Source organism: Nocardia sp. 2TAF39, assembly GCF_052114905.1.
In the GTDB taxonomy this organism is placed as follows: Bacteria; Actinomycetota; Actinomycetes; order Mycobacteriales; family Mycobacteriaceae; genus Nocardia.
Map to the genome: position 1 here is coordinate 113,510 of NZ_JBFRFQ010000002.1, position 115,343 is coordinate 228,852.

Genomic DNA, 115,343 nt, shown 5'->3' on the forward strand with positions numbered 1-115,343 from the left:
AACACCCTGTGCCGAGCGCCGATTTGTCGACGAAGGTGCCGGGACATCCGCGGCGGGCTATGGACGAGAGGCGGTGGAGATCGAATGAGCATCAGGGAGCATCTCGGTGCCGCCGGATACGTGGCGGGCTGGCGGCTGGTGCGCGCGCTACCAGAGCAGACGGCCCGGCGGCTGTTCGAATTGGGTGGCGACCGGACCGCCCGGCGTGCCAACCGAGAATTCCACGCCGGCGGTCCGCCGAATCATTTGCGACGCAACCTGGCCCGTGTGCTCGGGGTGCTGCCCGCCGACGTGCCGGACGAGCTGATCCGCGCGAGCATGCGGTCGTATGCTCGGTACTGGCGTGAGGCGTTCCGGCTACCCGCCATGGACCACAAGGCGATCGACTACCGGGTCGACGGGCTGCCGTTCCTCGATGCCGCACTGGACAAGGCCCGCGGCGTGGTCCTGGTGCTTCCGCACTCCGGCAACTGGGACATTGCCGGTGTCTGGCTGGTGCAGCATTACGGCAATCCGACCACCGTCGCCGAACGGTTGAAGCCGGAATCGCTGTTCGAGCGGTTCGTCGCCTATCGGGAGAGCCTCGGCTTCGAAGTGTTCCCACTGACCGGCGGCGAGCAACCGCCGTTCCGGCAGCTGGCGGCGCGCCTGCGGGAGAACAAGATCGTGTGCTTGATGGGCGAGCGCGACCTCACCGGGAGGGGAGTCCCCGTCCAGTTCTTCGGCGAGCGCACCTGGATGCCCGGGGGCGCGGCGAAACTGGCCATCGAGACCGGCGCCGCGCTGCTGCCGGTGCACGCGTGGTTCGAGGTCGATGCTGAAGGCCGCGAGGACTGGGGCCTGAAAGTTGAAGCACCGCTGGATGTTTCCGGTGGCGTGGCGGCGGTTACCCAGGCATTGGCGGACCGTTTCGCCGCGAATATCGCCGCACACCCTGCCGATTGGCACATGCTGCAACCGCTGTGGGAAAGCGACCTGTCCCCGGAACGGCGCGCCAGAATCGCCGCCGCGCAGGCGAGCATTCGGGTTGAACAGGGAGACGGATCGCCATGAAGATCGGCATGGTCTGCCCCTATTCGTTCGATGTCCCCGGCGGGGTGCAGGCGCATGTGGTCGAGCTGGCGCGAGTGTTCATCGAACGAGGGCACAAGGTGAGCGTGCTCGCGCCCGCGGCGGACGACACGCCGCTGCCGAAGTTCGTGGTGTCAGCGGGACGCGCGGTCGCGATCCCGTATAACGGCTCGGTGGCCCGATTGTCCTTCGGTCCCATGGCCTATACCAGGATTCGCCGTTGGATCGACGGCAACGACTTCGACGTGCTGCACATCCACGAGCCCAACGCGCCGAGCCTGTCCATGCTCGCGCTGAAGATCGCCGAGGGGCCGATCGTCGCGACCTTCCACACCTCGACGACGAAGTCGTTGGTGCTGAGCACCTTTCAGGGCGTACTGCGGCCCTACCACGAGAAGATCTCCGGCCGCATCGCAGTCTCCGAGCTGGCGCGGCGCTGGCAGGTGGAGGCGTTGGGGTCGGACGCGGTGGAGATCCCCAATGGCGTCGACGTCCCCGCGTTCGCCAGGGCGCCGATGCTGCCCGGCTATCCGCGCGGGGGCGGGACGGTGCTGTTCCTCGGCCGCTACGACGAGCCGCGCAAGGGCATGGAGATCTTGCTCGGCGCGTTGCCCGACCTGGCGCGCAGGCTTCCGGAGGTGGAGATCCTCATCGTGGGGCGCGGTGACGACGACCGGCTGCGCCGTGAGGCGGGGCCGCTCGCCGGGCACCTGCGCTTTCTCGGCCAGGTGTCCGACGAGGAGAAAGCCTCGGCGATGCGCAGCGCCGACGTCTACGTCGCGCCCAACCTCGGTGGGGAGAGCTTCGGCATCATCCTGATCGAGGCGATGGCCGCCGGAACCGCCGTCGTGGCCAGCGAACTGGACGCCTTCCGCCGGGTGCTGCGCGACGGGGCCGCGGGCATGCTCGTTCCAGTGGGCGATTCGGCTGCCCTGGCCGACGCGTTGTACACCGTCCTCACCGACGAGGTGCGCAGGGAGGCGCTGGTGCACACCGCGACGCAGGTGGTGGGTGAGTACGACTGGCCAGTGGTGGCCGAACAGATCCTGCGGGTGTACGAGACGGTCACCATCGGCGACACCCGGGTACGAGCGGCCGGATGATCACCTTCTCCGCGACGACTGTTCTCGTCCTCGCGCTCATCGCCGCGGTAGTCATCGCGATCGGTCTCTGGGCGTACTCGACCGCCAACCGCCTCGACCGGCTGCATGTGCGCTCCGACCAGTCCTGGCAGGCGCTCGACGCGGCCTTGGCGCGGCGGGCCGTGGTGGCCAGGTCGGTCGCCTTGGCGATCGCGGGCCCGTCCGATCCGACCCTGTCGAAGCAGGCCAGACACCTGTCCGCGCTGGCGGGCCGGGCCGAGCGGGCCGGGCCCGGCGATCGGGAGACCGTCGAGAACCAGCTGTCCTCGGCGTTGTCGGCAGTCGACATCGGCAGCCTGCGCCCCCAACTGGTCGCCGAACTGGCCGACGCCGAAGCGCGCGTGCTCATCGCGCGCCGGTTCCACAACGACGCGGTGCGTGACACACTCGCGTTGCGTACCCGGCGCCCGGTGCGCATCCTGCACCTCGGCGGCACCGCGCCGCTGCCGTCCTACTTCGAGATCACCGAGCGGGCCACGCCCGCCGCGTCCACCGGCCTCGCCGTAGACACCATCCGCACCACCGCCCGCATCGTGCTGTTCGACGAGAACGACCGGACCCTGCTGATGCGCGGCAACGACCCCAAGACGCCGGAGGCGTCGTTCTGGTTCACCGTCGGCGGCGGCGTGGAGCCGGGGGAGAGCCTGCGCGCCGCTGCCGTGCGCGAGCTCTACGAGGAGACGGGGCATCGGGCGGACCCGGACAGCTTGCGCGGCCCGATCTGGCGTCGGGTCGCGGTGTTCCCGTTCAACGGCGATCTGATCCGCTCCGAAGAGTTGTTCTTCACCCTGCGCGTGCGCGGTTTCGAACCGCATGCGGCGAACCAGACTGTGATCGAACGTCGCTCCATCACCGGCCACAAATGGTGCACCGTCCAGGACATCGTCGCGCTGGACCGCTCCTGCGAAACCGTCTACCCGTATCACTTGGACGAACTGCTCGCCGAGGCCGCCGAGGCCGCCTCCGGGTCCGCCGATCCCGAGGTCCGCTCCATCCGCTGACCGGTCGTGCGGGCGTGTGATGTGTTTCACGATCGTGATAGCGTCGCGGTGCATCATGGGCCCGGAGGGTAGTGCTGTCAGGGACGTACTCGAATTCGGCGTCGTGGTCCCGATGCAGGTGGGGCCGATCTCGCTCGGTGTGGAGGTAGTTGATTTCATGTCGTACCTGTTGTTCGATTTCCTGTTGCCCCTCCTCGGGCCCGCCGCGGCGGAGTACTGGGCGCAGTTGCTGGTGGTCGGCCCGCTCTGACGTGGCCCCGGGAGGGCCCGGGCAGACCAGCGGATCGTCGGGAAGGCACGGTTGCCGCGCCTTCCCGACGCACTCCGCGATATCCGAGATCACACCAGGCCAGTCCACTCCAACTGGCTATCAAGTGGTCTTTTGTGGACGCCTAGAATCGTGTCGTTCGAATCCGAGCGACCCGATTGGCGCACATGACTCAGGAGTTAGCCGTGACCACCCCGGAGACCACCCAGACCGTCGGTACCGCCCGCGTGAAGCGCGGCATGGCCGAGATGCTCAAGGGCGGGGTGATCATGGATGTCGTCACCCCCGACCAGGCCAAGATCGCCGAGGACGCGGGCGCGGTCGCGGTGATGGCGCTGGAGCGCGTCCCGGCCGACATCCGCGCGCAGGGTGGCGTGTCCCGGATGAGCGACCCGGACATGATCGAGGGCATCATCGCCGCCGTCTCCATCCCGGTGATGGCGAAGGCCCGCATCGGCCACTTCGTGGAGGCGCAGATCCTGCAGAGCCTCGGCGTCGACTACATCGACGAGTCCGAGGTGCTCACCCCGGCCGACTACGCCAACCACATCGACAAGTGGAACTTCACCGTGCCGTTCGTCTGCGGGGCCACCAACCTGGGTGAGGCGCTGCGCCGGATCACCGAGGGCGCGGCCATGATTCGCTCCAAGGGCGAGGCTGGTACCGGTGACGTGTCCAACGCCACTACCCACATGCGCAAGATCCGCCAGGAGATCCGCAAGCTGTCGTCGCTGCCGGAGGACGAGCTGTTCGTCGCGGCCAAGGAGCTGCAGGCACCGTACGAGCTGGTCCGCGAGATCGCCGGGACCGGCAAGCTGCCCGTCGTGCTGTTCACCGCGGGCGGCATCGCTACCCCGGCCGATGCCGCGATGATGATGCAGCTCGGCGCCGAGGGCGTGTTCGTCGGCTCCGGCATCTTCAAGTCCGGCAACCCGGCACAGCGTGCCGCCGCGATCGTCAAGGCCACCACCTTCTACGACGACCCGGACGTGCTGGCCAAGGTGTCGCGCGGTCTCGGCGAGGCCATGGTCGGCATCAATGTCGAGGAGATCGCGCAGCCGCACCGGTTGGCCGAGCGTGGCTGGTGAGCACCGGCCGGTAGCGTCTGCCGTGTGGAGGTGCGGCAGTTGCGATACTTCGTGGTCCTGGCGGAGGAATTGCACTTCCGCCGGGCCGCGGAGCGATTGTTCATCTCGACGCCCACCCTCAGCCAGCAGATCAAGGTGCTGGAACGCGAGCTGGGCGGTCCACTGCTGCTCCGGGAACCCCGGGTCGAGCTGACCGCCGCCGGTGCGGTGCTGCTGAGCACCGGCAGGGATGTGCTGCGCGCGATGGACGAGGCGATCCGGGAGACCAGGCGCGCGTCCGCCGCGGGTGCGCCGGTGTTGCGGCTCGGCCTGCTGAACGGTGTTCCGCCGTGGCTACCGACACGCATCGAAAATCTCCTCGCCGCCGGATTGCCCGGCACACGCATGGTGCTCACCGGAGGGACCACCGCCGATCAGGTTCGCTTGCTCGATGACGACGAAATCGATTTTGCGCTGGTCCGCACACCGGTGGACCTGCCAGAGCGCTTCGCGCAGCGTCCGGTTGCGCGCGAGGAACTCGGCGTCCTGATGTCGGCGCGCCATCCGCTTGTGGGCACCGAGATGCTCGACCCGGCCGACCTCACCGGCCAGGAACTGATCTTGTTCGCACGCGAATCGGCTGCGGGCCTGCATGATTCGCTGCTGCGCGCGCTCGCCGATCGGGGTGCCCGGGTTCGGCTCAGCGACAGCGCGATGGGGCACGCGCAGATGCTCGCGGTGCTGCCGTCGCGGCCCGACATGATCGGGCTCAGCTCTGCGCGCGCGGCCGACCTGCCCGGCCTGGCTTGGCGGCCGCTGCGCGGCGCACCGCTCGTGGTGACCTACGCGGCCGCCTGGCGTGCCGCCGTTCGCCATCCCGCGGTCGCGGCACTGGTCGCCGCGCTGGCGGGCGAACCGTCGGCAGGGTAGCGGCCCGAGGGGCGGCGTTACGCGGATTCAACCCTCACGGCGCCTAGAATGTTGTCTCAGAGTTCTCACAATCGCGCTCAGTAGCTTCGCAATCAGATGGCCCCTACGGGCCATGTCGTGCCCTCTCACCGTCGGGATCGATCCGAACGCAAAGGACGAACAGTTGAAGCTTCGCATGACCGGACGCCTCGTCGTCGCAGGCCTGGCCACCGCGGCCACCCTGAGCCTGGCGGCCTGTGGCAGCGACGACAAGAGCGACACGCCCAAATCGGCCCGTACCACGACCAGCGCCACGGCGACCGCGAATACGCCTGCCCCGCCCACCGCCGACCAGCTCAATGCTCTGCTGCAGCGCGCGCTCGATCCGGCGGTGCCGAACGAGGAGAAGGTCGACCTCGTGCAGGGTATCGAGGCCGACCCCGGCCTGCCGAACCGCCTGGCCGACGCGTTCAAGCAGGCCAACGCCTCGGCCGTGGTCACGGGCGTCACGGCCTTCGGTGACAGCGTCACGGCGCAGGCCAAGTTCACGATCAACGGTCAGGAGAACCAGGTCGATGTCCCCTTCGTCCAGGAGGGTGGCAAGTGGAAGGTGCAGAAAGCCTGGGCCTGTCAGGCGCTGAGCAACCTCAACCAGCAGTCCCCGGCCTGCGCCGCCTGACCGATATCCGCGGTTGCCGCTGATCGGCGGCAACCGATCCAGGCCCGGCCGCCGCACGACGCGGCGGCCGGGCCGTCCAATGTGCGCTACTTGCGGTGTTAGTTCACGACTAAGGCGAGTTCGGTAGTGCGACATGGACAGTCGGCCGCGCCGATGGTCGGCTGGAGGCATGACAGCAAGAACGACAACACCGGAACGCGTCGTCATTGTGGGTGGCAGTTCCGGTATGGGACTCGCCATGGCCGCCGCGCTCCTCGCCGACGGTGCGGAGGTCACGATCGCGGGCCGCTCGGCCGAACGGCTCGCCACCGCCGAGCGCGCCCTTGCCGAAGGGCCGGGCACGGTGCGCACCGCGGTCGCCGACATTACCCGCGAAGCCGACCTCGAGCGTCTGTTCACCGACCTCGGACCGGTCGATCACGTGGTCGCCACCGCCGCCGACGCCACCGGCGCATACCAGCCGGTGGCCGCGTTCGACGCCGACCTGGCCCGGAGCCTGATATCCGCAAAGCTGATCGGCCCGACCCTGCTCGCCAAACATGCGCGGTTCGTCTCCGGCGGCTCGCTCACCTTCACCTCCGGTATTGCCGCCTACCGCCCGGCTGCCGGCGGTGCCATGGTCGCCGCCGTCAACGGCGCCCTCGCTTCGCTCGGCTACGCCTTGGCCATCGAGCTCGGCCCCGTCCGTGTCAACGTGATCTCCCCGGGCTGGGTCGACACCCCGATCTGGGACACCATCGCAGGCCCCGCGAAAACCGAACGCCACCGGCAACTCGCCGCGCGCCTGCCGGTCGGCCGCATCGGCCGACCCGACGACATCGCCCACGCCATGCTCGCCGTCATGCGCAACCCGTTCATCACCGGCACTGTGCTGCACGTCGACGGTGGCCACCGCCTGGTCTGACCTGCGCTGCCCGCGCCGGCAGAGGTGGGCGGGGAGTCCTATCCCACACTGTCCTCATCTACCCGGATCGCAGGGCGGTCGGAATGATCCCATCGAACGAAAAAGGTTGGTGTGTAAGGGTTCTCGCGGTCGTATCGCAGCAGTGCGGGGATTGTCCATTCCGCTTCCGGTGGGGTTCTGCGCCGGAGCGCGGCCTCGGACATGTCCAGTCGGACGGTCAGGTCTGCGTCGAGGTGGCGGCCGGCGAGCATCGGGCCCGCGATGACGATCGTGGTCGCGGGTGGCGCCGTGCGGATCGTCGCGCGCGCCGAGCGGTCGGAGGCCTCGTCCCAGAGAGCCGGAAGCCATCGGTCGTGGTCGCGCAGAGCATCGACCACCTCGCGGCGCAGCGCCGCGAAGTCGAACCACGCTGTGCGATAGGACATCTCGTCGGTACGACCGAACTCCATGCGCAGTGCGGCGGGCCGTACGTAGTCGTGCACCGAGACCACGGCGGCGGATCGGCCGGTGTCGCGCAGGGCCGCGGCGACCAGGTCGGCGAGCGCGACGGGCTCTGCGGCGTCCGCGCCGTCGACGGCGATCACCGTGTGGGTGTGTGTGGTCAGAACGTGGCGGATCACCCGGTCGACGAGTCCGTGGCGGGTGATCGGCAGAAAACGCGGCACCGCTCCATCTCAGCAAACATGGGTCGTCGCCGACATTACGGTCGCCGTACAGCCGGCACAGGCCAGTTGCCGGGGCCACCGACAGCCGAGAGGCGGCGCGGCGGGCCGTCGGGATAATCTTCAGCGCATGGCGACAATCGAAGAGGCGCTGGAGATAGAGCGGCTCGAGCGGGACATCTTCCGTGGCGCGTCCACCAAGACCCAGCTCGCACGCACATTCGGCGGACAGGTTGCCGGCCAGGCACTGGTGTCGGCGGTCCGGACGGTGGAGCCCCGGTTCCAGGTGCATTCACTGCACGGGTACTTCCTGCGGCCGGGCAACCCGCAGGAGCCAACGGTCTATCAGGTCGAGCGGATCCGCGACGGCCGCTCGTTCTGCACCCGGCGAGTGACCGGTATCCAGGACGGTGCCGCGATCTTCACGATGTCGGCCTCGTTCCACATCGGCGATCAGGGTCCCGAGCATCAGGACGTGATGCCCACGGTGCAGGCACCCGAAGAGTTGCCCGACGCCAGCACCTCGATGAGTCCCGAGCTTCTGTGGGCGATGCGCGAGTGGGAGCACTGGGACATCCGTATGGTGCCGCAGGAGAACGTGTCTCGCCGCGACGGCGTGGTCTCCCCGCAGCAGGTGTGGTTCCGCTATCGGCACCCGCTGCCCGACGACCCGCTGTTCCACGTCTGCACCCTCGCGTACATGAGCGATATGACGCTGCTCGGCTCCTCGAAGGTCATCCACCCGCACGAGCCGACCCAGACCGCGTCGCTCGACCACGCCATGTGGTTCCTTCGCCCATTCCGTGCCGACAACTGGCTGCTCTACGATCAGGCCTCCCCCTCGGCGGGTTTCGGCCGTGCCTTGACCGGCGGCAAGATCTTCACCCGCGAGGGACGGCTGGTCGCCGCCGTGGTCCAGGAAGGCCTCATTCGGACACTGCGGGAGAGCTGACCCGCGTCCGCCGATTTCGCACCAGAGCGGTGACCGAACCCAGGCTGCGGCGACCGTGAGCGGGCCCACATCGGTGCGGCTCGTAAGCTTTCCGGCGTGAACGCTTCCTCGGTCACCGCACCCGCCGCCGCCGGACAGACGCAGTCCCGTCCCACCATCGGTGTACTCGCGCTGCAGGGCGACGTTCGTGAGCACGTCGCGGCGCTCGCGCACTGCGGTGCCGAACCGGTGCTGGTCCGTCGCGAATCCGAACTCGCCGCGGTGGACGCGCTGGTGCTGCCCGGCGGCGAGTCGACCGCGATCAGCAAGCTTCTGGAGGCATTCGAACTGCTGGAGCCGCTGCGCGAGCGGTTGCGCGACGGGATGCCCGCCTTCGGGTCGTGTGCGGGCATGATTCTGCTCGCCTCCCAGGTGCTCGACACCCGTCCGGACGCCAACCACCTGTCCGGGATAGATATGACTGTGCGGCGCAACGCATTCGGCCGCCAGGTCGATTCGTTCGAGACCGATTTGCCGTTCGTGGGACTGGAGGACGGCCCGGTGCGGGCGGTGTTCATCCGGGCGCCGTGGGTCGAGCGCGCGGGCGAGGGCGTCGACGTGCTGGCTACCGTGCCGGACGGCCCGGCCGCCGGTCGGATCGTGGCGGTACGGCAAGGCAACGTCCTCGCGACGTCGTTCCATCCCGAGGTGACCGGCGATCTGCGGGTGCACCGGATGTTCGTTCAGCTGGTCCGGGCGGCTTAGCCCGGGCTGGGCCGTCGTGGGCGCCCGAGTAGGCTGGGGGAGTTGTCCGCCCGGCTGTGCCGGTACCGTACACACGACCAGAAGTGCCATCGACCTGAAGGAAGTAGGGGAATGAGCGGCCACTCCAAATGGGCCACCACCAAGCACAAGAAGGCTGCGATCGACGCGAAGCGCGGCAAGCTGTTCGCGAAGTTGATCAAGAACATCGAGGTGGCGGCCCGCACCGGTGGTGGCGACCCGGATGGCAATCCGACGCTGTACGACGCCATCCAGAAGGCGAAGAAGGCGTCGGTCCCCAACGACAACATCGAGCGCGCCCGCAAGCGCGGCGGCGGCGAAGAGGCGGGCGGCGCCGACTGGCAGACGATCATGTACGAGGGTTACGGCCCCAACGGCGTCGCTGTGCTGATCGAGTGTCTCACCGACAATCGCAACCGTGCCGCGGGGGAAGTGCGTGTCGCCATGACGCGCAACGGCGGCAACATGGCAGATCCAGGCTCGGTGTCCTACCTGTTCCACCGCAAGGGCGTCGTCACGCTGGAGAAGAACGGCCTTTCCGAGGACGACGTGCTGATGGCGGTGCTCGACGCGGGCGCAGAGGAGGTCAACGACCTCGATGAGTCCTTCGAAATCATCAGCGAGCCCGGTGATTTGATCGCGGTGCGTACCGCCCTGCAGAGTGCGGGCATCGACTACGACTCCGCCGAGTCCGGCTTTCAGCCGTCGGTGTCCGTAGCGGTCGACGCCGATGGCGCCCGCAAGGTCATCAAGCTGGTCGACGCGCTCGAAGACAGTGACGACGTACAGAACGTCTACACCAACGTCGATATCCCGGACGAGGTTCTCGCCCAGCTGGACGACTAGTCGGCCGGCTGCTCGTAATACTGGTGCATTGCGGGGTAGTACTCGCCGAAATCGGGGTGGTCCGTGCCGGAACGGGCCGCACCGAGCATGTCCAGGTAGCACCCCAAGTCTGGGCCGACGTGGGCGATCTCGGCGTCGGTGGGCAGGTGGCGGCTGAACCCCAGTTTTGTGGTGCCCGCGGACTCGGCCGGCACCAGAATCCAGCCGCCATGAGCCCGCGTCGTCGATCGATCGCGCCGGCCGCCACCTCGTCCACGCCAAAAGCGTAACCACCTGGTTACGCTTTTGTTCGTGGCGATCGTGTGACAGCTCGGGCAGATTTTCGCGACCGGCCGAGTGCTTACCGCCGGTGCGGACGGGAAAGGTGCGTCACTCCGCGATCTTGGTGCGATCGCACCACTCGTAGACCGGCAGCCGCCCTTCGGGCGTGTCCTGCTCGCGCTGGGTGACCTTGAAGTGTTCGTATCCGCCCCGGAACGGGACTTTCAGCTCGATCCCCGGCGGCGTGATCGGGACGATGCGTGCGGGCAAGTCTTGCGGCCCGCCCTCGAGGACAGCCTTCACAACATTGCTCATCCTCGGATGGTAGAAGCGCCACTGCCTGGATTGTGGGAGATTCAGGGCACGGTGAGTACTAATTTGCCCACGGTGCGGCTGGTGTCGCCCAAAGCATGCGCTTTCGCCGCCTCGGAGTAGGGAAAAGTTCCGGCGATCGTCGGGCGCAGGGCGCCGGAGTCGACGAGCTCGGCGAGTGCGCGCATCCCCGCGTGATCGTCTTCGACGAGCATCCGGACCGCGCGCACGCCGAGCGCGTCCGCCTCGGCCGTGAGATCGACAGTGCCGAAGGCGCGTAGCGTCACCAGCAGCCCGCCCGGACGCAGGGTGCGCAGCGAGCGGATGCTGTTCTCGTCGTCGACCGAGTCCAGCACCACGTCAACATCCCGGACGACCTCGGCGATATCGGTGCTGCGGTAGTCGATCACCTCGTCGGCGCCGATCCCGTGCAGGAAATCGTGATTGGGCGCGCTTGCCGTGCCGATAACGTACGCACCGCGCGCCTTGGCGATCTGTACGGCGAAGTGGCCGACGCCACCGGCCGCCGCGTGGATCAACACCCGCTGCCGGGCGCTGAGCTCGGCGGTGTCGACCAGTGCCTGCCACGCGGTGAGCCCGGCCAGCGGAATCGCGGCGGCCTGCACGTGGTCCAGGCCGGCCGGTTTGTGGGCGAAGGCGCGGGCCGGGCCGACAGTGTACTCGGCGAAGGCGCCGTGGCCATCCGGGTAGGGAAGCATGCCGAAGACCTCGTCGCCCGGGCGGAACAGGGTGACGCCGATGCCGGTGGCCGCTACCTCGCCCGACACGTCCCAGCCGAGCACGAACGGCGGCTCGGGCAGAAACAACCCCGCGACGGCGCGGTGCCGCCAGTCGGTCGGGTTGAGTCCGGCCGCGCGCACCCGGACCAGGATCTCGCCAGGGCCCGGAATCGGTTGCGGGAGTTGTACTTCGGTGAGCACCTCGGGGCCGCCGAGGATATTCTGACTGATAGCGCGCATGGTCGCGGTGGTGTCGGTCTCGATCATGAATGCCAGCCTGCCGCTCCGGAACCGTAGAAGAAATGGCGCGATTGCCATTATTCGATAGGATCGCGCCATGACCGTGGCAGACACAGCCACACCGCATCGAGTGGTGGTGCTGGCCCTGGACGGGGTGTATCCGTTCGAACTCGGCATCCCGAACCGGGTGTTCGGCAGCGCCGCTGGCAGATACGAAATCCGCACCTGCTCGATCGACGGCCGCCCGGTGCGCACCTCCGCCGATTACGACATCGCCGTCGCGCACGACAGCGGCGCACTGGAGACCGCCGACACGGTCGCCCTGCCCGCATGCGACATCTCCATGACCCTGGGTGGCGAGCTGCCGCAGCCGGTGCTCGATGCGTTCGCTCGCATCCGGCCGGGTGCCAGGATCGTCGCGATCTGCACCGGAGCCTTCATCGCCGCGGCCGCCGGACTGCTCGACGGCCGTCCGGCGACGACCCATTGGAACCAGGCCGAGGTGTTCCGCCGCGCATTCCCCCGCGTGCGCCTCGATCCCAGGGTGCTCTACGTCGACGACGGTGACATCCTCACTTCAGCGGGCGCGGCGGCGGGGATCGACCTGTGCCTGCACCTGGTGCGTCGCGATCACGGCAGCGCCGTCGCGAACGCGGTCGCGCGCCGCTGCGTCGCCCCGCCATGGCGCGACGGCGGTCAAGCGCAATACATCGAGCAGCCCGTCCCGCGCGAGACGTCGGCCGGGACCGCCGCCGCCCGGCAGTGGGCGCTGGAGAACCTGGCGCACCCGGTCACCGTCGACGAGCTGGCCGCCCGGGCGCGGATGAGCAAGCGCACCTTCGCCCGCCGCTTCCGCAACGAGGTCGGGACGAGCCCCGGTCGCTGGCTCATCCAGCAGCGTGTCTTCCGCGCCAGGCACCTGCTGGAATCCACCGACCTGACGGTCGACCGCATCGCCGGGGAGGTCGGTTTCGCCACCGGCACCTCGCTGCGCCAGCACCTGTACGAGTCGATCGGTGTCTCCCCGCAGGCCTATCGGCGCACGTTCCGTGCCGAGGCCACCGTCGCGGTGAGCTGGAGGGTTCCGGCCTGACCGGTGATCGACCGTGCGGACATCGGGCGTGGTGGCGGCGGGTGTCAGGTCGTGGCGGGGACGGGGAGGCCGACGCGGGCGACGATCCACGGCAGCGCCGAGGTGAACGCGGCCGAGGCGAATTGCCAGGTGTGGCCGCCCTGGCTGGTGTGGATGGTGCAGTCGATGCCGACCGCTTGTCCCGTGGCGCAGAGTTTCTCGGCGGCTCCGACCTCGCCGGTATCGGGAACTCCGTCGTGACCGCCCATGCCGACGGTGTCGTCGTCGGCGACGGGCCCGTGGTTGCCTCCTCGGGAGCGCTGCGGTGGGGTGAGGTCGTCGAACAGGCCCGCGATGCCGGTATAGGGACCGTGGGCGGCCATGACGGTGAGCGGGTCGAAGACCGCCCACCGGGCGGCGTCACCGCCGAAGAGGCGGGAGACGGTCTGGTCCTTGGTGCCGGAGGATGGGCCGAGGTCGCCCGCGATGTCGACGAACGTGTGGACCAGTTCGGGGTGCATGACCGCCAGGTCGACCGCGCACGTGCCGCCCATCGACCAGCCGACCACGGCCCACTGCGCAGGATCGGCGGAGGCGCCGAACCGGGATTCGATGTAGCTGGGCACGTCCTTGGTCAGGTGATCGGCGGCGTCGCCGCGCGGACCGTTGACGCACTCGGTGTCGTTGTTGAAGCTTCCGCTGGAGTCGACGAAGACGAGGATCGGGGCGCGCCCGCCGTTCGCCGCGGTGAACCTGTCCACAGCGGGCATGATCTGGCCGCTGCGGATCCAATCGGCCGGGGTGTTGAACTCGCCGCCGATCATCATCACCACGGGCAGCGCGGGCGGGGTCGGTCCGGCGAACCAGGCGGGCGGGAGGTACACGTACTCGGTGCGGTGCGGAAAGTTGCTGCCGGAGTCGGGAATTCGCACCGGCACGATCCTGCCGTCGGTGACGGTGGTGTTCCGTAGGTCGGGCAGCGCCGACATGTCGGTCTGGTTCGGCAGCGGGCCCGCGGTCAGCGCGCCCCACGCGGTTTGCACAGTGGGGTAGTAGCCGACCCACTGGTTGAGCACAATCCCGGTGCTCAGCAGCGCAAGTGGAATGGCGAGGATCGCGACCCCCCGCCGCCACCAGTGCGCGCCGCGCCAGCCGAGGATCGCGACCCCCGACGCCGCGGCCGTGGCGCCGACGCAGGCCCACAACAAGGCGGGCGCAGGATCGGATGCCAGCCCCTCGTTCGTCACATACCATCTGGCGGCCAGTGCCCCCACGACGCCGACCAGCACGCAGACCGGCAGCTGGATCAGCCACCACTTCCTGGAGCGCCGGGCGACGGCGAGCACGAGGAACAGCACGGCGAGCACCTCGACGATCAGCGGTAACCAGCCGTGCAACAGCGAGATCCCGTGATGAAAGGCGTTCTGATAGTTCGTGTTCTGATTCGTCGGCGAAAGCTGAGGTGGGGCAGGAGTCGGAGGAGCGGCGAGTACGGGCACCTACGGCATTGTCGAGACACTTCCTCGAGACCACCTGTGAATCGGCTCCAGCGAACCTGGGTGGAGGCTGTCCTCGCACTACTGCCCGCACGTTCTTCGCTTGCCCGTCGCGGGTGCGAGGAACAAGTACGGGTGCGACGAGCGGGCAGATGGCGGCGATGACGCATCCGACTTGTCGTGTCGGGGGCCGCGGTCGAGGCAGAATGCGGACATGACCGGACTTGTGCTCGTGCGCGGGGATATCACCGAACAGGAGGTCGACGCGGTGGTGAACGCGGCGAACTCGTCGCTACTCGGAGGTGGGGGAGTCGACGGCGCGATCCATCGGCGCGGCGGACCCGACATCCTCGCGGAATGTCGCCGACTGCGCGCGTCGCAGTACGGCAGGGGACTGCCGACCGGAGCAGCGGTCGCGACCACGGCGGGCCGTTTGCCCGCCCGCTGGGTGATCCACACGGTCGGTCCGGTGTGGTCGGCTGTTGAGGACCGCTCCGCTCTACTGGCCTCCTGCTATCGGGAATCTCTGCGCGTGGCGGACGAATTGGACGCGCGGACGGTCGCGTTTCCCGCGATCTCCACCGGTATCTTCGGCTGGCCGATGGACGACGGGGCACGGATCGCCGTCGACACGGTGTGCGCGGCCGACACGGCGGTGTCGGAGGTCCGCTTCGTCCTGTTCGACGAGTCCGCCTACGCCGCGTTCGCGCGGCAGGTCTCCGACAGCTGACCCGCGGTTCGCCTCGTCAGCGCAGGTTATCGGCGCGTCGGGCTTATCGGCGAGCGGCGGCGATCAGGGGGCTGTGCTGGCGGAGTGGGGTTCAGGCGGTGTTCGGCTGCGGCGAACCACGAGGCGTCGACGGTTTCGGTGTGGCGCGGGACGGGTCACGCCCCGTAGTCGGGCCCGTCGTGATCCGACCCCTCGGTGGACTCCGGAATCTGTCGGTGCCGGGTGGCATAGTCGGCCCGTGTCGTTCAGTACCCGTATCGAAGTCCGGGTTTCCGATCTGGATCCGCAGTTGCATGTCACCGGCGCGGCCTACCACCAATTCGCCGACCACTCGCGATTCGCGTGTGTCCAGGCGGCGGGCGTTTGGCGTCGACGAGCTGATCGCGTCCGGATTGGGGCCGGTGAACCTGGAGACGGTGATCAGTTTCCAGCGCGAACTACGTGGCGGCGACGCGGTAGAGGTGTCGTGCACATGGCGCTGGGGCGAGGGCAAGACCTACCGGGTCGAGCACGTCCTCACTCGTGCCGACGGCGTGGTCGCCGCGACCGTGACCAACGTCAGCGGTCTGCTCGACCTCGCATCGCGGCGACTGGTCGCCGACCCGGCCCGCGAGTGGGCCGCCAGGGCGAGTCGTCCCGAGTTGCTCGGGCTGTCGGCCTGAAGGCGGGGAGCCATCACGCACGGCTCCGGCCGGGGCCGTGTCGCAGAAGCGCGAAAGACGAAGCCTCCGCTAAACTCTCGAACAGTTGTTCGTGTCCTGTGAGAGGGGTTTTCGTGCGGGTGATGGGCGTCGACCCCGGGCTCACCCGGTGCGGCCTCAGCATCGTCGAGGGCGGGCTGGGGCGGAAGGTCACCGCCCTGGACGTAGACGTGATCCGTACCCCCGCGGACCTGGACCTGGCCAAGCGCCTGCTCCAAGTCGCCGACGCCGCCGAGTACTGGATGGACACCCACAAACCAGGGGCCGTCGCGATCGAACGGGTCTTCGCCCAGCACAACGTCCGTACCGCCATGGGTACCGCGCAGGCGGGCGGGGTGGTCGCGCTCGCCGCGGCGCGCCGGGGTATCCCGGTGGCGTTCCACACCCCCAGTGAGGTGAAGGCGGCGGTTACCGGCAATGGCACCGCGGACAAGAAGCAGGTGACAGCCATGGTCACCCGCATCCTCGGCCTGCAGGCGGCGCCGAAGCCCGCCGACGCGGCGGATGCGCTCGCGCTGGCCATCTGCCATTGTTGGCGGGCGCCGCTGCTGGAGCGGATGGCCGCGGCCGAGGCCAAGGCGGCCGCGGCGCAGCGGCGGTACAGGGAACGGCTTGCCGAACAGCGGAAGGCGGTGCACGGGTGATCGCGTCGGTACGCGGCGAGGTGCTGGAGATCGCACTCGACCATGCGGTGATCGAGGCGGCCGGCGTCGGTTACCGGCTCAACGCCACGCCGGCCACCCTCGGCGGACTCACCCGCGGTGCGGAGACCCGGCTCTACACCGCGATGATCGTCCGCGAGGACTCGATGACGCTCTACGGCTTCGCCGACACCGAGGCTCGCGAGCTGTTCGGTCTGCTACAGACCGTCTCCGGCGTCGGCCCCCGCCTCGCGATGGCGGTGCTGGCCGTGCTGGAACCCGAAGCACTGCGCAAGGCGCTCGCCGAGAGCAACGTGGCCGCACTGACCAGGGTGCCCGGCATCGGCAAGCGCGGCGCCGAGCGCATGGTGGTCGAACTGCGCGACAAAGTGAATCTCGTCCCAGTGCAGTCCGGTCCGCCCGGATCCGCACCCGCACCGGTGGTCACGCCCGTGCGCGACCAGGTTGTCGAGGCGCTCATCGGCCTCGGCTTCGCCGCCAAACAGGCCGAACAGGCGGTCGACGCGGTGCTGGCCGACCGGCCCGCCGCCGATACCTCCTCCGCCCTGCGGTCAGCGCTCGGCCTGCTCGGCAAGAACCGGTAAGGCGCTATGGAGTATGAAGAGGAACCTGCCGAATCGCAGGTCAGCGCAAGCTATCTGAAGTCCGATGGCGAGATCGAGGCGAGCCTGCGCCCGAAATCGATGGACGACTTCATCGGCCAGCCCCGAGTCCGCGAACAGCTCGCGCTGGTGCTGCGCGGCGCCAAACAGCGTGGCAGCACGCCGGATCACGTCCTGCTGTCCGGTCCGCCCGGCCTCGGCAAGACCAGCATGGCGATGATCATCGCCGCCGAACTCGGCACCGCGCTGCGAATCACGTCGGGACCCGCGCTGGAACGGTCGGGCGACCTCGCCGCCATGCTCAGCAACCTGGTCGAGGGCGACGTGCTGTTCATCGATGAGATCCACCGCATCGCCCGCCCCGCCGAAGAGATGCTCTATCTGGCGATGGAGGATTTCCGGGTGGACGTGGTCGTCGGCAAAGGTCCCGGCGCCACCTCCATCCCGTTGGACATCGCGCCGTTCACCCTGGTCGGGGCCACCACCAGATCCGGAGCGCTGACCGGTCCGCTGCGTGACCGCTTCGGGTTCACCGGCCATATGGACTTCTACGAGGCCGATGAGCTGCTGCGGATCCTGCAGCGTTCGGCGCGCATCCTCGGTGTCGGCATGGACGAGGACGCGGCGGCCGAGATCGCGGGTCGTTCGCGCGGCACGCCCCGGATCGCCAACCGCCTGCTGCGCCGGGTCCGCGACTACGCGGAGGTTCGTGCCGACGGCCTGATCACCCGGCCTATTGCGCACGCCGCGCTCGAGGTCTACGACGTCGACGTCCTCGGCCTGGACCGGCTCGACCGCGCGGTTCTCGGCGCGTTGGTCCGCAGTTTCGGCGGCGGGCCGGTCGGCGTGTCCACCCTCGCCGTCGCGGTCGGGGAGGAGGCCGCCACCGTCGAGGAGGTGTGCGAACCCTTCCTGGTCCGCGCGGGCCTGGTCGCCCGCACCCCCCGCGGCCGCGTGGCCACCGCTGCAGCCTGGGAACACCTGGGTCTGATTCCACCGTCCGACCTGGTCTTCGGTTCTATCGAAGTCCGCGGCCGCGAGCCCCACCCCACCCTGGACCTCTTCGACTGACCGGTCTTCGTACCACCGCGTGGCTCCTCGCACGGTGCGTGGCATGCGGGCGGAACCGCGACCCGATGCGAGGACGCGTCAGCTGTGGCGCGGGGGGCGGCGGGTGCGTCGTAGCGCGGTGATGACGAGGTCGAGGAAGGCGTCGACCTCGTCTCGTTGGTAGCCGCGGGTGCCGAGCCGGGCGTCGGTGAAGTGGATGGAGCGGACGTCGGCGACGGTCAGGCTTCCCGGTCCGCCGTGCGCCAGGGTCGCGGCGACCAGGTCGAGGAACGCCGTGACCTCTTCCTCGTGGTATCCGCGCCGCCCGACCGGGGCCAGGGTGAACCGCATCCGGCGGACGTCCTCGGGGGTGAGCAACGGGTGACCGTCGCCGTTCGCGGCGGGTACCGGACGGTCGCCGCGCTGGCGGAACTCGAGTTCGACCCGTACCTGGTCGAGGTATTCGTCGACCTGGTCGGCGCGGTAGCCGCGCTCTCCGGTTCCGGGTGCGTCGAAGGTGACGTGCCGCAGGTCGTCGGCGGTGAGGGCGCCCCGCCCGGCCAGTGTCGCGGCGACGAGATCGAGGAAGGCGTCCACCTCGTCCGCGTGGTAGCCGCGATGCCTGAGCGGTGGGCTCGCGAAACTGATCCGGCTCACATCCTCGGGTGTCACGGCGACATTCTGTCAGGCTCGGTGGGCCGATCCGCCACTTTTCGAATTCCGTGGCCTTTTGCGACAAGCGCCGTGTCCGTGGCAGACATGTCCTTCGCCCTGGCGGCCACAGCGGTGTCAGGGCTTGCTGGTCTGCTCAGTCCTTGCGGACTCCGTCGACGAGCAAGCGGCGGATCGCCTGGTTCAGCCCGGCGATCGCCGACTCGTCCGGGTCGCGCATCGAGTGGACGATCCCCGCGATCAGCATGCCCGTTACTGCCCGCGCGGTGTTCGCGGTGTCCAGGTCTGCACGCAGATAGCCGAGTTCGACGCCGTGGTCGAGATATCCCGCGGTCAGCGCGTCGGCGGTGTCGAGCAGCCCGTAGAGCCGCTGGGTGAGCTCGTCGTCGATGCCGGTGGCATGGAACAGCAGCAGCTGCGCCACCCGGCGGTCGGCGGTCAGGATTCCGGTGAGGGCGACACCGATGCGGTCGATCTGGGCACGGTATTCATCCAAGGTGGTCGCGGCGTCGGGGGCATTTTCGGTGCCGAGGGCATCGATGATGCGTGCGGCCAGGTCGTCTATGACATGGTCGATGATGTCGCGCTTGTTGCTGAAGTAGCGATAGAAGGTCCCGTGCCCGATGCCGAGACGACCTGCGATGTCGGCGATACCGGTGGCGTGATAGCCGTTTTCCGCGAAACAGGCGAAGGCCGTATCGATGATCTCCTGGCGCAGTTCGGCCTTGCGTCGCTGCATGGCATTTCCGGCGGGCGGGGTCGCTCGTGGGGATGGCTTCGTCACCCCCGCGATGATACGGTCGTCGCAAACGGAATGATGTGTCATTCCGTGAGATTGTTTCAATCAGGAGGTTCGGCGTGGCGCCTCAGTACGACGCGGTCGTGGTCGGTGCGGGATTCGGTGGCATGGGGGCTGGTATCGAGCTCGATCGGCTCGGCTTGAACAACTACGTCATCCTCGAGCGGGAGGACGACCTCGGCGGCACTTGGCACGTCAACCATTACCCGGGTCTGGCGGTGGACATCGCCTCGGTTACCTACTCGTATTCGTTCGAGCCGAACCCGCGCTGGTCGCGGTTGTTCGCGCCCGGCGCGGAGCTGAAGAAGTACGCCGAACACGTCGCCGACAAGTACGACCTGCGCCGCCGCATGCGGTTCGGCACCGTCGTGGACGGCGCCCGCTGGGACGAGGAGCACGAGCAGTGGGTGGTCTCCGTCGCGGGAGGTGACACCCTCACCGGCCGGTACCTGCTCACCGCGACGGGCTTCCTCTCCCAGCCCTATACCCCGCCGTTTCCCGGCATCGACTCGTTCACCGGCAAGATCATCCACACCACTGCGTGGGAGGACGACATCGACCTCACCGGCCGTAAGGCCGCGATTATCGGCACCGGCGCCACCGCCGTGCAGCTGGTGCCCGAGGTCGCGAAGAAGGTGCAGGCACTCACCGTCTTCCAGCGCACTCCGATCTGGGTGGTCCCGAAGATCGATACCGCCATTCCCGCTACGGTGCGGGCGCTGTTCGAGCGCGTCCCCGCTACGCAGAAGATCGCACGGCTGGTCAACACCAGCCTGCTCGAGGCCCTGATGGTGGTCGGCGTGCTGCATTTCGAGCAGGCCAAGCTGATGAACAAGGGCGCGGGCGTGCTGGCCAAGGCGCACCTACGGGCGTCGGTGCGGGACAAGGAGACTCGTAAGCAGCTCACGCCGCACTACGACTTCGGCTGCAAGCGGCCCACCTTCTCCAATCACTACTTCCCGACGTTCAACCAGCCGCACGTGCGGCTGGAGACGAACTCGATCGACCACATCGAGGCCGACGGTATCGTCACCGTCGACGGGCGCAGGACCGAGATCGACACGCTGATCCTGGCCACCGGCTTCAATCTGTGGGACGTGAACTTCCCGGCTATCGAGATCATCGGCCGCGACGGAGTGAACCTCGGAAAGTTCTGGCGGGACAATCGCTTCCAGGCCTACGAGGGCATCACGGTGCCGAAGTTCCCGAACTTCCTGAGCCTCAACAGTCCGTACTCCTACAGCGGGCTGTCCTACTTCACCACCATCGAAGCGCAGATGAAGCACATGGGCAGACTGTTCGGTGAGTTGCGCCGCCGCGGCGAGACCACCTTCGAGGTGACCGAGCGGGCCAACGCCGAGTTCTTGGACCGCGTGACCGCGAAGCTCGGCTCCTCGGTCTTCTACGGAGGTGACTGCACCACTGCGCGCAGCTACTACTTCAACCCGCACGGCGAGGCGGCCCTGCTACGTCCGACCAGCACCCTCAACGCCCACCGCGAAGCGGTCGGCTTCCCGCTCGACGACTACGTCTACGGCACGACCGCCTGAGCCGCACCGAGGAACCCGCACATACCGTCCTGCCGACCGGAGCACGTTCCGGCGGCGGGTTCGCTGTGTGACGGGGCGTTGTAGCTGCCCAGCGGGTGTGCGGGTGTGGCGCCTGCGTAACGAACTGGCAGACTGTGTGGGTACTTGTCCATCCCACCCACAACACTAGGGACTGACTTCGACGATGGAACTTCTGTTTCCGCTGCTACTGGTAGCCCTGCTCGTGCCGATGTTCCTCGGTGTCCGCCGTCAGAAGCGGGAGGCCGAGAAGGTCTCGACCATGCAGGACAGCCTGAAGATCGGCGACCAGGTCATCACCACGTCGGGGCTGTACGGAACCGTGGTCGAACTCGACGACACCACGGTCGACCTCGAGATCGCCGAGGACGTGGTCACCACGTGGCTGCGCCAGGCCATCCGCGAGGTGCGCGTCGACGACGAGGTGAGCACCGACGACGAGGTGAGCACCGAGGAGACCGGCACCGACGCCACCGGCTCGGACGCGACCGACACCATCGAGGAATCCGCCGAGCAGACCGAGACCCGGCTGACCAAGGACTGATTCTTTCGGTGTGCTTGCGCGCCGGATGTCGCCGCGGCCACCCGTCCGCGCACCCGGCGGCGCTGGTGCATGCCCGCCTGTTCCATCCTCGACTTTCCGCCTAGGAGATGACGTACTGTGCCACCTTCCCAGGGATCGGCGCACCCGCTCCGGCTGCTCGGCGTCTACGCCGCGCTGCTGGCCGTGGTCTATGCGCTGGTGTTCTTCACCGGTGACAAGTCCCCGACACCAAAGCTCGGCATCGACCTACAGGGTGGTACCCGGGTCACGTTGCAGGCGCGCACGCCGGACGGCAGCAAGCCGAGCCAGGACAGCCTGAAGAAGGCGCAGGAGATCATCGAGAACCGGGTCAACGGGCTCGGTGTCTCCGGCTCCGAGGTCGTCATCGACGGCAGCAACATCGTGATCACCGTGCCCGGCGACGACGGGCAGCAGGCGCGCGCGCTGGCGACCACCGCCAAGCTCTACATCCGCCCCGTGCTGCAGGCCGTGCCCGCGGCGGGCCGCGGCGCGACACCGCAGCCCACGCCGGGCACACAGCCCGCGCCGAGTACCGAGCCGGGTGCACCGGTGGCTCCGCAGGCGGACCAGGCGCCCGCTGCCCAGCAGCGCGTGTTCCCCGCGCAGGCACCGACTCCAGCGCCCGATCCCAACCTCACTCCCACCGAGGAGGCCACCAAGGAGATTCAGGCGGCCAAGGCAGTTCGGCAGAGCACCGACCCGTCGGTGCAGCAGGCCGCGCTGGCCGCGCTGGACTGCGCCAAGGCCGATCCGCTCGCGGGCAACGACGACCCGTCCCTTCCGCTGGTGACCTGCTCGACCGATGGCACCGAGGTGCTTTTGCTCGACAAGAGCCGCATCGACGGCCAAGAGATCAAGGACGCAAGCTCGGGACTGAATCAGCAGCAGGCCAGGCATGAGGTCTACTTGGAGTTCAAGTCCGGCGGCAGCGACGCGTGGGCCGCGCTCACCGGCGAGTACGTCTACAAGCGGGTCGCGTTCGTGCTCGACTCCAGGGTGGTCAGCGCGCCGGTCGTACAGCAGGGCCCGCAGCAAGGTGGCCGCACCCAGATCTCGGGCAACTTCACCGCGACCACGGCGAAGGAGCTGGCGAACACGTTGAAGTACGGTTCGCTGCCGCTGTCGTTCCAGACCTCCGAGGCAGAGACGGTCTCCGCGACGCTGGGCCTGTCCTCGCTGAAAGCGGGCCTGCTGGCGGGCGCGATCGGCCTGGTCGTCGTGCTGCTCTACTGCCTGTTCTACTACCGAATGCTCGGGTTCGTCACCGGATTGTCGCTGGTGGCCTCCGGATTCGCGGTCTACGGCATCATGGTGCTGCTCGGCCGCTGGATCGGCTTCACCCTCGACCTCGCAGGTATCGCCGGTCTGATCATCGGCATCGGCATGACCGCGGACTCGTTCGTGGTGTTCTTCGAGCGCATCAAGGACGAGATGCGCGAGGGCCGCAGCTTCCGTTCCGCCGCGCCCCGCGGCTGGCAGCGCGCCCGGCGCACCATCCTGTCGGGCAACGCGGTCAGTTTCATCGCCGCGGCGGTGCTCTACATCCTCGCGGTCGGCCAGGTGAAGGGCTTCGCGTTCACCCTCGGCCTCACCACCATCCTCGACGTAGTAGTGGTATTCCTGGTGACTTCGCCGCTGGTGCTGCTCGCCTCGCGGACCGCGTTCTGGTCCAAACCGTCGGTGAACGGTCTGGGGGCGATCCAGCAGATCGCCCGCGAGCGGAAGGCGGCCGAGGCCGCCCTCGGGAAGGCGTGAGGACGCGATGAGCAACAGCCACACCACCTCGTCACTGAGCAAGCCGAACGCGACCGAGATCACCGACGTGTTCGTGGCGGTCACCGACCCGGAACCGCCCAGGCACGGCTTCCTGAACCGGCTCTACACCGGCACCGGCGCTATCGATGTGATCGGCAAGCGGCGGATGTGGTACCTGATCACGGCCACCATCGTGCTGATCTCCTTGGGCAGCATCATCTTCCGCGGATTCAACTTCGGCATCGACTTCGAGGGCGGTTCCCGGATCCAGTTCCCGGCTGGAACAGCGACCACCGGTCAGGTCGAAGACGTCTACCGCGGGACCATCGGCACCGACCCGGTGTCGGTGCAGACCGTCGGCACCGGCGGCTCCGCCACCATGCTGATCCGATCGGAGGCCCTGAACCAGAACCAGGTGGAGGCGCTGAACACCGCGCTGTTCGCCAAGTTCCAGCCGAAGGACAAGGCCGGCAACCCGAGCCGGGCCGCGATCAGTACCTCGGACGTCAGTGAGACGTGGGGGAGCCAGATCACCCGCAAAGCGCTCATCGCGCTCGCGGTGTTCCTCGTACTCGTCGCGGTCTACATCGCGGTCCGATTCGAGCCGCACATGGCCGTCGCGGCGCTCGCGGCGCTGGCCTTCGACGTCACCGTCACCGCAGGCGTGTACTCGATCGTCGGATTCGAGGTCAGCCCGGCGACGGTGATCGGCATTCTGACGATCCTCGGCTTCTCGCTCTACGACTCGGTCGTGGTGTTCGACAAGGTCGAGGAGAACACCCACGGCATCCTGCACTTGACCCGACGTACCTACGGCGAGCAGGCCAACCTCGCGGTGAATCAGACGCTCATGCGCTCGATCAACACCGCGTTGATCGGTATTCTGCCGATCGTCGGCCTGATGGTGATCGCGGTCTGGATGCTCGGTGTCGGCACCCTCAAGGACCTGGCGCTGGTGCAGCTGGTCGGTCTGCTGGTCGGGACGTACTCCTCGATCTTCTTCGCGACGCCACTGCTGGTGTCGATCAAGGAGCGCTGGGGACCGGTGGCGGCGCACACCAAGAAGGTCCTGGCCAAGCGGTCCGGCGCTGCCGGTGCCCGCGCCGGCATCGCGGCCGAGCGCAGGGCGACCATGGCATCGGGTCGGGACTTCGACGAGGCGCCGCGCAGGCAGCGCCCGGCTGGGCAGGCACCGAGGCCCGGCGCGCGACCGAGCGGGAAACGGCACAAGAGGCGGCACTGACCACAGGGCAGGGGGTTCCATGCGACACCCACGCAGGGCGGTACGACTGATCGGAGCGCTTGTTGCGGGCACCTTGGCCGCCGGGCTGGTGGTCGGCTGCTCCAGCAAGAACCAGGTGCCGTCTATCGGCTACGCGACCGACGCCACCATCGCCACCTACAACGGTGGCAGCACGCTCGGGGCGAGTTCCGGGTCCGACGCGGTGTTCGCGCGGGTGCTGACCGGCTTCTTCTACACCGGGCCGGACGGCCAGCAGGTGGCCGATACCGACCTGGGCACCGCGAAAGAGGTGCCCGGCGAGGCACAGACCATCCAGTACCGCCTCAACCCCGACGGCGTGTACTCCGACGGCGTGCCCACCTCGTGCGACGACTTGGTGCTGGCCTGGGCCGCTCGCAGCGGACGATTCACCAAATCCGGTGACCGCGGACCGGTTCCGCTGTTCGACGCCGCGAGCACCGCCGGCTATACCGACATCGAGCGGGTCGACTGCCAGCCTGGCTCGCGGGATGCCACCGTGGTGTTCCGGCCCGATCGGCATTACCTGGCGTGGCGCGATCTGTTCACGGCAGGCGAGCTGATGCCCGCGCATGTCGCGGCGCAGGTGGCGAACGTGCCCAATGTGGTGTCCGCTTTGCAGTCCGGTGATCCGAACGCCGTCGGCAGGCTCGCCGAGTTCTGGAATACCGGCTGGGCCATTCCGGCCGGCGGCGATTTGGATCTGTCCCGGTTCCCGTCGTCGGGGCCCTACCGGATCGAATCCTTCAGCCGGGAGGACGGATTGGTGTTGGTCGCCAACGAGCGCTGGTGGGGCAACAAGCCCTCGACCGGTCGGATAGTGGTGTGGCCCAAGACTGTCGACGTGAAGCAGAAGATCGGCGACAGCGCCGTTGGAGTGGTCGACGTCGGCGCGGGTTCGGTGAAAGACCTGAATCTGAATGGTTTTTCGGTGCAGACCGTGCCTAGCCGCGGCGCCGAGCAGCTGGTGCTGGCGAACGGGGGGGTGTTCGGCTCGCGCGACGCGCGCCGCGCGTTCGCGTTATGCCTGCCGCGGCAGGCTTTGTTCGACAAACTCGGCAAGGTGGCGGACGCGCCGAAGGCCGGGCTCGGCTCCGGCCCGCTGAACGCGCATATCGTGCAGCAGGATTCACTGTTCTATCCTGCGGTCATCGGTGCGGCAGACAAGTTCTCCGGTGGTGATGTGCCCGGCGCGACCAAGGCGGTCGCCACCTCCGGTGCGCCGAACCCGACCGTTCGCATCGGCTACCTGCGTCCGGACGATCGCCGCGCGCAGACCGTCTCGATGATCGCCGATGCCTGCAAACCGGCAGGTATCACCGTGGTGGACGCCGGATCGCCCGATTTCACCCCCGCTCAGCTCACCGAGGGCAAGGTCGACGCGGTCCTGGGCGGCACCGCATCGGCGTTCGGTCCGGCGGGATCGATCGTCGGTGTGGCCGCGACCAGCGCGTTGCGCACCGGTAGCGGGCTCAATGTCGGGCGGTTCGGCAACGGCCGCTACGATGCCATCACCGATCAGCTTGCGGCCGATGACAACTCGACCACACAGCTGAATTTGCTCACCGAGGCCGAGAATCTACTGTGGGCGGAGCTGCCGAGCATCCCTTTGTTCGCCACCCCGCGCACCATCGCCTTCGGTAGGGGGCTGCGGAATGGGATCGCAGGCCCTACTCAGGCGGGGTCCGGCTGGAACATGGACCGGTGGGTGCTCGAGCGGTGAACAGAAGGTGTGGGTGATGTGATCATGGAGAGGTGTCGATGAGCAAGCACGCGGCGATCGAGTCCGAAGACATAACCGCCGAACGGTCGACCAAGGCCGCGGAGTTGGTCGACCGCCTGACCCGCTGGCACGATGATTTCCCCACACCCGGAGTCCGTTTCGCGGATCTCACACCTGTGCTCGCCGACCCCGAGGGCTTCCGGGCGGTCATCGACTGCCTGGCCGCGTGCGCGCCCGATGCCGACGTGGTGGCGGGCGTCGACGCTCGCGGCTTCCTGCTCGGAGCGGGCGTCGCCGCGACCCTCGGCACCGGCGTCCTCGCAGTCCGCAAAGCGGGCAAGCTTCCGCCACCGGTGATCAGCCGGGAATACAGCCTCGAGTACGGGACCGCCGCCTTGGAGATCCCCGCGGACGGCATCGATCTGCAGGGCCGCCGCGTTCTGCTACTGGACGACGTTCTCGCCACCGGAGGCACCCTCGCCGCCGCTGCCGAACTCTTCAAGCAGGCGGGCGCCGAGGTCGCCGCCGCCGCGGTGGTGCTGGAGCTCACCTTCCTCGACGGGCGGGCGCGGCAGGGAGACTACCCGCTGACCTCGATCGTGCAGATCTGAGCGGGTTTCCCGAGCGTTCTGCACAGGACGCCGAGAGCGACTTTTGTGCGGTTCTGTGTCGGTCGTGAGTCGAAGCCACGCGGCACGCGGTGGAGCAGATGGCGCGGCGGTGGTGGCAGGACGGTGCGGACATCCACTTCGGTGTGATCCGAAAATCACTGGCGCAGATGCCGTCGCTATGCGTAGCCTGAACGAGTCTTATCCCCGTTGATCGGAGTCATGCCGTTGCTCATCTGAGGTAGCCATTCGGGCGGCCCGCGTTCGCGCGCCGCGTATCCGTTGCCACCTCGGGGAGCCGCTATGACCAATCTGTCTATTTCCGATCTCACCTTCTCCTGGCCCGATGGCACCCCCGTCTTCGACGGGCTCGACGCCGTGCTCGGTCCCGGTCACGTCGGTCTGGTCGGCGGCAACGGCGCGGGTAAATCGACGCTGCTGGAGCTGATCGCCGGTCAGCTGACGCCCGCGCGCGGGTCGATCACGGTCACCGGGCAGCTCGGGTACCTGCGGCAGGATCTCGGTCTCGCGTCAGGGCAGCGCGTCGATGCCGTGCTCGGTATCGCCGACATCCGAAAGGCGTTGCACCGCATCGAGTCCGGGATTGCCACCGAGGCGGACTTCGACCTGGTCGGCAATCAGTGGGATGTCGAGGAACGCGCCCTCGCGCTGCTGGCCGGGCTCGGCTTGCACTACGTCGCCGATTCGGTCGGACAGCTCGATCGCGCGCTGGACACGCTGTCCGGTGGCGAGACGGTGCTGCTCGGACTGGTCGCCGAGCTGCTCGCCGAGCCCGACGTGCTGCTGCTGGACGAACCGACGAACAACCTGGATCAGATCGCCCGCGAACGGCTCTATGACGTGGTCACGCAGTTCTCCGGCACGGTCCTCACGGTCAGCCATGATCGCGAGCTGCTGGAGCGGATGGCTGCCATCGCCGAGTTGCGGCACGGCGAACTGCGGTTGTTCGGAGGAAATTTCAGCGAGTACGAGCGGATCATCGAGGCCGAGCAGGAGGCCGCCAAGGCCGCGATCCGGGACGCGCGCGGCGACGTGCGCAAGCAGGCGCGCGAACTCATCGAGGCGCGCATCAAGCTGGATCGCAGGCAGCGCTACGGGCAGAAGATGCGGGACCAGAAGCGGGAGCCGAAAATCGTGATGGGCGAACGCAAACGGCAGGCACAGGTATCGGCCGGCAAGCTGCGCAACAGCCACATCGAGAAGCTCGACACCGCCGAGGAGCAGCTCGAGCAGGCGAAGGAGTTGTTGCGCGACGATCGCGAGATCCGGGTGGATCTGCCCGGCACCCGGCTCCATCCGGGCCAGGACGTGATCGACCTGGACCAGGTGGTGCTGGCTTGCGGGCCGACGGTGATGTTGCGGGTGTCCGGCCCGGAGCGGATCGCGCTGACCGGACGCAACGGGGTCGGCAAGACGACGCTGCTGCGCCGCATCGTGGCGAAGGGCCCGAAGGTGCCGTGGCGGATACTGCCGCAGCGTCTCGACGTGTTCGACGAGCGGCTGTCGGTGTTCGACAACGTGGCCGCTACGGCGCCGCACGCGTCTGCCGAGCGGATCCGAGCCCAGCTGGCCCGCTTTCTGTTCCGCGGCGCGGACGCCGATGTCGCCGCCGCGGCGCTGTCCGGCGGGGAGCGGTTGCGGGCCGCGCTGGCAATGCTGCTGCTCGCCGATCCCGCGCCGAAATTGTTGCTGCTGGACGAGCCGACCAACAATCTCGATCTCCCGAGTCTGCGGCACCTCACGCAGGCACTCGCCGGTTTCGAGGGTGCGCTGATCGTGGTCAGCCACGACCTGCGCTTCCTCGCCGACATCGGGGTGACCCGACGGCTGGAGCTCACCGCCGACGGGCTGGCTGAGACATGGGTGACGTAGCGGGACCGCATCGCGGTGCTTGCCGATCGGTCGTCCGATCTGGCAAGATCGCTGCGCCCCTGCGCGAGGTCGAATGTGCTGGTGGGGCAGGGCTATTCGGTCTTGGTTGCGAAGGTGGGGTTGGATTCTGTGAAGTCCGCGATGCGCGTTCTGGCCGTGTGTTTCATCGCCGCCGCGGTGGCAGGTGTGGGGTCGGCGGTCGCGGTGGCTGATCCCGCCGCCGACCCGCACTACAAGAGCGCCGAGGCGGATCGCTCAGATGCGGGACATCGGGCCCACGAGCGCAATTCACGCGGCCCGGGCTGCCCGCCGTAGGACGCCGGGATGCCGGAACAATCCAGGCGTCAAGCGCACCGCAAGGCAGGTGAGGGTGAGCCACGGCCGGAGGTGCGGGTTCAGGGTGCGGATGCGGCCGTGGTCGTCGAGCCCGATCACCAGCGCCTCGGTCAACCGGAACGGTCCGATCGTGGCGGTCGCCAGCAGGACCTGGCGCGCGCCGTCGCCGATCTGCTCCGTCCAGCGCAAGCCGGTCAGGCTGCCGTAGGCGGCCGCCAACAGCACCCGCAGATCTGCCTTGCCGCGAAACACCAACCTGCCGGACAGTGGCGAGGCCAACTCGGCATCGGGTGCGATCGTCTCCATCAGTGCGTCGATGTCGCCTGCCTCGGTGGCCGCGCGGAACCGGGTAATCGCGTCGGACATGTCCGGTCACTCCTTCGCTTCTCGGTTGGCCTGAACCTAACTCAAGCGACTTGCAAAAAGCAATGGACTATCCTGACCGTGTGCCCAAGGCTGATTTCTCCGATATTGTCTGCTCGATTGCGCGCACGGTCGATGCGATCGGTGAGCGCTGGACGCCGCTGATCCTGCGCGACTTGTTCGTCGGGCTGACCCGCTTCGAGGACATCCGCCGCGACCTCGGTATCGCCTCGAACGTGCTCGCAGCGCGCCTGGACGCGCTGCAAAAGCATGGGATCATCGAAACGCGTGCCTACCAATCGAATCCGGTCCGGCATGAGTACCTGCTCACCGAACCGGGGCGCGATCTGTATCCGGTCCTCACCATGCTCATCACGTGGGGCGACAAATGGCTCGCGGGTGCTGCGGGTCCGCCCGCCGTGGTCGTCCATCGCGATTGTGGCGAGCCGACCGCCGGCGTGGTGGTCTGCCGCGCCTGCGGAACACCCCTCACTGCCGACAACGTCCGCTGGTTGCACGGTCCGGGCGGCCACCGCGGTCCCGGGACCATGCTTATCGGCGATCGTCTCGACCAGCCCCCTGACGAGGCGGCAAGTGGCGCATGTCCACGGCGGACGGCGCGAGAAAGCTCTCCATGATGTGTTCCACGCACGGTGAGCCCCACGACGAGGCCTGCGTAGATCTTGGAGGATTCACCGGCCGATGTGTTGGTAACGGGTGCGAAATGCATAAGGGCTATGCGGGTTCGCAGTCGAGAGTGTCGCGGGCCTGGCCCAGGCGAAGGGGGTCGAGGCGGCCGAAGTCAGGGGTGGAAACGTCCGCGCCACCGTCGGTGAACCGACCGTGTGATCCGATCCTGGCCGTTGATCCGCAGGGGTCGCATTCCGGTAAGCATTCCGACGCGAGCGGCGGGACGCGTCCGATATGTCAGGGTTGCGTCGGGTAGTCGAAACCTCTCGGGAACCGTGCTCGTTGCTTGTCCGGAGACGCCTGCGCGCATCCACAGCCAGCTGAACGGACGTGCGAGCCCGCGCCGGACTAAAGTTGGTGGTCCGGGAGTTTGCAGCGGTCGGATAGGGTGTTCCGATCGAGGCGCGGAGAGGTGGTGGCATGACTCAGCATCTGGGCGAGGCGAAGGTCGAGCAATCGGCGTCGGTCCCGCAGTCGGATGGTGCTCCCACCACCGATGCCACACAGCCGAAAAAGCCGCAGACGGCGGGTAGCGCGACGCCGCAGCGTCAGCCCGGGGCCGCCGTCCCGACCTCGGCCTCGCGTCGCGTGCGTGCCAGGCTGGCCCGCCGCATGACTGGTCAGCGCGGCATCGCGGCGGTCAAACCGGTGCTGGAGCCGCTGGCCACTGTGCACCGCGAGCTGTACCCGAAGGCGAACCTGACGCTGTTGCAGCGCGCGTTCGACGTGGCCGACGACCGGCACAAGCACCAGTTCCGCAAGTCCGGCGATCCGTACATCACCCATCCGCTCGCCGTCGCCAACATCCTGGCCGAGCTCGGCATGGACACCACCACGCTGGTGGCCGCGCTGCTGCACGACACAGTGGAGGACACCGGCTACAGCCTCGAGCAGCTCACCGAAGATTTCGGCACCGAGGTCGCGCATCTCGTCGACGGCGTCACCAAGCTGGACAAGGTCAACCTCGGCGCGGCCGCCGAGGCGGAGACCATCCGCAAGATGATCATCGCGATGGCTCGCGACCCGCGCGTGCTCGTGATCAAGGTGGCCGACCGGTTGCACAATATGCGGACCATGCGGTTCCTACCGCCGGAGAAGCAGGCCAAGAAGGCCAAGGAGACCCTGGAAGTCATTGCGCCTCTTGCCCATCGCCTCGGGATGGCGACGGTCAAATGGGAGCTGGAAGACCTCGCGTTCGCGATCCTGCACCCGAAGAAGTACGACGAAATCGTCCGGCTGGTCGCCGATCGCGCACCCTCGCGTGACACCTATCTGGCGAAGGTGCGGGCCGAGATCGTCAATACGCTGGCCGCTTCTCGGATCAACGCGATCGTCGAGGGCCGCCCCAAGCACTACTGGTCGATCTACCAGAAGATGATCGTCAAGGGTAAGGACTTCGACGACATCCACGACCTGGTCGGGATTCGCATCCTCTGCGACGAGGTGCGCGACTGCTACGCGGCGGTCGGTGTGGTGCACTCGCTGTGGCAGCCGATGGCAGGCCGATTCAAGGACTACATCGCCCAGCCGCGCTACGGCGTCTACCAGTCGCTGCACACCACCGTGGTCGGGCCGGACGGCAAGCCGCTGGAAGTGCAGATCCGCACTCAGGACATGCACCGCACCGCGGAGTTCGGCATTGCCGCGCACTGGCGCTACAAGGAGACCCGAGGAAAACACACCAACGACACCGCCGAGGTCGACGACATGGCGTGGATGCGCCAGCTGCTGGACTGGCAGCGTGAGGCCGCGGACCCGGCCGAGTTCCTGGAGTCGCTGCGCTTCGATCTGAAGTCGCCGGAGATCTTCGTGTTCACCCCGAAGGGGGACGTGATCACGCTGCCGCAGAAGTCGACGCCGGTCGACTTCGCTTACGCCGTGCACACCGAGGTCGGCCACCGCTGCATCGGCGCCCGGGTGAACGGGCGGCTCGTCGCGCTGGAACGTCAGCTGGAGAACGGCGAGGTCGTCGAGGTGTTCACCTCGAAGGCGCAGAATGCGGGGCCCAGTCGCGACTGGCAGAACTTCGTGGTGTCGCCGCGTGCCAAGGCCAAGATTCGCCAGTGGTTCGCCAAGGAGCGGCGGGAGGAGGCCCTGGAGAGCGGCAAGGAGCAGATCTCCAAGGAGGTTCGCCGCGTCGGGTTGCCGCTGCAGCGGTTGATGAGCGTCGACGCGATGACCGCGGTCGCCCATGAACTGCACTACACCGACATCTCCACGCTCTACACCGCGGTCGGCGAGCATCAGGTCTCCGCGCACCACGTGGTGCAGCGGTTGATGGCCCAGCTCGGCGGTATCGGCGACGTCGAGAACGAGCTGGCCGAGCGCTCCACTCCGTCGACGACGCCGAGTAGACAGCGGGTCACCGGCGACGCGGGCGTGCTGATCCCCGGCGCGGCCGGCACGGTCGCCAAGCTGGCGAAGTGCTGCACCCCGGTGCCCGGTGACGAGATCTTGGGCTTCGTGACCCGTGGCGGCGCGGTGAGCGTGCACCGCACCGACTGCACCAACGCGGGTTCGCTGCGCGAGCAGGCCGAGCGGATCATCGAGGTGTCCTGGGCGCCCTCGCCGTCCTCGGTGTTCCTGGTCGCCATCCAGATCGAGGCGCTGGACCGTACCCGGCTGCTGTCGGACGTGACGAAGGTGCTGGCCGACGAGAAGGTCAACATCCTGTCCGCGTCGGTCGCCACGCACGGCGACCGCGTGGCGATCAGCAAGTTCACCTTCGAGATGGGCGACCCGAAACACCTGGGGCACTTGCTGAATGTGGTGCGCAACGTGGAGGGCGTCTACGACGTCTACCGCGTCACCTCCGCTACCTGATCGGCGCCGGGTCCGCGAACTTTCGATAGCCTTGTATTAGCTGATGTCGCAATGGCTTTCGTGGGCCCGGTTTGTCGCCAGGCGGTAGCCATCCGGCGCGAGCCGTCGGAAACTTATCGACGTGTCTCCGCCGGCGCGCTACCGACTGTCGCGCGTATCGGCGTTTCGTGGAAGATTTCCGCCGATTCGGCGGCAATAGTCGGAATCTGTTACGGTCTATTGCGTTTCATGGCGTTGAGGGTAGTTGCGGCAAACGACTTGATTGCGGGTCGCTATGACTGGACACACGGCAAGATTCTCGGGGATGCTGGTCGCACTCGCCGTGGGTGTGGCGACCGCCGGCACCGCGGAAGCGGAGCCACTCGATCCCGCGGGCCCCTCGACGAACATCGACATCAACACTTGTCCTGCGTTGTACGCGTTGGGAATTCAAGGCACCGGTGAGTCCTCGCCGGACGCGGCGCCAACCACCGACACCGGAATGTTGTCAACGGTGTTCCGGCCGATGATGGCCAAGGCTGCCGACCGCGGTCTGGTCGATCGGGCCTATGTGCCATACGAATCCGGCTTCGGCGGTGCGACCGCCGGTGGCGCGGTGCCGTACTGGCAGTCGGTGACCGGGGGTCTCGCTCGCCTGCGGACCATGGCCGAGACCGTCGCCGGCGCCTGCGCGAACACCCGCTTCGCGGTGGTCGGCTACTCGCAAGGCGCGCACGTGGCCTCGCTGTTCGCGCAGGAAATCGGCCAGGGCCATGGCGTGTTGCCCGCCGAGAAGGTCGCTGCGGTCGCGCTGTTCGCCGACCCCACTCGTAACTCCGGTGCGCCGCTGTTTCCCGGCGTACCGGGCAAGGCGACGCCGGACGCCGCGCCGGGCACCTCAGGCGATCGGCTCGCGTCCATCGCCGCCCTGCCGCAGGCACCGGCCACCGGCGGAGGTATCGGCCCGGAACGCGACAAGGCCGCCGACTTCGGCGCGCTCACCGGACGTGTGGCCAGTTTCTGCGCGGCGGGCGACCTGGCCTGCGACGCGCCGGACGGCGCCCCCATCCTCAAAGCGGTCGCCAACGTGGCCGGACAGTCCACGCTGAGCGGTGGCGACCCGATCGCCTCGCTGGTGTCGATCGCGCAGGCCTTGGCGTACACCTCGATCAAGACCGCGACCAAGGTGGCCGACGAGGACATCCAAGGCAATTCGCTGGCCACCCTGTCGATCTCGCCCAAGAAGTCGATCTCGCAGCGCCTCGCCGACGCCTCCGACCCGCGCATCCCGCTGGATCTTCCCGGCGCGCTGCAGACCCTGCTGAAGGTCGGCATGATCGGACTCAACGCGGTGGTCACGGTGGTCAGGACGTTCATCAACCCGACGGCCATCTCGGAGCTGGCCACGGCGGGTTTGTCTGATCCGCCCGCCGCGCTGCTGTCGCTCGGCAGCAAGCTGTTCGGCGCCATACCGCAGCTGATCCCGCCGACGACCGGTGTCCGGCTGGTCACCCAGGCGTTCGACGCGGTCGTGCAGAACATCACCGACAACAGCGATTTGCTGAACACGACCACCTGGGTGCGGTACTGGGACACCATCCAGCGGCACCGCGGCTACTCCAGCGCCACCGTCTCGGCGAACGGTGATTCGCCCACCCAATTGGTTGCCGACTGGTTCGCCGCCGCCGCCCGAGACGTGGCCGACACGTTCGGCAGCAATACCACGCCACAGGGGGCGGTGGAGAAGCAACCCACCGGATTCTCCGGGGAAAGCTCCGGCGCGTCGCCCACGCCGAGTTCGTCCGGTACGGGACAATTTCCGTTCGGGACAGGAGCCGATGGCGCCTCATCCGGCGGCGTGACATCGATTCCGCCCACCGATCGACCCGGCATATCCAGCACCTACCCGTTCTCCACGAACTGATCGCCGAGAGGGTCCCACGATGCGACACTGCGTGCCCTGCTCTGCGGGAATGGGGGAATGTTGAAGTCGTACAAACAGCTGTCCCGCTGGTACGGCGCTCTGGAGCCGGAGAAGGGCACACCGGAAACTGCCCACCCTGGTGAGGCGGGTTCCGCCACTCCCGCGGAGGACGACGGGCCCACGCGCTATCCGCACTATATTCGCGAGGAGGACGAGCCGTGGGAGCGCCCGGCCGAGGACGTCCCCAGCGATCTGTCCGCGCAGCGCAGCGAATTCACCGGCGGCTGGTCGGATTGGGTGGCCGGCCGCGCGCCCGGTCGATACGACGACTACACCCCGCCGCGGCAGGCCAGTCTCGCACGCTTCCCTTGGTCCGACGGGGACAACAGAGTGGACCGTCCGCGGCCGCGTGCGTCGGGTGCGCTGCGCCAAGCTGCCCGCCAGCACCCCGCCGTCCGCCGGGCCCGCGTGCTGATCGTCCTGATCGCGGCAGCGCTGCTGCTCGGCGCGGCCGCCGCGTGCGTGCTGTTCCTGCTGCACGCCTCCGGTAACCGCGCTGCGGCACCGAAGGATTCGCCCGTCCCCGCGTCGGTCCAGTTCACCGTCGCCAGCGGCCAGGCGGGTGTCAACCCGCGCGCGGTCAGCGGCGTCGCCTGCCCGACCGAACGGGGCGACTCGATCGTCCGCAGTGCGGAGGCCGGTGGTACGGACTCCGGTCCGGACGCGGTGCTGTCGTTCCAGTACGCGTATTACGTCGAACGCTCCGGCGAGCGGGCCAGGGAGGCGGTCGCCCCCGACGCCGCGGTCCAACCCGCTTCGGTTATCCAGCGCGGTATCGACACGATTCCGGTGGGCACCACGCACTGCGTGCGGATCGCGACGATCGCCGACCACCGGTATTCGGTGGAGGTCACCGAATACCGGCCTGGTGGCGGTCCCGCCACGTACAACAAGCAGACGGTCACCACCGCGGTGATCGGCGGCCGCACGCTGATCACGGGCATCGCGGCCGGATAAAGGAGAGTAGAAGCGATGGGAGAGGACTGGAGCCGTTGGCTCGATGAGGCGCCCGAGGAGGGCGAATCGTCGGGTCGGCCGGTGCGTTCCAAGGCTCCGGTGGTGCGATTGCGGCGCGGCAAAGGCGATGGTTCCGGGGCGGACCGTCCACTACAGCGCCCGATTCTGGTGGTCGGTGGGTGTGGTGGTGCAGGTACCACCACGACGGTGTTGGGATTGGCGGGCGAACTCGGCACGGGTGGCACGCCGACAGTCGCGGTAGACGCGACGGCGGCGGGCAGTGATCTCGCGCTACGCGGTGCGGACGAGCATCTGCACCCGATCAGCTTGCAGTCCTGGTTGTACGGACGCGGGGACGACGAACCCGCGCCGTTGAAGGAATGTCTTTCGCGCGCCACCTCGGGCATCGGTCTGCTGTGGCGCGACGCCGCGCCGCTGCGCAGGCGTGCGACTTATCTCACGGTCGCCCGTGCCGTGCACGACGCCGGATACACGGCGGTATACGACGGGGGAACCCCGATTGCGGGCAGGCAGCTGCGACCCCTGCTCGATGACGCGGATGTCGCCCTGGTACTTGCCATTCCGGCTCGCACGGACGCGGCCAACCGGCTCCGGGTAACCCTGGAATGGCTTGACGACCAGTTCGGCGACACGGCCGAAGGGCAGGGCGGCGGCATCGTCGGCGACACGACCATCGTTGTCTCCCATCAGTATCCGGGTGTGGAGTCGCGGGTAGCGGATCATTTGCGTGAGCATCTGTCCGGCTGGGTCCGCGACATCAGGGAGATTCCGTACGATCCGCACCTCGCCCGCGGTGAACTCGTCCGGCACGATGCGCTGGCGGCCGAGACACGTCGGGCATATGGGCGCCTGCTCGCCGGAGTGGCATCATGACCGCCGCCATGATTTATCCCCCTCAGCCCGAACGCACGCCCGCCGGTGTGATCGCCCCACCGGAATCCCGCCGCGCCGCCATCTGGGACCGGCCGGTGCCCGGCATCGGCCGCGCTCCGCTGGTATGGCTGCTGGGTGTGCACGGCGGAGCGGGAGCCAGTACCCTCGCGCATGTGCTTGCGCCCGCGGCGGATTCGGGCCGCCGCTGGCCCGGCGTCTTCGACCGCGAAAGTCCGTTTGTCGTCCTCGTCGCCAGGGAGACCATTGCCGGTCTGACCCGCGCGCACGACCTTCTGCGCCAACATCTTTCGGGCTTGGCGGGGCCCTCCGACGTGCTCGGTCTGGTCACCGTCGCCGCGCGACCCGGCAGGATCGCCCCCGAGATCCGGCGCTACCGTGACGTCGTCGGCTCGCTGGCCGGACAGCTGTGGCAGGTGCCGTGGTACGAGGAGTGGACGCTGGTCGAACCCGAGCAGCTCCCGGTGTGGTCCCCCGGCGACCCGCTGCCGCAGAAGAAGCGCAAGCTCGACCCACTCGAGGAGGTACCGCTCGATGTCCGGGTGCTCGGCGCCGACATCGTGGCGGCGGCTCGGACGGCACTGGAGGACGCCACATTCGACTATCAGGCACCAGACCTCGGAAAGCCGCACGAGCAGTGAACGTACGCATCGAATCGGCGACAACCACACCACTATTCGAGAAAGGCACCCGATGAGCATGATCCTCCTCGCCGTGCAGGACACGTACGGCACCGTTCTCGCGCAAGTCGGTAATCCGACGCCCGAGGCGCCTCCCGGCTCGGAGAAGATCCTGCAGCTGGTGCGCTACCTCACCTGGTTCGTTTTGCTGTCCGGTGTCTGCGGCATCACCTACGCGGGCGGCAGGTTTGCGTGGGAGAAGTGGACCGGCGGTGGCCTGGAGTCGCCGAAGATGGTGGCGGGAGCCATGATCGGCGGCGTCGTCGCCACCAGCGCGGGCACCATCATGAACGCTGTCATCGGCACCTGATGTCCGCGATGAGTACCGTGCGCATGCCGGCGGCCGAGCTGCTGGCCTACAAACAGATGCCCGCCGAGGTCCTTGCACCGCTCATGCAGCTGCTGAACTGGCTGCTGTGGTTCGTGCTGTTGGTGTGCCTGGCCTGGATGATCGTTTCCGCAGGCAAGCTATGGATCTCGTTCCGCAGCGACCTCGCCATGAACGACTCCTCGCACGGCGTTCTGATGAGCCTGCTGGGTGCTGCGGTGGCGAGCACGGCGTCGGGGATCGCCCTGGCGTTCTTGCCCGCGTGAGCCACCGAAGCGGAACGGGGACGACGCGGGAATGAATTCCACAGTGATTCGGTCGAACAACTCCGCAGCGTGGCGGCGCGATCTCCGCCGCCCCGCCGCCGGCGTCGTCGGCGCCGCGCTGGTGCTGGCGGCGGTCGGCTGCGGAGGAGGCGATGACAAGTCGGGTACTGACCTGACCGCGGCACCGACCAATGTGCGGTGGCAGCCGTTCCAAGGCGTGCCGCTGCCGCAGACCGACCAGGGGCCGAAGTCGACGGCCGACGGTGCCGCGACCGGTTTCGAACACTCGCCGCGCGGCGCGGGTCTCGCCGCGCTGACCCATTCGGTGCGGCTCGCAGTGGCCGCGGACACCCAGTGGGCGAAAGTGGCCGCGCAGGAACTGGTTCCGGGCCCGGCCAAAGACGAGTGGGCGATCAACCGGGTGCAGCTGTCGATCACGGGCCCGGCCGGTCCCGAATTCACACCGCGCCTGCTCGGCTACAAGATCACCAGCTACACCGATCAGAGTTCCACCGTCGACGTGTATACCGAGTACTCCGACAGCTCGAAGGCGGTGAACCACACGACCGTCGAGTGGTTCGGCGACGACTGGAGATTACGACTGCCCGACCCCGACTCGACCACACGACCCATCGATTCGATCGACGCATTACCCACCGACATCGTGAAACTGGAGGCACCGACGTGAGCGACAAGGAGTCGTACGCGCGCGACCGCGTCTCCTTCGGTGTCGTCGCGTCTGCCGCCGTGCTGACGCTCATCGTGATCGTGGGCATCTTCGTCTTCGTCGGTCGCGACGACGACGGCGGGGACGGGGCTGCCGCCGTCACCGAAGGCTCCGGCGGCACCGGTTTCGCCGGCCCCGAGGTCGACATCCTCGGCAGGCGCGTGGACATCCCGAACTATGCTGCCGGACAACCACTTCCGCAGGATCCGTCGCGACAGCGCAAGCCGGCCGATCCGGACTGGCTTACCGCGGCGCCCGAGGGCACCACCGCGCCACACGGCTGGCAGCGGGTGTACGGCGCCTCCGTCCCGTTCTCCACCTCCGACGGGCCGACCCGCATCGAAGACGACCTGGCCGTCGGGTACTCGCACACGCCGCAGGGCGCGGTACTGGCCGCTGCGCAGATCACCTACCGGCTCAACGCCCGCCCTGCCGACCGCGATCTGTACGTACGCCAGGTCCGAGTCTCCGCTCAGCAGATCGCCGCTTACGACAAGGCGCTGTCCGACGATCGCCTGCCCGAGCAGCAGCCCGAGAAGGTGACCCGCTACTTCGTCGCCTCCGACGCGTTCAAGGTGGACGACTACGCCGACGATCTCGCCATCATCCGCCTCGCCACCCGCGGACCCGTGGTGGACGGCAAGCAGCTGTGGGCGGCGATGCGTCTGGTCATGGTGTGGGATGCGGGTGATTGGCGCTTGAAGCCCTCGACGTCCAACAACGCGCAGACGGAGTATCTCGAGTCATTGGTGGGGTGGACGAAGTGGTGAGTAAACGAGGAGTAGATCGTGCGCCCCTGGCGCTGATGGGTACGGGTGCGGTACTCGCCGTTGTGATCGCTGTGCTCGTCACCGTTGCCGCCATGCGGGACAACGCATCAGGTGCAGACCACGTCTCGAGGACCGGCACGACGTCGGGGAATGTTCCGACACCCGCGCCTGCCGGGCCGGGCGGCGGAGCCACAGCATTCGGCAATCCGGAGACCGACATGTTCGGTCGACGTGTCGACGTGCCGGTCGGCGCGGCGGGTGTGGCCCTGCAACAGAATCCGAATCAGCAGCAGCAGTCGGGTGCGCCGGGATGGACCGCCGCCGCGCCGGTGCCTGCGAGCGGAGAGGGAGTGTGGCAACGGTTGTTCGGCGGTCCGGTCGTGCGTTTCTCCACTTCCGACGGCCCTTTCCGAATCGACGGCTCCGCTGCTGTCGGCTTCGCGCACACTCCGCAGGGGGCCGCACTGGCCGCCGAGCAGATCTACTGGCGGACAAATGCCAATCCCAGGGATCGCGACCTGCTGGTCCGGCTTGTCGACGTGACGCCACAGTATTTGGCCGAGTACGACCGGCTGGTCGCCGCGGGCAAGGTGTCCGACCGTCTGCCGGACAAGCTCAGGCCACTGCTGTTCGCTTCGGATGCCTTCCGAATCGAAAGCTATGCGGATGATTTCGCGAAAATCCAGTTTGCGAGAAAGGCACGAGAAACAGTTGACGGCCAACCGACATGGGTGGGCACGCGCCTAGCGGTCGTGTGGCGAGACGGAGATTGGAAGCTCACGACGGTGACAGGCGACGAGCGAGTACAGATCGAGTCCCTGCGGAGCATCGAGGGGTGGACACAATGGTGAGGCGGCTGGTCACGATATTCGCGGTCATCTTCACGGTGATGATCGCGACGCCGACGGTGGCGTACGGCCAGACTTACGGTTTCGACGAGACGTGCAACGAAATCCACGATTCGCTCGACAACGTCGGACTGCCCGGTATCTCCCTCGGTGACGCCGCATCGGCCGCATGCAAAGCGGGCAACGCCGCTTCGCATCCCGGCCAGGCGGCGACCGCGGTGAAGGACAAGGCATGGGACTCGACCTTCGGCAAGGTGGTCGACTCCCTGATGAACGGTCTCGGCGAAGCCATCATCCTGGCGTTGACCTTCTGGATGAAGGTGCCCAACGAGGCGGTCAGCGACTCGGGTTCGCTGTTCACGAAGATCAACGATTACACCTATCAAGCGCAGATATTGCTGTTGATCGCGTCGGTGATCCTCTCGGGCGCGCGATTGGCCGAGGCCAGACGCGGGGCCGCGATGAACGAGGCGGCCGAGTCGTTCCGCATGTTCACTCGCGTGGTTTTCAGCTCCTGGATGCTCGGCGCGGTGATCGTGGCAGGTACTCAGGCCTCGGACCGCTTCTCGGAGTGGATCATCAACGACTCGACCAACGGCAACGCCAAGGACCTGGCGGAGCTGATGGTGAAAACCAGCAAGCTGCAGGCGTTCTCGCCGGGTCTGGTGCTGATCATCGCGATTGTCGGCCTGCTCGGCGCGCTGGCGCAGATCGTGCTGGCCATCGTCCGCCAGGGTCTGCTGGTGATCGCGGCCGGTGTGCTGCCGCTGGCCGCGGCTGCGTCGGGCATGAACGTGGGCAAGCAGTCGTATCAGAAGCTGATCGGCTGGATCATCGCGTTCATGCTGTGGAAACCGGTGGCGGCGATCGTCTACATGATCGCGTTCACTACTGCGGGCCACGTGGATTCGCTCACTGAGACCGGGGGCCTGCCGGATGGCGAGCAAGCCCAGCGCATGCTGGTCGCCATCGTGTTGCTGTGCAGCGTGGCGTTTGTGCTGCCCGCGCTGATGCGGTTGGCCACGCCCGCCGTCGCGATCGTTGGCAGCGGCGGTTCTGGTCTCACCGCGACCGGCGGTACCTTGCTCGCGGTCGCGGGCCTCGGCGCTATGGGTACCAAGGCCGTCGGTGTCAAGGGCTCCGCGGCGCCGGGTGCGGCGGGTTACGTGAGCGGCAGTGGAACTGGCCCTCGTCCTGGCGGCGCGGGCGGACCTCGCGGCGGTGGTGGCGCGCCGCGGCCGACGCCGCCGCGGGGAGGTGGCGGCGGTCAAGGCGGTGGGGCCCCGCGCGCCTCCGGCCCCTCCGGCGCGTCCGGGGTAGCGTCCGGAGCGGCCAGGACGGCAGGCCGGATCGGCGCGGCGCGCGCCGCGAGCGGCGGCCTGAACCGGGCCGACCAAACAATGGGTGACGTCGCGGGCGACCGCTGGACGAATCGTTCACCCGACCTCGGGAGGAGCACCATTCCGCGATGACAGTCACCGACACCTACGAGCGGCGCTCGTACGGCCTCTGGCAGAAGCCGCGCAGTGCGGGCCTTTTCGGCCTGCGCTGGGAGGAGACCGTGCTCGGCTTCGCGGTCGTGATCACGGCGCTGATCACCGCGATGGTCGGCGGCTTCCAGTGGGGTCTGATCGTCGGCGGCACCGGCGTCGTCGTGATGGTTCCACTGGTGTGGCGGACGGGCGGCCGTTCGGGTTACGAGACGGGATTGATGATGTTCAACTGGATGCGCTCACGCAGTCGCGGCGAGCATGTGTACCGGGGCGGCCGGTTCTCCCGAATCCCGGGCGGTGTCACCCGATTGCCCGGTCTGCTCGCGCCCTCCAAGCTCTACGAGGGCATCGACGCGGGCGGCTACAGCTTCGGCATGATCCACCTCCCGCAGTTCGCGCAGTACACGGTGGTGCTGCGCGCGTGGCCCCAGGGCCACGAGGCAGTGGACCAGCCGGTGATCGACCGGTGGGTGTCGGCATGGGGTACCTTCCTGGCCTCGGTCGGCCAGACCAGCGACATCGTTGCCGTGGTCCCGGTCATCGACACCGTTCCGGAGACCGGAAACCGTTTGCTCACCGAAGTTTCCACGATTACGCGGCCGGAGGCGCCGGAGCTGGCCCAGCAGGTGATGTACGAGCTGGCCACCGAACTGCCGCAGGAGCGGGTGCAGTTGCTTCCGCGTGTGGCGATCACGTTCAAGGCCACCACCGCCGAGCGCCGCAAGAACCCGGCGGAGGAGGCCGTCGAGATCGGCCGCCGCCTGCCCGGCATCTGCGCGGCGCTCGCGGAGGCGGGTGTGCGCGCGCAGCCGATGTCGGCCGACGAGGTGATCTCGTTCATCCGGCGCAGCTACGACCCTGCCTCGCAGGCCGACCTCGAGGTCGCCGCCGGCGAACCCGAGGGCCACGGCCTGGACTGGGCGGACGCGGGGCCGGTCTCGCACGACGAGAAGTGGGACTGCCTGGTGCACGACGGCGGCCGGTCGGTGACCTGGGAAATGGACGCCGCTCCGGAGGGCGCGGTCGACGAGCGGGTGCTGCAGCGGCTGCTCGCACCGAATCCCGAAGTGCCGCGCAAGCGTATCGCCATCGTGTACCGGCCGCACTCGGCTGCCGATGCCGCCGAGATCGTCGACGACGACTTCAAGAATGCGCTGGTAGCCCAGCAGAGTGAACGTGGGGTCGTGTCCGCGGCGGCGACGCTGCGGGTGGGCGCCACCCAGCAGGCCCGCGAGGAGCAGGCCAGGGGTCACGGTGTGACCCGCTTCGGGGCACTGGTGACCATCACCGAGCCCCTGCGCGGCGACCTGCCGCGTATCGAAGCCATCACGCGCGACCTGTCGACCCAGGCGCGCCTGAAGATTCGGCGGTGTTACCGATACCAGGCGGCAGCCTTCGCGGCTTCGCTGGGTTGCGGGGTGATCCTGCCGGAACACGCCACTATTCCGAAGGCACTGGCGGGGTGAGGGATTCATGGCACGGGACTACGAGCCACCCGTACGGGACCGGGACGAAGCCGCTCGCCGCAGGCGGCTCGAGCAAGCCGGGCGAGACGAGTGGGGGCAGCGGCCGGAGCGGCCGCGGCGCCCCGCGCGGGATTCGGCGCGGGTGAGCGGCGAGGATTGGTCGGACCTCGAGATGTCCGACCGGGAACGGCGGGCCGCGAGAGAGGCTGCCGAGCGGCGAGCGCGAGCAGGCGGGAGCCGGTCCGATGGAGCGCGTTCCGAACGGGCGCACGCCGACCGCCCCCGCGGCGAGCGCACGTCCGGGGATCGCTCCCGTGCTGACGGCGTGCGGACCGCCCGGCCTACCCGCGACGCGGTAACCGAGCGCATTGCCCGGCCCGCGCGCCCGGATCGCAACGGCGCCGGAACCGGTCGCGTAGCACGGCCCGCGAAGGTCGACTACACGGCCGACCGCGCCATGGGCACCCCGTACCTGGACAAGGCGGCCCGCCGCGCGAAGGCAAAGGCAGACCGACGTAAACAGTCCGGCCCTCCGCTGCTGGACGACGCCACCCGAGCCGAACTGGAGATGATCGCCCGCGAGGGCAGCGGCCTGCGTGCGGCGTGGGCACAGTTCCGGGTCCGCACCGACGACATCCGCCGCCGCAACTACGCCGCCCGCGCCGAGCAGGCGATCGAGGATGGATTCGACCGCAGCACAGCCCAACTCACCGACCGCGGCTACGCGGGCGCGGGCGGCGGCCGGATGAACGTGGTCGGACGTCCGGTCGAATATCGCGCCACCACCGCCCAGGTCGCGGGCCTGTGGCCGTGGTCGGTCGGCGCGGGCGCGCCGCTGATCGGCACCCCACTCGGCTCGCACCTGCACACCGGCGCCCCGGTCTGCTTCGACCCGATGAACTGGTTCATGCGCGGCAGCTTCATCACCGCACCCAGCCTGTTCGTGCTCGGCCTCAACGGTTTCGGCAAGTCGTCGCTGGTGCGCAGGATCGTGCTCGGCGGTATCGCGCAGGGGATTACGCCGCTCATCTTGGCCGACGTCAAACCGGACTACCGCAAGATGGTCGAGCTGGTCGGGGGCCAGGTGATCGACCTGGGATATGGGCACGGCAAGCTCAACCCGCTCGCGGCGGGTGTGCTCGGCGCGGTCGTGCCGCGCCTGGAAGACCTTCCTGCCCTGCAACTTCAGGTGTTGCAAGACCTGAGGGCCAGGCAGGTGACACTGATCGCCGGTCTGGTCGAACTGGTCCGCGGCGACCGCGTGCGCGATTACGAGGAGACGCTGATCTCCACCGCGTTGCGTATCCTCTACAAACCCGGCAGCGGTTTCACGCCGGACAAGCCGCCGATCATGGAGAACCTCCTCGAGGTGATCGTCGGTGGCGGTGAGGAATTGATGTTGGACGCGGGCGCCGACAACCCGGCCGAGTACCAGAACGCGATCAAGGGTTTGCGCCGCTCGTTGCGCGCTCTGACCCAGGGCCCGTTCGGCGCGGTCTTCAACGGGCAGACCACGGTGCCGATCGACACCAGCGCGGTCGCGGTGTGCATGGACGTGTCGCACATCCCGACCGGTGACAAGAAGCTCAAGGCCGCGGTCATGCTGGCCTGCTGGGCCGACGGATTCGCCTCGGTCGAGGCCGCGCACGTGCTCGCCGACGCGGATCTGGGCCCGCAGCGCTATTTCCAGGTCGTGATGGACGAACTGTGGCAGGTGCTCGGTCTCGGCGACTTCATGGTGGACCGGGTCGACGAGCTCACCCGATTGCAGCGCGGCATCGCCACCGCGCTGATCATGATCAGCCATACCATCAAGGACCTGCAAGCACTCGGATCGGAAGCCGCCATCGCCAAGGCGCTCGGTTTCCTCGAACGTGCGCGCGCCAAGATCTTCGGAGCGCTTCCTGCCGAAGAGATCAAGCGGCTGGACAGCACGGTGCCGTTCACGTCGGCCGAGGAGGAGATGGTGACCGGATGGTCCGCACCGCAGGCATTGACCGGCGAGGCGCTCAAACCGGGCCAGCAGAGGCCATCTCCGCCCGGAACCGGTAAGTTCCTGCTGAAGATCGGTGAAGACCGTCGGCCCGGCATCCCATTCCACATGGAATTCACGCTGTCGGAGAAGGAAAGCGGGATCCACGATACCAATCAGCGGTTCAGCGAATTCACCGAATCGACTTCGCGGGGAACGGATTCGCCAGGGAGTGCCGCATGAGATATCAGCGGGGACGCGATGCGGGAATGATCGGCGGCGTGCCGCGGTACGTGACCGACGACCGGGGGTGCGCCGCATGATGCCGCACCGATCCTACCGCCGCGTCTCGCCGGAGGTGCGCGAGGCCGCCGTCCAGCAAGTCATCGCGCTCACGGGCAAACTACACAGCGAATCGGAGGCCTGTCGCGTGGTCGCCGAACAGATCGGGGTGCACACGAATTCGGTACGGAACTGGGTGCGTGCGGCCGAAGGCCCCGGTCTGGAGCGCATGGACGCGCCCGCGTTGCGGCGGAAGGTCGCGTTGCTGCAACAACAGTTGGCGGCCGCCGCCGAGATGAACCGCACCCTGGCCGACACCCTCAACGAAACCCGGCGCCGGACGTGAAGCACGCCTGCGCTCGGCGCGCCGCCGAGGGGCAGCGATGAGCGGCAAATCGGTGCTGTGGGTCGCGCTCGGCGCGGTTCTCGGCCTCCTGACCATCGTGCTGGTCATCATCATGCCCGCGGTGGATGACGCCTGCGAAGGATCCTCGGTGCTCGGTTCGCAGTCCGTACTGCCGCCGCTGGGCGGTTACGCGTCTGGTGATTCGCGTGCCGCCGCGTCCGGCAATCCCACCGCCACACAGACCAATCCGACCGCGACCGCGACGCCCTCGCTGGCCGCGGGCTCCGGTCCGCTGCGCCGCACCCTGCCGTTGGCGACCGGAACCTTCACTGTCTCCGACACCTTCGGCGCGCGCGGTGGCGCACACAAGGGAGTCGACCTGGCCGCTGCCGACGGCACCCCCATCTACTCCGTGTCCGACGGACGTGTCGTCGCCGCAGGTCCCGCATCGGGTTTCGGCAACTGGATCGTCATCGACTCGGTGGACACCAATGGCCGCTCGTACTCGGCGGTCTACGGCCACATGTGGAACTCCGGTGTGCTGGTCCGAGTCGGTGACACGGTGACCGCGGGTCAGCCCATCGGCGCGGTCGGCTCCGCGGGTGAATCCAGCGGTCCGCACCTGCATTTCGAGATCGTCCCGGGCGGCCGGTTCACCGGCGGACGTCAGATCGACCCGTTGCCCTGGCTGGACGGCGCCCCCACCCCGGACGTCGGTGGCGCGCGCGCCTACTCCAGCGATCCGCGGTGCAGTCTCGGCTTCGGCACCGCCGGTGGCGCGCTCGCCGCCGGCAAGGTGCCGCCGGAATTGGAAATCTGGTATCGCCGCGCGGGTTCGATCTGCCCACAGATCACCCCGTCGCTGCTTGCCGCGCAAGGTAGGCAGGAGTCAGGATTCCGGCGCGGCGCAACCTCACCGGCCGGCGCGCAGGGTCTGGCGCAGTTCCTGCCGGGCACCGCGGCGAGTACCGATCCGGATGATGGTCGGCCGTACGTGATCGACGCCGACGGCAACGGCGTCGCCAGCGTGTGGGACGACGGCGACGCGATCATCGGTCAGGGCCGCTACATGTGCGCGATCGCGCACAAGATCCTGCGGTGGCAATCCGAGGGGAAGGTGCAGGGCGATGTCGTCGCGCTGACGCTGGCCGCGTACAACGCTGGCGAAGGCGCGGTGCTCGCCTCGGGCGGCATGCCGAATCAGGCTGCGGCACATTATGCCGAGACTCAGCCGTACGTGCGGAACATTCTGGCGATGGAGGCGCAGTACCGCGCGCCCGGCTCGCTCGGCCGGTTCACGCCGAGGGAGGGCTCGAACGGCGACCAGATCGTCGAGGCCGCGCACGAATGGCTCGGCACACCATACGTGTGGGGCGGCGGCGGGTCACAGGGGCCGAGCGGCGGCGGTCTGGACGGCCCTGGGCTGACCTCGGCGGCGGTGTTCGCGGCCTCCTCCGGCGCGGTGACGCTGCCGCGCACGGCCGAACAGCAGTGGGAGTCGGGTGCCGAGGTGCCGATGAACAAAACACAGCCGGGTGACCTGGTATTCAGTTCATTCGGTCCGCGCGGACCCGCGCAGGTCGGGATCTACGCCGGGAACGGGCGCATGATCCAGTCGGTGCCCGGCGTCGGCGCGCGGTCCGGCGGCGGTGTCTCGGAAGTCGCGGTGCCCGGGGACGGACGGGCGAGGAGAGTGCTGTGAGTGCCCGGGCACGCACCGCGGATGAACACACGGCGGCAGGACTGCCGAAGTGCCACCCGATGCGGCTAGCCTGGAGAGGCAAAGCAAGTGTACGCGCGAAACTGGTGGTGATGCTGGTGCTGAGCGTCGCGGTGCTGGGCGTGGCCTGCGGTCGTGGGGACCGCGTGGACGCGGGATCCGATGGGGTGCATCCCGCTACGTCCACGACCCGGTTGCTCGAGGGCGTCCCCGCGCCCGACCCGGTGACGCCCGACGGCGTCGCCGTTGCTGCGCTGCGGGAGATCTACAGCTGGGAACCCGCTACCGAGAACCAGGGCACATCGTTGACCCGAGCTCGGAAGTTCCTGGGCCCCAGTTTGATTCGTATGCTGGATGCCTCGCCGACCGGCATCGAGACCCCGAAAGCGACGCTGCAGTGGTCGGATTGGGCGAAGGCCGCAGCCCGCGTCGACGCGTTCACCTTCGCCTCCGGCGAGACGGCGCCGAACACCACCGAACCGAACATCCAGCAGTTCAAGATCGGGATCGAGCAGACCGTCGTCTATCCGAGCGGGCGCAAGGAGCCGTTGCCACCGGCGACAGTGATCGCCACCGTGGTGCGCACGCCCGACGGATGGCGACTCGACGCGTTCCGCTGACCACACGCTTCCACCACCGGACCGCCGACCCAGGAGGACACATGGCGAAGAAGAAAAAGGTGACGGATCCGGCCGTGCCCGGACCCGATCTCAGCCTGTATCTGACCTACGCCGGCTTCGCGATCTTCGGAACCCTCTGGATCGCGGTGCATCTGGGCAACATGCTCGCGGGCAGCCCGCAGAGGGTCCCGATCAACCCGATCGCCATCGTCGCCGACCTCGCCAAAGGAAGACTGCAGTGGCCGGGCGCATCGACAGTGATCTTGCTGCTGGTGATCGCCAGCGTGATCGCCTACCTCGTGATCCTCAGACAGCTGAACAAGCGCCAGAGCAAGGGCAGGCTGCCGGTCGACGATAAGGCCGACGTGATGGGCAGCGGCGGCGCGATCTCGATGCTCACGGAGGCGGGTGTCCGGGAGAAAGCCGATCAGCTCGGCGTGCGACTCGGCTACGACGACGTTCCCGGTGTGCCGATCGGTGTCGGCGTGGCCGACGGGGTGATGCTCTACGGCTCCTACGAGGATCTACACCTGGACATCTGGGGTCCGCGGCAGGGCAAATCGACTTCACGCGTCATACCGGCGATCCTCACCGCGATCGGACCGGTGCTGGCCACCTCCAACAAGCGAGACGTGGTGGACGCGACCCGAGACGTCCGGGAGTCCAAGGGAAGTCCCACTTTCGTCTTCGATCCGCAGGGCGTCGCAGGCGAGGAGCCGACCTGGTTCTGGGATCCGTTGTCCTGGGTGGACGCGGGCCGCGAGGGCTGCGAGATGCGCGCGGCGCGGTTGGCCGGGCACTTCGCCGACGGCGACGACGGCAGCGACACCAAGACGGACGCGTTTTTCGATCCGGAGGCCGAGGACTTGCTCGCCGGGCTGTTCCTCGCCGCTGCCGTCGGTGACCGCAACGGTCGCAGGCCGATCGTCCAAGTGTGGGAGTGGGTGACGAACCCGCAGGATACCGAGCCGATCGAGCTCCTGCGCGCCGCACGCCACCACTACACGGCCTCCGGTCTTTCCTCGCAGTACAACACCGATCCGCGCACGCGAAGTGGCATCTTCGGTACTGCCAAAAAGATGATCCGCTGCCTGAAGCTGTCGAACGTGCACCCGTGGATCACCAGGGGCGGGGACCGCAGGGAATTCGATGAGCTGGAGTTCCTCGAGCACAACGGAACTCTCTACAGCTTGTCCCTCGAGGGCCGCGGGTCGGCCGCGCCGCTGGTGAGCGCGCTCACCGAGGCAGTAGTGGACGTCGCGATGCGCAAGGCATCGCAGTCGCGCGGCGGTAGGCTGGCGATTCCATTGCTCGCGGTACTCGATGAGGCCGCGAACGTGGTGCGTTGGAAGGATCTGCCCAAGCAGTACAGCCACTTCGGCTCACGCGGCATCGTGGTGATGACGGTGCTGCAGTCCTGGGCGCAGGGCGCCCGCTGTTGGGGGGAGAGCGGCATGAACGCCCTCTGGTCGGCGGCGAACATCAAGGTTCTCGGCAGCGGCGTCGACGACACCAGGTTCCTGCAGGAGCGGTCCGATGTCCTCGGCGAATACGATGCGATCTCCCAGTCGGTCTCGGAATCCAAAGGCGGCAAGAGCTATTCGCGGTCGCTGGGTTCATCGAAGACGTTCTCGGTCAACGGTCTGGCAACGTTGCCGCGCGGCCGGGCCATCGTGTTCCCATCCGGTGCGCCGCCGGTACTGGTCCGGACGGTGCCGTGGTGGGAAGGCGAGTACGCTGCCGAGGTGAAGAAGTCCATCACGCACCATGATCCGCAGCGCAAGACGGAAATCACGGACCTGATCGGCGCGCCCTCGTTGAGCAAGTCGGCACCGCCGCCGGAGTACGGACAGGTCGAGGAGGTTCGCCCGCTGTGACCGAACAGCAGCAACAACCGATGATCTACGCGAGTGTGGTGGAGTTCGTCGAAAATTATCTCAGCCTGGTTTACCGGCGTCAGGTCACCGATCTCAGCGATACGGTGTGGTGCCCGGAGTGGTGGCAGCACGCCGAGGCGGTTGCGCGGCTGGACGCGCTGTGGCGGGCGTGGGAGCACTACCGCCTGGACGGGCGCACCGGGCTGAGTGTCTGGTTCCTGGACCACGCGGATCCGCACATGTCAAAACTCTTCGACCCCAAGGGGCCGTTCAAATACTGCAGTGTGCGCAACGGTCACAAGGACATGCTCAGCCCGCTGCCGCTGAAGTCGCCGCAGCACGGCATGTTCGGTGATCCCACGATCGGCGACTTCCGTCTGTAATCGCTTGTCGGACAGTCGTTCGCGCGGATTGCCGGAATAGACCGAACGCCCGCTGGGTCTCCCAGCGGGCGTTCGTTCGTCTACTGTCTCGCGCGTTCCAGGCCGCGAGCTTCCTGTTCCCTGGCCCGCGTCACCGACGGCGCCTCGTCCGGGCGAGTGCGCACGGCCTCGCCCGGCGGCTGTGCCTGGCCTACCTCGATCAACATCCGCACCGCGGCCAGTTCCGGCGCGACACCCATTTTGGCGAGATGGGCGGCGATCGCCATCCGGCGTTCCGTGGAGTCGTACCGCATCGCGGGCTTGGCGTTCGCGGCGGCGTTGGCGGCCATGCGCGTGGCCTCGGCTTGTGCGGAGAAGCGGTCCTTCTCCAGCGACACGCCCTTTTCCGCGATCGGCTTCTCGATCAGCCGGGCCAGTTCGGTGTTTCGCGGATCTTTGGCCTTCGCGTCACGGGCCTCGCGGAGCTGCATCTCTTTGGCCTCTTTGATGCGGGCGTCCGTAAGCTTGGCGCGCGCTTCGGCTTCTTTCTGACCACGCTCGCGGGTCCGCAGTGCGACGAGCGTCGCCATCTGCAACATAGTCCTCATCATGGCCGCGGTCTCCCGGCCGATGTCGTCCAGTTCTTCGGACATGGCTGCTCCCCGATGCTGCAGTGATCACTGTGGATGAATGTGGTGCTTCGTCACGGACGCCGCCACGCGAACTGTTGTCCGTGCAGTGGGCCCCGCCTGCAAACGCGGACACCCGGAGGACTCGTTGCGCGGCACTCCCTACTAGGGGATCGCCCTATTGCGGGATGGCTACGCTGCGGGAACTCCTTCGTTCGAGATTACCTGACAAAGGTCGACACAATCGTACGAGCGTGCCGCATATCAGCATATATCGCACAATTCCGGCACGCGTGCGAACTCAACGGAGGATCTCCGGATTTCTAGGAAAAACCTACCGAATAATAGGGTCGCTTATTGTGGCGGCGCGTCGGATCAGCGTTGAGCTCGGGCTCGCCGGCCGGTGATCGGCGGCGGGCCCGAGCATCGGACGATCAGCGGTCGATGCGCACCGATTGAATCGTGACCGGCTCCTTCGGCTTGCCGTCGCCGGGGCCGTTCGAGTTGTCCTGGCCGAGCTTGGCGATCTTGTCGAGGGTACCGAGGCTGTTCTCGTCCACGGTCCCGAAGATCGTGTACTGCGGCGGCAGCTGTGAATCCCCGTAGACGACGAAGAACTGGCTGCCGTTGGTGCCGGGACCCGCGTTGGCCATGGCGAGCACGCCGCGTTTGTAGGCGACCGCATTGCTGAGCGCCGGATCGTCCGGCGCGTACTGATCAGTCGGGTATTCGTTGTCGAACTCATAACCGGGCCCGCCGGATCCGGAGCCGGTCGGGTCACCGCACTGCAACACCTTCAGGCCCTCGTCCGCGGTCATCCGGTGGCAGCCGGTGCCGTCGAAGAAGTTCTGCGAAGCCAGGCTGACGAAGCTGTTCACGGTGCAGGGTGAGTCGGCGTTGTTCAGCGTCAGCCCGATCGAACCCTGGCTGGTCTCCATGCTCACGCTGACCTTGGCGTCGACACCGGTGGTCGGTATGCCACCGGCCTTCGGCTTGGTCGCGGCCTTGTCCGCGGGCTTGGCGCCATCGCGGTAAACGCAGTCGACCGTCGCCGGCTTGGCCTTCGCGGCGGGTAGCGCCGCGGCCGCGGCGGCCGGTGAGCTGGTCAGCGAGGCGTCGGCGGCATCGGAGCTGTCGTTGTCGCCGCGGGTCAGGAAGTATACCCCGGTCACGGCGGCGACCACGACGACCACACCGAGCACCGAGCCGGCGATCGTGAGTTGCTTGCGCCTGCGCGCTCGCTGAGCCCGGTTGGCGAGCTGACGCTCCAGCTTGCGTTTCGCCGTTGCTCGTCGCTGTTCGTTGCTCGGCACTACCGCGTTCCTCCCGTATCCGATGACATCGGGATAAGAGTGTGCCATTTTTTCCTGAGACTGTTCCGTAACCTTCCTGAGAGGCGGTTCGGTGAACCGGTTGGACTTCGCGGGCCGTGGTGGTGGAAACTGGAGCATCGTGACCAAGACCAGCAGCTTCTCCGCCCCGAAGGGGGTACCGGACTACGTGCCTCCCGGCTCGGCCGAGTTCGTCGCGGTGCGTGACGGCCTCATCCGCGCCGCCCGACTGGCCGGGTACGGACATATCGAGCTGCCGGTCTTCGAAGACACCGGGCTGTTCGCCCGCGGTGTCGGCGAGTCGACCGACGTGGTCACCAAGGAGATGTACACCTTCCCGGACCGCGGTGATCGCAGCGTGACATTGCGACCCGAGGGGACAGCGGGCGTGATGCGCGCGGTCATCGAACACGGACTCGACCGCGGCCAGCTCCCGGTGAAGCTGTGCTACGCGGGTCCGTTCTTCCGTTACGAGCGGCCGCAGGCGGGCCGCTACCGGCAGCTGCAGCAGGTGGGCATCGAGGCGATCGGCGTCGACGACCCGGCGTTGGACGCCGAGGTAATCGCCATCGCCGACGCAGGGTTCCGTGGGCTCGGGCTCGACGGCTTCCGGCTCGAGATCACCTCGCTCGGCGACGAGACCTGCCGCCCGCAGTACCGGGAGTTGCTGCAGGAGTTCCTGTTCGGGCTGCCGCTGGACGAGGAGACCAAGCACCGGGCCCAGCTCAACCCGCTTCGCGTCCTCGACGACAAGCGGCGCGAGGTGCGCGCGATGACCGCGGATGCCCCGCTGATGATCGATCACCTCTCGGAGTCGGCCAAGGCGCACTTCGAGCAGGTGCTCGGCCACCTGGACGCGCTCGGCGTGCCGTATGTGGTGAACCCGCGCATGGTGCGCGGACTCGACTACTACACGAAGACCACCTTCGAGTTCGTGCACGATGGTCTCGGCGCCCAGTCGGGCATCGGCGGTGGCGGTCGCTACGACGGGCTGATGGCCGAGCTCGGTGGACAACCGCTGTCCGGAATTGGTTTCGGGCTCGGCGTGGACCGAACCATGCTCGCACTGGAGGCCGAGGGCAAGTCGGCGGGAAACCCGGCGCGCTGCGATGTGTTCGGTGTGCCGCTGGGCGATGCCGCCCAGCATCGGATGGTCGTGCTCGCCGCGCAGCTGCGGTCGGCAGGCATCCGGGTCGACCTCGCCTACGGCGGACGCGGCGTGAAGGGCGCGATGAAGGCGGCCGACCGGTCCGGGGCGAAGTTCACCATGGTGCTCGGCGACCGCGACCTCGCGGACAGCACCGTCGGGCTCAAGGACATGGCGACCGGCGAGCAGCGGCAGGTTCCGCTGGGCGAGGTGGTCGGTGTGCTCCGAGCGTCGTTGGTCGGCTAGCCGACGGCCTCGCTCCGGCCAGGACAGCATCGAACTCGGGGTCAGACGGCGGCATGTGGGACCACCTGACACCGAACGCCCGCTCACCCAGGTGGGTCGGCACGGTAGCGTGACCCGGCACGTGCCGGAGTCGGGAGAGGGCGGAGCAGTGTCGACGAATTCTGGTGACCAGCAGGCCGTTGCGCCGGTGGGACTCGATCTGGTCGCACCCGAGCTGTACGCGCCGATGCTGCGCCGCCTCGCGCTTGCCGCGTCGGGCATCGGGATCGGAGCCGCGCTGTTGGCGGCTACCGTGGTGACCTGGCCGTTCGCCGTCGCCATCGGTCTCGTCGTCGGCGCGCCGACCGTGCTCTATGCCGTCGCGCTGCGGCGTCGTCGAATGTGGTTGGCGGGCACGATGATTCATGCCCGCAGGCTGTTCGGCGAGCGGCAGGTGGAGATATCGGCTGCGACTGGTGCCGAGGTGCTGGTCTTCCCGGCCCGGTTGAGCCGCATCGCCCTTCGGGTCACCGCGGGGGAGGTCTCGCAGCTCATCCCGCTGGCCATGTACACCGACGCGGGTAGCGGGCGCGAATTGCACCTGCTCGGTCTGCGCAGGCTGGCCGACGCGCTCGCGGCCAGTCAATTGGCTGCTGCGGTCGCTGTTTCCGCGATGTTGTTGCACCAGCTGCGGGTGGAGGCGCGCGATGCGGGACTGGAAGAGCGGCCGCTATATCGCGCCGTGCAGTTGGCACGGGCGAAGGACGTGGTGTCGCCGGTCGTGCTGACCGATGCCGAGGTTGCCGCGCTCGGCTGATCCGGCGCCGCGGGAGATCCGCTGGCACCGTCGTCGCCGGTATGCCGCACCGGTGGCGCTGCGCACGCGGGGTATGCGGCCGCGCGGACGGATTACTGTCGTGTAGCTCACCACGGGGTTTCGCGGGCGGTGAGAGTCGATAGGGTGGGCACCGAGAGCCCCCTACCGCAAGGAGTTCGTCGTGAGCACCGCCGCCGGCACCGCACCCGTGACCGTCGCCGTGACCGGAGCCGCGGGCCAGATCGCCTACGGCCTGCTGTTCCGGATCGCCTCCGGTGCGATGCTCGGCCCGGACACGCCGGTACGACTGCGGCTGCTCGAGATTCCCGCCGCGGTGGCCTCGCTCGAGGGTGTCGCGATGGAGCTGGACGACGGTGCGTTTCCGCTGCTGGAGTCCATCGACATCAGCGACGATCCGTGGATCGGCTTCGCGGACGCCGATATCGCGCTGCTGGTCGGCGCCCGTCCGCGCACGGCGGGGATGGAGCGCGCGGATCTGCTCTCCGCCAACGGCACGATCTTCACCGAGCAGGGCGCGGCGATCAACGCCAGCGCGGCCGACGACGTGAAGGTGCTCGTGGTCGGAAACCCAGCCAACACCAACGCGTTCATCGCCATGAGCAACGCCCCTGACGTGCCCGCCGAGCGGTTCACCGCGATGACCCGTCTGGACCACAACCGAGCCATCGCCCAGTTGGCCAGGAAGACCGGTGCTCCTGCCGCCGACATCGCCCGCGTGGCGATCTGGGGCAACCACTCCGCGACGCAGTACCCGGACATCGCGCACGCCACCATCGCGGGTCGTCCCGCCCTCGATTTCATCGGCGACCGCGGGTGGCTGACCGAGGACTTCATTCCCACTGTGCAGCAGCGCGGCACCGCCATCATCCAGGCACGCGGCGCGTCCTCGGCGGCCAGCGCGGCCAGCGCGGCGATCGACCACATCCACGACTGGGTGCGTGGCACCCGGGACGGTGACTGGGTGTCCATGGCCGTTCCCTCGGACGGCTCTTACGGGGTGCCCGAGGGTCTGATCAGTTCGTTCCCGGTGACGTGCGGGAACGGCGGTTACACGATCGTTCCCGATCTGACCATCGACGATTTTGCCGGTGCCCGCATCGGCGCCTCGGTCGCCGAACTCGAACAGGAACGCGACGCCGTCATCGACCTCGGGTTTGCCAAGCGCGCCTGACACCATCTCGCTGCCACGAATTCGTGCGGCGTCCGGCACCGAACGGATTCGTCACGTTCGCCCGCGGACCTACGTGACAGTCCAGGTTTCGGACCCGTTGAGCAGGCACTGGAGCGAGTCCGGACCGATCGGCTTACGCTCGCGGGCCATCTCGGTCTGGGCGCGCACCGCGTCGTCGTAGGTCGGCCGCGAGACGCTGCGGAAGATGCCGGTGACCACGTGGCCGAGATCCTGGTCCGACAGCCGTGACAGCGCGTAGGCGTACTCGGGGCTGTCGGCGTAGGCGTCGTGCACCACGATGTCGGACTCCGCGATGCTGTCGGTACGGGCCACCTCGAGGCGGAAACCGTCACGCACGACCGCGAATTCGCCCTCGGCGCCGAAGCGGATGGGTTCGCCATGCCGCAGTGGTACGAGATGGTCCGCGGCGTTCTCCCGTCGAAGCACGTCGAACGAGCCGTCGTTGAAGATCGGGCAGTCCTGCAGGATCTCCACGAACGACGTGCCACGGTGCTCAGCGGCCGCGCGCAGCACTTCGGTGAGCCCCGCGCGGTCGGAATCCAGAGCGCGGGCAGCGAAGGTAGCCTCGGCGCCGAGTGCGACCGACAACGTGTTGAACGGGTGGTCCACCGAGCCCATCGGGGTGGACTTGGTGATCTTGCCCAGCTCCGAGGTCGGTGAGTACTGACCCTTGGTGAGACCATAGATCCGGTTGTTGAACAGCAGGATGGTCATGTTCACGTTACGGCGCAACGCGTGGATGAGATGGTTGCCTCCGATGGACAGCGCGTCACCGTCGCCGGTCACCACCCAGACCGACAGGTCGGGGCGGCTGACCGCGAGGCCGGTGGCGATCGCGGGTGCGCGACCGTGGATGGAGTGGATGCCGTAGGCCTCCAGGTAGTACGGGAAGCGGCTGGAGCAGCCGATCCCGGAGACGAACATCAGGTTCTCCCTGCGCAATCCGAGTTCGGCGAGAAAACCCCGCACGGTCGCCAGGATCACATAGTCGCCGCAGCCAGGGCACCAGCGCACCTCCTGATCGGAGGTGAAGTCCTTCGCCTTCTGCGGTCCGTCCGCAGGCGGCACGCCCGACACCCCGGTCAGGCCCAGATCTGTGCCGACAAGCGAGGTTTCCACGATCGTCATTCGTTACCCCCAACCGTGCGGTATGCGGCTTCCTCGCCTGCGCTCGGCCCGGCGCAGGTCTGTGGACGGACTTCGTCCGGTAGCGCTTGATCTGCGGCTTCCTCGCCTGCGCTCGGCCCGGCGCAGGTCTGTGGACGGACTTCGTCCGGTTGTGCTCGATATGTGGCCTGGGCTCGCGCGGCAAAGGCCTTGTCCTGTTCCATGTCCGCGATCGATCCGTCCAGCGCTGCGTCGATGACTCCGACCAGCTCCTGCGCGGAGAATGCTGTGCCGGCGATCTTCGTCCACGGCCGCACGTCGACCAGGTACTTCGCGCGTAGCAGCATGGCGAGCTGACCGCCGTTCATCTCCGGCGCGACCACGGTGCGGTAACGGTGCAGCACATCACCGAGGTTGGCGGGCAACGGATTCAGATTCCGCAGGTGCGCCTGCGCGACCGGCGCGCCGCGGCGACGGGCGCGACGGCACGCCTCGCCGATCGGGCCGTAGGAGCTTCCCCAGCCGATCAGCAGCAGCTCGGCGTTGCCCTCCGGGTCATCCACCTCGAGATCGGGGACGGCGATCGCGTCGATCTTGGCCTGCCGCAACCGGACCATCAGCTCGTGGTTCGTCGGGTCGTAGGAGATGTTGCCGCTCCCGTCGGCCTTCTCCAGTCCGCCGATGCGGTGCGCGCGCCCCTTGGTGCCCGGTACGGCGAGCGGGCGTGCCAGCGTGTCAGGGTCACGGGCGTACGGCTGGAACGGGTCGGCGTCGTCGCCTTCCGGCTCGAACGCAGGATCGATCGGGGCCAGCTGGTCGACGCGCGGAATCGACCACGGTTCCGAACCGTTCGCGATCGCGCCGTCGGACAACAGCAGCACCGGGGTGCGTGAGGTGAGCGCGATCCGTGCCGCCTCCACGGCAGTGGCGAAACAGTCGGCGGGGGAGCGCGGCGCGAGTACTGCCACCGGTGACTCGCCGTTGCGGCCGTAGAGCGCCTGCAACAGGTCGGCCTGCTCGGTCTTGGTCGGCAGGCCGGTGGACGGTCCGCCGCGCTGCACGTCGATCACTACCAGCGGTAGCTCGGTCATCACCGCGAGACCGATGGTTTCGCTCTTGAGCGCGAGACCGGGCCCTGAGGTGCTGGTGACGCCGAGCGCACCGCCGAGCGCCGCACCCAGCGCGGCGCCGATTCCGGCGATCTCGTCCTCGGCCTGGAACGTCGTGACGCCGAAGTTCTTGTGCTTGCTCAGCTCGTGCAGGATGTCCGAGGCGGGCGTGATCGGGTATGTGCCGAGGAAGACCGGCAGCCCCGCGAGCTGCCCCGCGGTGATCAGGCCGTAAGCGAGCGCGGTGTTGCCGGTGATCTGGCGGTAGGTGCCCGGTGGCAGCTCGGCGGGCGCGATCTCGTAGGTGGTGGCGAAACTCTCGGTGGTCTCGCCGTAATTCCAGCCCGCGCGAAACGCCAGCACGTTTGCCTCGGCGATCTCCGGCTTCGCCGCAAACTTCTCCCGCATGAACTGTTCGGTGCGGCCGATCGGCCGCCCGTACATCCAGGACAGCAGGCCGAGCGCGAACATGTTCTTCGCGCGCTGGGCGTCCTTCTTCCCGACGCCGGTCGATTCGGTGGCGCCGAGGGTGAGCGAGGTCATCGGGACGCGATGCACCACGAAATCCGACAGTGTCTCGTCCGTCAGCGGATCGGCGCCGTAGCCGACCTTCGCGAGGTTGCGCTTGGTGAACTCGTCGGTGTTGACAATGACGGTGGCGCCGCGCGGGAGATCCTCCAGGTTGGCCTCGAGCGCGGCGGGGTTCATCGCGACCAGCACGTCGGGCTGATCACCGGCGGTGAGGATGTCGTGATCGGCGATCTGGATCTGGAACGACGAGACACCGGGCAACGTGCCCTGCGGCGCTCTGATCTCGGCGGGGAAGTTCGGCTGGGTGGCCAGGTCGTTGCCGAACGCGGCGGCCTCGTGGGTGAAGCGATCGCCGGTCAGCTGCATCCCGTCGCCGGAGTCCCCGGCGAACCGAATCACAACCTTTTCCAATTTCGCTGTGCCGACATCACTTTGGTGCGAAACCATGTGCCTGCTTCACTTCCTCGTCGATGAGAGGTGCCATCGCCAAACTACTCCGTCGAGCGCGATACGTGCCCCCGAAGCGCGCGGTCCGTCCGGAATCGGCGGTGGAGGTGTCAGGCGAACAATGCCAGCTGTGGGTCTGTCCTGTGTGGAGTTTCGGAGGGTGTCTGCGATTCGGTTGTTCTCCGTGGCGTCAGACCATGCTCGGCCAGCAGTGGATCGATCCGCCCGCGCAGCCACGCCGAGTATTCCGGTGTCACGTACGCGCCCCGGCCATAGAGCTGGCGGTAGCGGCGCAGCAGGGCGGGATGGTGTTCGGCCAGCCAGGTCAGGAACCAGCCCCTGGTGCTGCCGCGTAGGTGCATCGGAAACGCGACGGCCGAGCCGGCCCCGGCCTCGGCGATGGCGCCGAAGATCGCGTCCAGGTGCGCTCGGCCGTCGGTGAGACCGGGAATCACCGGCGCGACCATGACATTTACCGCGAACCCCGAGTCGGTGAGTGCGCGCACGAGATCCAGCCGTGCCCGAGGCGACGGCGTCCCGGGTTCCAGGCTGTGGTGCAGGTCCTGATCGAGGATCGCGATGGATACTGCGAGGCCGACCCGCACCTCGCGGGCGGCCGGCGTGAGCAACGGCAGATCCCGGCGCAGCAGCGTGCCCTTGGTGAGGATGGAGAACGGGGTGCCCGAATCGGTCAGCGCGCGAATGATGCCCGGCATCAATCGATACCGGCCCTCCGCGCGCTGATACGGGTCGGTATTGGTGCCCAGCGCCACCGGCTCGCGGCGCCAGGACCGCTTGCCGAGCTCCTTGCGCAGCACCGCGGCGATATTCGTCTTCACCACGATCTGCGAATCGAAGTCCCGGCCCGCGTCCAGTTCCAGATACTCGTGTGTGCCGCGCGCGAAACAGTACCGGCACGCGTGGGAACAGCCGCGCATCGGATTGACGGTCCAATGGAACGGCAGGTTCGCGCCCTCGGGCATCTTGTTCAGGGCGCTCTTGCACAGCACCTCGTGGAATGTGACGCCGTCGAACTCGGGCGTCTGTACGGTGCGCACGAAACCGGCCCTGGACAGCCCGGGCAGGGCGCCGTCATCAGCGTCCAGGGTTTGGCTTTGCCACCGCACCCCTTAAGTCGAACACGTGTTCTAGTGACTGTCAAGCAATCTGCCGGGCACCGGGTGGCGTCGGCCGGGCCGGGTCGGCGAAGAAGGCGACCAGATCGCGGACAGTTTCATCGATCGGTCGCGGCTGGTAGCCGAGCTCGCGCTCGGCCTTGCCGTGGTCGACGACAGGTGCGGAGATCAGTGCGCCGAGCGCGGCCTTGGAGACGATGTCGGAGTTGAACAGCTTGCCGATCGGCGCGAGCATCGGGATGACGCCGGACACGATCTTGGGGGAGATGGCGAACTTCGGACCCTTCTTGCCGCCGTGGCCTGCGGCCAGGCGGCACAGCGCGAGCATCGAGATCATCGATCCACCGAGCAGGTAGTTCTCGCCGGTGCGGCCGTGTTCGCCGGCCAGCAGTAGGCCTTTGGCTACGTCGCGCACGTCGACCAGATCGAAGCCGCCGCCGATCATCGCCGGCACCCGACCCCGTGCCGCGTCGGCGAGGGTGCGGTTGATCCGGGACAGCGGCCTGCTGTAGTCGAGCGGGCCGAAGACGCCGGTGGGGTTGCACAGCACAGCGTCCAAGCCCTCGTCGATCATCTTGCGGAGTTCCACCTCGCCCGCCCATTTCGAGCGGTCGTAGACCGGCAGCGCCGTCTCGGTCGACCGCGGCGCGCCCTCGTCGATCCGGCCGCCGCAGCTGTACTGGTTGAATGCGTGGATGGAACTGGCGTGCACCATCCGGCGCGTGCCGACGGCAAGCGCCGCCTCGGCAACCACGCGCACGCCCTCGGTGTTCACCTGCCAGGCCAGGTCGTTCTTCTCGGCGAGGGTGATCACCGCGACAAGGTGGTAGACGACCTCGGCGCCGGCCAGCGCGGCGCGCATCGACGCCGGATCGAGTACGTCGCCGCGCACCCAGGTCACATTCGGCGCGGCGGCCGCGTCGGGGATCGTCCGATCGATGGCGGTGACCTCATGGCCGTGCTCTGCGAGCAGGGGGAGCAGATTCGTGCCAAGGTAGCCGGCTGCGCCGGTCACTGCGACCTTCATGGCACCGAGAATATAGAACTTGTTCTAATTTGCAACACGTTCCAGTTGGCTGCGATTCGGCTCGTGACGTCGCGCTCGGCCTCGAACCTCGGCGGTCTCGTCCGCTATATTGAGCCCACACCGTAGCGGCCCAGCCGATTCGGCCGGGGAGCGGACGGGTCACGACGAAGTTCATGACACAGATGTTCACGACGATTTTTTTGGGGGGCAACTCGATGAGTGATCTCTCGGTAGAGACCGAAGCGGTCCGGGCGTTCGCCGCCACGAACGCGGGCATCGCCGACGATCTCGCGGGGGCGGGCAATTTCGACGCGGTGCGTAACGTCGCCGCGCTGGTTCCGGTATTCGGACTGATCGGCGTCGACTATCTGGCGATGTTCGCCGCGGCCCAGGTGCTGCAGGCGAAGGACATCAACGATCTGTCGGCCAAGTACGCCAAGCTTTCCGAGTCGGCATTCAGCGCCGCCGCTGCCTACGACGCCACCGACTCGTTCAACGCGGGCGCGCTCGGCTCCATCGCCAACCAGATCGGGGGCGCGGTATGAGGCCACTGGACAGCGGCGTCATCGCAGCCGAGGGGCAGGCTGTGGAGCACGCGGCCGAGCAAAACGTCGCGATCGGCCAGCAGACCGTACTGGACGCGCTGCAGAACTCGCCCGCCCAGGCGGTGCTCGACTTGCCGCTGCCCCAGCTGCCCGACGACATGCCGCCCATCGAAGCGCCCGCGTTCGTGTTGTCGCGCAAGATCTCCGAAGACCAGCACGCACTCGGCGCCGTTCCGGCGGGACTGTCCGGCTTGAACGGCGCGGCAGGGTCGGGCGCTCAGGACATCCCCGGCGTTCCGCACGAGGTCTCAGCTCTGCTGGGCGACACGAGCGCCGCGATCAACCACGCCGCGGCCCCGGTGATCGAGGCCGGGCAGGGCGTGCTCAGTGGCGGGCTCGCCGACGCGCCGGCCGCCGTCGCCGCCACGCTGAATCAGGCCGCTGCCGCGCTGCCGCCGCTGCCCGCCGACCCGGTCGCCGCGCTGATGCAGGGTGTCGCGTTGCCCGCGCTGCCAGGCGTGGACATGCTGATGAAGCCGATCCTCGATCTGCTCGGCAGCTTCGGCACCGGCGTGATCGGCGCGCTCGACCCGACCGCGATCCTCAGCCAGTCCTCCACGGTCATCGAGATGGCCATGCAGGTGGGCAAGGGCAGCATGGCCACGGTCGAGCAGCTGTGGCAGAGCCAGGCCGCCCGCAACGCGCAGGTCACCAGCCAGCAGGCGAACGTCGAGGGCCACGAGACCAGTCAGCGGGGCATCGATATCTCCGAGCTCACCCAACGCGCCGCTGTGGTAGTGCAGCAGGGCAATGCGCAGTTGCTAGGCATAGCGTCATCGTTCGCCACCCAGGCGACTGCGCTGGCGCCGGTGATCCTGACCCCGCCCGCACAGGCGACGCTGATCGCGTCGGCTACCGAGCACCTCGGTCACGCCGTCGGCGTGGTCAATGCCACGCGCGGTGACCTGGCGGGAAAGACCGCCGAGCTCAGCGGCATGGTGCAGCAGCTGGTCGCGCCGGATGGCGGGCCCGCGCCGCAGGATGTAGCGCAGGCGGTGTCGCAGAACGTCGGACAGCCGATCCTGGAGCAGGCGCAGTCGACCGCGGCGGACACGGCCACCAAGGCCGCGGGCCTGGACTCGTACGCACCGGGGGCACCATCGACCACGCCGTCATCGGTGCACACATCGCACAGCCCGAGCACCAACCACGGCGTGTCGAGCGGTATCCCCGGCAGCCTCGGCCGGGCTGGAACGCCCTCGGTGCCCAAGCCCACCAGCCTGCCCGGCACCACGGCCTCGCCGATCCGGCCGATCGCCGGTGCGCCATTCGGTCCGGCCGGATCCGGCACCACCCCGTCCGGTGCCAACAGCTTCATGGGCAGCCCGGCCGCCGGGGGTCAGCGGAACAACGACGAGGAACACTCGCGCACCGTACAGCCCTATCTGAGCCCGACCGGCAATGACGACCTCACCGGTTCGCTCGGAGAATCCACACCGGACGTTATCGGCGCGACGCATCCTGATGAGATCATCAGTTCCGACTACGAGCAGGACCAGTTCTAGCCCCACAAGGGCTTACCGGGCAACCCGGCCCGAACGGCGGCAACCGCTCGGACCGGACCGCGGGTATCAGTTGTCCTGGACGAACGCGTCGAGCAGTTTCTTGTAGAGGTCGGAAAAGCGTTTTCGACCGGCCTGCTGCTCGGCGCCGAGGCCGTCGGTGGCCTGTGGCGCGTAGACGACCAGATGCACGTCCTCATTCGGTGGCTGCGACATGCAGTCGATGATCTGGCTGCCCTGGTCGGTGGCCTTCGGCACACCGAGATCCACGGCGGCGAGCGCCCTGGTCTCGGCCAGCGCCGCGGTCAGTACCTCAGGCGGTACGTGCCCGTTGATCCGCTTCGGCGGGACATCCGGTGCGCGATCGGCGGCGACGGCGTCGGGGATCTCGACGGCCTTGCCGTCGGAGAAGATTTCCAATTGCGGGCGCAGATCCACCCGGTTCTGCCAGTCCTCCGGAATGGTGGTCAGGGTGAACAGCGCCAGCGGCGCGGCGACCGGAGGTAGCGCGCTGGGCTGCGGCGGCGGGGCGGCGACCGGGTCGGCCCCGGCGGTGCCCGAGCCCACCGCGAGCGTGAGCATCGCAACCAGCAGGGCCGCTGTCGTACTTCGCATCAATCCCATCTCCCAGCGTTGCCGTTTTCACCTGTGGCACAGGCGAACTACCGTCGATCATGACAGCAAAGCTGTGGTGCCGATCGAATCCGGGTCACCGCGGGGCGGACGGATTGTTCAGGTCCTGGGCCGAGAAGGTGTCGCAGGCGCGCACCTCGCCGGTCCTGTAGCCCGTGAGGAACCACTTCTGTCGCTGCTCGGACGAACCGTGTGTCCACGCTTCGGGATTCACCCTGCCCTGCGCCGCGCGCTGGATGCGGTCGTCGCCGACCGCAGACGCTGCCGAGAGCGCATCACGGACGTCGTTGTCCGACAGTGGTTTGAGGAACGGCTGGCCGCCGCCGGGTGCCGGGAGCTTGTCCGCGAAGTGCGCCCAGATGCCCGCGTAGCAGTCGGCCTGCAACTCGGTGCGCACCGCGCCGGACTCCGGGCCGCGGGGATCCCGCTGTGCGCGGCCGATGTCGCCGAGCTGGTTCTGGATGTGGTGGCCGATCTCGTGCGCCACCACGTATTCCTGCGCGAGCGGACCGCCGCTGGAACCGAAACGGTCCACCAACTCCTGGAAGAAGCTCGTGTCGAAGTAGGCGGTCTGGTCGGCCGGGCAGTAGAACGGGCCGACCGCGCTGGTGGCGTTGCCGCAGCCGGTCGAGGTGGCGCCGGAGAACAGCACGACCTTCGGCCGCACGTACCGCTTGCCGGTCTGCTCGAGGAGCTCGGTGGACCACACCGCGTCCAGGCTCTGCGCAGTGAGCGCCACTCGGCAGTCGACGTACTTGTTGGCGTCCGCGCCGGTCTTGCAGTGGCTCGGCGTGCCCGCCGTGCCCGGCTGCGTCTGGCTCTGGTCCTGTGCCCCGGTGAAGTTGCCCAGGACCGAGCCGGGGTCACCGCCCATCAGGAGGGTCAACACCAGCACGATCAGTCCGCCCGCGCCGCCGCCCAGTGCGATCTTGCCGCCCATTCCGGGGCCTCCGCCGGACGAAACCCGATCAGGGTCGATCTGCATGCCCTCGTTGAAGGTCATCGTTGTCGCTTTCTCGTCGTCCGTAGCCCTCGGTCATACACTCGCCCGATACAGCTTGGCACGGGCGTGGTGATATCGGTTTCCACTCGGCGAATGTGTCTCACTACGATGGACCCGCACCTGGTCACATCGCGCCGGTGCCGAAGCCGTCGAAAGGAACCCCGTGCTGCGCACCCACTTGGCTGGTTCGCTGCGAAGCGAGCATGCCGGTCAGACCGTCACCCTCACCGGCTGGGTGGCCCGGCGGCGTGACCACGGTGGGGTGATCTTCATCGATCTGCGCGATGCGTCGGGAGTCGCCCAGGCGGTGTTCCGCGAGGGCGAACCCGCCGCGCAGGCGCACCGGCTGCGCGCCGAGTACTGCGTACGCGTCACCGGCACTGTGGAACCGCGCCCGGATGGCAACGAGAACCCGGATCTGCCCACCGGCACCATCGAGGTGAACGTCACCGAACTCGAGGTGCTGAACGAGAGTGCCCCGCTGCCGTTCCAACTGGATGAGCAGCCCGGTGAGGAAGCGCGCCTGAAGCACCGCTACCTGGATCTGCGCCGCGAGGGTCCGGCGCACGCCATCCGGCTGCGGTCGAAGGTCAACGCGGCTGCCCGCGAGGTGCTGGCCCGCCATGAGTTCATCGAGGTGGAGACGCCGACGATGACCCGCTCCACCCCGGAGGGCGCACGAGACTTCCTGGTGCCCGCCCGCCTGCAGCCGGGCAGCTTCTATGCGCTGCCGCAGAGCCCGCAGCTGTTCAAGCAACTGCTCATGGTCGGCGGTATCGAACGGTACTACCAGATCGCGCGCTGCTACCGCGACGAGGACTTCCGCGCCGACCGTCAGCCCGAGTTCACTCAGCTCGACATCGAGATGAGCTTCGTGCGCCAGGACGACGTGATCCTGCTGGCCGAGGAGATCCTCGTCGCGCTGTGGAAGCTGATCGGCTACGAGATTCCGACGCCGATCCCGCACATGACCTACGCGGAGGCCATGCGCCGCTTCGGTTCCGACAAGCCGGATCTGCGCTTCGGTGTCGAGATCACCGAGTGCACCGAGTATTTCAAGGACACCCCGTTCCGCGTGTTCCAGGCGCCCTATGTCGGCGCGGTGGTCATGCCCGGCGGCGCGAGCCAGCCGCGGCGCCAGCTCGACGCCTGGCAGGAGTGGGCCAAGCAGCGGGGCGCGAAGGGGCTTGCCTATGTCCTCGTGAACGAGGACGGCACGCTCGGAGGTCCGGTGGCCAAGAACCTCAGCGACGCCGAGCGCGAGGGCCTGGCCAAGCATGTCGGCGCGGTGCCGGGTGACTGCGTGTTCTTCGCGGCCGGTGCGGCGAAGGCACAGCGCGGTCTGCTCGGTGCGGCGCGCGGCGAGATCGCCCGCAAAGTAGGCCTGATCGACGAGGACGCCTGGTCGTTCGTGTGGATCGTGGACGCCCCGCTGTTCGAGCCGACCGCCGAGGCGACCGCGAGTGGCGATGTGGCGGTGGGCCATTCCGCGTGGACCGCGGTGCACCATGCGTTCACCTCTCCGAAGCCGGAGTCGCTGGACACCTTCGACACCGACCCGGACTCGGCGCTGGCCTACGCCTACGACATCGTCTGCAACGGCAACGAGATCGGCGGCGGCTCGATCCGCATCCACCGCCGCGACGTGCAGGAACGTGTATTCAAGGTGATGGGTATCAGCCACGAAGAGGCGCAGGAGAAGTTCGGGTTCCTATTGGACGCCTTCGCCTTCGGCGCCCCTCCGCACGGCGGCATCGCCTTCGGCTGGGACCGGGTCACCGCGCTGCTGGCCGGACAGGATTCGATCCGCGAGGTCATCGCGTTCCCGAAGACCGGCGGCGGCGTCGATCCACTGACCGACGCGCCCGCACCGATCACCGCGCAGCAGCGCAAGGAGGCGGGCTTGGACGCCGCCCCGGAGCAGAAGAAGGGCGAGGACGCGAAAGCCGCGAAGCCCGCGCAATAGCGGTCGCGCCCACGCAACAGTTCGTTCTGGTCAGCGTCGCCACCACCGGCCCGGCGCCGCCGACCACGAGGGGTTCGTCGTGGCCGGGATCATCGTGCTCGAGCTCCGGCCTCGCGCGGGGCAGCGAGGCCGGGCCGGTCGAACGGCTCGAGCGCTGGGATCGGGATGCGGTGACTGATCGAAAAGTGATCGCCGGTTCACCGTGCGGATACGGTGCCTCCGGTGAGCGCGCGGTAGGTGTAGGTCACTGCGATGGCGGCCACCGGGCCTGCGACCAGCAGGCCGAGACCGCACAGCAGCAGCCCGAGGAAGGTCACCACGAGCACCGCGAACGCGAGCAGGAGCACCGGCCAGATGTTGGCGACCACCAGCGTGACGCTGGACTTCAGCGCCTCGAACGGTCCCTGGTCCTGGTCGACGACGTAGTGCAGCGAGAACATGCACAGCAAGCCGGCGACAAGCCCGGGTACGAAGCAGATGGCGGAGCCGACGAAGGTCAGCAGGAATGCCAGCAGCGCAGTGAGCAGGACATTGCCTGCGTTCACGAAGCGGAAGTATGAGCCGAAAGCCGGTGGCGTGCCGTCGGTTTCGTACAGCGCGCCGCGGATCATGGCGGCTTGCAGCAGCCACACGCCGGCCAGTACGGCGAAGAGGATGAGTAGCAGTGGCAGCAGCGTCGTCGGATCGGTGAGTTGCACGACGAGCACGAACGCCAGATAGATGACGAGGCCAACGGCTGTCACGCCGACCCACGGCCCCGGGTTGGCACGGAACGTCGCCAAGCCGTAGCTGAGCGCCCTGCCCACGTCGAGCGTCCCGGGGGCCGCGATGACCTGCTGGTAGCCGTAGACCGGTTGCTGCGGCGGCACGACCCCGGGCGGTGGCATCATGCCAGGCGGCGCATAGCCGGGACCGGTGCCTTGCGGGCCATAGGTGGGGTACGGGTGGGATGCCACCGGCGGAGCCGGCTCCAGTGGTTTGCTGCCGTACTGCGCCGTGCCCGGCCCCTCGAACTGCGGATATCCCGCCGAGCCCGCCATCTCGTGGGGGGCGTGGCCGGTTCCGGCGCCCGGCGGGTTCGGGTTCGGGTCCGGGCTCTGGTACTGTCCCGGCCGCCCGCCGAAGCGCTCATCGTTCGGGTCGGGGGCGCCGCCGGCTGATTCCTTCGATGCGGGAGGCGGTGTTTCGGCCATGCGTAGACCTTTCCACTCAACTGGTTTGCGGTGTGGCGCAGGGCAGTTGACGATGACAAAACCTGACGGGTCCAATGGTGTCAAGCAATGAGTGGCCGTTTCGCGACCTTGGCACGGACACGCCGGACGACGCGGAAAGGTTGTGTAACCGCTCGCTAGAAGTGACCTGATGCGAGTACGTTGAAGGGCGATGACCGCACTATTGGCCGAACGCGCCACCGAAGTCGTGTCCGCAGCGCAACAGTTGCTCACAAAGCGAATGGGTGCTCCGGTAAAGCTGAGCGATCCGATCGAACTCAGCGGTAGTGGTAGGACGACCGTCCTACGTGTGCGTGTAGCGGAGAACGCTTTCTCGTTGCCGCGAACCTTGATCGTCAAGCAGGTCCGCGGGGCCGCGCGGGATCGCCGGACCGGCGGTCTGGCTCCCGGCGTCGCCAGCGTCGATTCCGCGTTCCTCCGCGAGGCCGTCTCGTATCAATTCACCACCGCCCTGAGCCGGGAGCATCGGCCCGGCGCGTATCTGATCGCGCACAGCCTGCCGGACCGGTTGCTGATCCTCAGCGATCTCGGCGAGAACTCCCTGCTCACCGCCGTGCTGCGGTCCGGAGCCGAGCCCGCCACCCGTAACGCGCTGATGGCGTTCGCACAGGCGCTCGGCCGGATGCACGCCGCCACCGTCGGGCGCGAAGCCGACTTCGTCGCGCTGCTGCGCCGGGTCGACGTGGTGCACCGGGTCGACGGCATCGCGCAGCAGGCCGAGTCGGCGATCTCCGAGGTGCCTGGACTGCTGCAGCGCGAGCTGGGCATCGAGGTGCCCGGCGAGATCGCCGAGCGCATCGTGCGCGGCAACCGGCTGTTCTCCGCTGGGCGATTCCGCGGGTTCAGTCCGTCGGACCTGTGCCCGGACAACGTGATCTTGAACGAGGAAGGCGCGCGCTTCCTCGACTACGAGTGGGGTGGGTTCCGCGACGCGACCCTGGACATCGCCTACGCGCTGGTGTCGTTCCCCGGCTGCCTGTGCGACGTCGAGCTTTCACGGGAACGCGCCCAGCAGATGGTGGAGGCGTGGCGTTCCGAGGTGGTGGGCGTGTGGCCCGCGCTGGGCGACGACGACCTGCTCGCCGAGCGGATCCTCGAAGCCCGGCTGATCTGGGTGTGGCTATCCACCTTCTGGTTCCTGCCCGCCGACCATGCGCGCATCGCGTCCGCGCGCGAGCACGGACTTTCGGTGCCGCGCTCGGCGGCGCTGATCAACCGCTGGGCCGCGCTGGCCGAAGACGCGCGGTGCACGGGCGACGACATCGTCGGCGATTTCGCCGAGGACGTGTCGGCGATGCTGGAAGAGCGCTGGTCGGAATAGGTTTTACCCACACGCCGAGATCATCGGGTGAGCCCGGTGAGGCGGGCTTGCGGATGTGCCCGTTCGACGGTGTTCGGTGAGCAACAATGCCGATTGGTGGTATGGGATGCTGGGCGGCTCGGAATGGCGGTCAGCTCAGCGGGCCCTGCTGCGGTTCCATCCGGCTACCGGAGTGGACGGCGAACGAAGCGCCGTGGCGCACAGCGGAATTCGAGTCGGTCACGTCCAGGAGATAGAACCAGTCCATCTGGGTCCGCTCCGCGGTGACCTCCAGCACACCGTAGCCGTGCGACTCCAGTTCGACGTAGCGCAGGTGATGATTGACCGCTCTGATCGATTCCGAGATCGACGCGGGGTTCAGCTTCAGCTGGTCGCCGATGCTGGTCGCGGTTACCGAGGGCACGACGAATTCGGTGCCCACCGTGTCGCCACCCGGATAATTCGCCGCGTCCAGGGGGAGGTCCGCGGCCCATGAGGAATGGATGTCGCCGGTCAGGAATACCACATTGGAGATCCGCTGGTCGCTGATGGCGCGGAACAGGCGATCGCGGTCGGCGGTGTAGCCATCCCACTGGTCGCCGTTCACCGAAATGCCGCCGTGCGGTAGGCCCATGGTGTTGGTGATCGCCGCTGTGGTGGCCGGTTCGAGCGGCGGGAAGACCAGCGGGGCGATCATGACCGAGTTTCCGACCAGCTTCCACCGCACCTGTGCAGACGCCAAACCCGCGGTGAGCCAGTCCATCTGGGCCTTTCCGGTGATGGTGCGGGCCGGGTTGTCGGCCTCGCGCCAGCCCGCGCCGGGCTTCGCCTCCTGGTCGCGGTAGCTGCGAAGGTCCAGCATCGAGAGTTCGGCCAGCGTGCCGAAGCGCAGCCTGCGGTAGATCCGCACCTCGCCGCCTGACCTGGAAGCCCGGACCGGCATCCACTCCAGATATGCCTGAACGGAGGCGGCGCGGCGATCCTCCCAGCTACCCTCGGTCGCGGGGTCGTGGTTTTCCGCGCCGCCGGACCAGGAGTTGTCCGCGGATTCGTGGTCGTCCCAGGTGCAGATGAACGGCTGGCGGGCGTGCAACTGCATAAGATCGGGGTCGGTCTTGTACTGCGCGTGGCGAATTCGATAGTCGGACAGGCTGACGGTCTCATCGGCCGGATCGTGCGCGCGCACGGCACCGTTGCGGCCGCCGCTTTCGCCGCGGCCGTACTCGTAGATGTAGTCGCCCAAGTGGACGATCGCGTGCAGATCGGTCCGGGCGGCCAGATAGCGGTAGGCACCGAAGTAACCGGACTCCCAGTTCGAACACGAGACCACCCCGAACCGTAGCCGCTCGGGAGAATCCGCGTCGGCGGGCGCAGTCTTGGTGCGGCCGACCTGGGAAGTCTCGCCGAGTGCGGTGAAGCGGTAGAAATATTCGGCGTCCGGCGCAAGGCCGGCGACGTCGACCTTGACGGTGTAGTCGTAATCCGCTGTGGCCGTTGAGGTTCCGGACGCGACGACCAGGGTGAACCGCTCGTTTTCAGCGATCTCCCAGCGCACGTTCGTCGGTGCGCCGATGCCGGAGCCGGGCGTCGCGTCGTCGGCGACGGTGACGCGTGTCCAGAGGATCACGCCGTCTGGGAGCGGATCGCCCGAGGCTACGCCGTGTCGGAACACCGGCGTCCCGGCGACCGCGCGACCTGCGGTGATCACCGAGGTGGCGGCGGCCGCGCCGCCTTTCAGCAGAGTGCGCCGGGCGAACGGCCCGAAGGAAGCAGAATCCGAAACGACCACGTTTTTCGCCACAGGCACTGATCACATTCGAGGCGCCGACGACATGCAAGTAGGCTCGCCGCGACGGGCGGTCGAATGTAGTAGGAGGGCTCGGCGAGTTCCGGTATCGAGTGTCGGCCCGCGGCCACGGTCGTGCGGACGAGGCGCTGTTGTGGCGGCGGAACGGCACGCGGCGCTGTCGGTGCGGCTCGGTAACGTTCTGTTCCGTGAGCGATGGCTTGTTCGAGGTGCCCCGTGACGCGGTCTCCGCGGAGCACATGATCGACAACGTGGTGCGAAGGGACGCGGGGGCGCCATTGGCGGTGCGGATGCGGCCCGCCTCGCTGGACGAAGTGGTCGGGCAGCGGCATCTGCTCGGCCCCGGCTCCCCCCTGCGCAGGCTGATCGAGGGCTCAGGGGCGGCGTCGGTGCTGCTGTACGGCCCGCCCGGCACGGGTAAGACGACCCTCGCGGCGCTCATCTCGCACGCGACCGGCCGTCGCTTCGAGGCGCTCTCGGCGCTGTCGGCGGGGGTGAAGGAGGTACGCGCGGTCATCGATGGGGCGCGGCGCAGGCTGTCGGCCGGTGTGCAGACCGTCCTGTTCATCGACGAGGTGCATCGGTTCTCCAAAACACAGCAGGATGCCCTGCTCGCTGCGGTGGAGAACCGGATCGTCCTGCTGGTCGGTGCGACCACGGAGAATCCGTCGTTCTCGGTGGTGTCGCCGCTGTTGTCGCGCTCACTGGTGTTGCAGCTGCAATCGCTCACCGAGGCCGACATCCGGCAGGTGCTCACCCGTGCGATCGCCGACCCTCGCGGCCTCGACGGCGCGTACACCGTCTCCGACGCGGCGCTCGACCACATCATCCGGATCGCCGGCGGCGACGCCCGCCGCGCACTCACCGCGCTGGAAGCCTCGGCCGAATCCTCTTCGGACGGCACGGTCGATGTCGACCTTGTCGAGGCCAGCGTGGACAAGGCGGCCGTCCGCTACGACCGCGCAGGCGACCAGCACTATGACGTGATCAGCGCGTTCATCAAGTCGATCCGCGGCTCGGATGTCGACGCCGCGCTGCATTACCTGGCCCGCATGTTGAGTGCGGGCGAGGACCCGCGCTTCATAGCGCGCAGACTGATGATCCACGCCAGCGAGGACATCGGCATGGCCGATCCGATGGCGCTGCAGACGGCGACGGCGGCCGCGCAGGTGGTGCAGCTGGTCGGCCTGCCCGAGGCGCGGCTCGCACTGGCACAGGCCACGATCCACCTGGCCACCGCCCCGAAGTCCGGCGCGGTCGTGGCCGCGATCGGCGCGGCCATGGCCGACGTCGCGGCGGGCAAGACCGGAGCCGTCCCGCCGCATCTGCGCGACGGACACTACGCGGGCGCGGCCGCGCTCGGCAACGCCCAGGGTTATCGCTATCCGCACGACAACAAGGACGGCGTGCTCGCTCAGCAGTACCCGCCCGACGAATTGGTCGGCACGGACTACTACCATCCCACCGACCACGGCCACGAACGTGAGGTCGGCCCCCGCGTCCAGAAACTCCGCCATATCGTCCGGGGGACCTGAGAGCCGGGTTTGCCGGCCTCTCGCAGCAACGCCACGACTCCGGTCGATGAATAATCGCGTGCGCAGCACCGGTAGGCTGGGTATCTGTGCAGACCCACGAGATCCGACGGCGTTTTCTGGACCATTTCCTTCGTGCCGGCCACACCGAGGTGCCGAGTGCCTCGCTGATTCTGGCCGACCCGAACCTGCTGTTCGTCAACGCGGGCATGGTTCAGTTCAAGCCGTACTTCCTGGGTCAGGAGGCGGCGCCATATCCGCGGGCGACGAGCGTGCAGAAGTGTGTCCGCACCGGCGACATCGAGGAGGTCGGTGTCACCACGCGGCACAACACGTTCTTCCAGATGGCGGGGAACTTCTCCTTCGGTGACTACTTCAAGGAGGGGGCGATCACCCTCGCCTGGGAGCTGATCAGCAAGCCCCAGGATGAAGGCGGCTACGGGTTCGACCCCGAGCGGATCTGGGTGACCGTGTACCAGGACGACCCGGAGGCGGCCGAGATCTGGCGCCGGGTCGCGGGCATCCCGGCGGAGCGGATCCAGTTCCGCGACGGCAAGGACAACTACTGGGACATGGGCGTGCCCGGCCCGGGCGGTCCGTGCTCGGAGATCTACTACGACCGCGGGCCGGAGCACGGGCGCGACGGGGGGCCGGTCGCCGACGAGGACCGTTACCTCGAGATCTGGAATCTCGTATTCATGCAGGACATCCGCGGCGAGCTGAGCCCGAAGCTGGGCCACCCGCCGGTCGGGACACTGCCGAAGAAGAACATCGATACCGGTATGGGTGTCGAGCGGATCGCGCTGCTGCTGCAGGGCGTGGACAACGTCTACGAGACAGACCTGCTGCGCCCGATCATCGACAAGGCCGAGGAGCTGACCGGCCGCTCCTACGGCGTGCAGCACGAGGACGACGTGCGCTTCCGCGTGATCGCCGACCACGCCCGCACTGCCGCCATGTTGATCGCCGACGGCGTGAATCCTGGCAACGACGGCCGCGGCTACGTGCTGCGCCGCCTGCTGCGCCGCATAGTGCGCTCGGCCCGCCTGCTCGGCGCCGAGAAACCGGTGATGGGCGAGTTCATGAAGGTCGTCAGCGATCTGATGTCTCCGTCGTACCCGGAGCTGTCCACCGATTTCCGCCGGATCGAGACCGTCGCGGTCGGCGAGGAGACGGCGTTCCTGAAGACGTTGAACACCGGCTCTACGCTGTTCGAGAACACCGCGGCCGCGGTGAAGGCCGGGGGCGGCGCGACGATCGCCGGGTCGGACGCCTTCACCTTGCACGACACCTATGGCTTCCCGATCGATCTGACCTTGGAGATGGCCGCAGAGGCCGGTCTTTCGGTCGACGAGGAGGGCTTCCGCTCGCTCATGGCCGAGCAGCGCAAGCGCGCCAAGGAGGACGCCCAGGCCCGCAAACACGCCCACGCCGACCTGACCGTCTACAAGGAGCTGGTCGACCGCGGCGCCACCGAATTCACCGGCTTCGACGAGCTGACCTCCGAGGCCACGGTGCTGGCCCTGATCGCCGACGGTGTGCGGGTTCCGGCCGCGACCGCGGGCCAGGACGTCGAGGTGATTCTGGAACGCAGCCCCCTCTATGCCGAGTCCGGCGGCCAGATCGCCGACCGCGGTAGCATCACCGCCTCCGGGCTGAAGCTGCGCGTCAACGACGTGCAGAAGATCGCCAAGAAGCTGTGGGTGCACAAGACCACGGTCGAGCAGGGCCAGATCACCGAGGGCGATGTGGTGCTCGCCCAGGCCGATCCGGCCTGGCGGCGCGGCGCCACCCAGGGGCACTCCGGCACGCACATGGTGCATGCCGCCCTCCGCCAGGTGCTCGGCCCGAACGCGGTGCAGGCGGGCTCGCTGAACAAGCCGGGCTACCTGCGCTTCGACTTCAACTGGCAGGGCCAGCTGTCCGAGCGGCAGAAGGCCGACATCGAGGCCGTGTCCAACGACGCGGTCGGCTCGGACTTCCCGGTCAACACGTTCGTCACCGACCTGCCGAAGGCCAAGCAGATGGGCGCCTTGGCGCTGTTCGGCGAGAATTACGGCAGCGAGGTCCGCGTCGTGGAGATCGGCGGCCCGTTCTCGATGGAGCTCTGCGGTGGCACCCACGTGCAGCATTCGTCGCAGATCGGACCGATCACGGTGCTCGGCGAGTCGTCGGTCGGCTCCGGTGTGCGGCGCGTCGAGGCGTTCGTCGGCCTGGACTCCTACAAGTACCTGGCTAAGGAGCGCGCACTGCTGGCCGGTGTCGCGTCGTCGCTGAAGGTGCCTTCGGCGGAGGTGCCTGCCCGCGTCGAGCAGCTGGTGGAGCGGCTCAAGATGGCCGAGAAGGAGCTCGCGTGGACCAAGACGGCTGCCGTGCTGTCCGCGGCCGGGAAGTTCGTCGAGGAGGCCGAGCGGGTCGGCCGCCTGCTGCTGGTCGCCGTCGCCGCACCCGAGGGCGTGCCCGCCGGCGATCTGCGGACGCTGGCCACCGATATCCGCGGCCGGTTCGGCAGCGAGCCCGCCGTGGTGGTGTTGCTCGGCAATGCGGACGGCAAGGTGCCGTTCGTGGTGGCCGTGAACAAGCCCGCCCAGGAACTCGGAGTCAAGTCCGGTGATCTCGTCGGCAGCTTCGGCCCGAGCATCGCGGGACGCGGTGGTGGCAAGCCGGAGATGGCGCAGGGCGCTGGTTCGGATCCGTCCGGCATCCCGGCGGGCCTGGCCGCGGTCCGCGCTCGGGTGGCCGAACTGGCCGGGTGATGGGCGACGCGGAAAGTCCGGAGCGGTCGGCGCCACGCGGCTCCGACCGACCACATCTCGACACTGATCCCGGGCGGGGGAGGCGGATCGGGGTCGATGTCGGCAGCGTCCGCATCGGGGTCGCCGCCTGCGATCCCGATGGCATCCTCGCGACGCCGGTGGAGACCGTGCCACGCGCGAAACAGAGTCAGCGCACTGCCGGGGCAGCTCCCGATATCGGCAGAATTGCCGAAATTGTGCGGGAGTACGAGGCCGTCGAGGTCATCGTCGGATTGCCGCGAACATTGCGCGGGGAGAAGGGCGCTGCCGCTACGCTGGCCCTCGCATTCGCTGTGCAGTTGCGGGCTGCTGTCGCCCCGGTGCCTGTCCGGCTTTCCGACGAACGTTTGACTACGGTGTCAGCTGCACGTGCATTGCGGGACAGTGGAGTTCGCGCGCGTGGCCAGCGGCAGGTGATCGATCAGGCGGCGGCCGTGTCGATCCTGCAAGGATGGTTGGACGAACGGAGTGCGGTGTTGAGGTCGGTGGAAGCGGGACGTCCTGTGTCGTCCGGGGACGATGCATGACGGATCGGTGGGCGCGGGCCGAGGAACTGTTCAAACAGCGCGAAGCTGATCGGCGTTACCGCAGAGACGACCGGGCCTGGGAGGAATACGACGACTACGACGACGGAGACGCGTACGCGGACCGTCGAGTCGTCGGCCGCGACTACGACGACTACGACGATGACACCACTGTCATTCCTCGCTACGTCGACGACGACGAGCCGCCCGCGTCGCCACCGCCCGCCTCGCGAACCGGAAACCAACGTCCGCGCGTGGGCCGCCAAGAGATGCCACGCCGCCCGAAGCGGGCGCAGCAGGAGCGTCCCACCCGCTCGCAGCGCGGCAAGCGCTCCCGGGCCGCTTCGCGCAAGGCGGCCGAGCGCAAGCGGCGGCGCAGGAACATATGGATCATCGCCGGTGTCTTCGTGCTGCTGTTCACCGGCGCCGCGGTGTTCGCGGGAATGAAACTGATCGGCAGCATGGCCGGCCCGGAGGACTACGCGGGTCCGGCGGGCCCGCTCGTGGTGGTGCAGGTGCAGCCGGGCGACACGTCCCAGCAGATCGCCGCGACCATGGTCCAGCGCGGCGTCGTCGCGAGCACGGGCGCGTTCTTTCAAGCGGCGGTGCGGAACTCGAACATGAGTGCGGTGCAACCCGGTTACTACGCGATCCCCAGCCGCAGCCCCGCCGCGCAGGCGGTGACTGCCCTGATCAACAAATCCTCGCGGGTCGGCAACTTGGTGGTGTCCGAGGGGCGTCAGCTGCACGACCAGCACGACGTGAACACCGGATCGCGCAAAGAAGGCATCTACCGCAAGATCGCGGACGCCAGCTGCGTCGGAACCGGGCCCACCCAGAAGTGCGTGACCTATGACCAGCTCGACGCCGCGGGCGCGGGCATGAACCTGGCCGCGCTCGGCGTGCCCCGCTGGGCCGAGCAGGTCGTGCGCAACGTCCCCGACCGCGGCAGGCAGCTCGAGGGCCTGATCGCGGCGGGCACCTGGGATTTCGATCCGAGTGGGACGGCCGAGCAGATCCTCGCACAGTTGGTGGCCGCCAGTGCGCGCAGTTACGAGGGCACCGGGCTGCTGCAGTCGGGCGCCGAAACCAAACTGAACCCCTACCAGACGCTGATCGGGGCCTCGCTGGTCGAGCGGGAAGCGCTGCCGCAGGACATGTCCAAGGTGGCGCGTGTGATCGTGAACCGGTTGCGGGTCGATCAGCCGCTGCAGTTCGACTCGACGGTGAACTACACCCTCGACCGCACCGAGGTCGCGACCACCGACACCGACCGGGCCCAGCACAACCCATGGAATACCTACGCGATGCCCGGCCTGCCCGCCACGCCGATCTCGGCGCCGTCGCTGAATGCGTTACGCGCGATGGAGAATCCGGAGCCGGGGCCGTGGCTGTACTTCGTCACCGTCGACAAGCAGGGCACCACCCTGTTCACGGACGGCTACCAGGAGCACCTGCGCAACATCGAGAAGGCTAGGCAGAGCGGAATCCTGGACAGTGGCCGGTAATCGCAAGGCGGCGGTGCTCGGCAAGCCGATCGCGCACTCCCGTTCCCCACAGCTGCATCTGGCCGCCTACCGCGCGCTCGGATTGGACTGGACCTATGAGCGCATCGAGTGCTCGGCCGAGCAGCTGCCGGGTCTGCTCGACGGGCTCGGGCCGGAGTGGGTCGGGCTCTCGGTGACGATGCCGGGTAAGGAGGCCGCCCTGGCCTATGCCAGCGAGCGCACCGATCGAGCCGTGCTGGTCGGGTCGGCAAACACGCTGGTCCGTACCAAGGGCGGCTGGCGGGCGGACTGCACCGACGTGGACGGGGTGTTCGGCGCGCTGCGCGGCGCCGGGGTCACCGAGCTGGCCGAGGGCGTGGTGCTCGGCGCGGGCGGCACCGCGCGGCCCGCGCTGCTGGCGATGGCTGAGCTGGGCGCGAAGGCGGTCACCGTAATCGCGCGGGACGCCGGACGGGCCGGCGGCGCACTGGAGCTCGCGGAGCGGCTCGGGATGACCGCCGCCCTGGTCGGCTTCGACGCCGACGCCATCGGTGCGGCCTGCGCGTCCGCGGGCGCCGTGGTGAGCACCATCCCCGCGGCCGCTGCGGCGGCCGTCGCGGCCCCGGTGGCATCAGCTCCTGTGGTGCTCGACGCGATCTACGACCCGTGGCCCACCGCACTGGCCGAGGCCGTCGAGCGGATGGGGCACACCGTGGTCAGCGGACTGCAGATGCTGTTGAACCAGGCCTATGGGCAGGTCGAGCAGTTCACCGGACAACCGGCGCCGCGCGCCCAGATGGCCGCCGCGCTGGTGGGCTCGGCATAGGCTCCGCACGAGCTGCCGAGAGATATCGTGGTCAACTCCCTGCGCAGCCACATCGGTGTCATCCGGTCTTCGAGCGCAGCGAGACCGAGCATTCCTTTTCGCGGCCCGGCTCGCGTCCGAGTGGCCGTCGCGTCCGCGACGAAGTCGCCAGCGGCGGTCGCTCGGACGCGAGCCATCAGGGGGCCACGAACCCGCCGCGGCCGCGCGGCCGAAAACACAGCCCGCGAACTCGCAGAGCCGCAGGCGCTGCTGATCCAACACAGTTATGGTGGTCGGCATGAATGCTTGGGTGTTGCGGGCCGCCGTGCTCGGCGCGCTGGTGGTCGTCCTGCGTACCGTGCTCGGGTTTGCGATGGTGAATTGGCCTACGCACGGCGCGTGGATGCGCATCCTGTGCCTGATCGTGCTGGTCGCGGCGATCGTGTCCTGGGGTCTGCTGGATGGCCGCGCGGACCGTTCCGCCGGAGCCGGCCCGGATCGCGGGGCCGATCTGACCCTGCTCTGGCTGAAAGCGGCCGTCGCGGGTGGCGTCGGCAGCGGGTTGGTCGCCTGGATTCTGGACTGGCTGCCCCGGTTCGACCTCGGTGACAACGGCCTGCTCTTCGAGCTCACCGCGGGCGCGTCCTTCATCGTCCTGCTGATCTTCGTGCCCGCGTTGATCGGTGTCGGCATCGGCCGGATCCTGGCCGAACGGCGGGGCGCCAAGCCGCCCACACCGCCGCACGCACACGCCATCGCGCTCTGACCCGACCAGGAACGGCACGACGGGTGGGAATCACCCGGGTCGAGCGCAGCGCGCCGGTCGTGGTGGCACGGCCGCGTTCTAGAGCAGGACCGCGCCGCCGCTCGGGCTGTCCTCGCGGGCGATCGCCGAGTACGCGGCGGCCAGCAATGCCGGATCCGGTCCCTCGAGGCGGCCGGGCTTGGCGAGGCCGTCTAGTACGACGAACCGCAGCAGGCCGGACCGGGTCTTCTTATCGGTCTGCATGGCGTCGAGCAGCTGAGGGAGGGCATCGGCGTCGTAGCTGGTCGGCAGCCCGACGGCGGTCAGGATCGCGCGGTGCCGGTCGGCCGTGGCGTCGTCGAGACGGCCCGCGAGGCGGCCTAGCTCGGCGGCGAACACCAGCCCCACGGAGACCGCGGCGCCGTGCCGCCAGCGGTAGCGCTCACGCCGCTCGATCGCATGGCCGAGGGTGTGGCCGTAATTGAGGATCTCGCGGAGGGCGGCCTCCTTCAGATCGGCGGCGACGACATCGGCCTTCACCTGGATCGCGCGGCGGATCAGCTCGGGAAGCACCTCGCCGGTCGGGTCGAGCGCCGCCTCCGGGTCGCGTTCCACCAAGTCGAGGATCAGCGGGTCGGCGATGAAACCGGCTTTGATGATCTCGGCCATACCCGCCACGATCTCGTTGCGTGGCACCGTTTCCAGCGTGGCCAGGTCGACCAGTACGGCCGCTGGCTCGTGGAAGCAACCGACCAGGTTCTTGCCCGCCTCGGTGTTGATGCCGGTCTTGCCGCCGACGGCCGCGTCGACCATGGCCAGCAGCGTGGTCGGGACGTGCACGATCCGCACCCCGCGCATCCAGGTGGCGGCGACGAAGCCGGCCAGGTCGGTCGCAGCGCCGCCGCCGAGGCTGACCACGACGTCGTTGCGGGTCAGGCCGATGCGACCGAGCACCTCCCAGCAGAACCCGGCGACGGGCAGCTCCTTGCCCGCCTCGGCGTCCGGAATTTCGATGCGATGTGCGTCGATACCGTTGTCGGCCAAGGCCTTCCGCACTACCTCGGCCGTCTCGGTGAGCGGCGGCTGGTGGAAGATCGCCACGGTCCGTACGCCCGCGGTCGCGCCGCGGACCGACTCGACGAGTTCGCCGAGCAACCCGCGGCCGATGATCACCGGGTACGGGTCGGCGGTCCGGACTTCGAGACGACTCGGCTCTGTCACGTGGCTTGCTCCGATTCTGTTGCTGCTGTCGCTGACTGTTGGGGTGTCCGTGTGCGGGCGCGCCGGGCGCGGGCGCGCCTGGTTCGGCTACTGGACGCCGAGGCTTCCTCGGATCCGGCCACGCCCGCGGCATCGGGCTCGCTCACGGTGCCCCTTCGGGCGCCGCGCGGGCGGAGGGGCGCACCCGATTCCGGCGTGAGGCCTGCCCCGGCATCGGTGGTCTCACTCTGTTCTGCGGCCCTGCGTTGCGCGGCGGTCCGGGCTCTGGCGCGCCGCCGAGCCCGGGATCGGCTGCTCCCCTGCGGGATTCCGGTGCGTGGCTGGTCGTGATCCGGCTCGGCCGTGGCCGGCTCGACCGGTTCCATGCCGAGCTTGGTCATGATCGTCCGGACGACGCGCCCCGGGCTGCGGCTGTCGGTGCGTACCCGCACGGTCGCGACCTCACGATAGAGCGGGCGGCGGGTGCGCATCAGCTCCCGGTACTTCGCGGCGGGATCCGCGCCGTTGAGCAGCGGTCGCTGCGTGCTCGCCCCGGTGCGCCGAAGCCCTTCGGTCACACTGATTTCCAAGTAGACGACGGTGCGGTTGCGCAGCAGCGCCCTGGTGTTCGCGGACAGCACGGCGCCACCACCGAGCGAGACGACCCCGCGTTCGGCCAGGATGGCGCGGCGCACCACCCCCTCCTCGATCCTGCGGAACTCGGGCTCACCGTCCTCGACGAAGATCTCCGGGATCGTGCGGCCGGTTTCGCGCTCGATCCCGGCGTCGGTGTCGTACAGCTCGACACCGAGTTCCCTGGCGAGTTTGCGGCCGATCGTGGACTTCCCCGCCCCCGGCGGTCCGACCAGCACCACGCGCGGGGTGCGCGGGTCGGTCTGCACGATCATTGCGGCCGACTGTCCGCCGACACGTGGGGGCGGGTGCTGATGCGCTCGACGTAGTTGGTGATGTTCTCGAGGGTCTCGGTGAGCGAGTCGCCGCCGAACTTCTCCAGCGCGGCCTGCGCGACGACCAGCGCCACCATCGATTCGGCGACTACGCCGGCGGCGGGTACGGCGCACACATCGGAGCGCTGGTGGATGGCGACGGCTTCCTCGCCCGTAGTCATGTCGACGGTGGACAGCGCGCGCGGCACGGTGGAGATCGGCTTCATCGCGGCGCGCACGCGCAACGCCTCGCCGTTGGTCATGCCGCCCTCGAGCCCACCAGCGCGGTTGGTGGAGCGCAGCACGCCGTCAGGGCCGGGCCGCATCTCGTCGTGCGCTTGGCTGCCGCGGCGGCGCGCGGTCTCGAAGCCGTCGCCGACCTCGACGCCTTTGATGGCCTGGATGCCCATGAGTGCGGCGGCGAGCCGCGAGTCCAGACGGTTCTCGCCGCTGATGAACGAGCCGAGGCCGACCGGGAGGCCCTCGACGACCACCTCGACCACGCCGCCGAGTGTGTCGCCATCCTTCTTGGCCGCTTCGATCTCGGCGATCATCGCCGCCTCGGCGTCCTTGTCGAACGCGCGCACCGGGCTCTCGTCGACTGCGGCGAGGTCGGCGGCAGTCGGCACGATGCCGGTGGTGTTCTGCGCCGCGCCGATGGAGACCACATGCGAGACGACCTCCACGCCGAATGCCTGGCGCAAGAAGTTGCGCGCGACGGTGCCCGCCGCGACGCGCGCGGCGGTCTCCCGCGCGCTCGCGCGCTCCAGGACGTTGCGGGCGTCGTCGAAGTTGTACTTGAGCATGCCGGAGTAATCGGCGTGCCCAGGGCGCGGTCGGGTCAGCGGGGCATTGCGGGCCAGGTCGGCGAGTTCGGCCGGATCGACGGGGTCGGCGGACATCACCGTGGTCCACTTCGGCCATTCGGAGTTGGCGATCTCGATGGCCACGGGGCCGCCCATGGTGCGTCCGTGCCGCACGCCGCCGACGACGGTGACCTTGTCGGCCTCGAACTTCATCCGTGCTCCGCGCCCGTACCCGAGCCTGCGGCGTGCCAGCTGCGCGGAGATCTCGTCGGACGTCACCTCGACACCGGCCACCATCCCGTCGAGGATCGTGACGAGAGCGGGACCATGGGATTCTCCGGCAGTTATCCAGCGCAGCACGTTGTCCATCTTCCCATGTCGACGCGGGTGCTTCGGAACGTGGCCCGCCGAGACGGTGGGCACTTCCGCCACACCTGCGGCATCGGCCACCGCCGGCCCACAACAGATCACGAGCCGCCAGCCGCGCATGTTGCCCACGACGGTCGAAATCGTCGGTGGAAGATCGAAAACTCGCCGAAGAGCGACCTGGCTCTCGGCGGCGAATGAAATCACGATCATGAAATCGCGATCCGAGGTAAAACTCGTCAAGATCCGGCAGCAACGAACCAGCATCGACGTAAGCTTGCCCCTATGTCGGCTGATGTCGACCCTGGCCGTACACGGCTGCTGGTGGCGGAAGATCACCCGATGGTGGTGATGGCGTTGGACTCCGCCTTCGAACTCGTCGACGACATCGAAGTCATCGAAATAGCGAGGTCGGTCGAGGACGCGATCGGTGCTGCGAGCCGATACCACCCGCACGTCATTCTGCTCGACCGTCGGCTGCCCGATGGAGACGGGATCGATGCGATCAGGCGGCTGCACACGGTGTCCCCGGAGGCAAGGGTGCTGATCTTCACCGGGGATGCGAACCGGGCCATGATCGACCGCGTGATCGCGGCCGGCGGTGCCGGCCTGGTGCTCAAGACCGGAATGTTCGACGACCTACTGGACGCCATCCGGCGGGTCGCCGCCGGCCAGGATTGCTTCGAGGTCGACCTCGGACATTGACCGGCTGGACAGGCGAAGTTAGGCAGGTATACCGATGGTCCAGGACACCGTGACCACGGAATTGGTAAGCAGCAACGACGAACGGCTTCAGCCCTTGCTGGACGGCCTCAAGGCGGTGCGCGACGGTGACTTCCGACGGTCCCTGCCCGAGGTCGGTGACCCGCTGCTGGACGAGATCGCCACCGTCTTCAACGGCATGGTGGACCAGCTCTCGCTCTTCACCACCGAAGTCACCCGCGTCGCCCGCGAGGTGGGCACCGAGGGCAAGCTCGGCGGCCAGGCTTCGGTCCCGGGGGTGTCGGGCACCTGGAAGGATTTGACCGAGTCGGTGAACGCGATGGCGGACAACCTCACCGCTCAGGTCCGCGACATCGCCGGTGTGGCCACCGCGGTGGCGAAGGGCGACCTCTCGCAGAAGATCGCCGTGGATGTCAAAGGAGAGTTGCTGGAGCTGAAGATCACCATCAACACGATGGTGGACCAGCTCTCCGCGTTTGCCGACGAGGTGACCCGTGTGGCCAGGGAGGTGGGCAACGAGGGACGGCTGGGTGGCCAGGCAAGAGTGCCCGGGGTGTCGGGAACATGGCGGGATCTCACCGAATCGGTGAACATCATGGCGGGCAACCTCACGGCGCAGGTCCGGTCGATCGCCGAGGTGACGACCGCGGTGGCGAAGGGTGACCTGTCGCAGAAGATCACCGTGGACGCCCGCGGCGAAATCCTCGAGCTGAAGTCGACGATCAACACGATGGTCGACACCCTGTCCTCGTTTGCCGACGAGGTCACCAGGGTCGCCCGTGAGGTCGGCACCGAGGGACGGCTCGGCGGTCAAGCCCAGGTGCTGGGTGTCTCGGGTACCTGGAAGGGCCTGACGGAGTCGGTGAACTTCATGGCGGACAACTTGACCGACCAGGTGCGTTCCATCGCCCAGGTYRCCACCGCGGTGGCACGGGGCGACCTGTCGCAGAAGATTCGGGTGGACGCCCGTGGCGAGATCCTCGAACTGAAAGACACCATCAACACGATGGTCGACACCTTGTCCTCGTTTGCCGACGAGGTCACCAGGGTCGCCCGTGAGGTCGGCACCGAGGGACGGCTCGGCGGCCAGGCTGATGTGAAGGGTGTGTCCGGCACGTGGAAGGGCCTGACCGAGTCGGTCAACGTCATGGCGGACAACTTGACCGACCAGGTGCGTTCCATCGCCCAGGTYRCCACCGCGGTGGCACGGGGCGACCTGTCGCAGAAAGTGACGGTTGAAGCCAAGGGCGAGGTCGCCGCGCTGGCACATACCATCAACACGATGGTTGACACCCTGTCCTCGTTCGCCGACGAGGTCACCCGCGTCGGGCGAGAGGTGGGCACCGAAGGCATACTCGGTGGGCAAGCGCGGGTGCCCAATGTCGCAGGCACATGGAAGAACCTCACCGACAATGTGAACTCGATGGCGGGCAACCTGACCAGCCAAGTTCGTTCCATCGCCCAGGTCACCACGGCGGTCGCGCGCGGCGACCTGTCGCAGAAGATCGACGTCGATGCGCGCGGCGAGATCCTGGAACTCAAGACCACCATCAACACGATGGTCGACACCCTGTCCTCGTTCGCGGCCGAGGTGACCAGGGTGGCACGCGAGGTGGGCAAGGACGGCCGGCTCGGCGGACAGGCCGAGGTCGAGGGTGTGTCCGGAACGTGGAAGCGTCTGACGGAGAACGTCAACGAACTGGCCGGCAACCTGACCCGTCAGGTGCGTGCCATCGCCGAGGTCACGAGCGCGGTGGCGACCGGGGACCTCACGCGGTCGATCGCCGTCGAGGCGAAAGGTGAGGTCGCCGAGCTCAAGAACAATATCAACGCGATGGTTCACTCCCTACGCGAAACCACCCGCACCAACGAAGAACAGGCATGGCTCAATACCAACCTGGCTCGGATATCCGGACGTTTGCAGGGACACCGGGATCTCAGCGCCGTTGCCCAGCTGATCATGAACCAGGTCACCCCGCTTGTCGGCGCCCAATACGGCGCATTCTTCTTCATGGAGTCGGAAGGGAAACGCATCCAGCTGCGGCTGATCGCAGGCTACGGGCGGAAGGAGGACGGGACCGCATTCGAGCTCGGCCAGTCGCTGGTCGGCCAGGTGGCGCTGACCAAAACGGCGATCGTGGTCGACCGGACGCCGCCGGAATACATCCAGATCTCCTCCGGTCTCGGTGCCGCGCAGCCCGTCAACCTGATCGTGCTGCCGATCGTGTTCGAGGACCAGGTGCTCGGCGTGATCGAACTGGCCTCGTTCAGCCGATTCACGGTCGTACAGCAAGATTTTCTCGAACAGCTGATGGAAAGCATCGGCGTGAATGTCAACACGATCATGGCCAACGTGCGCACCGACTCTCTACTCGAGGAATCGCAGCGACTCGCGGGAGAACTGCAACACTCCAATGCGGCACTCGAAGAAAAAGCAGAGTTGCTCGTCCGCCAGAACCGCGATATCGAAATGAAGAACTTCGAAATCGAACAGAATCGGCGGGAAATCGAAGAACGAGCCCAACAGGTTGCGCTGGCGTCGAAATACAAGTCGGAATTCCTCGCGAACATGTCGCACGAGCTACGCACACCGTTGACCAGCCTGCTCATCCTGGCGGGCATATTGACACAGAACTCGACCAGGAATCTGACCCCGAAGCAGGTCGAGTTCGCCAACGTGATCCAATCAGCCGGCAAGGAACTGCAGCAGTTGATCGACGACATTCTCGATCTGTCCAAGGTCGAGGCGGGGAAGATGGACCTGCAAAAGGAGCCTGTTCCGCTGCGGCAATTGCTGGAGTACGTGCAGACCACTTTCCAGCCACTCACCAGCCAGAAGGGCCTCGAGTTCGACGTCGACGTCGAACCGGCCGTTCCCGCCCATCTCAACACCGATGAGCAGCGGCTGCGCCAGGTGCTACGCAACTTGCTCTCCAACGCGGTCAAGTTCACCGAGAAAGGGATGATCCGGCTCAGAGTGCGGCGGCTGGACAACCACATTGCGTTCTCCGTGAGCGACACCGGAATCGGTATTGCCGAGCAGAACCTGGAGACCATCTTCGCCGCTTTTCAGCAAGCCGACGGCACCACCAGTCGTCGATACGGCGGCACCGGCCTCGGCTTGTCCATCAGCAGGCAGGTGGCGAACTTGCTCGGTGGCGAGATTCGGGCCGAAAGCCAGCTCGGTGTCGGCAGCACATTCACGCTCTACCTGCCGGTGACGCCGCAGCCGGAGATCACCACCCCCTCGAGGACACGATCGAAGCCTATGGATCATTCGGTGCTGGTCGTCGAAGACCAGGACGACAAGCCGCTGACCCGGCTTGTCCGCGGGGTCGTCGCGGCGCTGGAGGACACCACAGGGCCGGTCCGCATCGAATCCGTCGGTACTCTCGACGAGGCACTAGAGGTGTTGCCTGCCTGTTCTTATCGGTGCGTCTTGCTGGACGCGAGCCTGCCGAGCCTGTCCGTGCCGGAGTTCCTGTGCGGGCTTGCCGAGGAGACGGACGCGAGAAGTATTCCGCTGCTTGCGCATCCGGTCCGTGAGCTAGGTGCTGACCGGGAACGGCTTACCGAGGTCGATGCCCGACACCATCGGGTCGAACTGCTGGCTTCGCCGGATGAGTTTCGCGAACGGTTCGTCCTGTTGCTGACCCATCCTCACCACACGAAGCCCGGAACACCAGCCAGGCGGATCGGGCAGCCCGGGCTGGAGGGGCGCAAGGTCCTGCTCATCGACGATGATGCGCGCAATGTTCTGGCGATCGCGGAAATACTGGAACTGAACGGGATGTCCGTCGAGCACGCGCCCAATGGGCGGAAGGGCATCGAGATGCTGCAGGCCCACCAGGACGTCGACGTGATCGTGATGGACGCGATGATGCCGGAGATGGACGGTTACGCCACGACCGCGGCGATACGGAAGATGCCTCGCTTCGACAGACTCCCCATCGTCATGGTCACCGCTAAGGCCATGGCAGGCGATCGGGAGAAGAGCTTGGCATCCGGTGCCACCGATTACATCACCAAGCCCGTCGACCCCGACGAACTCCTGGACTGCATCGACCGGCGGCTGCAAGCCATGGAGCGGCCGAGTGCCGAACCAGCCCGGTAGCGGATCCCGATATCCGGGCAGGGATTCTCGTCCATGCGGGCGGCCCGGAGGTCGCACGCGGCGGGCGAACCCCCTGGAGGCCGGCGTGGGCCTGTGGTCATCATGTCGGCCAGGCGGTGGGGAGGACCGCGACCAGGGTTGTCAGGCACATGGCCGGGCCGTGCGGAACGAGACACCGACCGGCTTCGCGCGCCCGCATCCGGCGGACGGCCAGTAGGACCAGACCAGCGCAGGCGGTGAGGACCGGAGCCGCGATCGCCGCCCACACCCAGGCCTGCGCTCCGCCGCAGGCCGCCACCGCGCCGAGCCCGACCGCGAGTTTCACATCGCCCGCACCGAATGCGGCGGGGGCGATGAGATGAATCACCAGATAGGGCACCGCCAGTAACACCGCGCCGAGCAGCGCGGATGTGAATTGCGCTGTGCACAGCGCGTATCCGAAAATGCCAGCCGCGCCCCAGCCGGTGAGTACATCGGGCAGACGCCGATGTCTGAGGTCGATGACACTCAACGCCGAACACCAGCCGGTCAGTAGCGCGAACACGATGGGGGACATGCCTCCAACCTCCGTCGCCCGTCCACCCCGATCAACCGCCCATGCCCAAATGTGGACAACCTCTTGATTTGTGAACAGCGGCCGAGTCGAACCGCTGCCAGTGGACGCGACCCAGGGCAATGACCAGGCGTCTGTTGCGGTAATATCAGGGCCCGGCCGTACGTGTTGAGTGGCCGTATCGCGACATTCCGGCGGTAGCTTGGTCCCATGTGTGCTGACCACGCCCCGCCGCTCCGCCCAGATTTCGCCGCCCGCCGTGGTGCGCTGCGGAGCCTGCTCGTCGAGAACGGGGTCGACGCGCTGCTCGTCACCGACCCGGTGAACATTCGGTACCTGATCGGATTCACCGGGTCCAACGCGGCGCTGCTGGTGTGCTCCTGGGACACGCGCACTACCGAGGAGCGCACGGTGATCGGCACCGACGGGCGTTACCGGACACAGGTCGCGGAGCAGGTGCCGGACCTCCGCGCGGAGATTTCACGCGCCACTGCCCGCCGGATCGTGGAACTGGCGGGAGAATGGCAACTCGGCCGGGTCGGTTTCGAGAGCCACGTCGTCACGGTCGACCAACACCACGGCTTTATCGAACAGTGCACCGGCCTGGAGTTCGTCGCCACGCCCGGCCTGGTGGAGCAGTTGCGGATGGTGAAGGACGCCTACGAGGTCGACCAGCTGCGTGCGGCCTGCGCGGCGGGCGACGCAGGTCTCGCCACGCTGCTGGAGCGGGGCGCGCTGCGCCCCGGCCGCACCGAACGTCAGGTGGCCAGGGATCTGGAGTGGGCCATGTTCGAGCACGGCGCCGAAGCGGTCGCGTTCGAGACGATCGTGGCGACCGGAGCGAATTCGGCCGTCCCGCATCACCGCCCGACGGAGGCCATGCTCAGCGCGGGCGATTTCGTCAAGCTGGACTTCGGCGCGGTGGTCGGTGGTTATCACTCCGACATGACCCGAACCTTCGTGCTCGGTGCGCCGACCGATTGGCAGCGCGAGGTGTACGCGCTGGTCGAAGAGTCGCAGCGCGCGGGACGCGAGGCGCTGCGACCCGGGGTGCAGGTCGCCGACGTGGACGCGGCGTCGCGGTCGGTGATCGAGGCAGCTGGCCACGGCAAGCTGTTCGTGCACAGTCTCGGGCACGGGGTCGGGCTCCGGGTCCACGAAGCGCCGGGAATCGCGAGAACGGGAACCGGTACACTTTTGTCTGGCGTGGCGGTTACCGTCGAACCAGGTGTGTACTTTCCCGGCCGCGGCGGGGTCCGGATCGAGGACACGCTCGTGGTGCGCGAAGGGGGCCCGGAGCTGCTCACCCACACCAGCAAAACCCTGACCGTCGTCGACTGACGCCGGTCGGCCCTAGACCGAGTGGTAGAACGAGGAGATCCGAGGACAGTGGCGGACACCAGCGACTTCAAGAACGGCCTTGTGCTGAAGATCGACGGTCAGCTCCAGCAGATCGTCGAGTTCCAGCATGTCAAGCCGGGCAAGGGCCCCGCGTTCGTGCGGACCAAGCTGAAGAACGTCGTGTCCGGCAAGGTGGTCGACAAGACCTTCAACGCCGGTGTGAAGGTGGAGACCGCCAACGTCGACCGCCGCGACATGACGTACCTCTATCACGACGGCTCGGACTACGTCTTCATGGACGGCGAGACCTTCGACCAGATCTCCATCTCGGAGGAGACCATCGGCAACGGTGCGCGCTTCCTGCTCGAGAACATGACGGTGCAGGTTGCCACGCACGAGGGCGCGCCGCTGTACGTCGAGCTCCCGGTGTCGATCGAGCTCGTGGTGCAGCACACCGACATCGGCCTGCAGGGTGACCGCTCCACCGGTGGCACCAAGCCCGCCACCCTGGAAACCGGCGCCGAGGTGCAGGTCCCACTGTTCATCAACACCGGCGACAAGCTGCGCATCGACTCGCGCGACGGCAGCTATCTCGGCCGGGTCAACGCCTGATCGCCGGACGCGGCGACCAGGATTCGTGACCGTGGCGGAACAACCCGTGGACAAGAAGTCCTCGTTCAAGAAGCTCGGTGCGCGGCACAAGGCCCGCCGCCGGGCGGTCGACCTGCTGTTCGAGGCAGAGGCCAGGGACATCGACGCCGCCGACCTGCTCGACGAGCGGGCCGAGCTGGCCACCCGAGACCAGGCGGTCGCGCCGGTGCATGCCTACACGCGCACCCTGGTCGAGGGCGTCGCCGACGATCTGGACCGGGTGGACGGCACCATCGAGTCCTATCTCCAGGACTGGACGTTGTCGCGGCTTCCGGCCGTGGACCGCGCCATCCTGCGCATCGCGGTGTGGGAGTTGTTCCACGCGGGCGACGTCCCCCCCGTGGTGGCCGTGGACGAGGCCGTGGAGCTGGCCAAGGAGCTGTCCACCGATGACTCCCCGTCCTTCGTCAACGGTGTCCTCGGCCAGGTTGTTTTGGTGGCGCCGCAGGTGCGCGCCGCGGCCGCCGCGACCCGTGCCCCGCGCCAGGAGCCCGAGCCGTGAACAAGTACCTCGTGCTGGTGATGCGGACGCCGCGGTTCGATACCGCCGTGATCGAGCCGCACAAGCAATTCCTGAAGCAGCTCGTTGAGCGGGGGCAGCTGCAGGAGAGTGGCCGTTTCACCGACGATACCGGCGGCGCGTACGTGATCTTCGCCGAAAACCTCGACGCCGCACGGGAAATCGCGTTCACCGATCCCGTGCACACCACCGGCTCCTCGGAACTCACGGTCTACGAGTGGGAGATCACCACTCCGAACTGAGTTCGGTTCCGCCGCAGACTCTGTGAGCTTGTCGCGTTCGGGATGCGAGCACGCCGGCCCGGTGCGGCACCGAGCAGTAGATCTTCAAAGGTGGCGCCGGAACCTACATCCGTACGATCACGCTGCGGGTCTGCGTGGAGAACGCGGTGCGAACAGCGCCCGCTGCGGGTGCAATCGGAGATCCTCGGAGCCGACGCGATGGCGGTCTCGGCCCCGAGCTCGGCTAGCCCGTGACCAGCAGTGCTACGACGGCGCCGGTCGTGGCGACGACGGCGAGGGCGATGCCGGTGAGGACGAACCGTGGCATGGGGACGCGCACGTTGTGTGTCCGGCAGAATTCCAGGCACAACAGCGTCGCGAGCGAGGCCCACGGCGTGACGACCGATCCGATGTTGGTGCCGATCAGCAACGCGAGTAGCTGATTCCGGTTCGCCGCGGGGACGACCGCCTCGCCCGCGGTGTAGGCAGGAAGGTTGTTGGCGAGATTCGAGAGGGCAGCGCCTGCCGCGGCGGATCGGTAGGCGCCTGCCGCACCGGGTTCGGTGCCGATCAGTGCACGCATCAGGTCATCGAGGCCGAATCGGCTGAGGGTCGGCACCACCAGGAACAATCCGATCACGAAGGCGAGCAGCTGCCACGGTATGAGCGACAGCCGCAGCGCGGCGCGGTCGAACACGGCGAAGGCCGCCACCGCGATGACAGCGGCGAGGGCGGCCGCGATGCCGATTCGGTCGCCGACGAGGGGGATCGCGAGGATGAAGAGCAAACATGCTGCCGCCGTAGTGCACAGCAGGGCGCGTTCCCGAAAGTTCGCTGGGTGGATCGGCTCGGGTAGCACGTAGCGGTCCGCCTGGCGTCGTCCGCGCCGCCAATACCAGATCCACAGGCACAGCATCGTCACGCCGATCGAAACCAGTTGCGGTGCCCACATTCTCGCCGCGAACCCGGTCGCGGTCAGTGCCACGCGGTCGGCGGCGAGCAGATTGGTGAGGTTGGAGACCGGAAGCAGCAGACTCGCGGTGTTGGCCAGCCACAGGGTGGTCATGGCCAACGGCAGCGGCGGAATCCGGGCGGGCGCCGCGAGCGCCAGCATCACGGGTGCGATCAGCACGGCGGTGGTGTCGAGGTTCAGCAGGATCGTGGTGGCCGAGGCGAACAGCACGCACAGGAAGAACAGCGCCGGGTAGTGGCCGCGACCGAGGATCGCGAGGCGATGGGCGATGACGTCGAAGACCTTGGCCTGCCTGGTCAGCTCGGCGAGCACGATCACGCTGCCGAGGAACAGCAGTAGCGGGCCGATGCGGCGCATGTTCGCGGCGGCCTCCGCCCGCGGCAGCAGCCCCGTGAGCACGCACAGCAGTCCGGCCACCAACAACGCGAGCCGGACCCAATCGAGGACGCTGAGCCGTCCCTTCGGGCCGGACGACGGCGTCATGGCCCGCGAGGACGGGGTCCGCTCGGAGGATTCGACCTGTTGAGACACGCTCGCCATCATGCAATATTTCGGCTGGGCTTTGTACCTTCGGCCTGGGCCCTACTGTTGGTGTGACACAGCCGGGTGGGCGGCCGCGCATCATGGCTACCGGCGGCGCGATCCCGTTGTGCGGCTGCGCACGCGCAAGCTCCACGTCTGGTCGTCGGCGTTCCATCGGTCAGGTGAACCGCTGGCCGGCGGCGCCGACGGTCACGCGATCCTCTGGATTCTCCCGCTGACGTGGACCGGGATGGCGGGCCCGCGATCCCGGCCGCACTGCTCGACCTGCCGGAGGGCTGGACTGTGCTCCGGCCCGGCGGCCGATACAACTTCGATGGCAACATCATCGGCTTCTTCTGGCCCGTCATCGAGTCTCCGAGAGACAGATAGAGTATCTCTCGCAATGTTGCTATCCGTGAGGAGTGGAGCCATGGCCGCGAACGAGCTGAATGCGATGAACATCCGCACTGCGGCGGAGGCATGGGCGCTGTTCGACCGCCTGCCTGCGGCCCGGGTCGAGGAGATCACGACCGGACGCTGGCGCGGCGACGAACTACCAACCGGACATTCGTTCGACGGCGTACTCGTCGCCTCCGGATGGTATGGCAAGCAGTTCGACGGGCCGGACGACGTGCACCCGTTGCTCTTCACCGCGCGCGACACTGTGTTCCCCGTCGATCCGCGCCGGATTCCGCTGGGGCTGGCCGGTCGGGTGCCGCTGTCGGGTGTGCGCGCCATGCGCAGGATGCTGCCTTATCTGCGGCCCGCGCTGCGAACCCGCAGACCCACAGCGCGTTTGCGCAACGTCGAGTACCGAGGCGTGGCCAGTGCCGCGATGGTCTACGACCATCTGCCGATCATCGATCACTTCCGGCGCGCGGACGAGCACACCCTGCTCGGTGTGATGGACCTACGCGGTGTGCCCGAGCCGTACTTCTTCGCCCTGCGCAGGGATATCGGCTGAGTTTCCCGCGGACCGCCCTCGATCCGGTCCGGTGCGGCACGCCTGGCACTAGGATTTGCTCGAGCAGGCGACACCTTTGCGGCGGCGACCTAGGGAGAGACAGTCGATGGAACGCACGACCTGCCTGGTGGTCGGCGGTGGGCCGGCCGGAATGATCCTCGGACTGCTGCTGGCACGCGCGGGAGTCGGCGTGACGGTGCTGGAGAAGCACAAAGACTTCCTGCGTGACTTCCGTGGGGACACCGTGCACCCCACCACGCTCGACCTGCTCGATGAGCTGGGGCTCGGCGCGGAGTTCGCGAAACTGCCTGCGCGCAAGGTGGATCAGGTACAGCTGCCGACCGCGGGCGGCATGCAGACCCTGGCCACGCTGAAGAACCTGCCGGGCAAGCACAAGTACATCGCCATGGTGCCGCAATGGGATCTGCTGGACCTGCTCGCGCGCGCCGCCGAGCCGGAGCCGACCTTCCGGCTGCGGATGACCACCGAGGCCACCGACTTGATCTGGACCGACGGCAAGGTGAGCGGCGTCGCCTACCGGACCGCCGACGGCGCGACCGGCACCATCGAGGCCGAGCTCACCGTGGCCTGCGACGGACGCGCCTCGGTGCTGCGGGCCGCCGCGGGACTGCCGAGCAGGAAGTGGCCCACCCCGATGGATGTGTGGTGGTTTCGCCTGCCGCGCGCCGAGACCGACCCGGCGGGCGCGCTTCCGATCGTCACCGCCCACCGCGCGGCGGTGCTGCTCGACCGTGGCGATTACTGGCAATGTGCGACGCTGATCGCCAAGGGCGCCGACGAGGTCGCGCGGCGCGGTCCGGTCGAGGGCATCATGCGCACCATGGCCGACGCCGTGCCCTGGCTTCGCGACCGCGTCGACGTGCTGACCAGCTGGGACGAGGTGAAGCTGTTGGAGGTGAAGCTCGACCGCCTGACCAAGTGGTACACGAACGGTCTGCTCTGCCTCGGCGACGCGGCACACGCGATGTCCCCGGTCGGCGGTGTCGGCATCAACCTGGCGGTGCAGGACGCCGTAGCGGCGGCGCGAATTCTGGTCGCGCCGTTGCTCGCCGGCACGGTCGGGACCAGGGAGCTGGCGAAGGTGCAGCGACGGAGGACCTTCCCCACTGTTGTGACGCAGGGAATGCAGCGCTTCCTGCACGCCGGCGCGATCGCCCCCGCCCTCGACGGACGGATCGACATCGCTACCGCCCCGCGCGCACCACTGCCGGTCCGCATCATGCGCCGGGCTCCGGTGTTGCGCAGCGTCCTACCGTTCCTGGTTGCCCGCGGTGCTCTCCCGGAGCACGCGCCGGATTTCGCCCGCCGTCCGGCCTGACCCCGCCGTCTCGTGCCAGACTCTGCGATCTGCTCCAGGAGCTTCCCGGCTACCGCGAACTGTCGGTAGCGGGCGGCGAATCCGGCGGTGTGGCAACCCATCCCGCGATGACCGCCATGCCCGTCGGCCGGTGTACGGCGAGGAAGCCGAACGGCCGGTCGAATGTCGCGGAGACAACGGTCACGCGCTGTCGCCGCAGTACCGCGCTGGCGTAGCGCAGGGATAACGCGGTCACCGCGGCAGCCTCGAAACCCTCGTGCGTGAACCGTGCGAGGACTTCTTGAGCCCCCTGGCCGACACACAGCGGCACCGTGGAGATCGCGGGGAAATGACCACGGGTGCAGTCGGCCGCGGTGGCCAGCCCGAACAGGTCGGATCCGGCGAGCAGATCGTGCCTCGATCGAATCTCGAAGGGCGGCAGTCGGATCCGCAGCTGGTCCGTGTTCGACATGACCGTCTCGGTGCGCACGGTCAGCCCCGGCGCTTCGATCCCGACCGGCAGATCGGTGCGGATCGGCACCGCGTCGGCCAAGGCTGCCAGGCCCGTTCCGAGGACGCCACCGGGAGCGCCCGCGCCGAGCAGGAGGTGCACGTCGAGGTCGGCGACCCCCTCGACGACGACACGCGTGACAGGCTCGGGCGCGTCCAGGATCACGGCGTTGCCCAGATCATTGCTCGTGCGCGACAACCCGGGTCCGCGATGTCCTTGCCACGGGCCGTCCTTCGGCAGCAGTGTGCCGACCTCGAACGGCACGCGCCACCGGGTCTTCGCGACGAGCGCCGTCGCGAGGACCAGCAGTGCGTCCGGGTCCACCGCGAGCGGGAACCGCTCGATGAGCCCGTCGGTATGCCGGGCCGCCCAGGCGTCGAGAAAGTCCTGCCCGTCCAACCGTGCGACGGTGCCCATAGGCAACCGCCCCGACCACGCCTCGTGCAGCGGAAGATCATGCCGCACCCACATGCCGAGCGCCGCGGAGACCGCCTCCGCGTGATCGAGGTCGCGCAGCAACCGCAGCGCCCCCTCCTGCCCCGCCTCCGCGGGCACTCCGACCGCCTCCGCCAACTCGTCCCGCGCCGGACCTTCGGCCGCGGAAGCGAGCAACGCCAGCAACGGCCACACCCCGGCGCCGGACACCGCGAAGTCGCCCTCGCGTACCTCCGCACACCATCGCGCTGTCAGCGCATTGGCTGCACTGATATGGGGTCCCAGAGAAGTCCGCACGAAACCCACCCTAACGACGATTGCCGCCTGCTCGCGTTGGTCCGCAATCGCGTCGCCCCTTCTTGTGGACGGCCGAGTGGCCGCTCCTACGAGCCGCTGAGCCCTGGACGTAGCACGATCTTGCCCAGCGGCGTCCGATCCTCCAGCAGCTGGTGTGCCCGGCTCGCTTGGTCCAGCGGCAGCACCGCTTCGACCAGCGGATCCAGTCTGCCCTCGGCCGCGAGGGCCAGAACGCCGCCGCGGGCCTGTGCTACCCGGCCCAGCCAGGCGGGTCCGGCGCAACCGGTGAAGGTGAGGCCGCGCTTGATCAGATCGATCGCCGATACCTGCGCGGGTGCACCGGATAGCCAGCCGTAGCCCATCATCCGGCCGCGCAGCGGCGTCATGAGGTCGAGCAGGTCCAGGGCGGATGTGCCGCCGATGGAATCGAAGACCACGTCCACGGTTGCGCTGCCGAGGTCTTCGCGTAGCCCGGCGGTCCACGCCGGGTCATTGTGGTCGATCACCTGATCGGCGCCGAGGTTGCGGGCCTGTTCCGCCTTCCGGGGGCCACCGGCCGTCGCGATGACGCGGGCCGCGCCATACTCCTTGGCGAGCTGGGTCAGGGCGCTGCCGACGCCTGTGGCGGCCGCCTCGATCAGGACCGTCTCGGCCCCGGTGAGCGCGGCGGTCTCCAACAGCGGAATCGCCACCGACCCGTTCATCAGCACCGCCGCCGCGTCCACCGAGGACAATCCGTCCGGAATCGGCGCCGCGGAATCCGCCTGCGCGGCGACGAACTCGGCGTAGGCGCCGAAACCCTTGGTGCCTACGACGACTCGCTGCCCGATCAGGGCGGGATCGACGTCCGCACCGACCTGGGTGACCTCGCCGGCGGCCTGGAACCCGAACACCAGCGGCGGCCGCGCGCCGAGCGGGAACTCGCCGGAGCGCAGCTTGGTCTCCGGGAACAGCACCGGGATCGCCTCGGCGCGGATCACCACCTCATCGGTACCTGCCTGTGGGGCCGGGACCTCGGCAGCGACGAGCACGTCCGGTCCTCCGGTCGCCGTCATTACGATTGCCTGCATCACGAACTCCATAAGTTGACTGTCGGTCCAGTTGCGCTCGCAACGATATGGACCGTTGGTCAACTTGTCAATGAAAGCGGGAGCGATGACCGACGGGCGACCGAGGGAACGGGCGGATGCGGCGCGCAACCGGCGCGCGATCCTGGACGCGACCACCGCGCTGCTCGCCGAGCACGGCGCCGAGGCGATCACGATGGACCGCGTGGCGGCCGCCGCCGGCGTGGGGAAGGGGACAATCTTTCACCGTTTCGGCAATCGCGCCGGGCTGCTGCACGAGATGGTCGCAGAGAGCGCGCTCACTCTGATGAACGCGATCACCAGCGGCCCGCCGCCGCTGGGGCCTGGCGCGCCCGCCGATACGCGCCTGATCGCCTACTTCGATGCGATGGCGCGGTTGGTGGTCGACAACTCCGAGCTGATGGCCGCCTATCGCACCGTGCCACCGCATCCACGGACCGCGGAGTTCCACGCGTTCTGGGACAACCACATCACCACCCTGCTGCGCGAGGCGCGTCCGGATCTGGACGCCGAGGTGGTCGGCCGACTGCTGCTCGGCTCGCTCAGCGGCGAGCTGGTGCCACGCATGGTCCGCGCAGGCGAGACCGATCGGCTGCTGGCCGGGGTCCGCGAATTGGTCGAATCGGTGCTGCGCGCGGCATAACCGGTCATGACTGCACCTCGCTGGCGCTCGGCTCCGTCATGACCGAGCGATGCTCGGCCGTGCTTGTTGTTCGCTCGCTCATGCCATCGACACGAGCATGGTGATCGGCGCGTTGATCAGTCCGTGCACCACGAACAGCAGCCAGGGATTGCGGTAGCGCGACCACAGGTAGCCGAGGAAGAGTCCGTCGACGCCGAGCCGGACCACCACGGTCGCCAGATCGCCGGCGAATCCGGCGCCGCCGTGCAGCGCTACGTGCCAAGACGCCCACAGTAGTGCGGTCGACATGATGGCGGGCCAGCGGCCGCAGATCGCCTCCAGTCGGGTCTGCAGCCAGATCCGGTAGAAGATTTCCTCCAGAACCGCGTTCACCAGAAATACCACCAGCACGGTCACCGGATCCGGCGGTCTGCCGTTGAATCCTGGACCGAGCAGGCTGGCCAGCGCCACGAACGTCAGGACCGCCGGGGTCGCGCGCAGCCAGCGCCCGTGCGTGTCGACACGATACCACTCACGCCAGGCGGCGAGCCGCAAGAGCAGCGGAACCGCAAGCAGCAGAGCAAGTTTGAGGCCGATGAACCACAGATCGTCGCCGGGGGAGAGGTATAGGGCGACGGCGAAGGTGAGACCGAGTGCGAACAACCACGATGCTTGCTGGACGGTCACCGACTCGTTCGCGCCTGAGGGCTGTGCCCTCTCGGAAGCTGCGGGCGGCACCAGCGAGGCGATGGCGAGTCCGCCGAGCACCGGCGCCCACGCCGCCCACAGCGGCAGTGTGTCGTCATGATCGGCGGAGTAGCGCAGTGCGGTGTGCCCTGTCGCGACCAGCGTCGCCGTCGCGGCGAGATAGGCCGCCGCTGCCGGCACTGTGAAGAACAGCTCGATTCGTCTGTGCCGCAAGATCTCCCGCTTCGTCCGATGGTGGTTTCCCAGCCTTTCACTCGCGCGACCGGTGTGGACGTGAACGCGTCGGACGTCCGAACAGGGACTGCGCCGCAGCGGAATTCGGCCGCGGGTTCGGTGATCCGGGTCGATTCCGGGGCTCAGTCCCGAGCCAGAATGGCGTCGAATCGCTCGTCCGCACGGTCGAGTTGGTTGAGGATGTGCTGCCTGACGTGGTCGGCCAAGGGCGTGTCGGGCCGGTGGACCAACTCGCGGTACACCTTGGTGAGTGGGCGATACTTGGCGGCGAGCTTGGGCATCGCGGGACCGGTCGCGTAGAGGATGCCGACGCCGTTGTCGGTGAAGTGGGAGAGCTTGATGATCCGAGCCCACGGATCGCGGTCCAGGTTTGCCACCACATGCCGGCGGTACTGGGCGTGCCGGTCGATCGAAGGGTCGGGTTCGGGATTGGTCACCGCGGCGACGAGCTCGGCCACCCGCTCGCCGAACCGCTCGGTGAGCTCGCGCAGCGCGGCCGGTGCGGCCGGGCTGGTACGGTCCGCGGCCAACTCGGCCGCGTGGTCTTCCACCGCGTCGTGCAGCAGTCCGGCCGCGACCACGTCGGGGTCGCGAACCTCGTAATGGCTGATGATCCGAATCGCCACGCGCAGCAGATGGTTGAGGTACGGCTCGCGTCCGTAGCGGTCCTCGCGGTGCAGATCGGCCGCCAGGTCGAGCGCGGCGGCGAGGCGGTCCGTGTCGGGCAGCTCGGCGATTTCCAGTAGAAGTCGGTCACGCAGCCCGGACTCGCCGTAGACCTCGCTGATCGTGTGCAGCGGCATCACGGCCAAGACCCCCGCCCCTGGATTGCTCATGCTGCCAATCTAACGTCGCCGGGTGACACGCGAGAATACGTTCGGGCAACGAACTACCGAACGCCGCGTGGCCGGAATTGGATGCTGATCCGCGGTCCGGCGGGTTTGCGTGTCTTCGGCACGGCATGCTCCCACGTCCGCTGGCACGAGCCGCCCATCACCAGCAGATCACCATGTCCCACAAGGTATTTGATGCTCGCACCGCCGCCGCGCGGCCGCAGTAGCAGCGCCCTCGGCGCCCCGATCGACACGATCGCGACCATGGTGTCGTGTGTCGCGCCCCGGCCGAAGGTGTCGCCGTGCCACGCGACGCTGTCACGCCCGTCCCGGTAGTAGCACAGCCCGGCCGTCCGGAACGGTTCGCCGAGTTCGCGCCGATAATGTTCGCTCAACACCGTGCGTGCGTCGGCCAGTGCCGGATCCGGCAGCGGTTCGTGTTCCTCGTAGAACTTCAACAGCCGGGGCACGTCGACCACTCGGTCATACATCGGCCTGCGCTCGGCTTTCCATGGCACGTTCCCGACCAGCCGGTCGAACAGTGCGTCCGCGCCGGAGAGCCATCCGGGCAGCACATCGACCCAGGCGCCGTGGTCCAGCACGTTTCTGTGGAACTCGCGCAGCGGGCCGAATTCGATCGCACCGAACCCGTCGAGCAGCGATCCCTGCAGTGGTGGCGACATGCCTTCGAGGGTATCGCTGATCGAACATATGTGCTAGTTATTGGGTGGGGTGACAGGGCGCACAGCCGTGTCCGTGGCCTGGCTCACAACGCGATATGCCTGGTGAAAGCGCGGAAGTGGGCGCTGCTAGGCTGCTTGCCGTAAGACATCCTTTAACGGACCGTCCGGTGAGGCGGGGAAGGAGGTCGGCATGGTTGTGCCCGAAGAGCGGGCCGCCAAGTCCGGCGCTGGCGAGACATCGCAGCGACACACCCCGGAGTGGGTGGAGGCGGGGCGGGAGCTGTTGTCGGCTTCCGATGTCGGCCGGACCATCGCGCGCATCGCGCACCAGATCATCGAGAAGACCGCGGTGGACGCGGGCGAGCCGAACCCGCCGCGCGTGGTGCTGATCGGCATTCCCACCCGGGGCACCACGCTGGCCGCGCGGCTCACCGACAAGATCGAGGAGTTCTCCGGCGTCCGCCCGGCCCTCGGCTCCCTCGATATCACCCTCTACCGCGACGACCTGCGCAGTCGGCCGCACCGGCCGCTGGAGCGCACCTCGGTGCCCGAGGGCGGCATCGAGGACGCGCTTGTCGTCTTGGTCGACGACGTCCTGTTCTCCGGTCGCACCGTCCGCTCCGCGCTCGACGGCCTGCGCGATCTCGGCCGCCCGCGTGGCGTGCAGCTCGCGGTGTTGATCGACCGGGGCCACCGCGAACTGCCGATCCGCGCCGACTACGTCGGCAAGAACGTGCCGACCAACCGCTCCGAGGACATCTCGGTGCTGCTCACCGAGCACGACGGTCGCGACGGCGTCTACCTGCGCCAAGAGGAGGCGTAGATGGACCGGGACCGCACGCGGATGGACCGCACGCGCGAAGCCCCGCCCCTCGTGGCCGCCCGGGTGACGGCCACGGAGGTGCGGGCGTGAGGCATCTGCTGACCGTCGCCGGCCTCGATCGCACCGCCGCGACCGAACTGCTCGACGAAGCCGAACGGTTCGAACAGGCCCTGCTCGGCCGCGAAGTGCGCAAGCTGCCCACGCTGCGCGGGCGCACCGTGATGACGGTCTTCTACGAGAACTCCACCCGCACCCGGGTCTCGTTCGAGGTTGCCGGCAAGTGGATGAGCGCGGACGTGATCAACGTCAGCGCGAGCAGTTCCTCGGTCTCCAAGGGCGAATCGCTGCGCGACACTGCGCTGACCCTGCACGCCGCGGGTGCCGACGCGCTGATCGTGCGGCATCCGGCCTCCGGCGCGGCGCACCAGATCGCGCGCTGGTTGGACGAGTGGGCGGTCTCGGAAGGACGCGCCTGCGGTCCGGCCGTCGTCAATGCGGGTGACGGCACCCACGAGCACCCCACCCAGGCACTGCTGGACGCGCTCACCCTCCGGCAGCGGCTGGGCGACATCGAGGGCAAGCGGGTCGTCATCGTCGGCGACATCCTGCACAGCCGGGTCGCCAGGTCCAACGTCTTCCTGCTGGCCACGCTCGGCGCCGAGGTAGTGCTGGTCGCGCCGCGCACACTGCTGCCGGTCGGCGTCGAGACCTGGCCTGCCCATGTTTCGCACAACTTGGACGCCGAGGTGATCGGTGCCGACGCGGTGCTGATGCTTCGGGTGCAGGCCGAGCGAATGAATGGTGGGTTCTTCCCGTCGGCCCGGGAATACTCGATCAACTACGGACTGTCCGAGCGCAGGCTGGCGCTGCTGGACGACCATGCCGTCGTGCTGCATCCCGGCCCGATGCTGCGCGGTATGGAGATCGCGTCCTCGGTCGCGGATTCTCCGAAAGCCGCTGTGCTGCAACAGGTCACAAATGGAGTGCACATGCGCATGGCTGTCCTGTTCCGCCTGCTCGTCGGGACACAGGAGGCCCTCGTATGAGTGAGCGAACGATGAACACCACAGTGCTGATCAAGGGCACGCTGCTGTACGGCGAGGGCGAGCCGGTCGACGTGCTCGTCGCCGACGGCGAGATCCGCAACATCGGCACGGATCTCGGGGTTGTGGACGCCGAGGTCATCGACGCGCGGGGACAGATCCTGCTGCCCGGCTTCGTCGACCTGCACACTCACCTGCGCGAGCCGGGCCGTGAGGACACCGAGACCATCGAGTCCGGTTCCGCCGCCGCCGCGCTCGGCGGGTACACGGCGGTATTCGCGATGGCCAACACCAACCCGGTCGCCGACTCGGTGGTCGTCACCGACCACGTGTGGCGGCGCGGCAAAGAGGTCGGCCTGGTCGACGTGTACCCGGTCGGTGCGGTCACGGTCGGGCTGGAGGGGAAGCAACTCGCCGAGATGGGCACTATGGCCGCGGGCGCGGGGGCGGTGCGCATGTTCTCCGACGACGGCCACTGCGTCTACGACCCGCTGATCATGCGCCGCGCCCTGGAGTACGCGAACTCGCTCGGCGTGCTCATCGCCCAGCATGCGGAGGAGCCGAGGCTGACCAAGGACGCCGTCGCGCACGAGGGCCCCACCGCTGCCCGGCTCGGGCTGGCGGGCTGGCCGCGCGCGGCCGAGGAGTCGATCGTCGCGCGCGATGCGCTGCTGGCTCGTGACGCGCGTGCGCGGGTGCACATCTGCCACGCCTCCACCGCGGGCACTGTCGAATTGGTGAAATGGGCCAAGTCGCAGGGCATTTCGATCACCGCCGAAGTCACCCCGCACCATTTGCTGCTGGACGACTCGCGGCTGGAGACCTACGACGCGGTGAACAAGGTCAACCCGCCGCTGCGCGAGGCCTCCGACGCTGCCGCGCTGCGGCAGGCGCTGGCCGACGGGATCATCGACTGCGTCGCCACCGACCACGCACCACACGCCGAACAGGACAAGTGCTGCGAGTTCGCCGCGGCCCGCCCCGGCATGCTGGGCTTGGAGACCGCGTTGTCGATCATCGTGCGAACCATGGTCGAGCCGGGGCTGCTGGACTGGCGCGGTGTCGCGCGAGTGATGAGCGAGCGCCCCGCCGAGGTCGTCGGCCTCGACGAGCACGGCAGGCCGCTCGAGGTCGGCGAGCCGGCCAACCTCGCGCTGGTCGACCCGAACGCCACCTGGACGGTGCGCGGTGCCGAACTCGCCAGCATCTCGAACAACACGCCGTTCGAGGCGATGACGTTCCCGGCCCGAGTGACAGCGACCCTGTTGCGGGGCCGGGTGACCGCGCGCGAAGGCAAAGCGGCGGGGAACCGTGCGGAGGCGTAGATGAGCGATCATGGCGCACTCGCTCATCGAAGCCGACCGTGTGCGGGTATCCCGCGGGACACCGCGGCGCGAGCGATGGGCCCGGAGGCGGTAGCGGAGCGTGACCACGCAGGGCACCGGGAGCGTCGCAGATCGAGTACCGCGGCGCGAGCGATGGGCCCGGAGGCGGTAGCGGAGCGTGACCACGCAGGGCACCGGGAGCGTCGCAGATCGAGTACAGGAGGTTCGTGAGTGGAAAGAACGCTGTGGGTGGTCGGCCTGCTGGCGCTGTTCGTCGTCGGCCTCTGGCTGATGTACCGGGGCTGGCAGAACCGGGCGGCGCGTCAGGAGGCGCGCATCGGTGAACTTCCCGCCGTGCCCGCTGAGCTGGGCGCGCAGGTGCTGGAGCCGACCACCGGACTCTATCTCGGCAGCACCATCGCGCCCAGTTGGCAGGACCGGATCACGGTGGGCGACTTGGGTTTCCGGGCCACAGCGGAACTCACGCGGTTCGAACGGGGGATTCTGCTCGAACGCGACGGCGCGACGGTGCTGTGGATTCCGCAGGAGTCCATCACGGCCGTGCGCACCGAACGCGGCCACGCGGGCAAGGTGATGACGCAAGATGGTGTGCTGGTCATTCGCTGGAAGCTGCCCACGGGGACAGAGGTCGATACCGGTTTCCGCGGCGACGACAAGTCGGTCTACCCGGTTTGGACGCAGCATCCGACGGCGGATCAGGCCAGGACGATGACGGGAGATGACGAGGAATGACAGGTGAAGCAGCGCTCGTGCTGGAGGACGGCCGGGTGTTCCGCGGCCGAGCCTACGGCGCCATGGGCCAAACGCTCGGTGAGGCGGTGTTCTGCACTGCGATGACGGGGTACCAGGAGACTCTGACCGACCCGTCCTACCACCGCCAGATCGTGGTGGCTGCCGCGCCGCAGATCGGCAACACCGGCTGGAACGACGAAGACGACGAGTCCTCGAAGATCTGGGTGGCCGGATACGCGGTGCGCGATCCGGCGCGGCGTGCGTCCAATTGGCGGGCCACCACCACCCTCCCGGACGAGCTGGAGCGTCAGGACGTCGTCGGCATCGCGGGCATCGACACCCGTGCGCTTGTGCGCCACCTGCGCACCCGCGGCTCGATGAAGGCGGGCATCTTCTCCGGGGACGCGCTCGCCGCCGCCGACGAGCTGCTGGCCAGGGTCAACGGTCAGCCCTCGATGCTGGGCGCCGACTTGGCCGGCGAGGTGAGCACCGATGCGCTGTACACGATCGAGCCGGGCGGCGAGTACCGCCGGACCGTCGCCGCGGTCGACCTCGGCATCAAGACCAACACCCCCCGCATGTTCGCCCAGCGCGGTATGCGGGTGCATGTGGTGTCGTCGAACACGCCGCTGGATCAGCTCCTCGAGCTGAAGCCCGACGGTGTATTCCTCTCCAACGGCCCCGGCGACCCGGCCACCGCCGACGGCGCGGTCGCGCTGACCCGTGCTGTGCTGGAGCGGGGAATTCCGATGTTCGGCATCTGCTTCGGCAACCAGATCCTCGGCCGCGCGCTCGGCCGCAGCACCTACAAGATGAAGTTCGGCCACCGTGGCATCAACATTCCGGTGATCGAACACGAGACCGGCCGGATCTCGATCACCGCGCAGAACCACGGGTTCGCGCTGGAGGGCGAGCAGGGCGAGCGGTTCGACACCCCGTTCGGCACGGCCGAGGTGAGCCATGTCTGCGCCAACGACGGCACGGTCGAAGGCGTCCGGCTGGTCGACGGCCGCGCGTTCTCCGTGCAGTACCACCCGGAGGCGGCCGCCGGGCCCCACGACGCCGCATATCTGTTCGACCGTTTCGCCGGTCTCATGGAAGGAGCCTGATGCCTCGTCGCGAGGATCTCGAGCACATCCTGGTGATCGGCTCTGGCCCGATCGTCATCGGCCAGGCGTGCGAATTCGACTACTCCGGCACCCAGGCGTGCCGGGTGCTACGGGCCGAGGGCCTGCGCGTGTCGCTGGTGAATTCCAACCCGGCGACCATCATGACCGACCCGGAGTTCGCCGATTCCACCTACGTGGAGCCGATCACGCCGGAGTTCGTCGAGAAGGTCATCGAGAAGGAGCGCCCCGACGCCATTCTCGCCACCCTCGGCGGGCAGACCGCGCTGAACACCGCGGTCGCGCTGCACGAGCGCGGCGTGCTCGCGAAGTACGGCGTCGAGCTGATCGGCGCCGACTTCGAGGCCATCCAGCGCGGTGAAGACCGGCAGAAGTTCAAGGACATCGTCGCCGAGGTGGGCGGCGAGAGCGCACGTTCGCGGGTCTGCTTCACGATGGACGAGGTCCGCGAGACGGTCGCCGAGCTCGGCTTTCCCGTCGTGGTGCGTCCGTCGTTCACCATGGGCGGCCTCGGCTCCGGCATGGCCTACAACGACGAGGACCTCGACCGCATCGCGGGCGGCGGCCTCGCCGCCTCGCCGACGGCGAACGTACTCATCGAGGAGTCCATCCTCGGCTGGAAGGAATACGAGCTCGAGCTGATGCGCGACGGCCGCGACAACGTCGTGGTGGTCTGTTCGATCGAGAACGTGGACCCGATGGGCGTGCACACCGGTGATTCGGTCACCGTGGCCCCAGCCATGACGCTCACCGATCGCGAGTACCAGAAGATGCGCGACCTCGGCATCGCCATCCTGCGCGAGGTCGGCGTCGACACCGGCGGCTGCAATATCCAGTTCGCGGTGGACCCCCGCGACGGACGCCTGATCGTCATCGAGATGAATCCGCGCGTGTCGCGCTCGTCCGCGCTGGCGTCCAAGGCGACCGGATTCCCGATCGCCAAGATCGCCGCCAAGCTGGCCATCGGCTACACGCTCGACGAGATCGTCAACGACATCACCAAGGAAACCCCGGCCTGCTTCGAGCCGACCCTGGACTATGTGGTCGTCAAAGCGCCGCGGTTCGCGTTCGAGAAGTTCCCCGGCGCGGACCCCACCCTCACCACCACCATGAAGTCGGTCGGCGAGGCGATGTCGCTCGGTCGCAACTTCTCCGAGGCACTGGGTAAGGTGCTGCGCTCGCTGGAAACCAAGGCCGCGGGCTTCTGGACACAAGACGATGGAAAGTGGGCTCCGTCCGAAGGCGGCGACCCGCAGGCGGTCGCCGCGGCCGTCGAGGCCGTCCTGGCGGATCTGCGCACCCCGACCGAGGGTCGTATCTACCAGGTGGAGCGGGCGCTGCGCCTCGGCGCGAGCATCGAGGACGTGGCCGCCGCCTCGGGCATCGACCCCTGGTTCGTGGCGGAAGTGGCCGGCCTGGTCGAGCTGCGCCAGGAGGTCATCGACGCACCGGTGCTGGACGAGCCGCTGCTGCGGCGAGCCAAGCACTACGGCCTGTCCGACCGTCAGCTCGCCGCGCTGCGGCCCGAGCTGGCCGGGGAGAGCGGTGTCCGTGCGTTGCGGCACCGGCTCGGCGTGCGCCCGGTCTTCAAGACAGTCGACACTTGCGCGGCCGAGTTCGAGGCCAAGACCCCGTATCACTATTCGGCCTACGAGCTCGACCCCGCGGCGGAGTCCGAGGTCGCGCCGCAGCGCGACCGTGACAAGGTGATCATCCTCGGCTCCGGGCCGAACCGGATCGGCCAGGGCATCGAGTTCGACTACTCGTGCGTGCACGCGGCGCAGACGCTGTCGAAGGCCGGGTACGAGACCGTGATGGTCAACTGCAACCCGGAGACCGTCTCCACCGACTACGACACCGCTGACCGCCTCTATTTCGAGCCGCTGACTTTCGAGGACGTGCTCGAGGTCTACCACGCCGAGACCGAGTCCGGTCGGGTCGCGGGCGTCATCGTGCAGCTCGGCGGGCAGACCCCGTTGGGTCTGGCGCACCGGTTGACCGAGGCGGGCGTTCCGGTGGTCGGCACCAGCGCGGCCGCCATCGACTTGGCCGAGGACCGCGGCGAGTTCGGCGACGTGCTCGTCGCGGCCGGGTTGCCCGCGCCCAAGTACGGTACGGCGACTACCTTCGCGCAGGCCGAGAAGATCGCCGCGGAGATCGGCTACCCGGTGCTGGTGCGCCCGTCCTACGTGCTCGGCGGGCGCGGCATGGAGATCGTCTATGACGAGAAGTCCCTGGAGGGCTATATCTCGCGCGCCACCGAGGTCAGCCCGGAGCACCCGGTGCTGGTCGACCGGTTCCTCGAGGACGCGATCGAGATCGACGTCGATGCGTTGTGCGACGGCGAGGAGGTCTACCTCGGCGGTGTGATGGAGCACATCGAGGAGGCGGGCATCCACTCCGGCGACTCCGCCTGCGCGCTGCCGCCGATCACCTTGGGCCGCAGCGATATCGAAGCGGTGCGCCGCTCCACCGTCGCGCTCGCCGATGGCATCGGTGTCAAGGGCCTGCTCAACGTGCAGTACGCGCTCAAGGACGACGTGCTCTACGTGCTGGAGGCCAATCCGCGTGCCAGCCGGACCGTTCCGTTCGTGTCCAAGGCCACCGCGGTGCCGCTTGCCAAGGCCGCCGCGCGGATCATGCTCGGCGCCACCATCGCCGAGCTGCGCAAAGAAGGCATGCTGCCGAGCGAGGGCGACGGCGGACACGTCGCGCTGGACGCCCCGGTGGCGGTGAAGGAGGCGGTGTTGCCGTTCCACCGGTTCCCCCGCGCCGACGGCTCCGGCGTGGATTCGCTCCTGTCGCCGGAGATGAAGTCCACCGGCGAGGTGATGGGCATCGACGCGGACTTCGGCACCGCCTTCGCCAAGAGCCAGACCGCCGCGTACGGCTCGCTGCCGACCGAGGGCACCGTGTTCGTCTCGATCGCCAACCGGGACAAGCGCGCGATGGTCTTCCCGGTGAAGCGGCTCCACGACCTCGGCTTCCGCATCCTCGCCACCGAGGGAACGGCGGAGATGTTGCGCCGCAACGGGATTCCGTGCCAGCGAGTGCGCAAGCACTCCGAGGAAGGGCCCGCGGACGAGCCGACGATCGTGGAGCAGATCCGTGACGGTGAGATCGACATGGTGTTCAACACCCCCTACGGCAACTCGGGGCCCCGCGTGGACGGCTACGAGATCCGCACCGCGGCTGTCGGGGTGAACATTCCGTGCATCACCACAGTGCAGGGCGCGGCGGCCGCGGTGCAGGGCATCGAGGCCGGCATCAACGGCGGTATCGGGGTGCGATCGCTGCAGGAACTGCACTCGGTGCTGCGTGGGTGAGTCGCCTGGGCAGGACGGAGCGGGCGGGATGAAGAGCTTCGGCAGCCGGTTGCGGCATGCGATGCGGCATTTCGGCCCGGTGTGCGTCGGCATCGACCCGCATCCGGAACTGTTGCGATCCTGGGATCTGACCGAGGACGTGGAGGGGCTCGAACGGTTCGCCGAGATCTGCGTCGAGGCCTTCGACGGCCTGGCCGCGCTGATCAAGCCGCAGGTCGCGTTCTTCGAAGCCCACGGTTCCGGCGGAATCGCCGTGCTCGAGCGCACCATCGAGGTGCTGCGCGCCTCGGGGACCCTGGTGCTCGCCGACGCCAAGCGCGGCGACATCGGCTCCACCATGGACGCTTACGCGCGCACCTGGTTGGGCGACGGTTCGCTCGGGTCGGACGCCGTGACGGTCTCGCCGTATCTCGGATTCGGTTCGCTGGCACCGGCTTTGACGCTCGCCGAGATCAACCACCGCGGAGTCTTCGTGCTCGCGGCCACGTCGAATCCCGAAGGGGCGCAGGTGCAGCGGGTGGTCACGGCGGAAGGCCGCACTATCGCTCAGACGATGGTCGACGAGGCCGCGGCCCGTAACGCGGGCACCGGGTTCGGATCGGTGGGTGTGGTAGTCGGCGCCACGCTGACCGAGGCGCCGGACCTTTCCGCGCTCAACGGCCCGATCCTCATGCCGGGCGTCGGCGCCCAGGGCGGGGGTCCGGAATCCATTCGTGACCTGGTCCCCGAGCCGATGCTGCGGGCCGTGGTCCCGAACGTCTCGCGCGAGGTTCTGCGCGAAGGACCGACTGTCCCAGCACTGCGTGCGAGAGTAAGCGCGCTTCAAGACGCGTTCGCGTTCCTACAGAAGTGACCTCGAGGGCCGGCGCGCAGGCGCCGGCCCTCGGTCGTCTCCGGTAATTGCGAGTGTGGATGCACGCACACATGTGCCCCGTGCCGAGGGCTATATGCCATTCTGGGCCGATTTGCGGACCGGAGGGTGCCACGGATGTAGCAACCGCCCCGGGTCGGCGCAGCGTCGTCTGTACGGCGTCGGAGGCCCAAGATCGCGGCGCGCATCGCCCAGTGTGACGCCCGACACGCGGCGAGAACTCGCGACACGCGGAAAATTTCGAGAAAGTTCCTGGTAGGGCGCCTGACTGGTTGCTGGCGCGCCGTGCCGCGCCGTCGCAACCCTTCCGCAAACCAGTCGGTTTGTCGAAAAAGCCCTGATGGCGGGGTATTTCGTGGGTTCGGCGGCCCGATCCGGGAGGCCGCAGAGGCGGGGTGGCCGGGGTGCCGTATACGCGTCTACGGCATCCGGAATCATGCGCTGACCTGGGGGGTGGGTTCGCAATCGGCGGACGTCGTGGGTACGGTCGCTGAGACTGCCGGGTTACCGGCAGGAGTTGATGCAATGAACGATGAGACGGAGGAACCGTGGCCCTTCCCCAGCTGACTGACGAGCAGCGCGCCGCTGCTTTGGAGAAGGCGGCTGCCGCTCGCCGCGCTCGGGCGGAGCTCAAGGAGCGCTTGAAGCGTGGCGGCACCAATTTGAAGCAGGTCCTCACCGACGCCGAGACCAACGAAATCCTCGGCAAGATGAAGGTGTCGGCGCTGCTGGAGGCCCTGCCCAAGGTGGGCAAGGTCAAGGCAGCGGAAATCATGAGCGAGCTGGAGATCGCCCCCACCCGGCGGCTGCGCGGACTGGGAGATCGGCAGCGCAAGGCGCTGCTGGCCCGGTTCGACTTCGACGCCTGACACAAGGTGGTCGAACACACGCAGAAGGGTCGGCTGGTTGTACTGGTCGGCCCCTCGGCCGTGGGCAAGTCCACTGTGGTCCGTTGTGTCCGCGAGCGACTGCCCCACCTGGTCTTCAGCGTGTCGGCAACGACCCGGGCCCCCCGGCCCGGGGAGGTCGACGGCCTCGACTACCGGTTCGTCTCCCGGGCGGAGTTCGACGCGATGATCGCGGCGGGCGAACTGCTCGAGTGGGCGGACATTCACGGCGGGCTGCAGCGTTCGGGCACCCCGGCCGGGCCGGTGCGCTCCGCCCTCGCGGAGGGCCTTCCGGTGCTGGTCGAGGTGGACCTGGAGGGCGCGCGGTCAGTGCGCCGGGCAATCCCCGAGGCGATTCTGGTGTTCCTCGCCCCGCCGAGCTGGGACGAGCTGGTGGCCCGCCTGCGGTCGCGCGGCACCGAATCCCCCGAGGTGATCGAACGTCGACTGGAAACCGCCAGGACCGAATTGGCGGCCTGTGACGAGTTCGACATCGTTATCGTGAACGACGAGGTGACCAGCGCCTGTGAGCAGTTGGTATCGTTGTTCGTTAGCACGAATTCGAGTTCGTGACCCCCACCTTGCGCATGAGCGATCAGGGCCCGGAGTAGGCAGCTTGCGTAACCACGCAGGGCCCCCCGCTCATGCGACATCCGATACAGCAGGAGCCTCCCTAGTGAGCAGTACGGACACCAATACCGCGCCCGCCTACGACACGCCGGTCGGCCTCACCAACCCGCCGATCGACGAGCTGCTGGAGCGCACCTCGTCCAAGTACGCCCTGGTCATCTACGCGGCGAAGCGGGCCCGCCAGATCAACGACTACTACAACCAGCTCGGCGACGGCATCCTCGAGTACGTCGGCCCGCTGGTCGAGCCGGGGCTGCAGGAGAAGCCGCTGTCGGTCGCGATGCGGGAAATCCACTCCGACCTGCTCGAGCACTCCGAAGGCGAGTGAGGCGAACCCGGGTTCGCAGTAACCACGACTAGGCCGGAGGCGTAGTGACCACACGGATCGTCGTCGGCGTCGGCGGAGGGATCGCCGCGTACAAGGCATGCGCACTGGTCCGGCGGTTCACCGAGACCGGACATCAGGTTCGGGTGATCCCCACCGAGTCGGCGCTGCAGTTCGTCGGCAAGGCGACCTTCGAGGCGCTGTCCGGGAACCCGGTGCACACCGGCGTGTTCGCGGATGTGCCCGAGGTTCCACACGTTCGGCTGGGCCAGGAGGCGGACCTCGTGGTCATCGCCCCGGCAACCGCAGACCTCATGGCGCGCGCCGCGTCCGGCCGCGCCGACGACCTGCTCACCGCCACATTGCTGACGGCCCGATGTCCGATCCTGTTCGCGCCCGCGATGCACACCGAGATGTGGGAGCATCCAGCCACCGTCGCCAATGTCGCGGCGCTGCGCGCCCACGGTGCGATCGTCATGGAGCCCGCGGCGGGCAGGCTCACCGGCGCCGACACCGGTCCGGGACGGCTGCCCGAGCCCGAGGAGATCTTCGGCCTCGCGTCGCTGCTCAGGGAGCGCGCCGACGCGATTCCGCGCGATCTGGAGGGCCGCAGGGTCGTCATCACGGCAGGCGGCACCAGGGAACCGCTGGACCCGGTGCGTTTCCTCGGCAATCGCAGCTCCGGTAAGCAGGGGTACGCGCTCGCCCGAGTGGCGGCCCAGCGCGGCGCCCAGGTGACGCTGATCGCGGGCAACACGATAGAGATGGCCGCTCCCGCCGCCGTCGATCTGGTGCACATCACGACGGCCGAACAGCTGAAGATCGCCGTCGACAAGCACGCAGTCGGTGCCGACGCGGTGATCATGGCCGCCGCGGTGGCCGATTTCCGGCCGACCAATGTGGCCGCCGCCAAGATCAAGAAAGGTGCGGGCGAACCCGACGTCATCAAGCTGACCAAGACCGATGACATCCTCGCCGGCCTGGTGCAGGCGCGGCGCGACGGCCAGCTGCCCGGCACCGCGATCGTCGGCTTCGCCGCCGAGACCGGCGACGAGCAGGGCGACGTCCTCACCCACGCGCGGGCAAAACTCGCCCGCAAGGGGTGCGACCTGCTGGTGGTCAACGCGGTCGGCGAGGGCAAGGCGTTCGAGGTGGACACCAACGACGGGTGGCTGCTCGGCGCGGACGGCACCGAGCAGGCGCTCGATCACGGCTCGAAGGCGTTGCTCGCGAGCCGGGTGCTCGACGCGCTGAGCGCGTTGTTGCGCTGAGTTCACCTGGGTACTCGCCATGATCAGCCAGCTGATCGGATGGTTGTTCGCCCCGTAGTGTCGTCATCGCGGTGAAGACACCGTGATTTCAGTCTTCTGGGCTACGGCGTGGCAACGGACTCGCGGACTCGGTGATTTGGAATAGTCTGAAATGTAAGGGTTGCGCGGTAGCGACATCGCGTTACTGTCGCAAGCCGATACGAGCAACCCGTTGAGGGAGAGGGAAGAACTGTGCGCACGTCCGGCAGCCGGCTTTTCACCAGTGAGTCCGTGACCGAAGGTCATCCGGACAAAATCTGTGATGCCATCAGCGATTCCATCCTCGACGCGTTGCTGGCGGAGGACCCGCGCAGCCGGGTCGCGGTGGAAACACTCGTGACGACCGGTCAGGTCCATGTCGCGGGTGAGGTCACCACGTCGGCCTATGCGGACATCCCGCGAATTGTCCGGGAGAAAGTGCTGGAAATAGGATACGACTCGTCCGCAAAGGGTTTCGACGGCAATTCTTGCGGTGTGAATATCGCGATCGGCGCGCAATCGCCGGATATCGCGCAGGGTGTCGACACCTCGCACGAAGCGCGTGTGGGCGGCTCCGACGACGAGATCGAGCGGCAGGGTGCGGGTGACCAGGGCCTGATGTTCGGCTTTGCCACCATCGACACCCCCGAGCTGATGCCGCTGCCGATCGCGCTGGCGCACCGGCTGTCGCGCAGGCTCACCGAGGTCCGTAAGTCCGGCGTGCTGCCATACCTGCGTCCGGACGGCAAGACCCAGGTCACCATCGAATACGAAGGTGACCGCCCGGTCCGCCTCGACACGGTCGTCATCTCCACCCAGCACGCCGCCGACATCGACCTGGACAACCTGCTCGCGCCCGATATCCGCGAGAAGGTCGTCGACGCGGTGCTGGCAGACCTGGAACTGCCCACACCCCTGGACACCTCCGACATCCGTCTGCTGGTCAATCCGACCGGCAAGTTCGTGCTCGGCGGCCCGATGGGCGACGCGGGCTTGACCGGCCGCAAGATCATCGTGGACACCTACGGCGGCATGGCGCGGCACGGCGGCGGCGCGTTCTCCGGCAAGGACCCGTCGAAGGTGGACCGCTCCGCCGCGTATGCCATGCGCTGGGTCGCGAAGAATGTCGTCGCGGCCGAACTGGCCGAGCGTGTGGAGGTCCAGGTGGCGTACGCGATCGGCAAGGCCGCACCGGTCGGTCTGTTCGTGGAGACGTTCGGCACCGAGAAGGTCGATCCGTTGCGTATCTCGACGGCGATCACCGAGGTGTTCGACCTGCGCCCCGGCGCGATCATCCGCGATCTCGACCTGCTGCGCCCCCTCTACGCACCGACCGCCGCGTACGGCCACTTCGGCCGCACCGACGTCGACCTTCCGTGGGAGCACACCGACCGCGCCGACAAGCTGCGCGCGGCCATCGGCTTGTAACCCGACCGTGTCCGAGTGAACGAACCCGCGGCGGACGTCCCCGCCACGCAGGGGGACCGTCCGTCCACGGGGCCCGCAACCGTGGCGCACCCGGTCGCCCGGGTGCTCCCGCTGCTGTCACCGGCGCACCTCGACCGCGACTTCGACTACCTGGTTCCCCCTGAGCTGGACGAGATCGCCCAGCCGGGGGTCCGGGTGCGCGTCCGTTTCGCGGGGCGCCTCGTCGACGGCTACCTGCTCGCTCGGCTCGCGCGCAGCGACCACAGCGGCAAACTGGTCAAGCTCGAACGCGTCGTGTCCGGCGAGCGCGTCCTGACACCGGAAATCCTGGCCCTCGCCACCGCGGTCGCCGCGCGTTACGCCGGTACCCGCGCCGACGTGCTCCGCTTGGCCATTCCGCCGCGGCACGCCCGCACGGAATCCGGGGGAGCGAAGGCGTCGGTCGATTCGTCTGCGAGACAAGGTGTTTCGGCTGCCTCGGTCGCTTTCGTCACCAGTGGATCGACGGAACCGAACGAGGCCGATGGTGAGTCGTCTATCGAAGCCGAAGGCGCGCCGGCGCCGAAATCCGGCGATGTCACGGAGCCGCCGGGCGCCCGACCCGCTGGAGCGAACGCCACTGGTGTGCCGCATGCCGTTGGCCCGGCAACCGGCGAACCGTCACGCCCGCTCGCTGCTGACGACGGTGACGCGTTCGAGGCCGGTGCGTCGACCATGGAACCGGCCGCTCCCCGCGATGCAGGCAGGACACAGGCACTTTCGAGCATCGACGTAGACATCGCGCCGTGGAAACGGTACGTCCACGGCGCCGCCTTTCTGGCCGCACTCGGGCAGGGGAAGGGGGCGCGCGCGGCCTGGCAGGCGCTACCGGGCGAGGACTGGCCGCGTCGACTCGCGGAGCTCGCCGCCGTTGTTGCCGGGCAGGGGCGCAGTGCCATCCTCATGGTGCCCGACCAACGCGACCTCGACCGCGTGCTGGCGGAATGCGTTCGGCTGGTGGGAGATTCGGCGGTCGGACTGGCCGCCGGTCTCGGGCCCGCGGCCAGATACCGGCGCTGGCTCGCGGTGCTGCGTGGGTCGGCACGCGTGGTGGTCGGCACGCGCAGCACGGTGTTCGGACCCGCCGCGAACCTCGGGCTGATCGCGCTCTGGGACGACGGTGACGACACCTACGCCGAACCGCGCGCACCTTATCCGCACGCGCGTGAGGTCGCGATGCTGCGCGCACACGAGACCGGTGCGGCGTTCGTCGCGGCCGGATTCGCCCGGACCGCCGAGATCCAGGCAGTGGTCGATTCCGGGTGGGCACACGATCTGGTCGCCGACCGCGTCGTGGTGCGTGCGGCCTCGCCCAGGATCAGCGCGCCCGGCGACAGCGACATCGCGCTCGAACGCGATCCGGTGGCTCGGGCCGTCCGGATTCCCGGTGTCGCGTTCGCGGCCGCCCGCTCCGCGTT

105 protein-coding genes and 1 pseudogene (1 of these 106 cut by a window edge) are annotated in these 115,343 nt (G+C 68.1%); 78 read left to right on the forward strand and 28 right to left on the reverse strand.

Annotation, left to right across the window (positions count from 1 at the left end):
* The first annotated feature begins 84 nt into the window (after positions 1 to 84).
* The 8 genes from AB4Z47_RS02030 to AB4Z47_RS02065 all read left to right on the forward strand — a co-directional run bounded on the left by AB4Z47_RS02030 (position 85) and on the right by AB4Z47_RS02065 (position 7,041).
* The gene (locus AB4Z47_RS02030) at positions 85 to 1,053 is read left to right on the forward strand and encodes a phosphatidylinositol mannoside acyltransferase (RefSeq protein WP_441947430.1); all 969 of its coding nucleotides are present in this window, start codon (positions 85 to 87) and stop codon (positions 1,051 to 1,053) included.
* Positions 1,050 to 2,174: a glycosyltransferase family 4 protein gene (locus AB4Z47_RS02035; protein ID WP_441947431.1), complete on the forward strand. Its 1,125-nt coding sequence runs from the start codon at positions 1,050 to 1,052 to the stop codon at positions 2,172 to 2,174. The genes AB4Z47_RS02030 and AB4Z47_RS02035 overlap by 4 nt, the downstream gene beginning before the upstream one ends.
* Positions 2,174 to 3,214 carry an NUDIX hydrolase gene (locus AB4Z47_RS02040; protein ID WP_441947536.1) on the forward strand — a complete coding sequence of 347 codons (1,041 nt, stop codon included), beginning with the start codon at positions 2,174 to 2,176 and terminating at the stop codon, positions 3,212 to 3,214. The genes AB4Z47_RS02035 and AB4Z47_RS02040 overlap by 1 nt, the downstream gene beginning before the upstream one ends.
* Before the next feature lie 55 nt (positions 3,215 to 3,269).
* Entirely contained in the window at positions 3,270 to 3,464 is a 195-nt protein-coding gene (locus tag AB4Z47_RS02045) for a hypothetical protein (protein WP_441947432.1), read from the forward strand.
* Between the two features lie 185 nt (positions 3,465 to 3,649).
* Entirely contained in the window at positions 3,650 to 4,570 is a 921-nt protein-coding gene (gene pdxS, locus AB4Z47_RS02050; protein WP_441947433.1) for a pyridoxal 5'-phosphate synthase lyase subunit PdxS, read from the forward strand.
* Positions 4,571 to 4,594: 24 nt separating this feature from the next.
* Positions 4,595 to 5,479 (forward strand): LysR substrate-binding domain-containing protein, encoded by an 885-nt coding sequence (locus tag AB4Z47_RS02055; RefSeq protein ID WP_441947434.1) that lies wholly within the window; start codon positions 4,595 to 4,597, stop codon positions 5,477 to 5,479.
* 175 nt (positions 5,480 to 5,654) lie between these two features.
* Positions 5,655 to 6,137 carry a hypothetical protein gene (locus AB4Z47_RS02060; RefSeq protein ID WP_441947435.1) on the forward strand — a complete coding sequence of 161 codons (483 nt, stop codon included), beginning with the start codon at positions 5,655 to 5,657 and terminating at the stop codon, positions 6,135 to 6,137.
* Positions 6,138 to 6,306: 169 nt separating this feature from the next.
* Positions 6,307 to 7,041 (forward strand): SDR family oxidoreductase, encoded by a 735-nt coding sequence (locus tag AB4Z47_RS02065; RefSeq protein WP_441947436.1) that lies wholly within the window; start codon positions 6,307 to 6,309, stop codon positions 7,039 to 7,041.
* A gap of 38 nt (positions 7,042 to 7,079) precedes the next feature.
* On the opposite strand, the gene AB4Z47_RS02070 is transcribed toward AB4Z47_RS02065, so the two are convergent.
* Positions 7,080 to 7,706, reverse strand: a complete 627-nt coding sequence (locus tag AB4Z47_RS02070; protein WP_441947437.1) for a hypothetical protein — start codon at positions 7,704 to 7,706, stop codon at positions 7,080 to 7,082.
* Between the two features lie 127 nt (positions 7,707 to 7,833).
* Between AB4Z47_RS02070 and AB4Z47_RS02075 the strand changes: the two genes are divergently transcribed.
* From AB4Z47_RS02075 to AB4Z47_RS02085, 3 genes are all read left to right on the forward strand, one after another.
* Complete coding sequence (locus AB4Z47_RS02075) at positions 7,834 to 8,655, forward strand: acyl-CoA thioesterase (protein ID WP_441947438.1); 822 nt, start codon at positions 7,834 to 7,836, stop codon at positions 8,653 to 8,655.
* Positions 8,656 to 8,751: 96 nt separating this feature from the next.
* Complete coding sequence (pdxT, locus tag AB4Z47_RS02080) at positions 8,752 to 9,399, forward strand: pyridoxal 5'-phosphate synthase glutaminase subunit PdxT (protein WP_441947439.1); 648 nt, start codon at positions 8,752 to 8,754, stop codon at positions 9,397 to 9,399.
* 111 nt (positions 9,400 to 9,510) lie between these two features.
* Positions 9,511 to 10,263: a YebC/PmpR family DNA-binding transcriptional regulator gene (locus AB4Z47_RS02085; protein ID WP_441947440.1), complete on the forward strand. Its 753-nt coding sequence runs from the start codon at positions 9,511 to 9,513 to the stop codon at positions 10,261 to 10,263.
* Here AB4Z47_RS02085 and AB4Z47_RS02090 read toward each other — a convergent pair.
* The 3 genes from AB4Z47_RS02090 to AB4Z47_RS02100 form a co-directional block, all read right to left on the reverse strand.
* Complete coding sequence (locus tag AB4Z47_RS02090) at positions 10,260 to 10,457, reverse strand: hypothetical protein (RefSeq protein WP_441947441.1); 198 nt, start codon at positions 10,455 to 10,457, stop codon at positions 10,260 to 10,262. The two genes, AB4Z47_RS02085 and AB4Z47_RS02090, sit on opposite strands and share 4 nt — an antisense overlap.
* Positions 10,458 to 10,632: 175 nt before the next feature.
* Positions 10,633 to 10,839, reverse strand: a complete 207-nt coding sequence (locus AB4Z47_RS02095; protein ID WP_327119245.1) for a DUF5988 family protein — start codon at positions 10,837 to 10,839, stop codon at positions 10,633 to 10,635.
* A gap of 41 nt (positions 10,840 to 10,880) precedes the next feature.
* Positions 10,881 to 11,843: an NADP-dependent oxidoreductase gene (locus AB4Z47_RS02100; RefSeq protein ID WP_441947442.1), complete on the reverse strand. Its 963-nt coding sequence runs from the start codon at positions 11,841 to 11,843 to the stop codon at positions 10,881 to 10,883.
* A 70-nt stretch (positions 11,844 to 11,913) separates the two neighbouring features.
* On the opposite strand from AB4Z47_RS02100, the gene AB4Z47_RS02105 reads away from it, so the two are divergent.
* Positions 11,914 to 12,909: a GlxA family transcriptional regulator gene (locus AB4Z47_RS02105; protein ID WP_441947443.1), complete on the forward strand. Its 996-nt coding sequence runs from the start codon at positions 11,914 to 11,916 to the stop codon at positions 12,907 to 12,909.
* 44 nt (positions 12,910 to 12,953) lie between these two features.
* Here AB4Z47_RS02105 and AB4Z47_RS02110 read toward each other — a convergent pair whose 3' ends face one another.
* The gene (locus AB4Z47_RS02110) at positions 12,954 to 14,387 is read right to left on the reverse strand and encodes an alpha/beta hydrolase-fold protein (protein WP_441947444.1); all 1,434 of its coding nucleotides are present in this window, start codon (positions 14,385 to 14,387) and stop codon (positions 12,954 to 12,956) included.
* 211 nt (positions 14,388 to 14,598) lie between these two features.
* Between AB4Z47_RS02110 and AB4Z47_RS02115 the strand changes: the two genes are divergently transcribed.
* The 5 genes from AB4Z47_RS02115 to ruvB all read left to right on the forward strand — a co-directional run bounded on the left by AB4Z47_RS02115 (position 14,599) and on the right by ruvB (position 18,150).
* A complete protein-coding gene (locus AB4Z47_RS02115; protein WP_441947445.1) occupies positions 14,599 to 15,114 on the forward strand; it encodes an O-acetyl-ADP-ribose deacetylase in 516 nt (171 codons plus the stop codon).
* Between the two features lie 344 nt (positions 15,115 to 15,458).
* The gene (locus AB4Z47_RS02120) at positions 15,459 to 15,776 is read left to right on the forward strand and encodes a thioesterase family protein (protein WP_441947446.1); all 318 of its coding nucleotides are present in this window, start codon (positions 15,459 to 15,461) and stop codon (positions 15,774 to 15,776) included.
* 113 nt (positions 15,777 to 15,889) lie between these two features.
* Positions 15,890 to 16,459 carry a crossover junction endodeoxyribonuclease RuvC gene (gene ruvC, locus AB4Z47_RS02125; protein ID WP_441947537.1) on the forward strand — a complete coding sequence of 190 codons (570 nt, stop codon included), beginning with the start codon at positions 15,890 to 15,892 and terminating at the stop codon, positions 16,457 to 16,459.
* Positions 16,456 to 17,061 carry a Holliday junction branch migration protein RuvA gene (gene ruvA, locus AB4Z47_RS02130; protein ID WP_441947447.1) on the forward strand — a complete coding sequence of 202 codons (606 nt, stop codon included), beginning with the start codon at positions 16,456 to 16,458 and terminating at the stop codon, positions 17,059 to 17,061. The genes ruvC and ruvA overlap by 4 nt, the downstream gene beginning before the upstream one ends.
* Before the next feature lie 6 nt (positions 17,062 to 17,067).
* Positions 17,068 to 18,150: a Holliday junction branch migration DNA helicase RuvB gene (gene ruvB / locus AB4Z47_RS02135; protein WP_441947448.1), complete on the forward strand. Its 1,083-nt coding sequence runs from the start codon at positions 17,068 to 17,070 to the stop codon at positions 18,148 to 18,150.
* Positions 18,151 to 18,228: 78 nt separating this feature from the next.
* Here ruvB and AB4Z47_RS02140 read toward each other — a convergent pair whose 3' ends face one another.
* Together AB4Z47_RS02140 and AB4Z47_RS02145 are read right to left on the reverse strand one after the other, a co-directional pair.
* The gene (locus AB4Z47_RS02140) at positions 18,229 to 18,801 is read right to left on the reverse strand and encodes a DivIVA domain-containing protein (protein ID WP_441947449.1); all 573 of its coding nucleotides are present in this window, start codon (positions 18,799 to 18,801) and stop codon (positions 18,229 to 18,231) included.
* 136 nt (positions 18,802 to 18,937) lie between these two features.
* A complete protein-coding gene (locus tag AB4Z47_RS02145) occupies positions 18,938 to 19,540 on the reverse strand; it encodes a TetR/AcrR family transcriptional regulator (protein WP_441947538.1) in 603 nt (200 codons plus the stop codon).
* Positions 19,541 to 19,659: 119 nt separating this feature from the next.
* Here AB4Z47_RS02145 and AB4Z47_RS02150 point away from each other — a divergent pair, with 119 nt between their 5' ends.
* From AB4Z47_RS02150 to AB4Z47_RS02180, 7 genes are all read left to right on the forward strand, one after another.
* Positions 19,660 to 21,150 carry a flavin-containing monooxygenase gene (locus tag AB4Z47_RS02150; RefSeq protein WP_441947450.1) on the forward strand — a complete coding sequence of 497 codons (1,491 nt, stop codon included), beginning with the start codon at positions 19,660 to 19,662 and terminating at the stop codon, positions 21,148 to 21,150.
* A 184-nt stretch (positions 21,151 to 21,334) separates the two neighbouring features.
* Positions 21,335 to 21,712 carry a preprotein translocase subunit YajC gene (yajC, locus tag AB4Z47_RS02155; protein WP_441947451.1) on the forward strand — a complete coding sequence of 126 codons (378 nt, stop codon included), beginning with the start codon at positions 21,335 to 21,337 and terminating at the stop codon, positions 21,710 to 21,712.
* Positions 21,713 to 21,829: 117 nt separating this feature from the next.
* A complete protein-coding gene (gene secD / locus AB4Z47_RS02160) occupies positions 21,830 to 23,488 on the forward strand; it encodes a protein translocase subunit SecD (RefSeq protein WP_441947452.1) in 1,659 nt (552 codons plus the stop codon).
* Between the two features lie 7 nt (positions 23,489 to 23,495).
* Positions 23,496 to 24,731 (forward strand): protein translocase subunit SecF, encoded by a 1,236-nt coding sequence (gene secF, locus AB4Z47_RS02165; RefSeq protein WP_441947453.1) that lies wholly within the window; start codon positions 23,496 to 23,498, stop codon positions 24,729 to 24,731.
* A 19-nt stretch (positions 24,732 to 24,750) separates the two neighbouring features.
* Positions 24,751 to 26,472: an ABC transporter substrate-binding protein gene (locus AB4Z47_RS02170; RefSeq protein WP_441947454.1), complete on the forward strand. Its 1,722-nt coding sequence runs from the start codon at positions 24,751 to 24,753 to the stop codon at positions 26,470 to 26,472.
* 38 nt (positions 26,473 to 26,510) lie between these two features.
* Positions 26,511 to 27,083: an adenine phosphoribosyltransferase gene (locus AB4Z47_RS02175; RefSeq protein WP_441947455.1), complete on the forward strand. Its 573-nt coding sequence runs from the start codon at positions 26,511 to 26,513 to the stop codon at positions 27,081 to 27,083.
* Between the two features lie 300 nt (positions 27,084 to 27,383).
* On the forward strand, positions 27,384 to 28,973 hold the full coding sequence (locus AB4Z47_RS02180; RefSeq protein ID WP_441947456.1) for an ATP-binding cassette domain-containing protein: 1,590 nt from the start codon (positions 27,384 to 27,386) through the stop codon (positions 28,971 to 28,973).
* Between the two features lie 288 nt (positions 28,974 to 29,261).
* Here AB4Z47_RS02180 and AB4Z47_RS02185 read toward each other — a convergent pair whose 3' ends face one another.
* Positions 29,262 to 29,675, reverse strand: a complete 414-nt coding sequence (locus AB4Z47_RS02185; RefSeq protein ID WP_441947457.1) for a nuclear transport factor 2 family protein — start codon at positions 29,673 to 29,675, stop codon at positions 29,262 to 29,264.
* Between the two features lie 80 nt (positions 29,676 to 29,755).
* Here AB4Z47_RS02185 and AB4Z47_RS02190 point away from each other — a divergent pair, with 80 nt between their 5' ends.
* The 19 genes from AB4Z47_RS02190 to AB4Z47_RS02280 all read left to right on the forward strand — a co-directional run bounded on the left by AB4Z47_RS02190 (position 29,756) and on the right by AB4Z47_RS02280 (position 50,795).
* The gene (locus tag AB4Z47_RS02190; RefSeq protein WP_441947458.1) at positions 29,756 to 30,310 is read left to right on the forward strand and encodes a winged helix-turn-helix transcriptional regulator; all 555 of its coding nucleotides are present in this window, start codon (positions 29,756 to 29,758) and stop codon (positions 30,308 to 30,310) included.
* A 472-nt stretch (positions 30,311 to 30,782) separates the two neighbouring features.
* A complete protein-coding gene (locus AB4Z47_RS02195; protein WP_441947459.1) occupies positions 30,783 to 33,185 on the forward strand; it encodes a RelA/SpoT family protein in 2,403 nt (800 codons plus the stop codon).
* Between the two features lie 304 nt (positions 33,186 to 33,489).
* On the forward strand, positions 33,490 to 35,088 hold the full coding sequence (locus AB4Z47_RS02200; protein WP_441947460.1) for a cutinase family protein: 1,599 nt from the start codon (positions 33,490 to 33,492) through the stop codon (positions 35,086 to 35,088).
* Between the two features lie 57 nt (positions 35,089 to 35,145).
* Positions 35,146 to 36,105 (forward strand): hypothetical protein, encoded by a 960-nt coding sequence (locus tag AB4Z47_RS02205; RefSeq protein ID WP_441947461.1) that lies wholly within the window; start codon positions 35,146 to 35,148, stop codon positions 36,103 to 36,105.
* Positions 36,106 to 36,120: 15 nt separating this feature from the next.
* A complete protein-coding gene (locus AB4Z47_RS02210; protein WP_441947462.1) occupies positions 36,121 to 36,999 on the forward strand; it encodes a MinD/ParA family ATP-binding protein in 879 nt (292 codons plus the stop codon).
* A complete protein-coding gene (locus tag AB4Z47_RS02215) occupies positions 36,996 to 37,658 on the forward strand; it encodes a DUF6668 family protein (RefSeq protein ID WP_441947463.1) in 663 nt (220 codons plus the stop codon). Before AB4Z47_RS02210 ends, AB4Z47_RS02215 begins: the two co-directional genes overlap by 4 nt.
* 52 nt (positions 37,659 to 37,710) lie before the next feature.
* Complete coding sequence (locus AB4Z47_RS02220) at positions 37,711 to 38,007, forward strand: hypothetical protein (RefSeq protein WP_441947464.1); 297 nt, start codon at positions 37,711 to 37,713, stop codon at positions 38,005 to 38,007.
* 8 nt (positions 38,008 to 38,015) lie between these two features.
* Positions 38,016 to 38,291, forward strand: a complete 276-nt coding sequence (locus AB4Z47_RS02225; protein WP_357261189.1) for a hypothetical protein — start codon at positions 38,016 to 38,018, stop codon at positions 38,289 to 38,291.
* A 31-nt stretch (positions 38,292 to 38,322) separates the two neighbouring features.
* The gene (locus tag AB4Z47_RS02230; RefSeq protein ID WP_441947465.1) at positions 38,323 to 38,979 is read left to right on the forward strand and encodes a hypothetical protein; all 657 of its coding nucleotides are present in this window, start codon (positions 38,323 to 38,325) and stop codon (positions 38,977 to 38,979) included.
* Positions 38,976 to 39,788 (forward strand): hypothetical protein, encoded by an 813-nt coding sequence (locus AB4Z47_RS02235; RefSeq protein WP_441947466.1) that lies wholly within the window; start codon positions 38,976 to 38,978, stop codon positions 39,786 to 39,788. The genes AB4Z47_RS02230 and AB4Z47_RS02235 overlap by 4 nt, the downstream gene beginning before the upstream one ends.
* Positions 39,782 to 40,639, forward strand: a complete 858-nt coding sequence (locus tag AB4Z47_RS02240; protein WP_441947467.1) for a hypothetical protein — start codon at positions 39,782 to 39,784, stop codon at positions 40,637 to 40,639. Before AB4Z47_RS02235 ends, AB4Z47_RS02240 begins: the two co-directional genes overlap by 7 nt.
* Positions 40,633 to 42,108, forward strand: coding sequence for a hypothetical protein (locus AB4Z47_RS02245; RefSeq protein ID WP_441947539.1), 1,476 nt, complete (start codon positions 40,633 to 40,635; stop codon positions 42,106 to 42,108). The genes AB4Z47_RS02240 and AB4Z47_RS02245 overlap by 7 nt, the downstream gene beginning before the upstream one ends.
* Complete coding sequence (locus AB4Z47_RS02250) at positions 42,105 to 43,595, forward strand: SCO6880 family protein (RefSeq protein ID WP_441947468.1); 1,491 nt, start codon at positions 42,105 to 42,107, stop codon at positions 43,593 to 43,595. Before AB4Z47_RS02245 ends, AB4Z47_RS02250 begins: the two co-directional genes overlap by 4 nt.
* 7 nt (positions 43,596 to 43,602) lie before the next feature.
* A complete protein-coding gene (locus AB4Z47_RS02255) occupies positions 43,603 to 45,810 on the forward strand; it encodes a hypothetical protein (protein ID WP_441947469.1) in 2,208 nt (735 codons plus the stop codon).
* A gap of 76 nt (positions 45,811 to 45,886) precedes the next feature.
* Positions 45,887 to 46,195, forward strand: a complete 309-nt coding sequence (locus AB4Z47_RS02260) for a transposase (protein WP_441947470.1) — start codon at positions 45,887 to 45,889, stop codon at positions 46,193 to 46,195.
* A gap of 37 nt (positions 46,196 to 46,232) precedes the next feature.
* Entirely contained in the window at positions 46,233 to 47,897 is a 1,665-nt protein-coding gene (locus tag AB4Z47_RS02265; RefSeq protein ID WP_441947471.1) for a peptidoglycan DD-metalloendopeptidase family protein, read from the forward strand.
* 110 nt (positions 47,898 to 48,007) lie between these two features.
* A complete protein-coding gene (locus AB4Z47_RS02270; RefSeq protein ID WP_441947472.1) occupies positions 48,008 to 48,535 on the forward strand; it encodes a hypothetical protein in 528 nt (175 codons plus the stop codon).
* A gap of 41 nt (positions 48,536 to 48,576) precedes the next feature.
* On the forward strand, positions 48,577 to 50,412 hold the full coding sequence (locus AB4Z47_RS02275) for a type IV secretory system conjugative DNA transfer family protein (RefSeq protein ID WP_441947473.1): 1,836 nt from the start codon (positions 48,577 to 48,579) through the stop codon (positions 50,410 to 50,412).
* Entirely contained in the window at positions 50,409 to 50,795 is a 387-nt protein-coding gene (locus AB4Z47_RS02280) for a DUF4913 domain-containing protein (RefSeq protein ID WP_357261222.1), read from the forward strand. Before AB4Z47_RS02275 ends, AB4Z47_RS02280 begins: the two co-directional genes overlap by 4 nt.
* 80 nt (positions 50,796 to 50,875) lie before the next feature.
* On the opposite strand, the gene AB4Z47_RS02285 is transcribed toward AB4Z47_RS02280, so the two are convergent.
* Complete coding sequence (locus AB4Z47_RS02285) at positions 50,876 to 51,427, reverse strand: hypothetical protein (protein ID WP_441947474.1); 552 nt, start codon at positions 51,425 to 51,427, stop codon at positions 50,876 to 50,878.
* 410 nt (positions 51,428 to 51,837) lie between these two features.
* Positions 51,838 to 52,716, reverse strand: a complete 879-nt coding sequence (locus AB4Z47_RS02290) for a peptidylprolyl isomerase (RefSeq protein WP_441947475.1) — start codon at positions 52,714 to 52,716, stop codon at positions 51,838 to 51,840.
* 139 nt (positions 52,717 to 52,855) lie between these two features.
* On the opposite strand from AB4Z47_RS02290, the gene hisS reads away from it, so the two are divergent.
* The 3 genes from hisS (at position 52,856) to AB4Z47_RS02305 (ending at position 56,115) form a co-directional block, all read left to right on the forward strand.
* Entirely contained in the window at positions 52,856 to 54,127 is a 1,272-nt protein-coding gene (hisS, locus tag AB4Z47_RS02295) for a histidine--tRNA ligase (RefSeq protein WP_441947540.1), read from the forward strand.
* Between the two features lie 148 nt (positions 54,128 to 54,275).
* Positions 54,276 to 54,923, forward strand: a complete 648-nt coding sequence (locus tag AB4Z47_RS02300) for a hypothetical protein (protein ID WP_441947476.1) — start codon at positions 54,276 to 54,278, stop codon at positions 54,921 to 54,923.
* A 181-nt stretch (positions 54,924 to 55,104) separates the two neighbouring features.
* Positions 55,105 to 56,115, forward strand: coding sequence for a malate dehydrogenase (locus AB4Z47_RS02305; RefSeq protein ID WP_441947477.1), 1,011 nt, complete (start codon positions 55,105 to 55,107; stop codon positions 56,113 to 56,115).
* A gap of 69 nt (positions 56,116 to 56,184) precedes the next feature.
* Here the strand turns inward: AB4Z47_RS02305 and AB4Z47_RS02310 are convergent, their stop codons facing one another.
* From AB4Z47_RS02310 to AB4Z47_RS02325, 4 genes are all read right to left on the reverse strand, one after another.
* Entirely contained in the window at positions 56,185 to 57,264 is a 1,080-nt protein-coding gene (locus tag AB4Z47_RS02310; protein ID WP_441947478.1) for a 2-oxoacid:ferredoxin oxidoreductase subunit beta, read from the reverse strand.
* On the reverse strand, positions 57,261 to 59,330 hold the full coding sequence (locus AB4Z47_RS02315) for a 2-oxoacid:acceptor oxidoreductase subunit alpha (protein ID WP_441947479.1): 2,070 nt from the start codon (positions 59,328 to 59,330) through the stop codon (positions 57,261 to 57,263). Before AB4Z47_RS02315 ends, AB4Z47_RS02310 begins: the two co-directional genes overlap by 4 nt.
* A 110-nt stretch (positions 59,331 to 59,440) precedes the next feature.
* On the reverse strand, positions 59,441 to 60,457 hold the full coding sequence (locus AB4Z47_RS02320; RefSeq protein ID WP_441947480.1) for an Rv2578c family radical SAM protein: 1,017 nt from the start codon (positions 60,455 to 60,457) through the stop codon (positions 59,441 to 59,443).
* A 31-nt stretch (positions 60,458 to 60,488) separates the two neighbouring features.
* Positions 60,489 to 61,493, reverse strand: a complete 1,005-nt coding sequence (locus AB4Z47_RS02325; RefSeq protein WP_441947481.1) for an NAD-dependent epimerase/dehydratase family protein — start codon at positions 61,491 to 61,493, stop codon at positions 60,489 to 60,491.
* Positions 61,494 to 61,708: 215 nt separating this feature from the next.
* Between AB4Z47_RS02325 and AB4Z47_RS02330 the strand changes: the two genes are divergently transcribed.
* Together AB4Z47_RS02330 and AB4Z47_RS02335 are read left to right on the forward strand one after the other, a co-directional pair.
* Positions 61,709 to 62,038 (forward strand): type VII secretion target, encoded by a 330-nt coding sequence (locus AB4Z47_RS02330; protein ID WP_441947482.1) that lies wholly within the window; start codon positions 61,709 to 61,711, stop codon positions 62,036 to 62,038.
* A complete protein-coding gene (locus AB4Z47_RS02335) occupies positions 62,035 to 63,603 on the forward strand; it encodes a hypothetical protein (protein WP_441947483.1) in 1,569 nt (522 codons plus the stop codon). Before AB4Z47_RS02330 ends, AB4Z47_RS02335 begins: the two co-directional genes overlap by 4 nt.
* Positions 63,604 to 63,669: 66 nt before the next feature.
* Here the strand turns inward: AB4Z47_RS02335 and AB4Z47_RS02340 are convergent, their stop codons facing one another.
* Together AB4Z47_RS02340 and ypfJ are read right to left on the reverse strand one after the other, a co-directional pair.
* Positions 63,670 to 64,215, reverse strand: a complete 546-nt coding sequence (locus AB4Z47_RS02340) for a hypothetical protein (RefSeq protein WP_441947484.1) — start codon at positions 64,213 to 64,215, stop codon at positions 63,670 to 63,672.
* A gap of 94 nt (positions 64,216 to 64,309) precedes the next feature.
* Positions 64,310 to 65,236 carry a KPN_02809 family neutral zinc metallopeptidase gene (ypfJ, locus tag AB4Z47_RS02345; RefSeq protein WP_441947485.1) on the reverse strand — a complete coding sequence of 309 codons (927 nt, stop codon included), beginning with the start codon at positions 65,234 to 65,236 and terminating at the stop codon, positions 64,310 to 64,312.
* 163 nt (positions 65,237 to 65,399) lie between these two features.
* Between ypfJ and aspS the strand changes: the two genes are divergently transcribed.
* Complete coding sequence (gene aspS / locus AB4Z47_RS02350) at positions 65,400 to 67,202, forward strand: aspartate--tRNA ligase (protein ID WP_441947486.1); 1,803 nt, start codon at positions 65,400 to 65,402, stop codon at positions 67,200 to 67,202.
* Between the two features lie 197 nt (positions 67,203 to 67,399).
* On the opposite strand, the gene AB4Z47_RS02355 is transcribed toward aspS, so the two are convergent.
* On the reverse strand, positions 67,400 to 68,395 hold the full coding sequence (locus AB4Z47_RS02355) for a hypothetical protein (protein ID WP_441947487.1): 996 nt from the start codon (positions 68,393 to 68,395) through the stop codon (positions 67,400 to 67,402).
* A gap of 190 nt (positions 68,396 to 68,585) precedes the next feature.
* Here AB4Z47_RS02355 and AB4Z47_RS02360 point away from each other — a divergent pair, with 190 nt between their 5' ends.
* A complete protein-coding gene (locus AB4Z47_RS02360) occupies positions 68,586 to 69,755 on the forward strand; it encodes a phosphotransferase family protein (RefSeq protein WP_441947488.1) in 1,170 nt (389 codons plus the stop codon).
* A gap of 130 nt (positions 69,756 to 69,885) precedes the next feature.
* Here AB4Z47_RS02360 and AB4Z47_RS02365 read toward each other — a convergent pair whose 3' ends face one another.
* On the reverse strand, positions 69,886 to 71,541 hold the full coding sequence (locus tag AB4Z47_RS02365; protein WP_441947489.1) for an alkaline phosphatase D family protein: 1,656 nt from the start codon (positions 71,539 to 71,541) through the stop codon (positions 69,886 to 69,888).
* Between the two features lie 239 nt (positions 71,542 to 71,780).
* Here AB4Z47_RS02365 and AB4Z47_RS02370 point away from each other — a divergent pair, with 239 nt between their 5' ends.
* From AB4Z47_RS02370 to AB4Z47_RS02395, 6 genes are all read left to right on the forward strand, one after another.
* Complete coding sequence (locus AB4Z47_RS02370; RefSeq protein WP_441947541.1) at positions 71,781 to 73,076, forward strand: replication-associated recombination protein A; 1,296 nt, start codon at positions 71,781 to 71,783, stop codon at positions 73,074 to 73,076.
* Positions 73,077 to 73,162: 86 nt separating this feature from the next.
* Complete coding sequence (alaS, locus tag AB4Z47_RS02375) at positions 73,163 to 75,829, forward strand: alanine--tRNA ligase (RefSeq protein ID WP_441947490.1); 2,667 nt, start codon at positions 73,163 to 73,165, stop codon at positions 75,827 to 75,829.
* Complete coding sequence (gene ruvX, locus AB4Z47_RS02380) at positions 75,829 to 76,395, forward strand: Holliday junction resolvase RuvX (protein ID WP_441947542.1); 567 nt, start codon at positions 75,829 to 75,831, stop codon at positions 76,393 to 76,395. The genes alaS and ruvX overlap by 1 nt, the downstream gene beginning before the upstream one ends.
* Positions 76,392 to 77,900, forward strand: coding sequence for an endolytic transglycosylase MltG (mltG, locus tag AB4Z47_RS02385; RefSeq protein ID WP_441947491.1), 1,509 nt, complete (start codon positions 76,392 to 76,394; stop codon positions 77,898 to 77,900). The genes ruvX and mltG overlap by 4 nt, the downstream gene beginning before the upstream one ends.
* Positions 77,890 to 78,705 carry a shikimate dehydrogenase gene (locus tag AB4Z47_RS02390; RefSeq protein WP_441947492.1) on the forward strand — a complete coding sequence of 272 codons (816 nt, stop codon included), beginning with the start codon at positions 77,890 to 77,892 and terminating at the stop codon, positions 78,703 to 78,705. Before mltG ends, AB4Z47_RS02390 begins: the two co-directional genes overlap by 11 nt.
* Positions 78,706 to 78,982: 277 nt before the next feature.
* Entirely contained in the window at positions 78,983 to 79,450 is a 468-nt protein-coding gene (locus tag AB4Z47_RS02395; RefSeq protein WP_441947493.1) for a B-4DMT family transporter, read from the forward strand.
* A gap of 78 nt (positions 79,451 to 79,528) precedes the next feature.
* On the opposite strand, the gene aroB is transcribed toward AB4Z47_RS02395, so the two are convergent.
* The 3 genes and pseudogenes from aroB to aroC form a co-directional block, all read right to left on the reverse strand.
* Complete coding sequence (aroB, locus tag AB4Z47_RS02400; RefSeq protein WP_441947494.1) at positions 79,529 to 80,650, reverse strand: 3-dehydroquinate synthase; 1,122 nt, start codon at positions 80,648 to 80,650, stop codon at positions 79,529 to 79,531.
* 368 nt (positions 80,651 to 81,018) lie between these two features.
* Positions 81,019 to 81,537: pseudogene (locus tag AB4Z47_RS02405) on the reverse strand (shikimate kinase); the annotation flags it as partial.
* Entirely contained in the window at positions 81,534 to 82,742 is a 1,209-nt protein-coding gene (gene aroC / locus AB4Z47_RS02410) for a chorismate synthase (protein ID WP_441947543.1), read from the reverse strand. The gene aroC and the pseudogene AB4Z47_RS02405, both read right to left, overlap by 4 nt.
* Before the next feature lie 291 nt (positions 82,743 to 83,033).
* Between aroC and AB4Z47_RS02415 the strand changes: the two genes are divergently transcribed.
* Positions 83,034 to 83,453 carry a response regulator gene (locus tag AB4Z47_RS02415; RefSeq protein ID WP_441947495.1) on the forward strand — a complete coding sequence of 140 codons (420 nt, stop codon included), beginning with the start codon at positions 83,034 to 83,036 and terminating at the stop codon, positions 83,451 to 83,453.
* A 34-nt stretch (positions 83,454 to 83,487) separates the two neighbouring features.
* The gene (locus AB4Z47_RS02420; RefSeq protein WP_441947496.1) at positions 83,488 to 87,585 is read left to right on the forward strand and encodes a HAMP domain-containing protein; all 4,098 of its coding nucleotides are present in this window, start codon (positions 83,488 to 83,490) and stop codon (positions 87,583 to 87,585) included.
* A 100-nt stretch (positions 87,586 to 87,685) separates the two neighbouring features.
* On the opposite strand, the gene AB4Z47_RS02425 is transcribed toward AB4Z47_RS02420, so the two are convergent.
* Entirely contained in the window at positions 87,686 to 88,141 is a 456-nt protein-coding gene (locus AB4Z47_RS02425) for a prepilin peptidase (protein ID WP_441947497.1), read from the reverse strand.
* Positions 88,142 to 88,348: 207 nt separating this feature from the next.
* On the opposite strand from AB4Z47_RS02425, the gene AB4Z47_RS02430 reads away from it, so the two are divergent.
* The 4 genes from AB4Z47_RS02430 to AB4Z47_RS02445 are packed head-to-tail and all read left to right on the forward strand — an operon-like array spanning position 88,349 to position 90,892.
* Positions 88,349 to 89,479, forward strand: a complete 1,131-nt coding sequence (locus AB4Z47_RS02430) for a M24 family metallopeptidase (protein ID WP_441947498.1) — start codon at positions 88,349 to 88,351, stop codon at positions 89,477 to 89,479.
* A gap of 48 nt (positions 89,480 to 89,527) precedes the next feature.
* The gene (gene efp, locus AB4Z47_RS02435; protein ID WP_357261299.1) at positions 89,528 to 90,091 is read left to right on the forward strand and encodes an elongation factor P; all 564 of its coding nucleotides are present in this window, start codon (positions 89,528 to 89,530) and stop codon (positions 90,089 to 90,091) included.
* A gap of 31 nt (positions 90,092 to 90,122) precedes the next feature.
* A complete protein-coding gene (gene nusB / locus AB4Z47_RS02440) occupies positions 90,123 to 90,632 on the forward strand; it encodes a transcription antitermination factor NusB (RefSeq protein ID WP_441947499.1) in 510 nt (169 codons plus the stop codon).
* The gene (locus AB4Z47_RS02445; protein WP_441947500.1) at positions 90,629 to 90,892 is read left to right on the forward strand and encodes a YciI family protein; all 264 of its coding nucleotides are present in this window, start codon (positions 90,629 to 90,631) and stop codon (positions 90,890 to 90,892) included. Before nusB ends, AB4Z47_RS02445 begins: the two co-directional genes overlap by 4 nt.
* Positions 90,893 to 91,115: 223 nt before the next feature.
* Here AB4Z47_RS02445 and AB4Z47_RS02450 read toward each other — a convergent pair whose 3' ends face one another.
* Positions 91,116 to 92,384, reverse strand: coding sequence for an SLC13 family permease (locus AB4Z47_RS02450; RefSeq protein ID WP_441947501.1), 1,269 nt, complete (start codon positions 92,382 to 92,384; stop codon positions 91,116 to 91,118).
* A gap of 412 nt (positions 92,385 to 92,796) precedes the next feature.
* Here AB4Z47_RS02450 and AB4Z47_RS02455 point away from each other — a divergent pair, with 412 nt between their 5' ends.
* Together AB4Z47_RS02455 and AB4Z47_RS02460 are read left to right on the forward strand one after the other, a co-directional pair.
* Entirely contained in the window at positions 92,797 to 93,330 is a 534-nt protein-coding gene (locus tag AB4Z47_RS02455) for a DUF4334 domain-containing protein (protein WP_441947502.1), read from the forward strand.
* Positions 93,331 to 93,436: 106 nt separating this feature from the next.
* The gene (locus AB4Z47_RS02460; protein WP_441947503.1) at positions 93,437 to 94,669 is read left to right on the forward strand and encodes an FAD-dependent oxidoreductase; all 1,233 of its coding nucleotides are present in this window, start codon (positions 93,437 to 93,439) and stop codon (positions 94,667 to 94,669) included.
* 49 nt (positions 94,670 to 94,718) lie between these two features.
* Here the strand turns inward: AB4Z47_RS02460 and AB4Z47_RS02465 are convergent, their stop codons facing one another.
* Positions 94,719 to 95,891: a serpin family protein gene (locus tag AB4Z47_RS02465; RefSeq protein WP_441947504.1), complete on the reverse strand. Its 1,173-nt coding sequence runs from the start codon at positions 95,889 to 95,891 to the stop codon at positions 94,719 to 94,721.
* 86 nt (positions 95,892 to 95,977) lie between these two features.
* Positions 95,978 to 96,961 carry a quinone oxidoreductase family protein gene (locus tag AB4Z47_RS02470; protein WP_441947505.1) on the reverse strand — a complete coding sequence of 328 codons (984 nt, stop codon included), beginning with the start codon at positions 96,959 to 96,961 and terminating at the stop codon, positions 95,978 to 95,980.
* Positions 96,962 to 97,046: 85 nt separating this feature from the next.
* Here AB4Z47_RS02470 and AB4Z47_RS02475 point away from each other — a divergent pair, with 85 nt between their 5' ends.
* Positions 97,047 to 97,622, forward strand: a complete 576-nt coding sequence (locus AB4Z47_RS02475) for a helix-turn-helix domain-containing protein (protein WP_441947506.1) — start codon at positions 97,047 to 97,049, stop codon at positions 97,620 to 97,622.
* A gap of 78 nt (positions 97,623 to 97,700) precedes the next feature.
* Here AB4Z47_RS02475 and AB4Z47_RS02480 read toward each other — a convergent pair whose 3' ends face one another.
* From AB4Z47_RS02480 to AB4Z47_RS02490, 3 genes are all read right to left on the reverse strand, one after another.
* Positions 97,701 to 98,522 carry a CPBP family intramembrane glutamic endopeptidase gene (locus AB4Z47_RS02480; RefSeq protein ID WP_441947507.1) on the reverse strand — a complete coding sequence of 274 codons (822 nt, stop codon included), beginning with the start codon at positions 98,520 to 98,522 and terminating at the stop codon, positions 97,701 to 97,703.
* A 143-nt stretch (positions 98,523 to 98,665) separates the two neighbouring features.
* A complete protein-coding gene (locus tag AB4Z47_RS02485; RefSeq protein WP_441947508.1) occupies positions 98,666 to 99,379 on the reverse strand; it encodes an HD domain-containing protein in 714 nt (237 codons plus the stop codon).
* Between the two features lie 53 nt (positions 99,380 to 99,432).
* On the reverse strand, positions 99,433 to 100,059 hold the full coding sequence (locus AB4Z47_RS02490; protein WP_441947509.1) for an alpha-ketoglutarate-dependent dioxygenase AlkB: 627 nt from the start codon (positions 100,057 to 100,059) through the stop codon (positions 99,433 to 99,435).
* Between the two features lie 190 nt (positions 100,060 to 100,249).
* Here AB4Z47_RS02490 and pyrR point away from each other — a divergent pair, with 190 nt between their 5' ends.
* From pyrR to AB4Z47_RS02555, 13 genes are all read left to right on the forward strand, one after another.
* Positions 100,250 to 100,882: a bifunctional pyr operon transcriptional regulator/uracil phosphoribosyltransferase PyrR gene (pyrR, locus tag AB4Z47_RS02495; RefSeq protein ID WP_441947510.1), complete on the forward strand. Its 633-nt coding sequence runs from the start codon at positions 100,250 to 100,252 to the stop codon at positions 100,880 to 100,882.
* Positions 100,883 to 100,968: 86 nt separating this feature from the next.
* Positions 100,969 to 101,928: an aspartate carbamoyltransferase catalytic subunit gene (locus AB4Z47_RS02500; RefSeq protein WP_441947511.1), complete on the forward strand. Its 960-nt coding sequence runs from the start codon at positions 100,969 to 100,971 to the stop codon at positions 101,926 to 101,928.
* An 11-nt stretch (positions 101,929 to 101,939) separates the two neighbouring features.
* Entirely contained in the window at positions 101,940 to 103,250 is a 1,311-nt protein-coding gene (locus AB4Z47_RS02505) for a dihydroorotase (protein ID WP_441947544.1), read from the forward strand.
* 231 nt (positions 103,251 to 103,481) lie between these two features.
* The gene (locus AB4Z47_RS02510; protein ID WP_441947512.1) at positions 103,482 to 104,003 is read left to right on the forward strand and encodes a PH-like domain-containing protein; all 522 of its coding nucleotides are present in this window, start codon (positions 103,482 to 103,484) and stop codon (positions 104,001 to 104,003) included.
* Positions 104,000 to 105,112 carry a glutamine-hydrolyzing carbamoyl-phosphate synthase small subunit gene (gene carA / locus AB4Z47_RS02515; RefSeq protein WP_441947513.1) on the forward strand — a complete coding sequence of 371 codons (1,113 nt, stop codon included), beginning with the start codon at positions 104,000 to 104,002 and terminating at the stop codon, positions 105,110 to 105,112. The genes AB4Z47_RS02510 and carA overlap by 4 nt, the downstream gene beginning before the upstream one ends.
* Positions 105,112 to 108,456 (forward strand): carbamoyl-phosphate synthase large subunit, encoded by a 3,345-nt coding sequence (carB, locus tag AB4Z47_RS02520; protein WP_441947514.1) that lies wholly within the window; start codon positions 105,112 to 105,114, stop codon positions 108,454 to 108,456. Before carA ends, carB begins: the two co-directional genes overlap by 1 nt.
* Before the next feature lie 28 nt (positions 108,457 to 108,484).
* Positions 108,485 to 109,309: an orotidine-5'-phosphate decarboxylase gene (gene pyrF, locus AB4Z47_RS02525; protein WP_441947515.1), complete on the forward strand. Its 825-nt coding sequence runs from the start codon at positions 108,485 to 108,487 to the stop codon at positions 109,307 to 109,309.
* Positions 109,310 to 109,875: 566 nt separating this feature from the next.
* Positions 109,876 to 110,196 (forward strand): integration host factor, actinobacterial type, encoded by a 321-nt coding sequence (gene mihF, locus AB4Z47_RS02530; RefSeq protein ID WP_327118759.1) that lies wholly within the window; start codon positions 109,876 to 109,878, stop codon positions 110,194 to 110,196.
* Positions 110,197 to 110,202: 6 nt separating this feature from the next.
* The gene (gmk, locus tag AB4Z47_RS02535; RefSeq protein WP_441947516.1) at positions 110,203 to 110,787 is read left to right on the forward strand and encodes a guanylate kinase; all 585 of its coding nucleotides are present in this window, start codon (positions 110,203 to 110,205) and stop codon (positions 110,785 to 110,787) included.
* 103 nt (positions 110,788 to 110,890) lie between these two features.
* Entirely contained in the window at positions 110,891 to 111,172 is a 282-nt protein-coding gene (gene rpoZ, locus AB4Z47_RS02540) for a DNA-directed RNA polymerase subunit omega (RefSeq protein WP_327118755.1), read from the forward strand.
* Positions 111,173 to 111,216: 44 nt separating this feature from the next.
* Positions 111,217 to 112,440: a bifunctional phosphopantothenoylcysteine decarboxylase/phosphopantothenate--cysteine ligase CoaBC gene (gene coaBC, locus AB4Z47_RS02545; protein ID WP_441947517.1), complete on the forward strand. Its 1,224-nt coding sequence runs from the start codon at positions 111,217 to 111,219 to the stop codon at positions 112,438 to 112,440.
* Between the two features lie 231 nt (positions 112,441 to 112,671).
* Complete coding sequence (metK, locus tag AB4Z47_RS02550; RefSeq protein ID WP_441947518.1) at positions 112,672 to 113,886, forward strand: methionine adenosyltransferase; 1,215 nt, start codon at positions 112,672 to 112,674, stop codon at positions 113,884 to 113,886.
* A gap of 81 nt (positions 113,887 to 113,967) precedes the next feature.
* A protein-coding gene (locus tag AB4Z47_RS02555; RefSeq protein ID WP_441947545.1) for a primosomal protein N' crosses the window boundary here: on the forward strand, positions 113,968 to 115,343 show its 5' portion. Its footprint extends 934 nt past the window's final position; the window shows 1,376 of its 2,310 coding nt (coding positions 1–1,376); its start codon is at positions 113,968 to 113,970; the stop codon falls past the right edge of the window.

Bases quoted from the DNA above. Each gene is read 5' to 3' on its own strand.
- AB4Z47_RS02245 (WP_441947539.1), top strand. From the start codon at position 40,633: ATGGTGAGGCGGCTGGTCACGATATTCGCGGTCATCTTCACGGTGATG.
- AB4Z47_RS02335 (WP_441947483.1), top strand. From the start codon at position 62,035: ATGAGGCCACTGGACAGCGGCGTCATCGCAGCCGAGGGGCAGGCTGTG.
- ruvB (WP_441947448.1), top strand. From the start codon at position 17,068: ATGGAGTATGAAGAGGAACCTGCCGAATCGCAGGTCAGCGCAAGCTAT.
- AB4Z47_RS02030 (WP_441947430.1), top strand. From the start codon at position 85: ATGAGCATCAGGGAGCATCTCGGTGCCGCCGGATACGTGGCGGGCTGG.
- AB4Z47_RS02075 (WP_441947438.1), top strand. From the start codon at position 7,834: ATGGCGACAATCGAAGAGGCGCTGGAGATAGAGCGGCTCGAGCGGGAC.
- AB4Z47_RS02250 (WP_441947468.1), top strand. From the start codon at position 42,105: ATGACAGTCACCGACACCTACGAGCGGCGCTCGTACGGCCTCTGGCAG.
- AB4Z47_RS02490 (WP_441947509.1), bottom strand. From the start codon at position 100,059: ATGTCGCCACCACTGCAGGGATCGCTGCTCGACGGGTTCGGTGCGATC.
- yajC (WP_441947451.1), top strand. From the start codon at position 21,335: ATGGAACTTCTGTTTCCGCTGCTACTGGTAGCCCTGCTCGTGCCGATG.
- AB4Z47_RS02195 (WP_441947459.1), top strand. From the start codon at position 30,783: ATGACTCAGCATCTGGGCGAGGCGAAGGTCGAGCAATCGGCGTCGGTC.
- AB4Z47_RS02225 (WP_357261189.1), top strand. From the start codon at position 38,016: ATGAGTACCGTGCGCATGCCGGCGGCCGAGCTGCTGGCCTACAAACAG.
- AB4Z47_RS02360 (WP_441947488.1), top strand. From the start codon at position 68,586: ATGACCGCACTATTGGCCGAACGCGCCACCGAAGTCGTGTCCGCAGCG.
- pyrR (WP_441947510.1), top strand. From the start codon at position 100,250: ATGGTTGTGCCCGAAGAGCGGGCCGCCAAGTCCGGCGCTGGCGAGACA.
- AB4Z47_RS02460 (WP_441947503.1), top strand. From the start codon at position 93,437: ATGGAACGCACGACCTGCCTGGTGGTCGGCGGTGGGCCGGCCGGAATG.
- AB4Z47_RS02285 (WP_441947474.1), bottom strand. From the start codon at position 51,427: ATGTCCGAAGAACTGGACGACATCGGCCGGGAGACCGCGGCCATGATG.
- AB4Z47_RS02425 (WP_441947497.1), bottom strand. From the start codon at position 88,141: ATGTCCCCCATCGTGTTCGCGCTACTGACCGGCTGGTGTTCGGCGTTG.
- AB4Z47_RS02315 (WP_441947479.1), bottom strand. From the start codon at position 59,330: ATGGTTTCGCACCAAAGTGATGTCGGCACAGCGAAATTGGAAAAGGTT.
- AB4Z47_RS02185 (WP_441947457.1), bottom strand. From the start codon at position 29,675: ATGTCCGACGCGATTACCCGGTTCCGCGCGGCCACCGAGGCAGGCGAC.
- AB4Z47_RS02355 (WP_441947487.1), bottom strand. From the start codon at position 68,395: ATGGCCGAAACACCGCCTCCCGCATCGAAGGAATCAGCCGGCGGCGCC.
- AB4Z47_RS02200 (WP_441947460.1), top strand. From the start codon at position 33,490: ATGCTGGTCGCACTCGCCGTGGGTGTGGCGACCGCCGGCACCGCGGAA.
- AB4Z47_RS02330 (WP_441947482.1), top strand. From the start codon at position 61,709: ATGAGTGATCTCTCGGTAGAGACCGAAGCGGTCCGGGCGTTCGCCGCC.
- ruvX (WP_441947542.1), top strand. From the start codon at position 75,829: ATGGGCGACGCGGAAAGTCCGGAGCGGTCGGCGCCACGCGGCTCCGAC.
- AB4Z47_RS02085 (WP_441947440.1), top strand. From the start codon at position 9,511: ATGAGCGGCCACTCCAAATGGGCCACCACCAAGCACAAGAAGGCTGCG.
- AB4Z47_RS02470 (WP_441947505.1), bottom strand. From the start codon at position 96,961: ATGCAGGCAATCGTAATGACGGCGACCGGAGGACCGGACGTGCTCGTC.
- AB4Z47_RS02115 (WP_441947445.1), top strand. From the start codon at position 14,599: ATGACCGGACTTGTGCTCGTGCGCGGGGATATCACCGAACAGGAGGTC.
- AB4Z47_RS02045 (WP_441947432.1), top strand. From the start codon at position 3,270: ATGGGCCCGGAGGGTAGTGCTGTCAGGGACGTACTCGAATTCGGCGTC.
- AB4Z47_RS02205 (WP_441947461.1), top strand. From the start codon at position 35,146: ATGTTGAAGTCGTACAAACAGCTGTCCCGCTGGTACGGCGCTCTGGAG.
- AB4Z47_RS02415 (WP_441947495.1), top strand. From the start codon at position 83,034: ATGTCGGCTGATGTCGACCCTGGCCGTACACGGCTGCTGGTGGCGGAA.
- AB4Z47_RS02430 (WP_441947498.1), top strand. From the start codon at position 88,349: ATGTGTGCTGACCACGCCCCGCCGCTCCGCCCAGATTTCGCCGCCCGC.
- carA (WP_441947513.1), top strand. From the start codon at position 104,000: ATGACAGGTGAAGCAGCGCTCGTGCTGGAGGACGGCCGGGTGTTCCGC.
- mltG (WP_441947491.1), top strand. From the start codon at position 76,392: ATGACGGATCGGTGGGCGCGGGCCGAGGAACTGTTCAAACAGCGCGAA.
- AB4Z47_RS02105 (WP_441947443.1), top strand. From the start codon at position 11,914: ATGACCGTGGCAGACACAGCCACACCGCATCGAGTGGTGGTGCTGGCC.
- AB4Z47_RS02210 (WP_441947462.1), top strand. From the start codon at position 36,121: ATGGGAGAGGACTGGAGCCGTTGGCTCGATGAGGCGCCCGAGGAGGGC.
- AB4Z47_RS02275 (WP_441947473.1), top strand. From the start codon at position 48,577: ATGGCGAAGAAGAAAAAGGTGACGGATCCGGCCGTGCCCGGACCCGAT.
- AB4Z47_RS02265 (WP_441947471.1), top strand. From the start codon at position 46,233: ATGAGCGGCAAATCGGTGCTGTGGGTCGCGCTCGGCGCGGTTCTCGGC.
- secF (WP_441947453.1), top strand. From the start codon at position 23,496: ATGAGCAACAGCCACACCACCTCGTCACTGAGCAAGCCGAACGCGACC.
- AB4Z47_RS02100 (WP_441947442.1), bottom strand. From the start codon at position 11,843: ATGATCGAGACCGACACCACCGCGACCATGCGCGCTATCAGTCAGAAT.
- pyrF (WP_441947515.1), top strand. From the start codon at position 108,485: ATGAAGAGCTTCGGCAGCCGGTTGCGGCATGCGATGCGGCATTTCGGC.
- AB4Z47_RS02175 (WP_441947455.1), top strand. From the start codon at position 26,511: ATGAGCAAGCACGCGGCGATCGAGTCCGAAGACATAACCGCCGAACGG.
- AB4Z47_RS02485 (WP_441947508.1), bottom strand. From the start codon at position 99,379: ATGAGCAATCCAGGGGCGGGGGTCTTGGCCGTGATGCCGCTGCACACG.
- AB4Z47_RS02270 (WP_441947472.1), top strand. From the start codon at position 48,008: ATGCTGGTGCTGAGCGTCGCGGTGCTGGGCGTGGCCTGCGGTCGTGGG.
- AB4Z47_RS02180 (WP_441947456.1), top strand. From the start codon at position 27,384: ATGACCAATCTGTCTATTTCCGATCTCACCTTCTCCTGGCCCGATGGC.
- AB4Z47_RS02260 (WP_441947470.1), top strand. From the start codon at position 45,887: ATGATGCCGCACCGATCCTACCGCCGCGTCTCGCCGGAGGTGCGCGAG.
- ypfJ (WP_441947485.1), bottom strand. From the start codon at position 65,236: ATGACCTTCAACGAGGGCATGCAGATCGACCCTGATCGGGTTTCGTCC.
- AB4Z47_RS02060 (WP_441947435.1), top strand. From the start codon at position 5,655: ATGACCGGACGCCTCGTCGTCGCAGGCCTGGCCACCGCGGCCACCCTG.
- AB4Z47_RS02395 (WP_441947493.1), top strand. From the start codon at position 78,983: ATGAATGCTTGGGTGTTGCGGGCCGCCGTGCTCGGCGCGCTGGTGGTC.
- AB4Z47_RS02370 (WP_441947541.1), top strand. From the start codon at position 71,781: ATGATCGACAACGTGGTGCGAAGGGACGCGGGGGCGCCATTGGCGGTG.
- AB4Z47_RS02450 (WP_441947501.1), bottom strand. From the start codon at position 92,384: ATGGCGAGCGTGTCTCAACAGGTCGAATCCTCCGAGCGGACCCCGTCC.
- AB4Z47_RS02145 (WP_441947538.1), bottom strand. From the start codon at position 19,540: ATGCAGCGACGCAAGGCCGAACTGCGCCAGGAGATCATCGATACGGCC.
- AB4Z47_RS02170 (WP_441947454.1), top strand. From the start codon at position 24,751: ATGCGACACCCACGCAGGGCGGTACGACTGATCGGAGCGCTTGTTGCG.
- AB4Z47_RS02230 (WP_441947465.1), top strand. From the start codon at position 38,323: ATGAATTCCACAGTGATTCGGTCGAACAACTCCGCAGCGTGGCGGCGC.
- AB4Z47_RS02095 (WP_327119245.1), bottom strand. From the start codon at position 10,839: ATGAGCAATGTTGTGAAGGCTGTCCTCGAGGGCGGGCCGCAAGACTTG.
- AB4Z47_RS02475 (WP_441947506.1), top strand. From the start codon at position 97,047: ATGACCGACGGGCGACCGAGGGAACGGGCGGATGCGGCGCGCAACCGG.
- AB4Z47_RS02065 (WP_441947436.1), top strand. From the start codon at position 6,307: ATGACAGCAAGAACGACAACACCGGAACGCGTCGTCATTGTGGGTGGC.
- carB (WP_441947514.1), top strand. From the start codon at position 105,112: ATGCCTCGTCGCGAGGATCTCGAGCACATCCTGGTGATCGGCTCTGGC.
- AB4Z47_RS02340 (WP_441947484.1), bottom strand. From the start codon at position 64,215: ATGCGAAGTACGACAGCGGCCCTGCTGGTTGCGATGCTCACGCTCGCG.
- pdxS (WP_441947433.1), top strand. From the start codon at position 3,650: ATGACTCAGGAGTTAGCCGTGACCACCCCGGAGACCACCCAGACCGTC.
- AB4Z47_RS02505 (WP_441947544.1), top strand. From the start codon at position 101,940: ATGAACACCACAGTGCTGATCAAGGGCACGCTGCTGTACGGCGAGGGC.
- AB4Z47_RS02325 (WP_441947481.1), bottom strand. From the start codon at position 61,493: ATGAAGGTCGCAGTGACCGGCGCAGCCGGCTACCTTGGCACGAATCTG.
- AB4Z47_RS02215 (WP_441947463.1), top strand. From the start codon at position 36,996: ATGACCGCCGCCATGATTTATCCCCCTCAGCCCGAACGCACGCCCGCC.
- AB4Z47_RS02455 (WP_441947502.1), top strand. From the start codon at position 92,797: ATGGCCGCGAACGAGCTGAATGCGATGAACATCCGCACTGCGGCGGAG.
- AB4Z47_RS02255 (WP_441947469.1), top strand. From the start codon at position 43,603: ATGGCACGGGACTACGAGCCACCCGTACGGGACCGGGACGAAGCCGCT.
- AB4Z47_RS02310 (WP_441947478.1), bottom strand. From the start codon at position 57,264: ATGACGATCGTGGAAACCTCGCTTGTCGGCACAGATCTGGGCCTGACC.
- AB4Z47_RS02220 (WP_441947464.1), top strand. From the start codon at position 37,711: ATGAGCATGATCCTCCTCGCCGTGCAGGACACGTACGGCACCGTTCTC.
- AB4Z47_RS02035 (WP_441947431.1), top strand. From the start codon at position 1,050: ATGAAGATCGGCATGGTCTGCCCCTATTCGTTCGATGTCCCCGGCGGG.